This window comes from Pseudomonas sp. GW823-FHT04A03, from assembly GCF_058796615.1.
Map to the genome: position 1 here is coordinate 1 of NZ_JBXAIV010000013.1, position 114817 is coordinate 114817.

Consider the following 114817-nt stretch of genomic DNA (forward strand, 5'->3'; position numbering starts at 1 on the left):
TTGATACCTGTAAACCATGTCCCCGGTCTCAAACGTAAAGGATGTACCCGGTCTTTACCCACCCCAGCCCTCTCCCCACGGGGCGAGGGGGAAAGGGAGCCGATCTCCATGCTTTTCAAGGCCTGAGTTCGGCCCGGTAGTTCAGGTCGATGTAATTCGAAACAACAACTCGGTCAGTCCCCTCTCCCTCCGGGAGAGGGTTAGGGTGAGGGCCGCGATCATCAGCCAAGCGACAGCTCAAGACCGCCGCATACCAATATGCGGAATGTCATCCTCGAGATATTCCTCACCCGCCACCACAAACCCATACCGCCCGTAATACCCCTGCAAATGCGCCTGGGCCGACAGGTAGATCGGCACTTCAGGCCAACGCCTCTCGGCCTGTTTCAGCGCCTGCTTCATCATTTCATGCCCCAACCCTTTGCCACGCCCGGCCGGCGCGGTCAGCACGCGGCCGATCACCACGTCGCCACCCTGGGATTCCGGATCCAGCAGGCGCAGGTACGCCACCAGCTGATCACCGTCCCAGCCCATCAAATGGCAGGTGTCACCGTCCAGATCCTGACCGTCCGGATCCAGGTACGCGCAGCGCTGTTCGACCACGAACACTTCCGAGCGCAATTTCAAAATGGCGTACAGCTGCTCCAGTCCCAGATCGCTGTGATGTTTGCAGACCCACTCGATTGTCATCTTCCGATTCCTTGAACTACGTCGCCCGATACTAAGCGCAGCGCCGAAATATGTCTGTATGGCTGAGAAATCTGTGACAAAGGCCAAAATGCCATCATTCCAATATCGCGGCCCGCCGTACTTTGTGTAATCTGCTGGGAAGCGCTGTGCAATGGCTTCAATGAGCTAATGTTAGGGCCTGGGATTCGCCGGTAAGGGGCCTTGGGGTTTTGACTGAAAACACGCCGGGCGGCCCGCCCGCTAAGGATTTTCAAGCATGCCGCGATTGCATCGAGCCTTTGCTTTGATCGGATTGCTGTTGCTGGGTCAAAGCGCTGCAGCGGAGAAATTGCGTCTGGTGTTCGACGTCTGGCCGCCCTTTACCGATGACACGCTGGTCAACGGTGGGCTGGCGACTGATATCGTCAGCACGGCCCTGGCCCGTGCCGGTTATGCCAGCGGTTACGAGCAAGTGCCGTGGGCGCGGGCGTTGATGGGGGTTGGCGAAGGACGTTACGACGTGCTGGTCAACGCCTGGTACAACGACGAGCGCACGAAGCTGGGGCAGTTTTCTGCCGAGTACCTGCTCAATCGCGTGCGTTTTCTCAAGCGCAAAGACGCGCCCATCGAATACAACAACCTGCAGGAACTGCACACCTATCCGATTGCGGTAGTGCGCGGCTATGCCTATTCGGCGCCGTTCGATGCCGACACCGCGTTGCAGAAAGTCCCTGTGCATAACTTCGCCATGGCCGTGCGCATGCTGGCGGCGGACCGGGTCAAGCTGACCCTGGAAGACGAATACGTCGCCCGCTATTACCTGGCCCGGGAATCACCGAAAGTGCGCAACGCGGTGGAGTTTCTGCCCAAGCCGCTGAGCGAGAACAGCCTGCATATTCTGGTCAGCCTGAAGAACCCGCAGCACGAACAGATCGTGGCCGGGTTCGACAAGGCGATTGCGTCGATGAAGGCCGATGGCAGCTATGACAAGTTGCTCAGGCAGCACGGGATGTGAGGCGGCTCAATCTTCGGATGTGTCTTTGATCAGGTGCGCCGCCAGCGTGCGCAACGGGCCGAGCTGACGGCAGATCAAAGCCAGTTGCGTCTGCACCAGCCGCTGGCCTTCGTCGATTTCGTCCGGCATCTGCTCAAGCTCATTGGCCAGCGCCTCTTCCTCATCGCTTTGAATGGCGATCGGCTGTTTGCTCGCCAGACCTTGGGCGATTTCATCAATGCTCGCCGCCAGACTCACCCCGGCGCCGTCGATCAGGTGTTCGCGTACCTCGGCCGGCAGCTGGGTTTCCCGGTGTGCGCCTAGCCCTGACAGATAGCTGAGCAAGGTGTGCGACAGCACCAGGAAGCGGAAGCCCACGTCGGCTTCCTTCCGGAAATGCCCCGGCTCCATCAGCATGTTCGCCAGCGTCGTGGATAGCGCTGCGTCGGCGTTGTGCGCGTTGCGCCGGGCCAGGCGATAGGCGAGGTCGTCGCTCTTGCCGGCGGCGTATTGCTGCATGATCTGACGCAAGTAAATGCTGTTGCAGGTGAGGGTGTTGGCCAGCACTTTGTTCAGGCGCCGACCCTGCCAGTCCGGCAGGAACAGGAACACCGCAAGCCCCGCAATCAGGCTGCCGAGCAAGGTATCGAACAACCTCGGCACAAACAGACCATAACCATCACCGACCTGGTTGAAGCAGAACAGCACCATGATCGTGATCGCGGCGGTGGCAACGGTGTAGCGGGTGGTGCGGTTGGTAAAGAACACCACGCCGGCGGCGATAGCGAAGCACGACTGCACCAGCGGATTCGGGAACAGATCGAACAGCGCCCAGGCAATCGTCAGGCCGATCGCGGTGCCGAAAATCCGCTGACCGAGTTTGCGCCGGGTGGCGCCGTAGTTCGGCTGGCAGACGAACAGCGTGGTGAGAATGATCCAGTAGCCTTGCGACGGGTGAATCAGGTGCACCATTCCGTAGCCGATGCTCAACGCCAGCGGCAAACGCAGGGCGTGGCGGAACAGCAGCGAGGTCGGCGTCAGCTGCGTGCGCAGACGAATCCACACGTCTTTGAAATTGCGCGGCGAGCGGTCGAGCAGGCTGCTGTCGGTTGCATCGGCCAGGGCGTCGGGGTTGCTGGCGTCGCTGAGCAAACGGTCGAGGGTGCCGAGGTTGGCCGCCAGTGCGCGCAACGAACGGAGCAGTCCGCGCCAGGCCGGGTTGCTCTGGATGCGCAGGTGTTCGAGGGAAGCGTGCAGGTCGCTCAGGGCTTCGGCGAAACTCGCGTCGTAGATGAACGGCTGGCGCATCTGGATCGATTCGGCCAGCGCCCGACAGGCCTTGCCTTGCTGGCGCAGCAGGCGTTGGCAGCGGAACAAGACATCGCTGTGGAAAAACGCATCGGCCAAGGCGTTGTAGGGGTAGTGCGAAGAGCTGGCGCGTTCGTGAATGTCTTGCGCCAGGAAGTACAGCTTCAGGTAACGGCTGACTTTCGAGCCGGGCCGACCGTTGCCGACCCGGTGCAGGATGATTTCTTTGGCGCTGTTCAGGGCTGCGACGACCCGGCCGTTTTGCTGGGCCAGTTCCAGTCGCCGCGCTTCGACGTCCATCTGACGGATCGGCTCGAACAGCGAGGATTTCAGCTTCAGGTAATAGCCGAGTTCGCGAAACAGCCGCGCCAGACTCTGCTGCACCGGCTGATTGGAAAACATCGCCTGCCACAGCACCGACAGCAGGCCGTACCACGCAGCGCCGGCCACCAGCAGCATCGGCTCATGCCAGAAGTCCGTGACCGCGCCACCGCGCTGATCCACACCGATCATGGTGTAGACGGAAAGAATCAGCGTCGCCGAAGCAATCGCGCCATAACGTTCGCCGAGCGCGCCGAGCATGGTCAGGCCGAAACTGGCCAGTGCCAAAGCGATGACGAAAACGATGGGGTAGGGGAAGAGCAATTCCACGGACAGCGCCGCAACGCTGAAACACACCAGCGTCACCGCCAGTGCATTGAGGCGGCCCTGCCAGCTGTCGTCGGTCTCGGCCAGGGCGCTGGCGATGATCCCGAGGAACAACGGGATCAGCAGCCCCATTTCATCCTGATACCAGCACAGCGCCATGCTGCCGGTCAGGGCGATGAACACCCGCACGCTGTAGCTGAATTTATCCAGCGCCCACAGGCGCCGCAAAGACTGACGAAACGAGGTCGAGGACATGAAGTGCGAAGGCCTTCCGAGGCGATGCCGCTAAATTGAGCCAGTAATGACGCCGACGCAATGGCGCCGATCACATCTGACAGCAAAAAGTGTTCCTTTCATGCACCGCATACCACTGTGGGAGCGAGCTTGCTCCGGGCGGCGATCCGACGAATGCGGTATGCCATTCAACATATGTGTCGACTGACAGATTGCATTCGCGAGCAAGCTCGCTCCCACAGGGTTTTGTATATGGCTTTGGATCAGACGTACTGCGCGGCAGCGTATCCAGAGGCCCACGCCCACTGGAAGTTGAATCCGCCCAGATGCCCGGTGACATCCAGCACTTCACCAACGAAGTAGAGGCCCGGGCTTTTCAGTGATTCCATGGTCTTGGAGGAGACTTCTCGGGTGTCGACGCCGCCCAGCGTCACTTCGGCGGTGCGGTAGCCTTCGGTGCCGGCCGGGACGACTTTCCAGCTGCCCAGCTTCTCGGCGATGTCCGCCAGTTCGGCGTGGGTGTACTGCTTCATCGGTTTGGAGACGAACCAGTTGTCCGCCAGCAGGTTGGCCATCTTCTTGGTGAAGATCTCGCCGAGCAGGGTTTTCAGTTCGCTGTTCGGACGCTCGGCGGTTTGCTGTTGCAGCCAGCTCGCGGCGTCGTGATCGGGTAGCAGGTTGATCTCGACCGTGTCGCCTGGCTCCCAGAACGAAGAAATCTGCAGAATCGCCGGGCCACTGAGGCCGCGGTGAGTGAACAGGATGTTCTCGCGAAAGCTCTGATCGTTGCAGCTGACCAGACAATCCACCGAGGTGCCGGACAGCTCGGTGCACAAATCCTTGAGCTGATCGGTGATGGTGAACGGCACCAGACCGGCGCGTGTTGGCAGCAGGTCGTGGCCGAACTGCTTGGCGACCTGATAACCGAAACCGGTGGCGCCGAGGGTCGGGATCGACAGACCGCCAGTGGCGATCACCAGCGACTGGCACTGGATCTGGCCGAGGGTAGTGTCGAGCAGGTAACCGCCTTCGACCTTCTCGATGGTCTGGATCGAGGTGTCCAGGTGCAGATTGACGCCGACCTGATCGCACTCGTCCAGCAGCATGCCGAGGATGTCGCTGGATTTTTTATCGCAGAACAGCTGGCCGAGTTTTTTCTCGTGATACGGCACGCCGTGCTTGGCGACCATGCCGATGAAATCCCACTGGGTGTAGCGGGCCAGCGCGGATTTGCAGAAGTGCGCATTCTGCGAAAGAAAATTGCTCGGTTCGGTGTACATGTTGGTGAAGTTGCAGCGCCCACCGCCGGACATCAGGATTTTCTTGCCAGCCTTGTTCGCGTGGTCGAGCAGCATCACCTGACGCCCGCGCCCGGCGGCGGTCAGTGCACACATCAACCCTGCGGCGCCAGCGCCAATGATCACGACTTCGGTAGAGCGCAAAACGGTGTCCTCACACTAAATTCAAATTCACCGGAAACCAATGTGGGAGCGAGCTTGCTCGCGATAGCGGTGTGTCAGTCACAAAGATATCAACTGACAGATTGCAATCGTCGGATCGCCGCCCGGAGCAAGCTCGCTCCCACAGGGATCTACTTTGGATGGTAGATCGCTTACAAAACGCGAACGCGCAGCGAACGGCCCTTGATCTTGCCGTTGTTCAAACGCTGCAGCGCCTGCATGACCACGGTGCGTTCAACAGCCACATAGGACTGGAAATCGAAGATCGCGATCTTGCCGACCTGGGCGCCCGGAATGCCGGCTTCACCGGTCAGTGCGCCGAGAATATCGCCCGGACGTACTTTGTCTTTACGACCGCCACCAATGCACAGCGTGCTCATCGGCGGTTGCAGCGGAGCACCGCCCTGGGACTTGAGGTTGTCCACCTGATCCCAGTTCAGCGGGGTTTTCTGCAGTTGTTCGATGGCTTGCGCGCGGTGCGCTTCCGACGGCGCCACCAGGCTGACCGCGATGCCTTTCTCGCCGGCACGACCGGTACGGCCAACACGGTGAATGTGGATTTCCGAGTCGCGGGCCAGTTCGACGTTGATCACCATGTCCAGCGAGTCGATGTCCAGACCACGGGCTGCAACGTCAGTGGCAACGAGTACCGAAGTACTGCGGTTGGCGAACATCGCCAGCACCTGATCGCGGTCACGCTGTTCCAGGTCGCCGTGCAGGCCGACGGCGGAAATGCCTTTGGAGGTCAGATGATCGACGGTTTCCTGCACTTGCTGCTTGGTGAAGCAGAACGCCACGGTGGAGGCCGGGCGGAAGTGGTGCAGGACCTTGGTCACCGCACTCATGCGCTCTTCCGGAGAAATTTCGTAGAAGCGCTGTTCGATCTGGGTGTCGTCGTGAAACGCTTCGGCCTTGACCGTTTGCGGATCGCGCATGAACTTCGACGCCAGTTGCTTGATGCCCACCGGGTAGGTCGCCGAGAACAGCAGGGTCTGACGGCGGGACGGGGTCTGCTCGATGATGTCTTCGATCGCGTCGTAGAAACCCATGTCGAGCATGCGGTCGGCTTCGTCGAGGATCAGCGTGTTGAGGCCGTCGAGAACCAGCGAACCTTTGCGCAGGTGCTGCTGGATGCGGCCCGGAGTGCCGACAATGATGTGCGCGCCGTGCTCCAGCGAGCCGATCTGCGGGCCGAAGGACACGCCGCCGCACAGGGTCAGGACCTTGATGTTGTCTTCGGCACGGGCCAGGCGACGGATTTCCTTGGCGACCTGGTCGGCCAGCTCGCGGGTCGGGCAAATCACCAGTGCCTGGCAACCGAAGTAGCGCGGATTGATCGGGTTCAGCAGGCCGATGCCGAACGCGGCAGTCTTGCCGCTGCCGGTCTTGGCCTGGGCGATCAGGTCCATCCCCTTGAGGATCACCGGCAAGCTCTGCGCCTGGATCGGCGTCATCTGGGCATAACCGAGGGAGTCGAGGTTAGCCAGCATGGCGGCGGACAGCGGCAAAGTATTAAAAGCGGTGGCGATGGTGGTCACGGGACTGGCCTGCAAAACAAAATGTCGCGCAGTGTACCAGTCCAGTGGCCATTAGCCCTAAGACTCGATGTGTTCTTCCGGACGTCTGACACGCCGCCCGTCATTCTTCGAGAGCTGCGAAAAGATCGTCGCAGCGAGCATCGCCATGATCCCAACGGTCACGAACGTGAGCTGAAACGCGCCCAACACGGTCTCAACGCCGTCATTGCCGATTTCTGCCGTAAAGCCGCCGAGCAGCGCACCGGCGCACGCCACGCCAAGGCTCAGCGACAACTGCGCCACCACCGACAGCAAACTGTTGCCGCTGCTGGCGCTGGCGTCGTCGAGGTCGATCAGGGTCACGGTGTTCATTGCGGTGAATTGCAGCGAGTTGATCGCGCCGAGAATCGCCAGCAGGCACAGCAGCAGCCAGTACGGCGTCTGCTCGCTGACCAGGCCCATGCTTGCCAGCATGATCCCCAGAAACAGCGTATTGCCGGTCAGCACGATGCGATAGCCCAAGCGCTCGATCAGCGGCCGTGCGCCCCACTTGGCGACCATTGCGGCAGCGGCCAGCGGCAGCATGCTCATCCCGGCCTGGGACGGTGAATAACCCAGCGCCACTTGCAGCAGCAACGGCACCAGAAACGGCAGGGCGCCGCTGCCCAGCCGGGCGAACAGGTTGCCGAGAATGCCGACCGCGAAGGTGCGGGTCTTGAACAGCGACGGCGCGAACAGCGGGTTTTCAATGTGCCCGGCGCGCAACCAGTACGCCGCCAGACACGCCATGCCGCCGAACAGCAACAGCATCACTCGCAGGTGCGGCAGGTGCAGTTCGCCGAGGCCTTCCATGGCGATGGTGATCAGCACCATCGCCGCGCCGAACAGCAGGAAACCGAGGCTATCGAAACGCGTGCGCTCGGTGCCGCGCAGGTCGGGGATGAATTTCCACACCGCGTAGCAACCGATGACGCCGACCGGCAGGTTGATCAGGAAGATCCAGTGCCACGTCAGGTATTCGACCATCCAGCCGCCCATGGTCGGGCCAATCAGCGGGCCGAGCAGGCCGGGAATGGTGATGAAACCCATGATCCGCACCAGTTCCGAACGCGGGTAGGCGCGCAGCACCACCAATCGTCCGACCGGCAGCATCAGCGCACCGCCGAGGCCCTGGATCACGCGCGCGCCGATCAGCATGCTCAGGCTGCTCGACAAGGCGCAGAGCAGGGAGCCGAGGCTGAACAGCAGGATTGCGCCGAAGAAGATTTTCTTGGTGCCGAAGCGGTCGGCGATCCAGCCCGAGGCCGGAATCAGCAGGGCCACGGTGAGCATGTAGGCGATGATCACGCCCTGCATGCGCAGCGGGTCTTCGGCCAGATCCCTGGCCATGGCCGGCAGGGCGGTGTTGAGGATGGTCCCGTCGAGGGACTGCATGAAGAAAGCGATGGCGACGACCCACGGCAACCAGCGGGCGGTGATGGCGTCGAGAGGCGGGCGGTTGGGCATGGAACCTCTGGTGATTGGGGTTAATGCATATCCATGGTCGAACTCGGTCAATGTGGGAGCGAGCTTGCTCGCGAAAGCGGTAAATCAGTCGACATCAATGTTGAATGAAATGGCCTCTTCGCGAGCAAGCTCGCTCCCACAAGGTGTCACAGGGTCAGGGTCAATCGGCTCACCAGCGCGCCCGGCAGCAGCGCCGAAGAGGTATTGCGCTGGCTGTAGGTGCTCGCCGACAGCAGCAACTCCCGCTCGGCAGTCAACGCTTCCAGTTGCGAACCCAGCAGGCTGTAGGCGCTGTCGTCGAAACGCATGGTACTGACCGGCGCCTGAATCTCGCCGTTTTCAACCCAGAACGTGGCAAACCGGGTCATGCCGGTCAGTCGCGCCGCCGGTTGATCGGAGAAGTTCAGGTACCACAGGTTGCTGATGTACAGGCCGGTGCCCAACTGCTTGAGGATCTCCGCCTGCGGCAAATCACCTGCACCCATGTTCAGCGCGCTCGGCGATTCGCCACCGCCGGCACCGTTGGCCGTCAGACCGTATTCGGCAGCACTGCGCGAACCCACCAACTGATCACCCGCTTTGCCTTCGATGATCAACCGCAGATCGCTGCGCGGATAGCCTTCGCCGGAGAACGCCGGGCTCAGCGAATCGCTGACTTTCTCGTCGAGGGACACCAGCGGACTGAACGCCTGATCGCCGGCATACAGCTTCTGCAGCGGGCTGCTCTTGCTGGCAATCGACTGCGCCGAGAAACCGCCCCAGCACAGCATGCCCATGATTTCTTCCAGGGCTGCCGGTGCCAGGTAGGCGCGGTATTGGCCAGGTGGCAACGTGCGCAGCGGGCGACCGAGAAACTCAAGTTGTTCGCGGGCCTGCTGGATGCGTTTGGCGAAGCCTTCGCTGTTCCAGTCATGCCCGGCGTAGCTGGCCTTCACCGCTTCGCCGTTCTCGTGGAACAGGCTGAAGTCGAAGTTGAAGCTGTTGGCCTGATGCCAGCCGAACGCACCGGAAGAACTGGCAAAACCACGGCTGATCGGACCGGCGGCGTAGAAGCCGACCAGATCCAGACCTTCGGCCGCTTGGGCGATTTCAGCCACCACTTGTTCGGTGTCCGGCAGCGGATGTTCCTGCACGTTCTTGCTCTGCCAGCCGTTGTGGTTGAGCAACAGGTACGGATCCTGCGGCAGCAGCGGCAGGGTTTCGCGCAGTTGCTGCAAACCTTCGGCGAGACGTTGCAAGTCGGTGGCCTGCTCACCGGACAGGGTGATGTGCAGGTCGGCATGGCGACCGTCATCGATCAGTTTCAGACCGATACCAGCTTGTTGTACTTGCCCGGCCTGACGCACCTTGGCGTGGTTGAAACGGACGAAGGCCGACGATTCGGCGTCGTAACTCAGGGTGAACTGTTCCGGCTCGCGCACGGCATCGCGCAGCCAGTTGACCAGCACCTTGAACGCCTCGGACGGGTTCTTGGAAATACTCATCAGGCGTCTCCCCCAAACACATCAACATTGCTGAACACGCAGGCCGGCGACGCATGGCCGACGCGGATCACCTGGTTCGGTTCGCCCTTGCCGCAGTTCGGCGTGCCCAGCACCTGGGTGGTGCCGGCGTTGCCGACGGCGCGCAGGCTCTTCCAGAAGTGCGCGGAAATGCCCCGGTAGTTCGGGTTTTTCACCACACCCTTGAGTTCGCCGTTTTCGATCAACTGGCCCCATTCGCAGCCGAACTGGAATTTGTTGCGGGCATCGTCGATCGACCATGAGCGGTTGGTGCTCATCAGAATGCCGTTTTCGATGCCGCCGATCAGTTGCTCCAGCGGCTGGTCACCCGGCTCGATGTTGAGGTTGGCCATGCGGTCGATTGGTGGGCGGTTCCAGCCGCAGGCGCGGCTGTTGGCGACGCCGTCCAGGCCCGCGCGGAACTGAGACAGGGCACCGCCCAACGGCCGCACCAAAAGGCCTTCGTGAATCAAAAATTGCTTGCTGGCCTTGGAACCGTCGTCATCGTGACCGTAACTCGCCAGCTCTTCGGGAATGCCCGGATCGAACGTCACGTTGAGCAGTTTCGAGCCGTACTGCAGGCTGCCGAAATCCGAAGCTTTGACGAAGCTGGTGCCAGCGTAGTTGCGCTCGTCGCCGAGGATCCGGTCCAGTTCCAGCGGGTGGCCGATGGATTCGTGGATCTGCAGCATCATCTGGTCGGGCATCAGCAGCAGGTCGCGCGGGCCTTGCGGTGTGTTCGGCGCGAGCAGCAATTGCAGCGCCTGATCGGCGACTTGCGGGCCGGCGCCGATCAAGCCGCAGCGGCTGATCACGTCGGCGCCGCCCTGCTGGCCGAAGTTCTCGCGGCCGAGGCTGCGGGTCTGGCTGTCGTTGCCGTCGTAGGCGGTGACGTCGAGGCCCGGGTAGACGAAGCGTTGAGCCTGTCGCAATTCGGCGCCGGCGCTGCTCAGGTAGATCTGTTCGACGTGGGTGATGCCGATGCTCACTTCCCAATTCACCAGGCGCTCATCCTTTGGCACCGAGGCGGATTCCGCGCCGAGCAGCTCGAAGCATTCGCTCAGGGACGGAAAGGGTTGTTCGAGATTGGGTGAAAAGTAATCGGCGCGGTCGCTGGACACCGGCTGCTGGCTCAGGTCGAGCAGGGCGTGCGGTTTGATTCGCCGGGCCTGTTGTTCGGCACGCTCGATGGCGGCTTGCAGTCCTTGTTGCGACAGGTCATTGGTCGCGGCGTAGGCTTCGACGCCGTTGACGCGAACGGTGAGCATCGCGCCTTCGTCGCGGCTCAGGCTCGGCGGCTCGGCGACGTTCTTGCGCACCGACAGGTACTGGCCGGACTCGCGCACATACCGCAAGGAAAAAAACTCGGCGCCCGTGCGCAAGGCAGCGAAGCGCTGCTTGAGCTGGGGGTGGAAATCGAACATCAGGGAAACCTCCTTGTTATGGGAGAAACGGCGAAGCGGATTCGGCGGGGAGGGGGTGAAACGATTGGGCGAGGACTAGAGTAGGCCTGCGAGGGGGTAGGATCAAGTGAAGAGGGGGTGTAGGGGGATTTACTTGAAGCAGAGGGATTTGTGCTGAATGTGAGGGCCCCATCGCGAGCAAGCTCGCTCCCACAGTTGAAATGCATTCCAAATGTGGGAGCGAGCCTGCTCGCGATTAGCCTTGATGCGGTGTAGCTGAATTACTGAGCAACAGCACTCACATCACGCAGTGCCTTGCCTTTCACCGGCGCATCGCCAGCGACGTAGTACGGCGCCTTGCTGCGCGGCAGCGGCTGACGGCCACGGATCTTGTCGGCGATTTTCTCGGCCATCATGATCGTCGGTGCGTTCAGGTTGCCGGTGGTGATGATCGGCATGATCGAGGCATCGACAACACGCAGCCCCTGCATGCCATGCACGCGGCCTTCGCCATCCACTACGGCCATGTCGTCGGTGCCCATCTTGCACGAGCAGGACGGGTGGAACGCGGTTTCGGCGTGCTCGCGGATGAACTTGTCCAGCTGCTCATCGGTTTGTACTTCGATGCCCGGGCTGATTTCGCGGCCACGGAAGGCGTCCAGTGCAGGTTGTTGCATGATTTCACGGGTCAGGCGGATGCCGTCGCGGAATTCCTGCCAGTCCTGCTCGGTGGCCATGTAGTTGAACAGGATGCTCGGGTGCTGGCGCGGATCCTTGGATTTGACCTGGATGCGACCGCGGCTCGGCGAACGCATGGAACCCATGTGCGCCTGGAAGCCGTGCTCTTTCACACCGTTGCTGCCGTTGTAGTTAATCGCGACCGGCAGGAAGTGGTACTGAATGTTCGGCCATTCGAACTCTTCGCGAGTACGGATGAAACCGCCGGCTTCGAACTGGTTGCTGGCGCCGATGCCGGTGCCGTTGAACAGCCACTCGGCACCAATGGCCGGCTGGTTGTACCAGAGCAGCGACGGGTACAGCGAAACCGGTTGGGTGCAAGCGAATTGCAGGTACAGCTCAAGGTGATCCTGCAGGTTTTCGCCGACGCCCGGCAGATCGTGAACGACCGGGATGTCGAGGCTTTCCAGCAGTTTTGCCGGGCCGACGCCGGAGCGTTGCAGCAGTTGCGGCGAAGCGATCGCGCCGGAGCAGACGATGACTTCTTTGCGGGCGCGGGCTTCGACGCGTTCTTCAGCGGCGCCGACCAGGTAACGCACGCCAACGGCACGCTTGCCTTCGAACAGAACCTTGTCGGTCAGGGCGTGAGTGACGATGGTCAGGGTCGAACGCTTCTTGGCCACGTCCAGGTAACCACGGGCGGTGGAAGCCCGACGGCCTTTCGGCGTCACGGTGCGGTCCATCGGGCCGAAGCCTTCCTGCTGGTAGCCGTTCAGATCTTCGGTGCGCGGGTAACCGGCTTGCACGCCGGCTTCAACCATGGCGTGGAACAGCGGGTTGTTGCCCGCTTTCGGCGTGGTCACGCTGACCGGGCCTTCGCCACCGTGGTAGTCGTTCGGGCCGATGTCGCGGGTTTCCGCTTTGCGGAAGTACGGCAGGCAGTCGAGGTAGGTCCAGTCTTCCAGGCCTGGCAGTTTCGCCCAGCCGTCGTAGTCCATCGCGTTGCCACGGATGTAGCACATGCCGTTGATCAGCGAGGAACCGCCGAGGCCCTTGCCGCGACCGCATTCCATGCGACGACCGTCCATGTGTGGCTCTGGATCGGTTTCGTACGCCCAGTTGTAGCGACGGCCTTGCAGCGGGAATGCCAGGGCTGCCGGCATTTGCGTGCGGAAGTCGAAACGGTAGTCCGGGCCACCGGCTTCGAGCAGCAGGACGGTGACGCCTTCGTCTTCAGTCAGACGGGTCGCCAGGGTGTTACCGGCAGAGCCGGCACCGACGATGATGTAATCGAATTCTTGGGACATTGAATGCACCCTCTTTGAAGTTGGTCAGGTCAGACAGCCAGCGCTTCCCTTGTGGGAGCGGGCTTGCCCGCGAAGGCGGCTTCGCGGGCAGCGCACAGTGGCGGGTCTTAGAACACCGAGACGTAATCGCCCAGCTCGACCTGTACCGATTTGATGCGAGTGAAGTTGTTCAGCGAGCTGATGCCGTTCTCACGGCCGACGCCCGACTGCTTGTAACCGCCAACCGGCATTTTTGCGTCGGACTCGCCCCAGGCGTTGATCCAGCAGATACCGGCTTCCAGTTGATGAATCACGCGGTGGGCGCGGTTCAGGTCGCGGGTGACGATACCGGCGGCCAGGCCGAAGTCGGTGTCGTTGGCACGACGGATCACTTCTTCTTCGGTTTCGTAGGTCAGGATCGCCATCACCGGGCCGAAGATCTCTTCACGGACGATGGTCATGTCGTCGGTGCAGTCGGTGAACACGGTCGGTGCCACGAACGCGCCTTTGGCGAATTCGCCGTCGGTCAGACGTTCGCCGCCGCACAGAACGCGGGCGCCTTCTTCTTTACCCTTGGCGATGTAGCCCAGCACGCTTTCCATGTGCGGGAAGCTGACCAGAGGGCCGAAGTTGGTGTTTTCGTCTTCCGGGTTGCCAACACGGATGCGCGCAACACGCTCGACGATCTTGGCTTCGAAAGCGGCTTTCAGGTGGCTCGGCACGAACACGCGAGTGCCATTGGTGCAGACCTGACCGGAGCTGTAGAAGTTGGCCATCATGGCGGTGTCGGCGGCGCGATCCAGGTCGGCGTCGTCGCAGATGATCAGCGGGGACTTGCCGCCCAGTTCCATGGTCACGTCTTTGAGCGACGAAGCCGAAGCGCTGGCCATTACCTTCTTGCCGGTGTCGGTGCCGCCGGTGAAGGAGATCTTCTCGATACGCGGGTGCTCGGTCAGCCAGGTGCCGACTTCACGGCCGCTGCCGGTCAGGACGTTGAACACGCCGTTCGGAACGCCGGCTTCGGTGTAGATCTCGGCCAGTTTCAGGGTGGTCAGCGAGGTGACTTCGCTTGGCTTGAAGATCATCGCGTTACCGGCCGCCAAAGCTGGAGCAGATTTCCACAGGGCGATCTGGATCGGGTAGTTCCACGCGCCGATACCGGCGACAACGCCCAGCGGCTCGCGACGGGTGTAGACGAATGCGGTGTCACGCAGCGGGATCTGCTCGCCTTCGATGGCGGGTACCAGGCCTGCGTAGTATTCCAGCACGTCGGCGCCGGTGACGATATCGACGTACTTGGTTTCGGAGAAGGCTTTACCGGTGTCCAGGGTTTCCAGGGCAGCCAGTTCATCGTTGCGCTCGCGCAGGATGTCGACGGCGCGACGCAGGATGCGCGAACGCTCCATGGCGGTCATCGCGGCCCAGATTTTCTGGCCCTTTTCGGCGCTGACCACAGCACGCTCGACGTCTTCCTTGGTCGCACGTTGCACTTGTGCGAGGACTTCACCGTTAGCCGGGTTGATGGCTTCGAAGGTGGCATCGCTGCCGGCGTCGGAGTACGCGCCATCGATGTAGAGTTTTTGCAGTTCGAAACGGGCCATAGTGTCCTCGCAAGTGCATTAGTGGTTGGCGTTGATCACCGGGTGAGCCATGTAGCTGTGGCATCACTGGTCGGTGACAGTTCAGGGGCCGAGCGTTTTCTCTGTGCTCTAGCTCACCTGCTTGGCCAATTGGAAATCCATGTATTCGTAAGCGATCTGTTGCGCCTGCGCAGTGTCGAAAGCGTCTCCCGACAGCGCGCCGCGCAACCACAAGCCGTCGATCAGAGCTGCCAGTCCACGGGCGGCGGTGCGCGCATCTTCGAGCGGCAACACACGGCGGAACTCGCAGCACAGGTTGGAATACAGACGGTGATCGTTGATCCGCTGCAACCTGTGCAAAGACGGCTGGTGCATGCTGGTGGCCCAGAAGGCCAGCCAGGTTTTCATTGCCGGGCCATTGACCTGGCTGGCGTCGAAGTTGCCTTCGATGATCACCTGCAGATGCGCCCGGGGGCTGCTGTCTGCCAGCGCCTGACGGCGCGCGGTGACGTTCTCGCTGAGGACGCTCATCAGATACCGCATCGTGGCGGCGATCAGGCCATTCTTGTCCTGAAAATAGTGACTGATGATGCCATTCGAGACACCGGCCAAACGGGCGATCAGCGCAATGCTGGCGTCCCCCATTCCGACCTGATCAACCGCCTGCAAAGTGGCTTCGATCAGTTGTTGGCGGCGGATGGGTTGCATACCGACCTTGGGCATCTTGCACATCTCCTTAGGCCTTCCGACGGGCGAATGACGCCTATCGGATTGAGGGCCAGTCTATTTTGTTTTGATTGAACGTTCAATCAACAAAGAATAAGATCTGCGACAAATCGTCGCTGCCTACAGATTTTTCCTACGTGTAAGTGGCGATAAACCGACATCCGAAAATGCTCGAAACCTGCGCGGGGCAAGGCGCGGTTCGACGTTCGATGGACGTGTTGAATGGGCAAGACGCTCAAGGCCAGGTTTCGGATGAACGTCCATGCCTCGGCCACGACGGCGATTCGCGATGCCATCTCTGCAGGTTCGGGCTTTTTTCGGGGTGTCTTTATATCACCCGCCGGTCGGCTGCCAACTAACCGATTGGTCGGGTTCCGTGTTGCCTTGTGTTCTTCTCTCGCACTGCCTGGAGCATTTGTGCCATGAGTTCTGCCTCGCTTATAAAGACCCCGCCCGAGAAGGTGACGGTCAACGGTTGGGTGTTCTACACCTCTACCGCGCTGATTCTGTTGTTGACCGCCATTCTGATCATCGCCCCGCAAGAGGCCGGCAGATTGTTGGGAGTGGCTCAGGCCTGGTTGTCCCGCAGCTTCGGCTGGTACTACATGGTGGTGATCGCCGCTTACCTGGTTTTCGTGGTGGGCCTGGCGTTTTCCTCCTACGGCAAACTCAAACTGGGTAGCAAGGACGACACCCCGGATTTCAGCTACGGCGCCTGGGCCGGGATGCTGTTCTCGTCGGGTATCGGTATTTCGCTGCTGTACTTCGGCGCTTCCGAGCCGCTGGATCACTACTTCAATCCGCCGGAAGGCGCGTCCGCTACCAACATGGCGGCACGTCAGGCTGTTCAGCTGACTTTCCTGCACTGGGGCCTGCACGGCTGGGCGATCTACGCGCTGGTCGGTCTGGCCGTGGCCTATTTCGCATACCGTCATAACCAGCCGCTGGCGCTGCGTTCGGCGCTGTACCCGCTGGTGGGCGAGCGTTGGGTCAAGGGCGCTGCCGGTCATGCGGTGGACGGCTTCGGCATGTTCGTGACCCTGCTGGGTCTGGTGACCAACCTGGGGATCGGCTCGCTGCAAGTGTCCTCGGGCCTGGAAAACCTGTTCGGCATGGAACACAGCAACACCAACCTGCTGATCGTGATCATCGTGATGAGCACCGTGGCGACCATCGCTGCCGTGTCCGGCGTGGAAAACGGCATCCGTCGTCTGTCCAACCTCAACATCATCCTGTTCAGCGGCCTGCTGATTTTCGTCCTGCTGTTCGGTCCGACCCTGCACCTGCTCAACGGCTTCGTGCAAAACATCGGCGACTACCTCAACGGCGTGGTGCTGAAGACTTTCGACCTGTACGTCTATGAAGGCGACAGCGAGAAGTCCGACCGCTGGCTGGGCCTGTGGACTCTGTTCTATTGGGCATGGTGGATTTCCTGGGCCCCATTTGTCGGCATGTTCATCGCGCGTATTTCCCGTGGTCGTACCGTGCGTGAACTGGTGGCTGGCGTGCTGCTGATCCCGCTGGGTTTCACCCTGGCGTGGCTGTCGATCTTCGGTAACTCGGCGCTGGATCTGGTGATGAACCAGGGCGCGGTGGAACTCGGCAAGACGGCGCTGGAACAGCCGTCGATGGCGATCTATCAGTTGCTGGAACACTACCCGGCGTCGAAAGTCGTCATCGGTGTGTCGATCTTCGTGGGCTTCGTGCTGTTCCTGACCCCGGCCGACTCCGGCGCGGTGATGATGGCGAACCTGTCCTGCAAGGGCGGCAACGTCGACGAAGACGCCCCGCACTGGCTGCGGATCTTCTGGTCGGTCGTGATCACGCTGGTGACCATCGGCCTGCTGTTCGCCGGTAACTTCGAAGCCATGCAGACCATGGTGGTGCTGGCCGGTCTGCCGTTCTCGGTGGTGCTGGTGTGCTTCATGTTCGGTCTGCACAAGGCGATGCGCCAGGACATGCAGATCGAACAGGAGCAGGCGCAACTGGCTGAACGCGGTCGTCGTGGTTTCAGCGAGCGCCTGACCCAGCTGGATCTGCAACCGAGCCAGTCGGTGGTTCAGCGCTTCATGGACAAGCACGTCAGCCCGGCGCTGGAAGATGCCGCTGCGCAGATGCGTGCACAGGGCCTGGAAGTGCAGACGCTGCTGGGCAAGTCCAAGCGCTGCATGGGTGTGCGGGTCGAGATGGAAGAGGGCAACCCTTTTGTCTACGAAGTGAGCCTGGACGGCTATCTGGCGACCCCGAGCGAGTCGGTCCAGTCCGATGAAGCGCGTCAGCGTTTCTACCGCGCCGAGGTGTACCTGCACAACGGCAGCCAGGACTACGACCTGATGGGCTTCACACAGGATCAGATCACGCGCGATGTGCTCGATCAGTTTGAAAGCCATCGGCAGCTCCTTGGCCGGGTCTATAGCTGAGTTGTGAAGTGATCAATCCCACGGGATGCGTGGGATTGATGAAAACAAAAACGCCGCGATCCTCTCGCGGCGTTTTTGTGTCTGCTCTCTTTATCCCAGGTTCTTGCCGAGCAGCGCGTGATACAGCTCGCTGTCCCCAAGAATCCCCACCACATGGTTGTTGTCGTGCAGCACCAGTTTGTTGCCGGTCTGGTAACGGATCTGCAACGCGTCGCGCATGCCGATGTTCGAGTCCACCAGCGTCGGTTTGCGCTCCAGCCCTTCCACGGCTTGCCCCGGTGCCCAGTTCTGCAGGTTCAGCACCGAACCGTTCTGCCGCGCACCCTTGATGGTGTTGCCTTCGGCCAGGTCCAGCCACGAATCGCCGCCCGGATCCAGGCACACCGAACCGTTGATGCGTTTGCAGTTGTCCAGGGTGCGCATCAGGCTGCGACCGCACAGCACGTTCAGCGGGTTGGTGTGGGCGACGAAGGTGCGCACGTAATCGTCCGCCGGGTTGAGCACGATCTCTTCCGGCACGCTGTACTGGATGATCCGGCCGTCTTTCATGATCGCGATTCGGCTGCCGAGTTTCAGTGCCTCGTCGAGGTCGTGGCTCACGAACACGATGGTCTTGCTCAGCTTGCGTTGCAGTTCCAGCAGTTCATCCTGCAGGCCCTGACGGATCAGCGGGTCGAGGGCCGAGAACGGTTCGTCCATCAGTAGAATGTCAGCGTCCATCGCCAGCGCGCGGGCCAGGCCGACACGCTGCTGCATGCCGCCGGACAGCTCGTCGGGCTTCTTGTTGCGCCATTGGGTCAGGCCCACCAGTTCGAGTTTTTCATCGACCAGCTTGCGCCGTTCCTTCTCCGGGCGACCCTGCATTTCCAGACCGAAACTGATGTTCTCGCGCACCGTCAGCCAAGGCATCAGAGCGAACTTCTGGAACACCATGGCGATGCGTTTGGTGCGCATCATTTTCAGCTCTGCCGGGGTGCAGGAGGCGATGTCGATCTGCTTGCCTTCGTGTTCGACGAACAGCTTGCCGCGGCTCACGGTGTTGAGGCCGTTGATGCAGCGCAGCAGGCTCGACTTGCCGGAGCCGGACAGGCCCATCAGCACGCAGATCTCGCCTTTGTTGATGTCCAGGCTGGCCTTTTCAACGCCGACGATCTGCCCGGTCTTTTTCAGGATCTCACTGCGGGTCAGGCCTTGATCGAGAAGTTTGAGTGCTTCGCGCGGATCCCTGGTGAAGATCACGTCAACGTTTTCGAAGCGAATTATGCTCATGCGTCACCCCCTACTTTGGCGTCGGGTTGTTTGCAGATACGGTCGAGCATGATCGCCAGCAGTACGATCGCCAGGCCCGCTTCGAAGCCCAGGGCGATATCAGCAGTGTTCAGTGCGTTGACCACCGGTTTGCCGAGTCCGTCGGCGCCCACCAGTGCCGCGATCACCACCATCGACAGCGACAGCATGATGCACTGGGTGATGCCGGCCGCGATGCTCGGCATGGCGTGAGGCAGTTCGATCCGTGAAAGCAGTTGGCGACGCGAGCAGCCGAAGGCCTTGCCGGCGTCCATCAGTTCTTGCGGGACATCGCGGATGCCCAGGTAGGTCAGGCGGATCGGCGCGGCGATGGCGAACACCACCGTCGAGATCAGGCCCGGTACCACACCCAGCCCGAAGAGGGTCAGGGTAGGAATGAGGTAAACGAAGGTCGGTACGGTCTGCATCAGATCGAGTACCGGCCTCATCAAAGTGTAGAACATCGGTTTGTGCGCGGCGACGATGCCCAGCGGCACGCCGATGACCACGCAGACCAGGGTCGCGAACATGACCTGGGCGAGGGTTTCCATGGTTTCCTGCCAGTACCCCAGGTTGAGGATCAGCAGGAAGGAGGCGACCACGAAGGCGGTCAGGCCCCATTTGCGTTGAATGAAGTGGGCCAGCAGGGCGATGAGGCCGATCAGCACCAGCGGGTTGAACCAGGTCAGCGCAAACGTCACGCCGTGGATCATCGTTTCCAGGGTCACGGCGATTGCGTCGAAGGTGTTGGCGCCGTGTTGCGTCAACCATTCAACGAAGCCCGCGATGTACTGGCCTAAAGGGATTTTCTGATCAATCAGCATGGTAGTGAACGTCCGCATGCAAGGAAATAAACAGCCCGGACGGCGTGAGCCGTCCGGCATAAGCGATTACTGGAGTTTGGCTTTCACGGCCTCCAGGCCTGGTTTACCGTCAATGGTGGTCACGCCAGCGAGCCAGGTATCGAGCACCTGTGGATTCTTTTTCAGCCAGGCCTTGGCGGCCACGTCAGGCTTCATCTTGTCGTCCAGGATGTTGCCCATCAGTTCGCTTTCCATGTCGACGGTGAACTCCAGGTTTTTCAGCAGTTGGCCAACGTTGCTGCATTCCTCGGCGTAGCCCTTGCGGGTGTTGGTCGCCACGGTGGCGGCGCCGAAATCCGGGCCGAAGAAATCGTCACCACCGGTCAGGTACTGAATCTTGAAGCGCTTGTTCATCGGGTGCGGCGCCCAGCCGAGGAACACCACGGCGGTGTCGCGTTTCTGTGCGCGGTCGACCTGCGACAGCATGCCCGCTTCGCTGGACTCGACGACCTTGAAGCCGGCGGTCTTCAGGCCGAAAGCGTCCTTGTCGATCATGCTCTGGATCAGGCGGTTGCCGTCGTTGCCCGGCTCGATCCCGTAGATCTTGCCGTCGAGTTCTTTCTTGAATTTGGCGATGTCGGCGAAGTCGTGCAGACCCTTGTCATACAAGGCTTGCGGAACGGCGAGGGTGTATTTGGCACCCTTGAGGTTGGTGCGCACGGTTTCCACGGTGCCGGCGTCGCGGTAGGCCTTGATGTCGTTTTCCATGGTCGGCATCCAGTTGCCGAGGAACACGTCCATGTTCTTGCCGTCGGCCAGCGACTTGTAGGTCACCGGTACGGAAATCATGGTGGTCTTGGTCTTGTAGCCGAGGGCCTGAAGCACGACGGAGGTGGTGGCGGTTGTTGCGGTAATGTCGGTCCAGCCGACATCGGAGAAGTTCACGGTACTGCACTGCGCCGGTTCTGCGGCTTGAGCCAGTAACGGCAGACTCAGCATGGCGGCCAACAACAACGACGGGGAACCTTTCATGAATGGACTCCTTGGTGTTTTTTTTGGCAGTGTTCCGATTGGACCACCGCACTTATGGGTTGCGGTTGGATGGCGTTCTGGAGACAGCTCTACCGCAGCGCCTTGCAATCGAGTCGATACGATCATGTACCAGTGAAAATCTGACGCCTACAGGGTGCGTCGTATCCAGTACAGGGATGGTCGCATCCAGTGTCAGTGACGTCGTTTACAGCTTTTTTCTGCCCTGTCTGGCCATCTGAACCGCATAAAAACGGCGAAAACACGGGCTGAAACCGGCACGGCGTTAGTGGGCATGAGTGCGTCGGTGTCAGACGCCGAGCGACCCGGGAAAAGCCCGATGATGCGGGCATTCCGGCGGATCGCAGCTTGAGCGTAGCAGCTCCGCCAGCGGGCGGTTCACGCCCCGGACCGGCACTCTCAGGAGCTCTGCAGCAATGGCTATCAGCGTTTTCGACCTGTTCAAAATCGGCATTGGCCCTTCCAGTTCCCACACCGTCGGGCCCATGCGCGCCGCCGCCCTGTTCGTCGAGTCGTTGCGCGACAAACACCTGCTGGAGCAGGTGCGTCGCATCGAGGTGCAGTTGTTCGGTTCGCTGTCGGCCACCGGTGTCGGTCACGGCAGCGACAACGCGGTGATCATGGGCCTGATGGGCGAGTGGCCGGACGCGATCGACCCGTCGCAGATCGGCCCGCGGATCCAGGCTCTGCGTGAAACCCACACGCTGTTGCTCGACGGTCGTTTTTCGGTGCCCTTTATATGGGGCCGCGACATGCGCCTGATCGACGAGAACCTGCCGTTCCATCCCAACGCCATGACCCTGGTTGCCGAAGGCGATCACGGCGAGCTTCATCGCGACACCTACTATTCGGTCGGCGGCGGTTTTGTGGTGGACGAGGCACAGGCCTCCAGCGGCGTGGTGGATCTGGATCGCACCGAGTTGCCTTACGATTTTTCCAGCGCGGTGGAGCTGCTGGAACTGTGCAAGACCCACAACCTGCGCGTGGCCGAATTGATGATGGCCAACGAGAAGGTCTGGCGCAGCGAAGAGGAAATCCGCGCCGGCCTGATGAAACTCTGGCGGGCGATGCAGGATTGCGTCGAGCAGGGCCTCAAGCACGAAGGCATCCTGCCCGGTGGCCTCAACGTGCGCCGCCGCGCGGCGAAGTTGCACCGCAGTCTTCAGGAACTGAACAAGCCCAACGTGATCGGTTCGACCCTCAGCGCCATGGAGTGGGTCAACCTGTTCGCCCTCGCGGTGAACGAGGAAAACGCCGCCGGCGGACGCATGGTCACAGCGCCTACCAATGGCGCGGCGGGGATCATTCCGGCGGTGCTGCATTACTTCATGAAATTCAGCGAGGCGGTGACCGACGCCAACGTGGTCGACTACTTCCTCGGGGCGGCGGCGGTGGGAATTTTGTGCAAGAAGAACGCCTCGATCTCCGGCGCTGAAGTCGGCTGTCAGGGTGAAGTCGGTTCGGCTTGTGCGATGGCGGCGGCAGGGCTGGCGGAAATACTTGGCGCAAGCCCCGAGCAGTTGTGCAACGCGGCGGAAATCGGCCTGGAACACAACCTTGGCCTGACGTGCGATCCGGTGGGTGGCCTGGTGCAAGTGCCGTGCATCGAGCGCAATGCGATTGCGGCGGTGAAGGCGATCAACGCGGCGCAGATGGCCTTGCGCGGCGATGGTCAGCACTTTATTTCGCTGGACCGGGTGATCCGCACCATGCGTGATACCGGCGCCGACATGCATGACAAATATAAAGAGACTTCGCGGGGCGGGTTGGCGGTCAGCGCGGTTGAATGCTGATACCCAGTCGCCTCCTATCGCCAGCAGGCTGGCTCCCACACTGGATTTGCGGCGTTCGCAAAAACTGGGGGAGCTGGCTTGCCAGCGATGAGGCCAGACCAGTCAAAACTGCGCGTTAAGTGCACACCGGAATCAAAACGCGCCACCTTTTGGCGCGTCGCTATCAGATAAGAGTCTTTCCCACCTCCAGCGCCTGATTCGCAGGCGCTACCGTCCGTCACCCGTGCCTGCGGTGACACTGTCGGACAATCGCGCGCAGGCCAGTTCCCACAAGTGCTACCGATTTGCTCACACGCTTCGGAGCAGGGCATTCGCGGCCGCTGATGGCACTTCGAATTACCTTTCGTCGGAGCGCTTGTATAGACGCGTCGCGACGTCGTTTTCAGGAGTTATTGAACAGCCATTCAAATTTAGGCATGGCAATTGCTCTGTCATAACAAAGCCCGTCTCACGCAAGAGAACGATGGCAATAACAAGAGCCTCCGCCTGAGGCCATCACCCGCTTTGTGTGAGGAGATACCGCGATGACGTCGTTCAACTCCGGGGCTCAACCCCAGAACCGTGCGCCTCAATCCATCGGCTTTCTGCTGCTGGACAATTTCACGCTGATTTCCCTGGCTTCCGCAGTCGAACCGCTGCGCATGGCCAACCAGTTGTCCGGTCGCGAGCTGTATCGCTGGACCACCCTCACTGTCGATGGCGGCCAGGTCTGGGCCAGTGACGGTCTGCAGATCACCCCCGACGCCTCCATGCACAAAGCCCCGGCCCTCGACACCATCATCGTGTGCGGCGGGATCGGCATTCAACGCACCGTTACCCGTGAACACGTCTCGTGGCTGCAAAGCCAGGCACGCCAGTCGCGCCGCCTCGGCGCCGTGTGCACCGGCAGCTGGGCCCTGGCCTGCGCCGGCCTGCTCGACGGCTTCGATTGCAGCGTGCACTGGGAATGTCTGGCGGCGATGCAGGAAGCTTTCCCGCGCGTGGCGATGAGCACCCGTCTGTTCACCCTCGACCGCAACCGCTTCACCAGCTCCGGTGGCACCGCGCCCCTGGACATGATGCTGCACCTGATCAGCCGCGATCACGGCCGTGAACTGTCCGCCGCGATCTCCGAGATGTTCGTCTACGAACGCATCCGCAACGAGCAGGATCACCAGCGCGTTCCGCTCAAGCACATGCTCGGCACCAACCAGCCGAAACTGCAGGAAATCGTCGCGCTGATGGAAGCCAACCTGGAAGAGCCGATCGACCTCGACGAACTGGCGGTGTACGTCGCCGTGTCCCGTCGCCAGCTCGAGCGCCTGTTCCAGAAATACCTGCATTGCTCGCCGTCGCGCTACTACCTCAAGCTGCGTCTGATCCGCGCGCGACAACTGCTCAAGCAGACGCCGATGTCGATCATCGAAGTGGCGTCGGTCTGCGGGTTCGTGTCGACGCCGCACTTCTCCAAGTGCTACCGCGAATACTTCGGCATTCCGCCGCGTGACGAGCGCGTCGGTTCCAACACCACCCAACAGGTGGCGATGATGCCGCTGCCGCAAGCCATCGTGATGTCGCCGCTGTCCGGGCCGATGTCGGCGTTGAGCCAGGCACGCAACGAGTCGACCTTCGCCAGCGTGCGCCTCTAAAACGAAAGATCGCAGCCTGCGACAGCGCCTTCAGGAAAGGCGCTGTCGCAGGCTGCGATCTTTTTTTCGGTCAGGTATCAGGCGCGGGTTTGCTGATACTGCGCCAGGGCCGGCAGCAACTGCTTGTCGATGGCTTCGCGCACGGTCGGCTGAATACTGGCGCTGCTGGTGTACATCTGCTTGACCATGGTGCGCAGCGTGTTGGCCCGGACATCGTCCAGACCCCGCACCGCGCACTCGCAGGCCTGCTGGGCGGTGGAGCCCGACGGTACTTCGAATCCCAACGACTTGAGCTGGCCCAACAGGTCTTCCTGATCGATCAAATCGGCATACATCATGACGCGAATCCTTCTTCGGCAACGGAGGTCGTGGCTCGATTCTGGTAGGCATGCCCAGGCACGGCAAGGGCGATTTGTCGCAGTGTCCACATTGGCTATGAGCATGTCGTTTTCGGCTAACTTGCCGGCAAGGGGAGTGGGCACACTGGACCCAGCTCGCTTCACGAAGGTTTGGTCACCCTCGCCACGGCAGCTCCTCAACAGTACCCTCGCCCCGATCCTGTCACGGCTTGTATCGGGGCTTTTTTTGCCTGCGAATTACGATGATGCAGCCTCGCGCTGCAACACCAGAATCCGCGACAGCAATTCATCCCGGTCGATGTAGCAGCCCTGAAAATGCCGGGCCCCGGTGGCCGGGTCGAACGCGTTGCGTGCGTGCAGGGTGCGGCGGTTGTCGAAGCACCACAGCTCGCCCGGATTGAGCCGCTGCATCAGCCGGAAGCGTGGCTCGCGGGTCATGGCGATGAAGCGCCGGTAAGCGCGATACAGCAGGGGCATTTGCTCCACAGACGTGTCGAACGCGCCACGCAGAAAGTTGGCCATGCGGATTTCCGCGACCCGGCCCAACGCATCCAGGGCGATGATCGGCGCGAGGCAGCGATAGTCGCTGTGGCGGTCCTTGTTGCGAAACTCCACCGGGATCTCGCACAGCGCCTGAAATGACGCGGGATCCTCCTGACGCAACGCTCCGGCAATCGCAAAACCATCGACAAAAATGCTCTCGCCACCCTCGGCGTCGTTCACCAGACAATGCAGAAATTGCAGGCCCGGTTGCAGCTCGCGGGTCGGCAGATCCGTGTGCAATGGCAGGTTGAAAGCGGTGTAGGCATTGCTGTCGGCGTCGGCCTTGGATTGCACGTTGAACAGCACGCCGAAGTTGCTCTCGCGGATGAACGAAATACGCTGGGCGATCAGCTTCAGCGAACCGGGTTCGGTGGGTACGCCGCGCACCTGGGTCAGGCCGATGTCGCGTACCGCGAGCAACCATTGCAGCAGCGCGGCGTTGTCGTTCATCAAGGCTGCATAGTCGAACACCGGCAACTGTAAATCGCTGCGCCACAGGAAGGGTTTCGGCTTGGCGGCGAGGCGTTCGGCGCGGGATTCGTCGTCATAGGCGTGGGCCCGCAGCCAGCCTGCGTCGAAGCGGCTGAGGTGGCCGTCCTGCCAGTCGATGCGCAGGCAGCCATCGGTGTCGATGTGCGCGGCAGAAGGCGACAGATCCTGCGCCGCATCGACGATCTCGAACACCTGCTCGCGGGTGACGCTGTAGACGCAGTGCGGACACGGACAGTTGTCGCGCAGCCACACGTGGTGAAACGGGCTGACGCGCCCGTCGGCCCATTCAATCAGGACGCGATCCGCCAGGTTCTGCACGCCGTTCAGCGCGCTGATCAACGGATAAGTACGGAAATCGGCAACTGCAGCGGCGGTGTGCATGGCGGCTCCTTGCGATGGATGAATTTACCGGGCTGGGGGCAGGGCGATGACCCGGCCGATGTAAGCAGGCGCGGGCAGATCGGCCTGCTCGGCGACGATGGCTTGCAAGCGGCCCAGGGTGTCCGGGGTAAACGGTGCGGAGCGCGGCCCGGCGAGGTCGACGTGCAGCAGCATCTGTTCGTTGCCGGCCAGCTCCTTGTCACCGCCGGCCAGATGCAGGCTGTGATAGAGGTGCAGGCGTTTCTGGTCGTGGCCGATGATCTGCGTGCGCACTTCGACCTCGGCGTCGAGCTTCACTTCGTGCAGATAGTTGAGGTGCAGTTCGAGGGTGAACAGCGAGTGACCGCTGGCTTCGCGGTTGTTGCTGTCCATGCCGAGACGATCCATCAGGGCGTCGGTGGCGTAGCTGAAAATCAGCAGATAGAAGGCGTCGCGCAGGTGGCCGTTGTAGTCGACCCAGTCGGGGATGATGCGGGTTTGGTAGGTGGTGAGGGTGGGCATGTTTATCTCCGGGCACGATCGTTCCCACGCTCTGCGTGGGAACAATCAATATGCGATTACTCGCTGAAACTCATTCCATGCTTTTCTTTGGTGGTCTTCACCGCGTCAAGCACCGCCAGCAAGCAATCATCACGATAGCGCTCCAGCGCCGAAATACTGTGCCGGCCCAGTTGATCGCTGGTGCCATCCACCACATCGTCGATCAACTTGTCGGTCAATTCCGGTGCCGGCAGGTACGTCCACGGCAACTGCAACGCCGGACCGAACTGCGACATAAAATGGCGCATGCCGGCGTCGCCCCCAGCCAGTGTGTAAGTCAAGAACGTACCCATGAACGACCAGCGCAGACCGGCGCCAAAGCGGATCGCATCGTCGATTTCACCGGTAGTCGCCACCCCGTCGTTGACCAGGTGCAGCGCCTCGCGCCACAGCGCTTCGAGCAGGCGGTCGGCGATGAAGCCCGGCACTTCCTTGCGCACATGCAGCGGGCGCATGCCAAGGGATTCGTAGACTTTCATCGCGGCCTGCACGGCTTCCGGCGCGGTGTTCTTGCCGCCGACCACTTCCACCAGCGGCAGCAGGTAAACCGGGTTGAACGGGTGACCGACCACGCAGCGTTCCGGGTGGGTCGAGCTCTCGTAGAACTCGCTCGGCAACAGACCCGAGGTGCTGGAACCGATCAATGCATTCGGCTTGGCCGCCGCGCTGATTTTGCTGTGCAGCTCCAGTTTCAGTTCGAGGCGTTCCGGGGCGCTTTCCTGGATGAAATCCGCATCGCGTACGCATTCTTCAATGGTCGCGACAAAGCGCAGGCGATCTTGCGAAGCGCCCGGCGCCAGGCCGTTTTTCTCCAGCGCGCCCCAGGCGTTGGCCACACGTTTGCGCAGCGCCGCTTCGGCACCCGGCGCCGGGTCCCAGGCCACCACGTCGAGGCCGTGGGCGAGGGCGCGGGCGACCCAGCCGCTGCCGATGACGCCGCTGCCCAGTGCTGCGAAGGTTTTGATTTCGGTGATAAAGCTCATGGTGATTTCCTAGGAAAATTCGGTGATTCCCTGTGGGAGCGAGCTTGCTCGCGAATGCGGCGGCACTGCTGATGAAGATGCTTCGGATGTACCGGCCTCTTCGCGAGCAAGCTCGCTCCCACAGGGTTTGATGTGTGGCCGTCAGCCGCGCTGGGTCAGGCCCATCTTCTTGCGACCTTCAGCCGGGGTCAGCACGCGGGCGCCGAGGCGGCTGAGGATCTCGGTGGCGCGCTCGACCAGTTGGCCGTTGGTCGCCAGCACGCCTTTGTCCAGCCACAGGTTGTCTTCCAGGCCGACCCGCACGTTGCCGCCAAGCAGCACCGCTTGCGCGGCCATCGGCATCTGCATCCGGCCGATGCCGAATCCGGCCCACACCGCGTCAGCAGGCAGGTTGTCGACCATGGCTTTCATGGTGGTGGTGTCGGCCGGCGCGCCCCACGGGATGCCCAGGCACAGCTGGAACAGCGGATTGTCGAGCAGGCCTTCCTTGATCATCTGTTTGGCGAACCACAGGTGACCGGTGTCGAAAATCTCAAGCTCGGCCTTCACGCCCAGCTCGGTGATGCGTTTGGCGCCAGCCCGCAGCTGGGCCGGGGTGGAGACGTAAATGGTGTCGCCGTCGCCGAAGTTCAGGGTGCCGCAATCCAGCGTGCAGATTTCCGGCAGCAGTTCCTCGACGTGGGCCAGGCGAGTCAGCGGGCCGACCAGATCGGTATTCGGGCCGAACTCCATCGGGTTCTCGCCCGGGCCGATTTCCAGGTCGCCGCCCATGCCGGCGGTGAGGTTGACGATGATGTCGACGTCGGCTTCACGGATGCGCTCCATGACTTCGCGGTACAGCGCCACGTCGCGGCTGAACTTGCCGGTCTGCGGGTCACGAACGTGGCAGTGCACGACCGTGGCGCCGGCCTTGGCCGCTTCCACCGCAGCTGCGGCGATCTGTTTCGGGGTGACCGGCACGTGAGGGCTCTTGGCGGTCGTGTCGCCAGCACCGGTGAGTGCGCAGGTGATGATGACGTCGTGGTTCATGGTGCGTTTTCCTTCAGGCGTGATGGGTCTGTTCGCAGCCCGTGGCGGGCTGCGAAGTGGTTCGTTCGTTACGGTTTATTTGCTGGTGAGCTGGAGGTTTTCAGCCGCCGGTTTGCCATCGAAGGTGGTGACGCCTTCGAGCCAGCGCTGTTTGTCCTGCGGGTGATCCTTGAGCCATTGCTTGGCCGATTCGAAAGCATCCTTGTGATCGAGCAGCGGCTGCATCATCCGGCTCTCGTCTTCGGCGGTGAACGTCAGGTTGCTCAGCAGGCGGCTGACGTTCGGGCATTGTTCGGCGTATTTCGGCGCGGTGACGGTCCACACGGTGGCCATGCCTTCGTTCGGGCCGAGGGCGTCATCGCTGCCGGTCAGATAGGTCATCTGCACGTTGACGTTCATCGGGTGCGGCGCCCAGCCGAAGAACACCACGGCTTCCTTGCGACGCACGGCGCGATCGACGGCGGCGAGCATGCCGGCCTCGCTCGATTCCACGAGCTGGAACTTGCCGAGGCCAAACTGGTTCTTGGCGATCATCGCCTTGATCTGGGTGTTGGCGCCCGAGCCTGGCTCGATGCCGTAGATCTTGCCGCCCAGTTCTTTCTCGAATTTGGCGATGTCGGCGAAGGTTTTCAGGCCCTTGTCCGCCAGATAGGTCGGCACGGCGAGGGTAGCGCGGGCGTCCTTGAGGCTCGGGGCCTGGAGGACCTTGACCTGGTTGGCGTCGACGAACGGGGTGATGGTCTGGGTCATCAGCGGGTTCCAGTAGCCGAGGAACAGATCCAGACGCTGGTCGCGGATGCCGGCGAAGACGATTTGCTGAGAGGCGCTGGTCTGTTTGGTGCTGTAGCCGAGGCCGTCGAGCAGAACCTGGGCCATCGCACTGGTGGCGATCACGTCGGTCCAGTTCACCACGCCCATGCGCACGTTCTGACACGATGCGGAATCGGCTGCCATGACGCTGGCGCTTAAAAACGCGGTACCGCTGAGTGCGAGAACACAGCTGCTGATCAGTCGTTTCATGTCGGGTTCCTCGGCAGGTCGTTATTGTGGGTCCCGGCATCTGTCGTGCCGGTGATGCCAAATTACGCAGCAATGCCCCCGCAAAAACGCACTGCGGCGACCAGCTCTTGCACTGCAGCGACCTGTGCTCTTGAATGCCGCCGACAACTGGCGTATCAACGTTGCACGCTACCCGCTAACCGAGTGCGCGCCATGTCCCAGGATTTCTACTTTCTGTTGATGCCGGGTTTTTCCGCCATCGGTTTCATCTCTGCGATCGAACCGCTGCGGGTGGCCAACCGCTTTCGCGGCGAGCTGTACCGCTGGCACGTCTTGAGCGCCGATGGCGGGGCGGTGCTGGCGAGCAACGGGATGTCGGTCAACGCCGATGCGGCGCTGGAGCCGCTGAAAAAAGGGGCGACGTTGCTGGTGGTCGCCGGGTTCGAACCGCTGAAGTTCGCTACCCCGGCGCTGGAGCACTGGCTGCGACGGCTGGACAACGAAGGCGTGACCCTCGGCGCCATCGACACCGGCAGCTTCGTCCTTGCCGAGGCGGGCCTGCTCGATGGCCATCGCCTGACCCTGCACTGGGAGGCCATCGACGCCTTCAAGGAATCTTATCCACAGCTCAGCGTCACCCAGGAGCTGTTCGAGATCGACCGTCGCCGCATCACGTCTGCCGGCGGCACCGCGTCCATCGACCTGATGCTCGACTTGATCGCCCAGGCCCACGGCCCGCAACTGGCGATCCAGGTCAGCGAGCAGTTCGTATTGGGGCGGATTCGTCCGCGCAAGGACCACCAGCGCATGGAAGTCGCCACGCGTTACGGCATCAGCAACAAGAAGCTGGTGCATGTAATCGGCGAGATGGAGCAGCACAGCGAACCGCCGCTGACCACCCTCGAACTGGCGGAGTCGATCAAGGTGACGCGGCGGCAACTGGAGCGTTTGTTTCGGCTGCATCTGAATGACACGCCGAGCAATTTCTATCTGCGGTTAAGGCTGGAAAAGGCCCGGCAGCTGTTGCGCCAGACCGACATGAGCGTGCTGGAAGTCAGCATCGCCTGCGGGTTCGAATCACCGTCGTATTTCACCCGCAGCTACCGGGCGAAGTTTGCCCGGTGTCCACGAGAGGACCGGCGACGGGAGGCCGTTTGACGGACGATTATAGTTAATTATACTTTTAGGTATAAATTACAGTCGTTTGAATAATTGAGTGTAAAACCATGTCCAGAAACAACGGTTTCGTCTTCCGCCGCCCCGCTCTGGCCCGCAGCGTTGCCGATGGTCTGGTGGGTGCAGGTCTGCAGGATTTCACCTCCGGTCTTTTTCTGGCAGCGCCACGTCGCACTGGCAAAAGTACCTTTCTGCGGGAGGACCTGATCCCGGAATGCCAGTCCCGAGGCTGGCTGACGGTTTACGTCGACCTGTGGGCCGACAAGGAAAAAGACCCTGCGGACCTGATCGCCAGTGCCATTGCAGGCGCGTTGGTCCCCTTTGAAAAGGGCATCCGCAAACTGGCAAAGAATATCGGCATCGAAAAGCTCAACTTTCTGCGCACCTTGTCCTGGGATTTCACCAAGCCGCAGCTACCGGCGGGCGCGACCCTGACGCAAGCGCTGGAACTGCTCCACAGTGCCGCCGAAAAATCCGTAGTGCTGGTGATCGATGAGGCCCAGCACGCGCTAACCACCGCCGCAGGCATCAACGCGATGTTTGCCCTGAAGGCAGCACGGGACCAGCTCAACCAGGGACGAGAAGGCGAGGGCAGCGGTTTGCATCTGGTGTTCACCGGTTCCAATCGCGACAAACTCGCGCACCTGGTGCTGGGCAAGAGCCAACCGTTTTTCGGCTCGAGCATCACGCCCTTTCCATTGTTGGGGAAAGAGTTCACCCAGGCGTACACCTTGCACCTCAACGCCCATTTGGCGGAGACCAACCAGTTCAGTGCGGCCGATATCGACGACGCCTTTGAATTGGTGGGGCGGCGCCCGGAAATGTTGCGCACCATCATCGGTGAAGTCGCGCTGGAACTGGGTGAGGCCAGTAATCTGGGGCAGTTGCTGCAAAGCCGTGCCGAATTGTTGCGCGCAGGCGTGTGGACCGAGTTCGAGAGCGCCTGGAACGCTCTGACAATCCCTCAGCGCGCCGTGCTGGAAGTGATGGTGGAGCGCTCACAGAACAACGAGCCTTTTGCACCGTTCACCGACAGCACGCTCATCGCGGTCAGCAAGGCACTGGAAAACCTGGGCAGCGACGTGGTGCCGGGCACCCAGACCATTCAGGCCTGCATCGATGCCCTGCGCGACAAGGAGCTGGTGTGGAAGTCGAGCCGTGGTGGCTATGCGCTGGAAGACAAGTCCTTCGGCGACTGGCTGAGCGCGCGTAAAGCGGGCTAGTTACTTCTTCACCAATGCCGAGCACGCTGCCTTGTAGGCTTCATGCTGATACTTGTTCAGCGTCCCCGGCAGCTCGAAATTGTGCTTCTTGGCCTGGGCATTGATCGTCTGCGGCGACAGCAGCGTCACCTCGCAACCGTCCAGCAACTGAAACACGCCTTCGATCTTGAACGTGGTCGGCCCACCGGCAAACTCGCCCTTCTTGCTGCGCTTCTTGATCGCGATGCGATCAATGGAGTTCTCGCGCACGAACGACGCCACTTGTGCGGCGAACAGCTTCACGTTGGCCGCCTCGTCGTCATCGTCCAGCGCGATTTTCTTGGTACTCAGCGCGACATGGCTCAGCACCGAACCGTCGAGGGACGCCACGGCGATGATCGCTTCACTGCCTTTGATTTCGATACCGCAGATGTTCATGTGAATCCCTTGATTGGCTGAAGAGGTGCAGCTTACAGCTCAAGCTGATTGGCGGTGATACCAAACGCCGCTGCAATCTTCTCGCGAGTGGCCTTGCGCGGCTTTGCAACGGTTTCCTGCTGGGCGAAGGCTGGCTGCGAAATGCCCATGCGTTTCGCCACTTCTTCCTGAGTCAGGTTGAGATGTTCGCGCCAGGCCCTGATTGGAGTTGCCCCGTCGACAATGCGACTGACCACCTCATGGGGGATCAGGTCAGGCTCCATTTTCTGCGCGACATACTGTGCGTAGGGAATGACCACGAAAGCGGGCTTGCCCTCGGAGTCATTGATGATTTGGATGTCAGTAAGTGCGTTCATCGCGTTTTTTTACCTCTTGAATACTGACCACTTTGATCGCGCCATCCCAGTCGAACATGACTCGGTAATTTCCGACACGCAGTCGATACGCGTAGTCATGACCAACCAGTGCTTTCACATTGCCCACATCAGGCATGCCAGCGAGCACCGCGATGGCATCTCTGACCTGATACTGATGAGCGGAATGCAATTTCAGGAGTTGCTTAACGGCCTTTCGAGTCCAGTGGATGCTGTTCATGGCAGAATATAAGTCTTTTATAAGATTTGCGAATCTTTGCTTATATTTTTCAGGTGGCCAATAAACAAAACTTGACGCTATGTTTCATGAAAAGCCCCGAGAACAGAGGCTTCAGACAGGATTCGTGGGGCAGATCTGAACGCTTTGTGGGAAAAGGTTCTTTTGCATCAGAAAGCTGAAAATACTTCCAGCTTTCTCCGGTGAATAAGCGATTACTCCTGCCCAATCGACTCCAAAAACTCCGACCGCTCGTCACTCATCCGCGCCACGCAGTCATTCTGCGCAATCTTGAATGCCTTGCTGCCGTCTGTCGCCGGGAAGGCTTCTACGGCGCAGTCGGCGTCGCGGGTTTTCAGCCATTGTTGCTGGGCGGCCTTGAGTTTGGCGGTGATGTCGGCCAGTTGCGCCGGGTTCTTGCCGTAGGTCGTTTGCATGCGCTCATTCAGGCTGGCGTAGTTGTCCTTGAGCAGGTCCTCGGCGGTGGTGCGGCTGTAGGTCGAGCATTCCAGGGTCTGGATGTCGTTTTCCACCGCGTCGCACGGGTTGTTGTCGGACTCTTCGGCGGCGTGTACGCCGGTCGCAATCAGGGCCAGGGCCAGGAAGATCGATTTCATTGATGTCGCCGCTCTAATCCAGTGGTGTTTCCGGGATGCCGCAGATTCTGGCTCAAGCTCGCGGGCTTGAACAGGTGGCCGGTCGGAGCGGTTGGCGACCCTTTGTCGCGGATTGACGCTTTCGGCAATTCCCCTGTCGTTTTTGCACCCGGCTGGTCGCGCACCGAGGCATATGCTGGCCCCAAAGCGCCGGCAGACGATTCGGCGCATGAATCGCCAATAAGGGGACGCCTGATGAGCCCAGCCGAATTACACGCCGACAGCATCGTTATCGACGGTCTGATCATTGCCAAATGGAACCGCGAGCTGTTTGAAGACATGCGCAAGGGCGGTCTGACGGCGGCCAACTGCACCGTGTCGGTGTGGGAGGGCTTTCAGGCCACGGTCAATAACATCGCCGCCAGCCAGAAACTGATTCGTGAAAACAGCGACCTGGTGATCCCCGTCCGCACCACCGCCGACATCCGCAAGGCCAAGGAGCAGGGCAAGACCGGCATCCTCTTCGGCTTCCAGAACGCCCACGCGTTCGAAGACCAGATCGGTTATGTCGAGGTGTTCAAGCAGCTCGGCGTCGGCATCGTGCAGATGTGCTACAACACCCAGAACCTGGTGGGCACCGGTTGCTATGAACGTGACGGCGGCCTGTCGGGTTTCGGTCGCGAAATCGTCGCCGAGATGAACCGTGTCGGCGTCATGTGCGACCTGTCCCACGTCGGCTCCAAGACTTCCGAGGAAGTCATCCTCGAATCGAAAAAACCGGTCTGCTATTCCCACTGCCTGCCGTCGGGGCTGAAAGAGCACCCGCGCAACAAGTCCGATGAAGAGCTTAAGTTTATTGCTGACCACGGCGGTTTCGTCGGCGTGACCATGTTCGCGCCGTTCCTCGCCAAGGGCATCGATTCGACCATCGACGACTACGCCGAAGCCATCGAATACACCATGAACCTGGTCGGCGAAGACGCCATCGGCATCGGCACCGACTTCACCCAGGGTCACGGTCAGGACTTCTTCGAATACCTGACCCACGACAAGGGCTACGCCCGCCGTCTGACCAACTTCGGCAAGATCATCAACCCGCTGGGCATTCGCACCGTCGGCGAGTTCCCGAACCTGACCGAAACCCTGCTCAAGCGCGGCCACTCCGAGCGCGTGGTACGCAAGATCATGGGCGAGAACTGGGTCAACGTCCTCAAGGACGTCTGGGGCGAGTAAGCCGCCGCTTCCCGAATACTTTCCCCCGGCCGTCCGCGCCGGGGGCAACACCAAAATTTTTCTGGAGTTAAGTTTCCATGGCCAAGATCGCCCCGCAATTGCCAATCGAAGTCGACAGCGAGACCGGTGTCTGGACCTCCGACGCCCTGCCGATGCTGTACGTGCCACGGCATTTCTTCGTAAACAACCACATGGGCATCGAGGAAGTACTGGGCGCCGACGCCTACGCCGAAATCCTCTACAAGGCCGGCTACAAATCCGCCTGGCACTGGTGTGAAAAAGAAGCCGAGTGCCACGGCCTGGAAGGCGTCGCGGTGTTCGAGCACTACATGAAGCGCCTGTCGCAGCGCGGCTGGGGCCTGTTCAAGATCCAGGACATCGACCTCGACAAAGGCACCTGCAGCGTCAAGCTCGAACACTCGGCGTTCGTCTACGTCTACGGCAAGGTCGGGCGCAAGGTCGACTACATGTTCACCGGCTGGTTTGCCGGTGCCATGGACCAGATCCTCGCCGCTCGCGGCAGCAAGATCCGCACCGTGGCCGAGCAGGTTTACGGTGGCTCCGAAGAAGGCCACGACGACGGCCTGTTCACCGTCAAGCCGTTGTAAGTCGAGGAACCCGCCATGGCTTTCGAAGCAATGTTCCAGCCGATCCAGATCGGCAAACTGACCATCCGCAACCGCGTGCTCAGCACCGCGCACGCCGAGGTCTACGCAACCGACGGCGGCATGACCACCGAACGGTACGTCAAATATTACGAAGAGAAAGCCAAGGGCGGCATCGGCCTGGCGATCTGTGGCGGTTCGTCCGTGGTGGCGATCGACAGCCCGCAGCAATGGTGGAGCTCGGTGAACCTGTCCACCGACCGGATCATCCCGCACTTCCAGAATCTCGCCGACGCCATGCACAAGCATGGCGCCAAGATCATGATCCAGATTACCCACATGGGCCGTCGCTCCCGTTGGGACGGTTTCCACTGGCCGACCCTGATGTCGCCGTCGGGCATCCGTGAACCGGTGCACCGCGCCACCTGCAAAACGATTGAGCCGGAAGAAATCTGGCGGGTGATCGGCAACTACGCGCAAGCGGCTCGCCGCGCCAAGGCCGGTGGCCTGGACGGTGTTGAACTGTCGGCGGTGCACCAGCACATGATCGACCAGTTCTGGAGCCCGCGCGTCAACAAGCGGACCGACGAATGGGGCGGCACCTTTGAAGGCCGGATGAAGTTCGGTCTGGAAGTTTTGAAAGCCGTGCGTGCTGAAGTCGGTGACGATTTCTGCGTCGGCATGCGCATCTGCGGCGACGAGTTCCACCCGGACGGTCTGTCTCACGAAGACATGAAGCAGATCGCCAAGTACTACGACGACACCGGCATGCTCGATTTCATCGGAGTCGTCGGCTCGGGTTGCGACACCCACAACACCCTGGCCAACGTGATTCCGAACATGAGTTATCCGCCGGAGCCGTTCCTGCACCTGGCGGCCGGGATCAAGGAAGTGGTCAAGGTTCCGGTGCTGCACGCGCAGAACATCAAGGACCCGAACCAGGCCACGCGGATTTTGGAGGGCGGTTACGTCGACATGGTCGGCATGACCCGCGCCCACATCGCCGACCCGCACCTGATCGCCAAAATCAAGATGGGCCAGATCGACCAGATCAAGCAGTGCGTCGGCGCCAACTACTGCATCGACCGTCAGTATCAAGGTCTGGACGTGCTGTGCATCCAGAACGCTGCGACTTCCCGTGAATACATGGGCGTGCCGCACATCATCGAGAAATCCACCGGGCCGAAACGCAAGGTGGTGATCGTCGGTGCCGGCCCGGCGGGGATGGAAGCTGCCCGTGTGGCCGCCGAACGTGGCCACGACGTGACCCTGTTCGAGAAGAAAGAATTCATCGGCGGCCAGATCACTACGGCCTCGAAAGCGCCGCAGCGTGACCAGATCGCCGGTATCACCCGCTGGTTCCAGCTGGAACTGGCGCGGCTGAAAGTCGACCTGCGCCTGGGCACTGCGGCGGATGCCGACACCATCATGGATTTGCGTCCGGACATCGTGGTGCTGGCAGTCGGCGGTCACCCGTACCTGGAACAGAACGAACACTGGGGCGCCGCCGAAGGGCTGGTCGTCAGCAGCTGGGACGTGCTCGACGGCAAGGTTGCGCCGGGCAAGAACGTGCTGGTCTACGACACCATTTGCGAGTTCACCGGGATGTCGGTGGCCGACTTCCTCGCCGACAAGGGCAGCCAAGTCGAGATCGTCACCGACGACATCAAGCCGGGCGTGGCCATCGGCGGTACGTCGTTCCCGACCTACTACCGCAGCATGTACCCGAAAGAAGTGATCATGACCGGCGACATGATGCTGGAGAAGGTCTACCGCGAAGGCGACAAACTCGTCGCCGTGCTGGAGAACGAATACACCGGCGCCAAAGAGGAGCGGGTGGTGGATCAGGTGGTCGTCGAGAACGGCGTGCGCCCGGACGAAGAAATCTACTACGCCCTCAAGGACGGCTCGCGCAACAAGGGCCAGATCGACGTCGAGGCGCTGTTCGCGATCCAGCCGCAACCTTCGCTGAGCAGCAATGGCGACGGTTACTTGCTGTTCCGCATCGGTGACTGCGTGGCGCAGCGTAATACCCACGCTGCGATCTATGACGCCCTGCGGTTGTGCAAAGACTTCTAAAGGTTTGCACATGACCCTGTGGGAGCGGGCTTGCCCGCGAATGCATGCTGTCAGTCACCGCTGCACCGACTGACCCGGCGCTTTCGCGAGCAAGCTCGCTCCCACAGGAACACGCCGAACGTGTTTCTCCAGGCTGTACTGGTGGGAGCTTCACCATGTTGAACACCCTTCTTCCAATCCTGTTGTTCGCAGCCCTGGCCCTCGCGGTGCTGGGGGCGTTGCGGCGGGTGGCCATGTGGCGTCGGGGCCGGGCCTCGAAGGTCGATCTGATCGGCGGCCTGTTCGCCATGCCCAAGCGTTACATGGTCGATCTGCACCACGTGGTGGCGCGGGACAAATACATCGCCAACACCCACGTCGCCACGGCGGGCGGGGCGGTGGCGTCGATCGTGCTGGCGATTCTGGTGCACGGTTTCGGCCTGCATAACCGCATTCTTGGCTACGCGTTGCTGCTGATGACGGCGGTGATGTTCGTCGGGGCGATCTTCGTTTATCGGCGTCGGCTCAACCCGCCGTCGCGGCTGTCGAAAGGCCCGTGGATGCGCCTGCCGAAAAGCCTGCTGGCGTTCTCCGCCTCGTTCTTCCTGGTGACCTTGCCGGTGGCCGGGATCCTGCCGGAGAACTTCGGCGGCTGGGTGCTCGCAGTGATTCTGGGGATCGGCGTGCTGTGGGGCGTGTCGGAACTGTTCTTCGGCATGACCTGGGGCGGCCCGATGAAACACGCCTTCGCCGGTGCGTTGCATCTGGCCTGGCACCGTCGCGCCGAACGGTTTGGTGGCGGCCGCTCCACCGGTTTGAAACCGCTGGATTTGAATGATCCAACCGCGCCACTGGGTGTGGAGAAACCCAAGGATTTCACCTGGAACCAGTTGCTCGGCTTCGACGCCTGCGTGCAGTGCGGCAAGTGCGAAGCCGCGTGCCCGGCGTTTGCCGCCGGCCAGCCGCTGAACCCGAAAAAACTGATTCAGGACATGGTCGTCGGCCTCGCCGGCGGCACCGATGCCAAGTTCGCCGGCAGCCCGTATCCGGGCAAACCGGTGGGCGAACACAGCGGCAATCCGCATCAACCGATCGTCAACGGTCTGGTCGATGCCGAAACCCTGTGGTCGTGCACCACCTGCCGCGCCTGCGTCGAGGAGTGCCCGATGATGATCGAGCACGTCGATGCCATCGTCGACATGCGCCGTCATCTGACCCTGGAAAAAGGCGCGACCCCGAACAAGGGCGCCGAAGTCCTGGAAAACCTGATCGCCACCGACAACCCCGGCGGTTTCGCCCCGGGCGGGCGGATGAACTGGGCGGCGGACCTGAACCTCAACCTGCTCAGCGAGAAGAAGTCCACCGACGTGCTGTTCTGGGTCGGCGATGGCGCTTTCGACATGCGCAACCAGCGCACTCTGCGTGCATTCGTCAAAGTGCTGAAAGCGGCCAAGATCGACTTCGCGGTGCTGGGTCTTGAAGAGCGCGACAGCGGCGACGTGGCCCGACGTCTTGGTGACGAAGCGACCTTCCAGTTGCTCGCCAAACGCAATATCCAGACCCTGGCCAAATACAGCTTCAACCGCATCGTCACCTGCGATCCGCACAGTTTCCACGTGCTGAAAAACGAGTACGGCGCGTTCGATGGCAACTACCTGGTGCAGCACCACAGCACCTACCTGGCGGAAATCATCCAGGCCGGCGCGCTGAACCTCGGTCAGTACAAAGGCAACAGCGTGACCTATCACGACCCGTGCTACCTCGGCCGCTACAACGGCGAGTACGAGGCGCCGCGTGAAGTGCTGCGCGCCCTCGGCATCGAGATCAAGGAAATGCAACGTTCCGGCTTCCGTTCGCGCTGCTGCGGCGGCGGTGGCGGGGCGCCGATCACCGACATTCCGGGCAAGCAGCGGATTCCCGACATGCGCATGGAAGACATCCGCGAGACTGGCGCCGAACTGGTGGCCGTGGGTTGTCCACAGTGCACGGCGATGCTCGAAGGCGTGGTTGAACCGCGTCCGCTGATCAAGGACATCGCCGAACTGGTGGCCGACGCGCTGCTCGAAGACGCCGCGCCGAACAAGCCTGCCACCCCGGCCAAACGTGAACCTGCGGAGGCCCACTGATGAGCGACATTATCCGCCGTGACCCCCGCGCCGAATGGATCGCCCGCAACCGCCTGCACCCGCTGCACGCGGCCATGCAACCGGCGCAACACAGCTGGATGGGCCCTAACGGGATCATTCGCAAGAACCTGCACGGCATCGGCTTCATCGGGCCGAACGGCATCAAGCGCATTGATCGCAGCGGCGCCCAGCAGGGCGGGGCGGTCAAACGCTCGGCAGCGGTCGAAGTGCAATTGCCGCTGCATCAGGTGCCGGCCCCTGCGTTCTACATCAGCGTGGTGCCGGACATGGTCGGCGGCCGCTTGAGCAGCCACGACCGCGACTTGCTCGGCCTGGCTCATCAACTGGCCGGCAGCGACGGCGCGGTGCTGGCCGTGGTGTTCGGCGAGCACAAGGAAAACGCTTTCGCCACCGCAGGCGTTGACCGCTTGCTGGTGCTGGAAGGCGAAGAGTTCAGCGGTTATGCACCGGAACAACGAATCCAGGGCCTGCGGGCTGTGGATAACCAGTTCAACCCGCGTCACTGGCTGCTGCCGGACAGTCGCAGCGGTGGCGGCGAACTCGGTCGGCGCTTTGCTGCTGCACTGGGTGAGCGCCCGGCCACACGGGTGTGGCAGGTCAAGGATCAGGAGTGCATTGGCCGCGCCGGTGCTGGGCTGCAGGATCTTGCCCGTCCAGTCGCGCGGCTGATTCTGGCGTCCGCCGAATGTGCCGAACCGGTCAGCGAAACCCGTCACGAAGCGCTGCCGGTTGAGTTATCCACACCTGTCGCGCGCAGCCTGTCGCGGATCGAGGATCTGGGCGCGGTGGCGGTGGACCCGGCGGCGATTCCGATGGCCGAAGCCGAGTTCATCTTCTCCGGCGGCAACGGGGTCAAGAACTGGGAGCTTTTCCACAGGACTGCCGCGGCACTCGGCGCCACCGAAGGCGCTTCGCGGGTGGCGGTGGACGACGGCTTCATGGCCCGCGACCGTCAGGTCGGCGCGTCCGGCACCTGGGTCACCGCGCGGGTTTACGTGGCCGTGGGGATTTCCGGGGCGATCCAGCACCTGCAAGGCATCGGTGCCTGCGACAAGGTGGTGGCGATCAACCTCGATCCGGGTTGCGACATGATCAAGCGTGCCGACCTGTCGGTGATCGGCGAAAGCGCGGAAATTCTTCAGGCCTTGATCGCGGCGGTAGAGGCTTACCGCAACGAAGCCAAGCGCGATGCGGCTTAAGGAACGGTTATGAGCACAAAGATCATCAGTCTGGTTTCAATCGGCGCCCACCCGACCTCCGGCCGCCCGCGCCGCGCCGACCAGGACGCCCGCGCGGTAGAGCTCGGCCTGCAATTGGCGGGGGACAACCTGCAAGTGCTGCACGCCGGCGACATCGCGGAGCCGGCGCTGCGCGCCTATCTGGGCATGGGACTTGCGCAGATGCATGTGCTGGAACAACCGGCCGGTGCCGACGCGTTGCCGGCGTTGACCGACTATCTGCGTGACGCCGGTGCCCAAGTGGTGTTGACCGGCAGCCAGGCGGAAACCGGCGAAGGTTCGGGGATGCTGCCCTTCCTGCTGGCCGAAGGGCTGGGCTGGCCGCTGGTGGTGGGGCTGGCGCAGGTCGAATCGATCAACGACGGCTCGGCGCTAGTGCTGCAAGCGTTGCCCCGTGGGCAGCGCCGGCGGCTGAAGGTGCGCCTGCCGTTTCTGGCGACTGTGGATAACGCTGCGCCCAAACCTCGGCAGAGTGCTTACGGGCCTGCGCGACGCGGCGCTCTTCAGGCTAAAGACGTGGAGGTGGTGGATGACGAATTGCTTGCGGTGGCGACCCTGCAACCGGCCAAGCCTCGGCCGAAACGGTTGAAGGTGATCAAGGCCAAGAGCGGGGCGGACCGGATGAAGGCGGCGACGGCCAAGGCCAGTGGGGGTGGGGGGCAGGTGCTCAAGGGCGTGACGGCGCAGGCTGGTGCGGAAGCCATTCTCAAGCTGCTGATCGAAGAGGGTGTTGTCCGCTGAAAACCTTTGCTGGCCCTCTCCCTTTCGGGGGAGGGCGATTTACACACAATCCCTGTTAACCACTCTGTGGATAACATGTTCGCCCCTCTCCCAACCCCATACAAACCAAGCCCTCCAGCCCCCAGATCAAAAAACAACCAGCCTAACTCGCGGTTTTTACGAGCTTTTTCACCAGAACAACTCCCAGACTTGCCCCCAATCTCTGTTGGCGCTTCTGTGGATAAGATGTTCGCTATCCGCTAAGAGCCCTATAAACCGTGGCTTACAAGGATCTGATCAAAAAACGTTCAATTCAGCGTTTTAACCCACCAACCTCCACGCAAACCCCGATTTATCAACGCCTCCAGCGCTTTTCCACAGCACCCGACAAGTTACCCCCGAACTCTGTTGGCGCTTCTGTGGATAAGGTGTTCGCCATCCTCTGCAAGCCACGTAATTCGTGCAATGTAGGCGATTGATCAAAAAACAATCAATCGCCAATGGAAACCCTGCTTCTGGATAAGTCACGAATTTTCTTCACAAAACCCCGATTATTTTTCCAGGTCATCCACAGTTGTCCCCATTAGCTGTGGGTGGCTATGTGGATAACTTGTTCGCCAAACCCTGCAACCCCCGGCGGGCTTAGTCCAAAAGGCAATTGATCAGATTTCATACAGTTCTAAGAGGCTGCCTTGACTTCGATCCGGTGCCTGTCTTCACTGCAATGGCACAAGGACAGCCGTCACTTATCCACATCTGGTTCAGGGAGAACGCGTGATGGATACCCAGCCACACCGCCTGGCCCTCATTCCCTGCGCGCTTCGCGCTCTGCCGGCACCTTCGCCGCGAAAGCGCACGTTGCGTCGTGCCGCCAATCAGCACGCCCGCCTGTAGCGCCTGATTCCTGCCCAAACCGTTGTACTGCCGTCGGGATTCCCCGGAGGCCAGGTGCCCGTTCGCCCATTGATTGCAGGCAACCGCAGAGTTGCCCCATCTGCCTGAGAGAGGAACCACCTCATGACACGGATCGCAACACCCATCAGCGACATCAAGGAACACTACGACGTGATCGTCATCGGCTCCGGGTACGGCGGCGGCATTGCCGCGTCGCGCCTGTCCCGGGCCGGTAAAAAGGTCTGTCTGCTGGAACGCGGCCGGGAGATCCAGCCCGGCGAATACCCCAACACCATGATCGCCGCGACCGAAGAGTTGCAGGTACACGACCCGGACGGCCACATCGGCTCGCGCACCGGATTGTTCGACTTGCACGTCAACGCCCAGCAGAACGTGGTGGTCGGTTGCGGACTCGGTGGCACGTCGCTGATCAATGCCAACGTTTCCCTGGAGCCGACCGTTGATGTGTTCCAGGATCCGCGCTGGCCATTGGCGGTGCGCGAAGACCACGACGGCTTGCTCCAGTTGGGTTACCAAAAGGCTCGGGAGATGCTCAAGCCCAATCCCTACCCGAGCACCTCGCCAAACCTGCCGAAACTCGATGCCAATAAAAAATCCGCAGACTTCCTCAAGCAAGGCGCGCACTTCTACAAGCCGCCGATCAACGTGACCTTCGACAAGCTGCCCAACAACCTCAACCACGTCGGCGTCGAGCAGTTGCCGTGCAACCACTGCGGCGACTGCGTTTCGGGCTGTAACAACAAGGCCAAGAACACCACGCTGATGAACTATCTGCCGGACGCCACCAATCACGGCGCGGAGATTTTCTGCCAGGCCCAGGTGCGGCATCTGGAGCGCGACGGCAATGGCTGGATCGTGCACTTCCAGTATCTGGACAGCGGCCGCGAGAAATTCGACGCGCCGACGCTGTTCGTGAAGGCTAACATCGTGGTGGTTTCTGCCGGCACCCTCGGCTCCACCGAAATTCTGCTGCGCTCGCGGGACAAAGGCCTGGTGATGTCCGGCCAACTCGGCGAGAACATGAGCGGCAACGGCGACATCCTCGGCTTCGGCCACAACTGTGAGCAGACCATCAACGGCATCGGTTTCGGCGCGCATTCGGCCAAGGAAGTGCAACCGGTCGGCCCGTGCATCACCTCGATCATCGACATGCGCACCGAGGGTGACCGCAGCAGTCGGATGGTCATCGAGGAAGGTTCGATCCCCGGCGCGCTCGGCCGGCCGATGGTGCCGGCGATGGCCGGGTTCGCCGAGATGATCGGCAAGGTCACCGACGACAGCTTCAGCGGCAAGGTGAAGTACAAGGAGCGCGAAGCCGAAAGCTTCCTGCGCGGCCCTTATCACGGCGCACTGCACAACATGCAGACCTACCTGATCATGAGCCACGACAGCGGCCAGGGACGCATGGTCCTCGACAGCAAGGATCAACTGCGCATCGATTGGCCGGGCGTCGGCGAGCAGGAAAACTTCAAGATCGGCAACGAACGGCTGTACCAGAGCACCAAGGCCCTGGGCGGGATCTGGGTCGAGAATCCGATCTGGACCAAGCTGCTCAAGCACAGCATCGTTTCGGTACATCCGCTGGGTGGTTGCGTGATGGGCGAAGACGCCGCGCAAGGCGTGGTCAACCACAAGGGTCAGGTGTTCAGTGGCGCCAGTGGCACCGATGTCTACGCCAACCTGTACGTGACCGACGGCGCGGTGATCCCGACGTCACTGGCAGTCAACCCGCTGCTGACCATCTCCGCCGTGAGCGAGCGCAACATGGGCCTGCTGGCCGCCGATCGTGGCTGGACGATCGACTACACGCTGCCGTCGGCGCCGCGCAGACAGACCGCACCGCCAACCCTCGGCGTGCAGTTCACCGAAACCATGAAAGGCTACTTCTCCCGCGCCTTCACCGCCGCGCAAAGCACCGACCTGAAGGTTTATGAGGCGGCAGCCAAACGTGGCGAGGCGGACAACTCGCCGATCGACTTCACCCTGACCATCACCGCCAACGACCTCAACCGGATGATCAAGGAACCGGAGCACGCCGCGACCATCGTCGGCACGGTGATCGCCCCGGCGCTGTCGCCGGAACCGCTGACCGCCAGCAACGGCGTGTTCAACCTGTTCGAGCAGTTCGAGCAGCAGGTCGACACGCGCCACATGAAATACGACATGAAACTGACCGCCGAGGACGGCCACGATTATTTCTTCAGCGCCTTCAAGACTGTGCCGGAAGACAACGGCGTGCTGAATATCTGGCACGACACCAGCACCCTCTACGTGACGCTGTATCGCGGGCCGGACAAGACCGGCGAGGTGATCGGCTCCGGGGTGATGCACATCAAACCGACCGACTTCGCCAAGCAGATGACCACCATGAAAGTCCTCAATGCGCGCAACGAGCGTGAGCACATCGAAGGGCTGGCGCGGTTCGGCAAGTTCTTCGCCGGGATTCTCTGGGAGAGTTATGGCGGGGTGTTTGCCGGGGACAAATACTTCAATCCCGACGCGCCGCCACGGCTGAAACGGCCACTGGATGCGCCGACGCCGGCCGTGCATTTCTTCTCCACCGAAGACGACGTGCAGTTGCGCCTGACCCGCTATCAGGCCGGCAGCAAAGGCCCGGTGATGCTGGTGCATGGTCTGGGTGTGGGCTCGAATATCTTTTCCACCGATACGATCCAGACCAACCTTTTGGAGTTTCTCTGCAAGCACGACTACGACGTGTGGCTGCTGGATTTCCGGGTGAGCATCCTGTTGCCGGCAAGCAAGAAGGAATGGAACGGCGACCAGATCGCCCAGTACGACTTCAAGGCCGCCATCGCACAGATCCAGCAGGAAACCAAAGCCAAAGACGTGCAGTGCGTGGTGCATTGCTACGGCGCGACCACGTTCTTCATGTCGTTGCTCGCCGGTTTGCAGGGCGTGCGTTCGGTGGTCTGCTCGCAGATTGCCGCCGACACGGTGGTCGCGACGGCGACGGGGCTGAAGGCCGGTCTGCACTTGCCGGGAATGCTCGACGCGATCGGCATCAAATCCATGACGGCCTACGCCGACAGCAAGGAGAACTGGTTCAACCGGCTCTACGACAAGGCGCTCAACGGCTACGCGCGGATCGAAGCCCAGGGCTATTGCACCAACCCGGTGTGCCACCGCATCACCTTCATGTACGCCTCGCTGTATCGCCACGACACCCTCAACGAAACCCTGCACGACAACCTGCACGAACTGTTCGGCGAGTCGAACATCGAGACCTTCGAGCACTTGGCGCTGATCGTGCGCAAAGGGCATCTGGTGGATTTCAAAGGGCACGATGTGTACATGCCGCACTTCGATCGGCTGACCATGCCGATCTGCTTCATCAGCGGTGCCGACAACCAGTGTTATCTGCCGGAGAGCACGCTCAAGACTTATCAGCGGGTTTGCGAGAAGCACGGGCCGGAACGCTACAGCCGGCATGTGGTGCCGGGTTACGGCCACATCGATTGCATGTTCGGCAAGAACGCGGTGGTCGATGTGTATCCGATCATCCTTGAACACCTGGAGAAAACAGCCCTCGGTTGATCTCAGACCGAGTCGACTGCCATCGCGAGCAAGCTCGCTCCCACAGGGGACTGTGTCGAGCACAAATTCTGAGCATGGCTGCGCTCTCTGTGGGAGCGAGCTTGCTCGCGATGGCGACAGGTCAGGCGCTACACCTCTCCCGTCTGCACAAGGAAATGGATGACATGGACAGCTACATCCGCTGGTTTCAACGCTTCATCTGGCTCGGCATCGCCATGAACATGGTGTTCGCGATCCCGGCGCTGTTCGCGCCGGGGTTGCTGACATCGGTGGTCGGCCTGCCGCCGCAACTCTCCGACCCTTGGCTGGAAAACGCCGGGATGCTGCTGGTGGGCATCAGCGTGTTCTACATGCCGTCGGGCTTCAACGCACCGCGCTATGTGGTGCATTCCTGGCTCTGTGTGCTGACGCGGTTGATCGCCGTGGCGTTCTGGATCTACCTGATCAACACCAGCAGCCAGGGTTCGGTGTTCGTGCCGATGCTGATGGGCGACCTGAGCTTTTTCCTGATCCTCGGCATCCTGCTGTACCTCGGCACCACCCCTGAAAACCGGCCACTGGCGCTGCTCTGTGACGGCTGGCGCGAATGGCGGGCAGCGTGGGCGCGGCAGTGGCAGAGTCACGCGTTCAAGGTCGGCACGCTGATCGTTGTGGCGCTGCTGGCGTTCATCGGTTACCAGACCTGGTATCAGATGCTGCGCGTGGTGCCGGAGCAGGACTACGCCTCCGACGAAGATCACTACAAATACGCCGCGATTGGTCTGGGTATCGAAGCGCGGATTCCTTATTACCTGTTCTCGGTATTGCCGCAGATGTGCCCGGAGAAACTGCCGAAACCCGGTGGCTGGGAAGTCTTCGGTTTCCTGTTCGAGAACGGCAAGGACCTGCCGATCGGCATGGCCAAGCGACAGATCGGCTACCCGACCGTCGAGCCGAACTGCGCGCTGTGCCACACCGGTTCCTACCGGGCGAATGCCAGCGACGTCGCGGTGAATGTGCCGAGCGCACCGGCCAACACCCTGCAACTGCAAGCCTTCCAGTGGTTCGCCTACGATTGCGCCAGCGATCCGAAATTCACCACCGACGCGGTGATGGCGGCGATCAACAGCAAGTTCCAGCTGGGCTTTTTCGAGCGGATCTACAACCGCTACCTGATCATCCCGATGGCCAAGACCGCGTTGCTCAAACAGAAGCAGGCCTACGCCTGGCAGAAGCTGCGCCCGCAGCAGGGACCGGGGCGTACCGACACCTTCAACCCGACGAAAATGGTGGTGTTCGGCTTCCCGGATGACTCGACCATCGGCACCGTCGACCTGCCGCAAGTGTGGAACCAGAAACCCCGGGAGTCGATGTACCTGCACTGGGACGGCAATAACAACAAGATCCACGAGCGCAACTACGCGGCTGCGATGGCCGTGGGCGCGACGCCGGAATCGGTGCTGCCGCCGAGTTTCAACCGGGTGACCAACTGGCTGCTCGGGCACAAGGCGCCGGCGTGGCCGTGGGCACTGGATCAGGCCAAGGTCGCCCAGGGCAAACCGGTGTGGGAGGCTAACTGCGCGGGTTGTCACGATTTCGGTCGTGTCGACACCGGGCAGGTCACCACCAACATCGACCAGCTCGGCACCGATCCGCACCGGCTGAACTCGTTCACCACCGGGCTGGTGGCGGCGTTCCACACCTTCAAAAAACCGCCGTTCGATTTCGGCGCTTATCGCAAGACCCAGAGCTACAGCAACACGCCCACCGACGGCATCTGGCTGCGCGCGCCGTACCTGCACAACGGCTCGGTGCCGACATTGTGGGACTTGCTGCAACCGCCGGAAAAACGTCCGCAGGTGTTCATCACCGGCTCCGATGTCTACGACCCGGTCAACGTCGGCTTCGTGACCAGTGGCGCCCAGGCCAAGGCCTCGGCGGACTTCACGTACGACACGCGCCTGGAAGGCAACCACAACAGCGGTCACCTGTACGGCACGACGCTGTCGGACGACGACAAGCGTGCGCTGATCGAATTCATGAAAACCCTGTGAACCCTTACGGATAGAGGATTACGTCATGTCAGCGGTCGGTCATCTGAAACACGAATACGACAAGGTCAAGGTGCGCCTGCACGGGTTGTTCACGCGCATCGAAATGGCCTGGATGAAGCTCATCAGCGAACTCGAACCCAAGGAATTCGAGGCCATCATCAAGTTGCTCCAGCGCGGTCACGATCAGGCGCAATACGTGCTCAAGCACGGCGAGCTGCCGGACGACGAACCGGCGGTGCCGTGGGAGTTGTCCCATGGCCTGTCGATCCTGCGCATCGGCAACGCGACGCCGCTGCCGCAATCGCCCGATCAACTGCAAACCAAGGTGCTCAAGGACGGCACGCTGCTGGGCTGTCGCAAATGGGAGCTGCTGGATCTGTTGTGGAGCGAGGCGCTGCTCAAATGGATCGAAAACCTGCGCCATCACGCGACCTTTGGCACCGATCCGGCGCTGGTGAAAATGGAGCGCGAAGTGACGCTGGCGATTGCCGGCGACTGGGGCACCGGGCCGTTCAACAGCCACGCGCCGGCGGTATCGGTGGCCAACCAGATGCAACTGGCCAATGCCGATTTCACCATTCACCTGGGGGACGTCTATTACGCCGGCACCCACTCCCAGGAAGACACCGACATGGCCGGTTGGCCGATGGGCACCCACGGCTCGTTCACCCTCAATTCCAACCACGAGATGTACAGCGGCGCCCACGGTTATTTCAAAGAGCTGGCCGCACGTTTTCCGGGGCAGCAGGGCACCAGCTACTTCGCCCTGATCAACGACGACTGGCTGATTGTCGGGCTGGACACGGCGTACGCCTCGGACGTCATGAACCTGTACATGGACGGCACGCTGAACAAGCCGCAGATCGAGTGGATGAAAGGGCTGCCGAAACGCAAGAAACTCATGGTGCTCAGCCACCATCAGGGCTTCGACATCACCGGGCACAACAAGACCGCGCTGTATCAACCGGTGTGCGATGCACTGGGGCGTGAGCCGGATTACTGGTATTGGGGGCATCTGCACAACGGCATCGTCTACGCGACCCAGGGCGGGTTGCATGCGCGCTGCGCCGGGCACGGGGCGATTCCCTACGGCACCACCAGCGAGCTGAACGGACATTCGCGGGTGCTGTTTTCGGAGACGAAGGATGCGAACGATCCGGACTACCCGCTAAGGGTTTTGAACGGGTACGCCAAAATCAGGTTGGTGGGGGAAGAGATTTTCGAGGAGTTTATTGGCGAGGATGGATCGGTGAGGTGGTCATCGAAATGATCCGTTTGATCGTTCCCGCGCAGGGCGCGGGAACGATCAATGACGCGAATCAGCCCTGAACCGGAACACCTTTGAGATACGGTGCAGGCTCGGCCCCGAGGTTGCTCAGCATCCGCTCGCTGTACCAGTCCACGAAGTTGACCACGCCGAACTCATAGGTCTTGGAGTACGGGCCCGGCTGGTATGCGGTGGAGTTGATCCCGCGCTGGTTTTCTTCGGCCAGACGACGGTCCTGATCGTTGGTCGCGTCCCACACCTGGCGCATGCGCTCGACGTCGTAATCCACGCCTTCGACGGCATCCTTGTGCACCATCCATTTGGTGGTGACCATGGTTTCCTGGGCGCTGATCGGCCACACGGTGAACACGATGATGTGGTCGCCCATGCAGTGGTTCCACGAGTGCGGCAGGTGCAGGATGCGCATCGAGCCCAGGTCCGGGTTCTTGATCCGGCCCATCAGTTTGGCGCAGCCCTGTTTGCCGTCCATGGTCATCGACACGGTGCCCTTGAGCAGCGGCATGCGCACGATGCGGTTGCGCAGGCCGAAACTGGCGTGGGCGTAAGGGATCTTCTCGGCTTCCCAGGCAGCAGCGGAGGCGGCGACGTGATCCTTGAACGCCTGATCGGCGCGCGGGTCGGTGACGTCGTCCCACTCCAGCAGGGTTTTCAGCAACTCAGGGTGCGAGCCGCCGCAGTGGTAGCACTCGCGGTTGTTTTCCAGCACCAGTTTCCAGTTGGCCTTCTCCATCAAGGTGGTGGTAATCGCCACCTTGGTGTTCTCCATGTCGTACGGTTCCATGTAGTGGTTCAGGGTCGACAGGAAGTCATCGATGGCCGGCGGGTTCTCCGCCAGGCTGATGAAGATGTAGCCGCCGGCGGTCTTCACGTTCACCGGTTTGAGGCCGTACTGCTTCATGTCGAAGTCGGCGCCCATCTCGGTGCCGGCGAACAGCAGGCGACCGTCCAGCTCATACGTCCACTGGTGGTAGTGGCAGACCAGTTTGGCGACCTTGCCCTTGTCGCTGGTGCACAGGCGTGAACCACGGTGGCGGCAGACGTTGTGGAATGCGTGCACCACACCGTCGGCGCCGCGAATGACGATGATCGGGTTCTTGCCGATCTGCAGGGTGATGTAGTTGCCCTTGGCCGGGATCTCGCAGGTCATGCCGGCGATCAACCATTCTTTCTGGAAGATCTCCTGCATGTCGATATCGAACAGCCGCTCGTCACTGTAGAACGGCTGCGGCAGGGAGTAGGTGCGCTCGCGCTCCTGCAGCATTTGTGCGGTGGCCTTGCGTGCGGGTTCCAGCGGGTCGCCCAGGCTGATTTTTGCGGTGTCCATCGATGTAATCCTCAAGGCCATCTGCGTGGCCGCGAAAGTGGCTGATCGGGTGTGCGGCTAAGGGGTGCTACGCAAGGTGTAAAGAATCTGTTTGTCTTGGGGCGAGTGTGGGGCCGCCGCTGCCCGGAACCTTATCCATGGGCGACATGGTGCAATCTGTTCCCGACGCGCAACCCCCGGTGGTTGGGGGCTGGTCGCGATAAGTATGTCAATGTCGCGGATAGGTAAACGGGCCGTCTGCGCTATACGCAGAATCGCCACATGAAGGCCGACAGTCGGCCGTGGAGAACAGCATGTCGAACAGCTTCCTGAATCCGGTCACCACCCAGACCTGGGCCAATGGCCGACACATCGTCCGTTGCGTCAAAGTCATCCAGGAAACCTGGGATGTGCGCACCTTCTGTTTCATGGCCGACCAGCCGATTCTGTTCTTCTTCAAGCCCGGGCAATTCGTGACCCTGGAGCTGGAGATCGAAGGCCAGCCGATCATGCGTTCGTACACCATCTCCAGCTCGCCGTCGGTGCCGTACAGCTTTTCGGTGACCATCAAGCGCGTGCCGGGGGGCAAGGTGTCCAACTGGCTGCACGACACGCTGCATGAGGGCCAGGAGCTGGCAGTGCACGGGCCGGTCGGTCTGTTCAACGCCATCGACTTCCCGAGCCCTAAAGTGCTGTACCTGAGCGGTGGCGTCGGCATCACGCCGTGCATGTCGATGGCGCGCTGGTTCTACGACACCAACGGCAACGTCGACATGACGTTCATCCACAGCGCCCGCTCGCCGAAAGACATCATTTACCACCGCGAGCTGGAGCACATGGCGTCGCGGATCGACAACTTCAGCCTGCACCTGATCTGCGAGAAACACGGGCTGGGCGAGCCGTGGGCCGGCTATCGCGGCTACCTCAACCACAAGATGCTGGAACTGATGGTGCCGGACTTCCTCGAGCGCGAAGTCTTCTGCTGCGGCCCGACGCCGTACATGACGGCGGTCAAGCGCCTGCTGGAAAACGCCGGCTACGACATGAAGCGCTATCACGAGGAATCCTTCGGCGCCACGCCACCGGAAGCCCGCGCCGATGCGGTGGAGCAGGCGGAACAGGCAGCGGAAGCACCGGAAGTGCCGGCGGCGGATCTGCACCTGGTGGAATTCACCTCATCGGACAAGAGCATCCGCGTTGCGCCGGGCGAGACCGTGCATGCGGCGGCTGCGAAGGTCGGCCTGATGATCCCGAAAGCCTGCGGCATGGGGATCTGCGGAACGTGCAAGGTGCTCAAGCTGGGCGGCGAGGTGGAGATGGATCACAACGGTGGGATCACCGAGGACGACGAGGCGGAGGGGTACATTCTTTCTTGCTGCAGCGTGCCGAAGGGCGACGTTCGTATCGAGTACTGATGCCGGCATGAAACCTGTGGGAGCGAACAGGCTCGGTCCCACAGGTTTGTCGTTCAATCGACGAACAAATCCGTCATCAACTTCGCATCACGCCCTGGCTCAAAGCGGTAATGATCAAATTCGGTCACACCGCTCTCCCGCAAAATCTCCTCATCAATCAACAACCGCCCGGTAATCCGCCGCTCGCTACTGCTCAAAATCACATGCGCTGCATCCGCCATGATCGCGGGTGTCCGCGCATGCTTGAACGACTCACGATTGCCCAGCTGAAACTCGATCGCCGCCGTGGCGATCATGGTCTGCGGCCACAGCGAATTCACACTGATCCCGTAGTTGGCGAACTCCTCGCTCATGCCCACCGTCAGCATGCTCATGCCGTACTTGGTCACGGTGTAGGGGCTGTATTGCGCGAACCATTTGCTGGCCAGATTCAGCGGCGGTGACAGGTTGAGGATGTGCCCGGAGGACTTTTTCAGATAGGGCAGAGCGGCCTGGCTACACAGCAACACCGCGCGGGTGTTGATCTGGTGCATCAGGTCGAAACGCTTGAGTTCGATGTGCTGCACACCGGTCAACTTGATCGCCCCGGCGTTGTTCACCAGCGCATCAATCCCGCCGAAATGTTCATTGGCCTGAGCCAGCGCCTGACGCACCGCGTCTTCATCGCGCACATCCAGTTGCAACGCCAGGGCCTTGCCGCCGGCCGCTTCGACTTCAGCGGCGACGCTGTGGATGGTGCCGGGCAACTTGGCGTGCGGTTCGGCGCTCTTGGCCGCGATCACGATATTGGCCCCGTCCTGTGCAGCCCGCAGCGCAATCTCGCGCCCGATGCCACGGCTGGCGCCGGTGATGAACAAGGTTTTGCCTTTTAGCGACATGCGCAAGCTCCTGCTTATTGTTATGTGAGCGATGGCTCGACAGACAATGTAGACGATGGAGCGCAAGCAGCCCGTCCCTGATCAATCCCAAGCAGTGCGTTTGATCGTTCCCACGCTCCGCGTGGGAATGCAGTCCTCGACGCTCCGCGTCATGACGGTGGCAGGCGTTGCATCGGTGGTGAGGCAGGAACGCGAAGCGTCCCGGTATGCATTCCCACGCAGAGCGTGGGAACGATCTGCGAGTGGGATATTGGAGGCTTCAGTACCAGAGCTGAACCTCGATCAGCCCGTCCAGCCCTGCATAATTTCGGGCACTCGAATACCGCCAGTGCTCCGGCAACTCCACATAGCCACGCTTTACCGGGTTGTTGTGGATGTAATCGAGTTTCTGGCGCATGACTTCTTCGCTATAGACCATCTCCGCGTGAGCACCTTCCTGCCACATCTGATACACCCGATCTTCCTTGTGTGCCCGTTTGCTGAAGCGAAGGCGCCTCAGTGCTCTTTCGGCACCCTTGCTTTGCAGGTCATCAATGATCTGTCGGGCGGTGAAGGATTTGAACTGGCTCAGGCATTTACTCAGGTCAGGCGCTTGGGCGACGAAGTGCAGGTGGTTTTCCAGGATCACGTAGCCGTAGAGCTTCAGTTGCTGGTGGGTTTGTTGATAGCGCCAACAGTTAAGCAGGTGGTCGACGAGGTAAGGGCGGACGAACAGTGGCAGCCACTCCACCAGCGTGCAGGTCAGGAAGTGAGGCTTTTCGGGTTCGGTGATGGTGTAGCGGCTTCGGCCCATGGGATTCATCCTTGAATCTTGCGGTGCTGCTGAGAGGAACGCGGAGCGTCCCCGGATGCATTCCCACGCAGACGGTTCGACGCCTCGACGTGGGAACGATCAGAGTGAGGTGGCCGGAGTGATCGCGCTAGAGGCGGAGTCTGTGGCGGCGGTGGGAAAAGTCATCTGCAGCTTTTGATCGTTCCCACGCTCCGCGTGGGAATGCAGCCCTCGACGCTCCGCGTCATGACGGTGGCAGGCGTTGCATCGGTGGTGAGGCAGGAACGCGGAGCGTCCCGGTATGCATTCCCACGCAGAGCGTGGGAACGATCAGGAGTAGGGGATAAATCAGGCCGACATGACTTCGCGGATGTCGCGTGCCAGTTCGCGTACGCGTTCTTCTTCGGTATCCCACGAGCACATGAAGCGCGCGCCGCCCTTGCCGATGAAGGTGTAGAAGCGCCAGCCGCGAGCGGTCAGGGCGGCGATGGCCGGTTCCGAGAGTTGCAGGAACACGCCGTTGGCCTGGACCGGGAACATCAGTTCCACGCCCGGGATGTCGCTGACCAGTTCGGCCAACAATTGCGCGCAGTGGTTGGCGTGGCGGGCGTATTTGAGCCAGGCGTCGTTTTCCAGGATGCCGACCCACGGGGCGGACAGAAAGCGCATTTTCGAGGCCAGTTGCCCGGCCTGTTTGCAGCGGTAGTCGAAGTCTTCGGCCAGTTTGTGGTTGAAGAACAGGATCGCCTCACCCACCGCCATGCCGTTTTTCGTGCCGCCGAAGCACAGCACGTCGACGCCGGCCTTCCAGGTCAGGTCCGCCGGCGAGCAGCCGAGGAATGCGCAGGCATTGGAGAAACGTGCGCCGTCCATGTGCAGGTTCAGGCCCAGCTCCTTGCAAGTGTCGCTGATGGCGCGAACTTCTTCCGGGGTGTAGACGCTGCCGACTTCGGTGGCCTGGGTCAGGGTCACGACGCGTGGCTTCGGGTAGTGGATGTCCTGGCGCTTGAGCGCGACTTCGCGGATCGAGGCCGGGGTGATCTTGCCGTTTTCGGTGCCGGCGATCAGCAGTTTCGAACCGTTGGAGAAGAACTCCGGTGCGCCGCATTCGTCGGTTTCGACGTGGGCGGTTTCCGAGCAGATCACGCTGTGGTAACTCTGGCACAGCGACGACAGCGCGAGAGAGTTGGCGGCGGTGCCGTTGAAGGCGAAGAACACTTCGCAATCGGTCTCGAACAGCTTGCGGAAATAATCGGAGGCGCGTGCTGTCCACTCATCGTCGCCATAGGCGCGCTGGTGGCCGTGGTTGGCCTGTTCCATGGCAGCCCAGGCTTCGGGGCAGATACCGGAGTAGTTGTCGCTGGCGAATTGTTGGCTCTTGTCGGTCATGGCCGGCTTCCGTGATCGAGGCGCTTGTGGCGCTTCGTGGGGTCAATGATGGTGCGCACTGTACCGAAGATCATCCGGGGAGCACACGGGATGTCGCTGACAGAACATTACAGGGATGCGAGCCGATTATGCACCTGAGCCAGCGCGACGGCGCACTCGATCTGCTCAAGTGGCTGGCGCTGCTGAGCATGCTGCTCGATCACCTGCGATATGTCGGGATCAGCGCCGATTGGCTGTATGTGCCGGGACGGCTGGCGTTCCCGTGGTTCTGCCTGGCGATGGCGGCGAATCTGGCACGGGACGGCGCGCGCAAGACCGAATGGCGCTATCTGGGCTGGTTGTTACTGTTCAGCCTGCTCAGCGAGATTCCCTATCGTTTGTACATTCCCGAGCCCGACACGTTGAACGTGATGCCCACGCTGGCGCTGGGCCTGCTGGTGGCGCGGGGCTGGCAGGATCGAGCGCTGATTTCGCGACTGCTCGGCGTCAGCGCCTTGCTGGTGGCGACGTTGTTCCCGGAGCGACTGATGTTCGGTCTGTTCGGCGTCCTGCTGCCACTGGCGATGTTGCTGGTGTTTCGTAAACCCCGGTTTTTCAGCCTGTTGCCGGGCCTGCTGTGTCTGGCCGCGAATCAATGGCGGGTGCTCTACGAATCCGCGCAGTTCGGCAACCTGGTCGCCATCCTCGGGATTGCGACCTGCCTGATCGCGCCACTGCTCGGAATGTTCCTGTTGCGACACGCCACTTACCTCCACGCGCCACCCATGCGGCGCTGGGCGTATGCGCTCTATCCCGTGCATTTCATGGTTCTTCTGGGCTTGCGCCAGCTGCTTGTTTGAGTCCGTCGCCGCCGCCATGTCGTAAACGCACCTTTGCGTGGCGTCCGTAGGCATTTGACCTCCCTGCGCCGGCCATACCATCGCATCAAAGGGCACTGGCTGAACGCCGTGCCTTACCGAGACGAATGGCGCACAGATGCCGCTGGGAGAGACGCGATGTTCAGCAAGCAAGACCAGATCCAGGGTTACGACGATGCACTGCTGGCGGCGATGAATGCCGAGGAGCAACGTCAGGAAGATCACATCGAGCTGATCGCGTCGGAGAACTACACCAGCAAACGCGTCATGGAAGCGCAAGGCAGCGGCCTGACCAACAAATACGCCGAAGGCTATCCGGGCAAGCGCTACTACGGTGGCTGCGAGCACGTCGACAAGGTTGAAGCCCTGGCCATCGAACGCGCCAAGCAACTGTTCGGCGCCGATTACGCCAACGTCCAGCCGCACTCCGGTTCTTCGGCCAACAGCGCCGTGTACCTGGCCCTGCTGCAAGCAGGCGACACCATCCTCGGCATGAGCCTGGCCCACGGTGGTCACCTGACCCACGGCGCCAAGGTCTCGTCCTCGGGCAAGCTGTACAACGCCGTGCAGTACGGCATCGACACCAAGACCGGCCTGATCGATTACGACGAAGTCGAGCGTCTGGCCGTCGAGTGCAAACCGAAAATGATCGTTGCCGGTTTCTCGGCCTACTCGAAAACCCTCGACTTCCCGCGCTTCCGTCAGATCGCCGACAAGGTCGGTGCGCTGCTGTTCGTCGACATGGCCCACGTGGCCGGTCTGGTGGCTGCCGGTCTGTACCCGAACCCGCTGCCGTACGCCGACGTGGTCACCACCACGACTCACAAGACCCTGCGCGGTCCGCGTGGCGGCCTGATCCTGGCCAAGTCCAACGACGAAATTGAGAAGAAGCTCAACGCGGCGGTATTCCCCGGCGCCCAGGGCGGCCCGCTGATGCACGTCATCGCCGGCAAGGCCGTGTGCTTCAAGGAAGCGCTGGAGCCGGGCTTCAAGGCTTATCAGCAACAAGTGATCGACAACGCCCAGGCGATGGCGAGCGTATTTATCAAACGTGGCTACGATGTAGTGTCCGGCGGCACCGACAACCACCTGTTCCTGGTCAGCCTGATCCGTCAGGGCCTCACCGGTAAGGACGCAGACGCTGCCCTCGGTCGCGCGCACATCACCGTCAACAAGAACGCCGTACCGAACGACCCGCAGTCGCCGTTCGTGACCTCCGGCCTGCGCATCGGCACCCCGGCGGTGACCACTCGCGGCTTCAAGGTGACCCAGTGCGTGACGCTGGCCGGCTGGATCTGCGACATCCTCGACAATCTCGGCGATGCCGATGTCGAGGCCAACGTCGCCCAGCAGGTTTCGGCCCTGTGCGCTGACTTCCCGGTTTATCGCTGAGCGTTCTGGAGTACATGACTATGCAACGCTATTCGGGCTTCGGCCTCTTCAAACACTCCCTCAGCCACCACGAAAACTGGCAGCGCATGTGGCGCACGCCGACCCCGAAAAAGGTCTACGACGTGGTCATCGTCGGCGGCGGCGGGCACGGTCTGGCGACGGCCTACTATCTGGCCAAAGAACACGGCATCACCAACGTGGCCGTGGTCGAGAAGGGCTGGCTGGGCGGCGGTAACACCGCGCGCAACACCACCATCGTTCGCTCCAACTACCTGTGGGACGAGTCGGCGCACCTGTACGAACACGCGATGAAACTGTGGGAGGGCCTGTCTCAGGACCTGAACTACAACGTGATGTTCTCCCAGCGCGGTGTCTACAACCTGTGCCACACCCTGCAGGACATTCGTGATTCCGAGCGTCGGGTCAGCGCCAACCGCCTCAACGGCGTCGACGGCGAACTGCTCAACGCCAAGCAAGTCGCGGACGAAATTCCGTACCTCGACTGCTCGAAAAACACCCGTTACCCGGTGATGGGCGCAACCGTTCAGCGTCGCGGCGGCGTGGCCCGTCACGATGCCGTGGCGTGGGGCTTTGCCCGTGCCGCCGACGCCCTGGGCGTGGACCTGATTCAGCAGACCGAAGTGATCGGTTTCCGCAAGGAAAACGGCGTGTGCATCGGTGTTGAAACCAACAAGGGCTTCATCGGCGCCAAGCGCGTCGGCGTGGTCACCGCCGGTAACTCCGGGCACATGGCCAAGCTCGCCGGTTTCCGTCTGCCGATCGAATCGCACCCGCTGCAGGCGCTGGTGTCCGAGCCGATCAAACCGATTATCGACAGCGTGATCATGTCCAACGCCGTGCACGGCTACATCAGCCAGTCCGACAAGGGCGACCTGGTGATCGGCGCCGGTATCGACGGCTACAACGGCTACGGCCAGCGCGGTTCGTACCCGGTGATCGAGCACACCATTCAGGCCATCGTCGAGATGTTCCCGGTGCTGTCGCGGGTGCGCATGAACCGTCAGTGGGGCGGCATCGTCGACACCACGCCGGACGCCTGCCCGATCATTTCGAAAACCCCGGTGCCGAACATGTTCTTCAACTGCGGTTGGGGCACCGGCGGCTTCAAGGCCACACCTGGCTCGGGCAACGTGTTTGCCGCGAGTCTGGCCAAGGGTGAAATGCACCCGCTGGCCGCACCTTTCTCCATCGACCGTTTCCACAACGGTGCGTTGATCGACGAACACGGCGCTGCGGCTGTCGCCCACTAACAGGAGAAATCCCATGTTGCATATCTTCTGTCCTCACTGCGGCGAACTGCGCTCCGAAGAGGAATTCCACGCATCCGGCCAGGCGCACATCCCGCGTCCTCTGGACCCTGCAAGCTGCACCGACGAGGAGTGGGGCGACTACATGTTCTTCCGCGACAACCCGCGCGGTCTGCACCACGAGTTGTGGGATCACGTCGCCGGTTGCCGCCAGTACTTCAACGTCACCCGCGACACCGTGACCTACGAGATTCTCGAAACCTACAAGATCGGCACCAAGCCGCAATTCACCGACAAGGCTGACACTGCGAAAACAGCCACGACGGCGCTGGGAGAGAAGGTATGAGCCAGACCAATCGCCTGTCCAACGGTGGACGGATCGACCGCAACAAAGTGCTGAGCTTCACCTTCAACGGCCAGACTTACAAAGGGTTTGAAGGCGACTCGCTGGCCGCAGCCCTGCTGGCCAACGGCGTCGACATCATTGGCCGCAGCTTCAAGTATTCGCGTCCACGGGGCATCTTCGCCGCCGGGGCCGAAGAGCCGAACGCGGTGCTGCAGATCGGTGCTACTGAAGCCACCCAGATTCCTAACGTACGCGCCACGCAACAGGCGTTGTACCAGGGCCTGGTCGCCACCAGCACCAACGGCTGGCCGAGCGTCAACAACGACATGATGGGGATTCTCGGCAAGGTCGGCGGCAAGTTGATGCCGCCGGGTTTCTACTACAAAACCTTCATGTACCCGCAATCGTTCTGGATGACTTACGAGAAGTACATTCGTAAGGCCGCAGGTTTAGGCCGTTCGCCGACCGAGAACGATCCGGACACCTACGACTACATGAACCAGCACTGCGACGTGCTGATCGTCGGCGCCGGCCCGGCCGGTCTGGCCGCTGCCCTGGCCGCTGCACGCAGCGGTGCGCGTGTCATCCTGGCCGATGAACAGGAAGAGTTTGGCGGCAGCCTGCTCGATTCCCGCGAAAGCCTAGACGGCAAGCCAGCGGTGGAGTGGGTTGCCAGTGTCGTTGCCGAATTGAAGAACACTCCGGACGTGCTGCTGTTGCCGCGCGCCACGGTCAACGGTTATCACGACCACAACTTCCTGACCATTCACGAACGCCTCACCGATCACCTCGGCGACCGCGCTCCGATCGGCCAGGTGCGTCAGCGCATCCACCGCGTGCGCGCCAAGCGTGTGGTGCTGGCGACCGGTGCTCACGAGCGTCCGCTGGTCTACGGCAATAACGACGTGCCGGGCAACATGCTGGCCGGTGCCGTGTCGACTTACGTGCGCCGTTATGGTGTGGCACCGGGCAAAAAACTGGTGCTGTCGACCAACAACGATCACGCTTATCGCGTGGCGCTGGACTGGCTCGATGCCAGCCTGCAAGTGGTCGCCATCGCCGATGCCCGCAGCAATCCGCGTGGCGCGCTGGTGGAAGAAGCGCGCGCCAAAGGCATTCGCATCCTCACCGGCAGCGCCGTGATCGAGGCCCGTGGCAGCAAGCACGTGACCGCTGCCCGCGTGGCGGCGATCGATGTCAAAGGCCACAAGGTCACCAGCCCGGGTGAATGGCTCGACTGCGACCTGATCGCCAGCTCCGGCGGTTACAGCCCGGTGGTCCACCTGGCGTCGCACCTCGGCGGCAAGCCGATCTGGCGCGAAGACATCCTCGGTTTCGTACCGGGCGAGGCACCGCAGAAACGCGTGTGCGTCGGTGGCATCAACGGCGTCTACGGTCTTGGCGATTCGCTGGCTGACGGTTTTGAAGGCGGCGTGCGCGCTGCGTCCGAAGCCGGGTTCCAGAACGTCGAAGCGGTGCTGCCGAAAGCCCTCAGCCGTCTGGAAGAACCGACGCTGGCGCTGTTCCAGGTGCCGCACGAAAAAGCCACCGCACGGGCGCCGAAGCAATTCGTCGACCTGCAGAACGACGTGACCGCAGCCGCCATCGAACTGGCGACCCGCGAAGGTTTCGAGTCGGTCGAGCATGTCAAACGCTACACCGCGCTGGGCTTCGGCACCGATCAGGGCAAGCTCGGCAACGTCAACGGCCTGGCGATTGCCGCCCGCTCGCTGAACGTGACCATCCCGCAGATGGGCACCACGATGTTCCGTCCGAACTACACGCCGGTGACGTTTGGCGCGGTAGCCGGTCGTCACTGTGGGCACATTTTCGAACCTGTGCGTTACACCGCACTGCATCAATGGCACCTGAAAAACGGTGCCGAGTTCGAAGACGTCGGTCAGTGGAAACGTCCGTGGTACTTCCCGAAAAACGGTGAAGACATGCATGCCGCCGTCAAACGCGAATGCAAGGCCGTGCGCGACAGCGTCGGTCTGCTGGACGCTTCGACCCTGGGCAAGATCGACATCCAGGGCCCGGACGCCCGTGAGTTCCTCAACCGCGTGTACACCAACGCCTGGACCAAGCTCGACGTGGGCAAGGCCCGTTACGGCCTGATGTGCAAGGAAGACGGCATGGTCTTCGACGACGGTGTGACGGCGTGTCTGGCCGACAACCATTTCGTCATGACCACCACCACCGGCGGTGCGGCTCGCGTACTGCAATGGCTGGAGCTGTACCACCAGACCGAATGGCCAGAGATGAAGGTCTACTTCACCTCCGTCACCGACCACTGGGCGACCATGACCCTGTCCGGCCCGAACAGCCGCAAGCTGCTCAGCGCCGTGACTGACATCGACCTGGCCAACGAAGCGTTCCCGTTCATGACCTGGAAAGAAGGTCTGGTCGGCGGTGTGCCGGCGCGGGTGTTCCGCATCTCGTTCACCGGTGAGCTGTCGTACGAAGTCAACGTCCAGGCCGACTACGCGATGGGCGTGCTGGAAAAAATCGTCGAGGCGGGCAAGCAGTACAACCTGACCCCGTACGGCACCGAGACCATGCACGTTCTGCGGGCCGAGAAGGGCTTCATCATCGTCGGCCAGGACACCGACGGCTCGATGACCCCGGACGACCTGAACATGGGCTGGTGCGTCGGTCGCACCAAACCGTTCTCGTGGATCGGCCAGCGCGGCATGAACCGTGAAGACTGCGTGCGTGACCAGCGTAAACAGCTGGTGGGCCTGAAACCGATCGATCCGAACGTCTGGCTGCCGGAAGGTGCACAGCTGGTGTTCAACACCAAGCAATCGATCCCGATGACCATGGTCGGCCACGTGACCTCCAGCTACGCGCACAACTCCCTCGGCTATTCGTTTGCCATGGGCGTGGTGAAGGGCGGTCTGAAGCGTCTGGGCGAGCGGGTGTTCGCACCGCTGGCGGACGGCAGCGTGATCGAGGCGGAAATCGTTTCTTCGGTGTTCTTCGATCCGAAAGGCGATCGCCAGAACATCTAATTGATCGCTCCCGCGCCTGGCGCGGGAGCGACACCGAATTCAGGAAGGGTGCTTTATGACCGCAGCCAACGTTTACCAACAACGCCCAACCACCGGGGCCAAGGCCGAGTCGTCGCTGCATCACGCCGACCTCGCCAGCCTGGTCGGCAAGGGCCGCAAGACCGCCGGCGTGACCGTGCGCGAGAAGAAACTCCTCGGTCATCTGACCATCCGGGGCGACGGCCACGATGCCGCGTTCGCCGCCGGTGTGCACAAGGCGCTGGGAATTGAATTGCCGGGCGCCCTGAGTGTGATCGTCAAAGGTGAAACCAGCCTGCAATGGATGGGCCCGGACGAGTGGCTGCTGATCGTGCCGAGCGGTGAAGAATTCGCCGCCGAGCAGAAACTGCGCGAAGCGCTGGGCGATCTGCACATCGCAATCGTCAACGTCAGCGGCGGCCAGCAAGTGCTGGAGTTGAGCGGCCCGAACGTGCGTCAGGTGCTGATGAAATCCACCAGCTACGACGTGCACCCGAACAACTTTCCGGTCGGCAAGGCTGTGGGCACGGTGTTCGCCAAGTCGCAGCTGATGATCCGCCACACCGCCGAAGACACCTGGGAACTGCTGATCCGTCGCAGCTTCTCGGATTACTGGTGGTTGTGGTTGCAGGATGCGTCCGCCGAATACGGCCTTAGCGTTCAGGCGTAATGATCGTTCCCACGCTTTGCGTGGGGACGAGTAGAGGAGAAAAGCAACGATGAGCCGCGCCCCGGATACATGGATTCTGACCGCCGACTGCCCCAGCGTTCTCGGCACCGTGGACGCGGTGACGCGTTTTCTGTTTGAGCAGGGTTGCTACGTCACCGAGCACCACTCGTTCGATGACCGGCTCTCGGGTCGGTTCTTCATTCGCGTGGAATTCCGTCAGCCCGACGGCTTCGACGAGCAATCCTTCCGCGCCGGCCTCGCCGAGCGTGGTCAGGCGTTCGGCATGATCTTCGAGCTGACCGCGCCGAACTACCGGCCAAAAGTGGTGATCATGGTCTCCAAGGCCGATCACTGCCTCAACGACTTGCTCTACCGCCAGCGCATCGGCCAGTTGTCGATGGACGTGGCGGCGGTGGTGTCGAACCACCCGGACCTCAAGCCGCTGGCCGACTGGCACCAGATTCCCTACTACCATTTCCCCCTCGACCCCAACGACAAACCGGCCCAGGAGCGGCAGGTGTGGCAGGTGATCGAGGAGGCCGGTGCCGAACTGGTGATCCTCGCCCGCTACATGCAGGTGCTGTCGCCGGAGCTGTGCCGCAAGCTCGATGGCAAGGCGATCAACATTCACCACTCGCTGCTGCCGGGCTTCAAGGGCGCCAAGCCGTATCACCAGGCCTACAACAAGGGCGTGAAACTGGTGGGCGCCACCGCGCACTACATCAACAACGACCTGGACGAGGGGCCGATCATCGCCCAGGGCGTCGAGGCGGTGGATCACAGTCATTACCCCGAGGACCTGATCGCCAAGGGCCGCGACATCGAAGGCCTGACCCTGGCCCGGGCCGTGGGGTATCACATTGAGCGGAGGGTGTTTTTGAACGCCAATCGCACCGTCGTTCTTTGAGTCACAAGCAACGCAAAACCAACAAGCAATAACCCGAGCACTTAACGCGCTGCCTGCCTGGGCGGCGCGGTTCCATAAAAACAACAGCGAGGTGAAAGCATGTCTGGCAATCGTGGTGTGGTGTATCTCGGCGCTGGCAAGGTCGAAGTACAGAAAATCGACTATCCGAAAATGCAGGATCCGCGCGGCAGGAAGATCGAGCACGGTGTCATCCTGCGTGTGGTTTCAACCAACATTTGCGGCTCCGATCAGCACATGGTGCGCGGCCGTACCACGGCACAGACCGGTCTGGTGCTGGGCCACGAGATCACCGGTGAAGTGATCGAAAAAGGTTCCGACGTCGAGAACCTGAAAATCGGCGATCTGGTCTCCGTTCCGTTCAACGTGGCTTGCGGGCGCTGCCGTTCCTGCAAGGAGCAACATACCGGCGTCTGCCTGACCGTCAACCCGGCCCGCGCCGGCGGCGCTTACGGTTATGTCGACATGGGCGACTGGACCGGCGGCCAGGCCGAGTACGTGCTGGTGCCGTACGCCGACTTCAACCTGCTGAAACTGCCGGACCGCGACAAGGCCATGGAGAAAATCCGTGACCTGACCTGCCTCTCCGACATTCTGCCGACCGGTTACCACGGCGCCGTTACCGCAGGTGTCGGTCCGGGCAGCACCGTTTACATTGCCGGCGCAGGCCCAGTCGGTCTGGCCGCTGCGGCATCCGCCCGTCTGCTGGGCGCTGCGGTGGTGATCATCGGCGACGTCAACACCATCCGCCTGGCCCACGCCAAGGCTCAGGGTTTCGAAATCGTCGACCTGTCGAAAGACACCCCGCTGCACGAACAGATCGCCGCACTGCTGGGCGAGCCTGAAGTGGATTGCGCGGTGGACTGCGTGGGCTTCGAGGCCCGTGGTCATGGTCACGACGGCGTCAAATCCGAAGCCCCGGCCACCGTGCTCAACTCGCTGATGGGCGTGGTGCGCGTCGCCGGCAAGATCGGTATCCCGGGCCTGTACGTGACCGAAGATCCGGGTGCCGTGGATGCAGCCGCGAAAATGGGCAGCCTGAGCATCCGCTTCGGCCTCGGCTGGGCCAAATCCCACAGCTTCCACACCGGTCAGACTCCGGTGATGAAGTACAACCGCCAGCTGATGCAGGCGATCATGTGGGACCGCATCAACATCGCCGAAGTGGTGGGCGTGCAGGTCATCAGCCTCGACCAGGCGCCGGAAGGCTACGGCGAGTTCGATGCGGGCGTGCCGAAGAAGTTTGTGATTGATCCGCACAAGTTGTTCAGTGCGGCGTAAGCGAAGAGGCAATAAAAAAACGGCGACCCTGGGTCGCCGTTTTTTTATGAGGGGTACATCACTGTTCTCGCGTTTCACGACGCGCCTGTGCCATTCATCGCCCGGCGTTCGGGCTTTCACGTTTCATGCACGCCTTCGGTATGAAAATGGCTGGCCCGCGCCGGAACATGCCGGCGGATGCCCGGTCAAACCGGGCAGTTTGACCCTCCCCTGACGGAAGGTCTTCACGCCACAAGAGGATGTCTGAATGAAGATTTCACGCGGTTTTGCCCTGGCATCGCTCCTGACCCTGGCGGCAGGGCCGGTGTTTGCCGGTTTCAGTTTGAATGACGTGGCCGGTGCGGTATCGGGCATGCAGGGCGGGGACAAGGCTGCCGCTGCGGCGCCGACGTCTGAAACCGCCGGTCTGTTGAGTGCCTTGAGCGCGCTGAACGTCACGCCGCAGCAAGCGGTTGGCGGCACCAGTGCCATGTTGGGCCTGGCGAAAAACCAGCTCAGCAACACGGATTATTCCGAACTGGCCAAGGAAGTGCCGGGCATCGACAAGCTGTCGGGCGGCAGCGGCAATCTGGCGGCGTTGAGCGGCTTGCTCGGCTCGTCGGGCAAGTCCGCCGGGCTGGAAAATGCGCTGGGCAACGTCAAGGACACCAATGACCTGAACAACGCCTTCGGTGCGTTGGGCATGGACAGCGGGATGGTCGGCCAGTTTGCCCCGATCCTCCTGCAATACCTCGGTCAGCAGGGTGTCGGCGGCTCGTTGCTGCAAAGCCTGGGCAGCATCTGGGGCACCGGCACCAACGGTTGACTCAGCGGCGCTCGCCTTTGAGTTCGGCGATGCGCTGATCCTTGAGGGTCCAGAGCTGGTTGACCCAGTCCTGGACCTTCTCGCGAAACACCGGGTCGTTTTCGTAATCGCCCTGCCACAGGGCCGGATCCAGCTCGCGGGTCTGGATATCGATGATCACGCGCGGCACGTTGCCGCTGATCAGGTCCCAGAACCCCGGAATCTTCTGCTGTGGATAAACCACGGTCACATCGAGAATCGCATCCAGCTGTTCACCCATTGCCGCCAGTACAAACGCCACGCCGCCCGCCTTGGGCTTGAGCAGGTGGCTGAACGGTGACTGCTGCTGAGTGCTTTTGGCGGCGGTGTAGCGCGTGCCTTCCAGGTAATTCACCACCGTCACCGGCTGGCGCTTGAACAGCTCGCAGGCGGCTTTGGTGATTTCCAGATCCTTGCCGGCCAGCTCCGGGTTCTTCGCCAGGAATGCCTTGGTGTAGCGCTTCATGAACGGGTAATCCAGCGCCCACCAGGCCAGGCCCAGGAACGGCACCCAGATCAGCTCTTTTTTGAGGAAGAACTTGAAGAACGGCGTGCGTCGGTTGAGGGTCTGGATCAGCGCCGGGATATCGACCCAGGACTGATGGTTGCTGATCACCAGGTAAGAGGTGTCACTGCGGAGGTCTTCGCCGCCGCGAATGTCCCATTGGGTGGGGATGCACAGGCGAAAGATCAGCTTGTCGATTTCCGCCCAGGTTTCGGCGATCCACATCACCGCCCACGAGGCGTAGTCGCGAAAGCGCCCCGGCAGGATCAGCTTGAGCAGGGCGAACACCATCAGCGGGCCGAAGAGCACGAGTGTGTTGGACAACAGCAGCAGGGTGACGAAACAGCCGGTGAGCAGGCGGCGCATAAGCAACTCTTGGAAAACGGATGGGCGCGCCATGATAAGTGGCTTCGGGCGGCAGGCCAAATCCGCCGGTGACGAATGTTTCACCTGTCGCGCGATAACCTGCCGGGAACGTTCCTGCGAACAACGGTCTAAAATCTCGCGTCTGACGCCCCCATTTCCCAAGGAAGCCCCTTACGTGAAATCCCTCCTTGCACTGCTTTCCCTCGTCGCCCTGCCGGTGCTCGCCGCCGAACCGACCTTGTACGGTCGTTACGAATACATCGCGCTGCCGGAAATCGGCGGTGAAGTGCTCAAGGCCAAGATGGACACCGGCGCGCTGACCGCCTCGTTGTCGGCCAAGGACATCGAGACGTTCAAACGCGACGGTGAAGACTGGGTACGTTTCCGCCTGGCTACCAAAGACGCCAGCAACAAGGTGTACGAGCACAAGGTCGCGCGGATCAGCAAGATCAAGAGTCGCTCGGATGAAGAAGACGAGGGCGAAAGCACCGAAGTGGCCAAGCGCCCGGTGGTCGATCTGGAGCTGTGCCTGGGCGACGTCAAGCGTACCGTGGAGGTCAACCTGACCGACCGTAGCAACTTCAACTACCCGTTGCTGATCGGCGCCAAGGCCCTGCGCGAGTTCGGCGCGGCGGTGAACCCGGCACGACGCTTCACGGCCGACAAACCCGACTGCTGAAACCAAGTGGTCTCATTGACGTAACGCCGGGCTTGGGGCACCGTTCGCGCACTTAACCCACAGGCTCGGACGCCATGCCTCATATCCTGATTGTCGAAGACGAAGCGGCGATTGCCGACACGCTGATTTTTGCCTTGCAGGGCGAGGGCTTCACCACGACCTGGCTGAGCCTGGGTGCGGCGGCGCTGGAGCATCAGCGCCAGACCCCGGCGGATCTGATCATCCTCGACATCGGCCTGCCGGACATCAGCGGCTTCGAGACCTGCAAGCAACTGCGTCGTTTCAGCGAGGTCCCGGTGCTGTTTCTCAGCGCGCGCAACGCCGAGATTGACCGCGTGGTGGGCCTGGAAATCGGCGCCGATGATTATGTGGTCAAGCCGTTCAGCCCACGGGAAGTGGCAGCCCGGGTCCGGGCGATTCTCAAGCGCATGGCGCCACGTCCGGTCATCGAAACGTCCTCGGCGCTGTTTCGCGTCGATCCCGAACGCGTGCAGATCAGCTATCGTGGCCAGCCCCTGAGCCTCACCCGCCACGAATTCCGTCTGCTGCAATGCCTGCTCGAACAACCCGAGCGGGTGTTCAGCCGCGAGCAACTGCTCGATGCGCTGGGCGTGGCGGCGGATGCCGGTTACGAGCGCAGCATCGACAGCCATATCAAAAGTGTGCGCGCCAAATTGCGCCTGGTGCGCGCCGAGGCCGAGCCGATCCAGACCCATCGCGGCCTCGGCTACAGCTATAGCCCGGGGCACAGCTGATGTCGCTGGGGCTGCGGATTTTCCTGGTGTACGTGCTGTTCATCGGCCTCACCGGGTATTTCGTGCTCAACACCGTGATGGAAGAAATTCGTCCCGGCGTGCGCCAGTCCACCGAAGAAACCCTGGTCGATACCGCCAACCTGATGGCGGAAATCCTGCGGGACGATTTCAAGGCCGGCACCCTCAACCAGAATCGCTGGCCGGAATTGCTCCGCGCCTACGGCGAACGCCAGCCGAAGGCGACGATCTGGGGCCTGGCGAAAAACCAGGTCAACCACCGCATCTACGTCACCGACGCCAAGGGCATCGTGGTGCTGGACTCCAGTGGTCTGGCCGTCGGTCAGGACTACTCGCGCTGGAACGACGTCTACCTGACCCTGCGCGGCGAATACGGCGCACGCTCCAGCCGCAGTGACCCGAATGATCCGAATTCTTCAGTGATGCACGTCGGCGCGCCGATCCGCGACAACGGCGCGATCATCGGCGTGGTCACGGTGGCCAAACCCAACAGTTCACTGCAACCCTATGTCGATCGCACCGAACGCCGTTTGCTCGGGTACGGTGCCGGATTGATCGGCCTTGGCCTGTTGCTCGGCGCCGTGCTGTCGTGGTGGCTGAGCCGCGCGTTGCACCGCTTGACCGTTTACGCTCAGGCCGTGAGCGAGGGCCGTCGGGTGGCGGTGCCGCACTATCGCGGCGGCGAGCTGGAGCAATTGGCGACCGCCGTGGAACAGATGCGCACCCAACTCGAAGGCAAGGCCTATGTCGAGCGCTATGTGCACACCCTGACCCATGAATTGAAGAGCCCGCTGGCGGCGATTCGCGGTGCCGCCGAATTGTTGCAGGGGGAGATGCCGACGGATCAGCGCCTGCGTTTTGTCGGCAACATCGACAGTGAAAGTGCGCGCATGCAGCAGTTGATCGAGCGCCTGCTGAATCTTGCCCAGGTCGAACAGCGGCAGGGCCTTGAAGAGCGTGTCGCCGTGCCGTTGGCGGCGCTGGTGAGTGAGCTGCTTCAGGCACAGATGGCACGCATCGAAGGCCGGCAGCTGCAGATCGAACAAACCATCGCGCCGGATCTGGCGTTGATCGGCGAGCCGTTTCTGTTGCGACAGGCGCTGGGCAATCTGCTGGAGAACGCACTGGATTTCACGCCGCAAAACGGTTTGCTGCGCTTCAGTGCCGAGCGGATCGGCGAGCAGATCGAGATGCGTCTGTTCAATGAGACTACGTCGATCCCCGACTATGCCTTGCCCCGTTTGAGCGAGCGTTTCTACTCTTTACCACGCCCCGACAGCGGGCGTAAAAGCACCGGACTCGGGCTCAACTTCGTCGAAGAGGTGGTCAAGTTGCACGGTGGTTGGATGCGCATCGGTAACGTCGAAGGTGGGGTGGAAGTCGTTCTGCAGTTGTAGTCTCCACACAAACTCCACATTCCTCCCACAAAACCCCCACATCCTCTTTGCAGACTCTGCCCATCGAAACAGGGAGAGTCCCATGAACAAAAGTCTGACGATAAAACTCGGGGCCATTGCCCTGCTGATCCTGGTGTTGCTGGTGCCGCTGCTGATGATCGACGGCATCATCGATGATCGCCAGCAACTGCGTGACGGTGTGCTGGAAGACATTGCCAGAAGCTCAAGCTACAGCCAGCAACTCAGCGGGCCGGTGATGGTTGTGCCGTATCGCAAAGTGGTACGCACCTGGAAAACCAAAGAGAAGAGCGACGAGCGTTACCAGGAAATCGGCGAAGAACGTGGACGTCTGTATTTCCTCCCGGAACGTTTTGAACTCGACGGCCAGGTGCAGACCGAGCTGCGCGCCCGGGGCATTTACGAGGCGCGGCTGTTCCATGCCGACAACCGCATCAGCGGGCATTTCTCGCTGCCGGCGCAGTTGGGGATCAAGGAAGACTTCGTCGATTACACCTTCGATGCGCCGTTCCTGGCGGTCGGCATCAGTGACATTCGCGGGATCGAAAACGCGCTGAAGCTGGAACTGGGCGCGCAACGCCTGGACTTCGTGCCTGGCACTCAGGTCGGTTGGCTGGGTGAGGGTGTGCGAGTGACGCTGCCGGCGCTGGACACCAGCAAGACCACGGAACTGGCCTTCGGCTTCGACCTGCGGCTGCAAGGCACCGGCTCGTTGCAGGTGCTGCCGGTGGGCAAGACCAGTCGCGTGAACCTCGCTGCCAACTGGCCGCACCCAAGCTTCATCGGCAACTTCCTGCCGGCCAAACGCGAGATCACCGATCAGGGTTTCACCGCCGACTGGCAGACCTCGTTTTTCTCCACCAATTTGCAAGAAGCGATGAGCCGTTGCGTGTCGGGCAATGATTGCGAGGCGTTCAGCGGGCGCAGTTTCGGCGTGAGCTTCATCGATCCGGTGGATCAGTATCTGAAGAGCGACCGGGCGATCAAATATGCGCTGCTGTTCATCGTCCTGACGTTCGCCGGTTTCTTCCTGTTCGAAGTGCTGAAAAGCCTGGCGGTGCACCCGGTGCAATACGCGCTGGTGGGGGTGGCGCTGGCGTTCTTTTATCTGTTGCTGCTGTCGTTGTCGGAGCACATCGGTTTTGCCCTGGCGTATCTGTTGTCGGCCAGCGGTTGTGTGCTGTTGATCGGGTTCTACGTCTGCCACGTGCTGCGCAGCGTGCGGCACGGCTTGAGTTTTTCGGCGGGGCTGGCGGCGTTGTACGGCTTGCTCTACGGCTTGTTGAGTGCCGAGGATTACGCGCTGCTGATGGGCTCGCTGCTGCTGTTCGGTCTGCTCGGTGTGTTCATGGTGCTGACCCGCAATCTGGACTGGTACGGGATCGGGCAGAAACCGGCCAAACCGCTGGAGTTCGATATCGGAGCGGTGCAATGAGCCGGTTCGTGGGATTGCGTGAGGAGCAGCGGGAGGCCGAGGTGTTGATGACGCTGATCTTTGCGTCGTTGCCTCCCGCCCGGTGCGTCAGGCCTTCGGCATCGTCGCAATCATCGACGGCCGCTGGCTCACTTCAAAGAACCAGTTGGCCAGTTGCGGGTTGGCTTCACGCCAGCCCAGATCCGGGAAACGCAGATCCAGATAACCCAGGGCACAGGCCACGCTGATCGACGCGACGTCGAAGTGGCAGGTCAGTTCGGCAATCGCGTCGCGCTCCAGCAGGGCGAGGGCGCGGCGGATTTTCTCGCGCTGGGCTTCTAGCCATTCGTCCCAGTGTTTTTCCGGGGCGCGTAGCACTTGCTCGTAACGCACCATGACCGAGGCGTCCATGATCCCGTCGGCCATCGAGGCCAGGGTCAGGCGCCGCCAGCGGGCCGAGCCGTCGCGGGGAATCAGCGGATTGCCGACGTGCTGGTGGTCGAGGTAATCGAGGATCACACGGCTGTCATGGATGACATTTCCGTCGGCCAGGCGCAGGGCCGGGATCTTGCCCAGCGGGTTGTCTTCGTTGAGGGCAGCGTCCGGGCTGACAGGGCTGAGCACGCAGTCCTGCAGCGCGACGCGATCCTGCTGGCCGGTCTCGTGCAGCAGCACCATGACTTTGCGCACGAACGGGGACAGGGTGTTGTGGAACAGGGTCATGCTGGGAGCGGACATCGGCAGGGTCTCGGTCAGGGGCAAGACGGGCAGCATAGCCTGTCAGCGCCTTGGCTCAAGCCTTTTGTGGGAGCGAGCTTGCTCGCGATAGCGGACTCTCAGTCACCTGGACTGTGAATGAACAGACGCTATCGTCGGAACGCCGCCCGGAGCAAGCTCGCTCCCACAGGTTTTTCAGCTTCGCCACAGCAGGCCGCGCAAGGCGAGTGCTGCCGGAATGCCCAGACCCACCCAGCTCAAACCATCCCAGATCCCGTCGCCCAGCAGCGCCGCGAACAGGCCCGCCGCACTCAGCAGCGCGATCACCAGCGGTGTGCTGAAGACTTTCCAGAAATTCGACTGACGCGGCTTCATGCAGAGGCCTCCGCCGGTTCCAGCACCGGTTTCGCGGCCTTGCGCCGTACCACCCACAAGTACACGCCGCCGGCGAGGACGATGATGGTCAGCACGTCCAGCGTGGCCCAGAGGATTTTCATCGGCATGCCGCCGTAGTCACCGAAGTGCAGCGGCTGCGACATGCCCATGGCGTCCATGTACCACGGTCGTTCTGCCACCGCTGTGACTTGCAGGGTGCTGGCGTCGATCAGCACCGGGGTCAGCAGGTGCGAGGTCAGGTGGGTGCCGCCCTTCATGAACACCGAGTAGTGGTGTTCGCTGGAGAAGCGGGTGCCGGGGAAGGCAATGAAGTCCGGTTTCATCCCCGGTGTGACGGTTGCGGCGATGTCCAGCACCCGGGTGGCCGGAGCCAGTTGCGTCAGCGGCGGCGCATCGCGATAGGGCGCGATCATGGCGTTGAGCGAATCGTTGCGCCAGGCCGCGATGATCAGGTCGGCACAGGCGCTGATCACTCCCGTAACGCCAACCACCAGCGCCCAGGTCAGGGTGACCACGCCGATCAGGTTATGCAGGTCGAGCCAGCGCAGGCGGGTGGATTTGTCCTGGCGCACGGTGCCGAACTTCAAGCGGCGCATGAACGGCAGGTACAACACCGTGCCGGACACGATAGCGACCACGAACAGCAAACCCATGAACGCCAGCAGCAACTTGCCCGGCAGGTCGGCGAACATGTCGACGTGCAGACGCAGGATGAACAGCATCAGGCCGCCGTTGGCCGAAGGCATCTCCAGCGCTTCGCCGGTGCGCGCATCGAGCATGAAGGTGTGCGAGGAATTGGGCTCGGTGCCGGCGGTCTTGGCCATGATCGTCAGCACGGCATTCGGCTCGTCGTCTTCGAAGCCAAAATACTGCACGACTTCGCCGGGCCGATGCTTCTCCGCCGCCTCGACCAGTTGCGCCAGGTTCAGATGCGGCGTGTCCGCCGGCATCACCCGCAACTCGGGCGCATCGCCCAGCAGGTGGTCGATCTCGTGATGGAAAATCAGCGGCAGGCCGGTCAGGGCCAGCAACAGCAAAAACACGGTGCAGATCAGGCTGGTCCAGGTGTGAACGAAGGACCAGCGGCGAATTGTTTTACTTTTCATTTCATGACCTTCAAAAACACCAAAGCCGTCCACGAGGGACGGCCTGGTTGCAGGGCCTGTTTCAGCTCAGGCGCTTACCACTTGTAGGTGGCGCTGGCGACGACACTGCGCTGGTCGCCGTAGTAGCAATAGAAGCTGTCGCAGGTGGAAATGTAGTCCTTGTCCAGCAGGTTGGTGGCATTGAGTGCCAACGACGCGCCTTTGAGGCTGTTGTCCAGACGGCCGAGGTCGTAATGCACGGCGGCGTCGAACACGGTGTAGGCGTCCGCCTTGCCCAGCCAGGTGTTGGCTTTGTCGCCGTAAGTGTTGCCGGTGTAGCGCGCGCCGGCGCCGATGCCGAAACCGTCGAGCACACCACTGTGCCAGGTGTAATCGGCCCACAGCGACGCTTGCTGGTTCGGCATCAGTTGCAGGCGGTTGCCCTTGTCGACACCTTTCTGCACTTCGGACTTGGCCAGGGTGTACGCGGCGATGACCTTCAGGTTGTCGGTGACGTCGGAGACGGCTTCCAGCTCCAGGCCTTTGACCTTCACTTCGCCGGTCTGGCTGGTGATCGATACGCCATTGACGAACGAGCTGACCGAGACGTTTTTCTGGGTCAGGTCATACACCGCGGCCGTCAGCAGAGTCTTGCTGCCCGGTGGCTGGTACTTGATGCCCAGTTCCCACTGCTTGCCTTCGGTCGGCTTGAGCGACTCGGTCGAAGAGACATCGGCGCCGCTGGTCGGCTGGAACGATTCGGCGTACGACAGGTACGGCACGAAACCGGAGTCGAACACGTAGCTGATCGCCGCGTTACCGCTGAAGGCCTTGTCGCGCTCGGTGTTGGTGGCATCGCCCTTGTTGATGAATTGCGTGCTGGTGTGCACCCAGTCTTCACGGCCACCGAGGGTCAGGCGCCATTGGTCGAGGGCCATCTGATCCTGCACGTACAGACCGGTCTGGTAGGTCTTCTGGTTGTAGTCGTAGAACGCAGTGGAGCGCGCTGGACGCACGATCGGCTGGCCGTAGATCGGGTTGACCACGTTGGTGGTCAGCCCGTCACCGAAAATCGAGGTGTAGTTGGTGTTGCTGCGCTGGTGGTCCAGCCCCAGCAACAGGGTGTGGCGGATGTCGCCGGTGCTGAAGTCGGCCTGGAAGTTGTTGTCCACGGCGAACTGGCTGATGTCTTCATCAACGATCGTGGAAGAGCGACCGACATTGCCTTGGTTATCCACCTGGGTGAACGGGTAGGAACCCGGGGTCAGTGCCTGGAACGACAGATCCGACTTGGTGTAGCGCAGGTTTTGCTTGAATTGCCAGGTATCGTTCAGGCGATGTTCGAAGGCATAGCCCAGCGCGTAATAGGTGCGGTCGTAGTATTCCCAGTCCGGATCGCCGAGGTTCTTGTGGTGGGAAACCTTGCCGAACGGCATGTCGATCTTGGTGCCCTGCACCGGCAGGAACTGGCTGGTGATGCCGGTATCGTCGCGGGTGAACTGGGTCAGCAGGGTGAACTTGGTGTCGTCGTCGATGTTCCAGGTCAGGCTTGGCGCGATGTTGTAGCGCTTGTTGTCAACGTGGTCGACCTGGGTGCCGCTGTCACGCACCACACCGCTGAGGCCGTAGAGAAACTGGCCGGCGTCGTCGATCTTGCCGGTGCTGGCGAAGTTGATCTGACGGTGGTTGTCGCTGCCGTATTGCAGCTGGATTTCGCTACTCTGCACATCGCTCGGGCGACGGCTGACCATGTCCAGCAGGCCGCCCGGCGGGGTCTGGCCGTAGACGGACGAAGCCGGGCCGCGCAGCAGGGCGAGGCGGTCGAGGTTCCAGGTTTCCTGTTTCGGGTTGGCGTACACGCCTTTTGGCAGGGGCAGGCCGTCGAGGAACTGGGTCGGTTCGAAGCCGCGCACGCGCAGCCAGTCGGCGCGGGTGTCGCTGCCATAGCTGCTGGCGGTGATGCCCGGCATGTAGCGCACGGCGTCATCGAGGCTGTGCACGCCTCGGTCTTCCATTTGCTGGCGAGTGGCGACCGAAATCGAACGCGGCGCTTCGACCAGCGCGGTGTCGGTCTTGGTGCCGGCGGCGGTACGGGTGGCGGTGTAGCCTTCGACCGGGCCCCAGGCGCTTTCATAGTTTTCCACGCCGATCACCGAGGTTTCCGGCAGGGCCATAACGCCCTCCGGCACGGCGACCAGGGTGTAGGTGCCGGCGCTGCTCTGTTCCAGTTGCAGACCCGTGCCACGCAGGGCCGCGCGCAGGGCGCCGGCCGCGTCATATTGGCCGTTGACCGGCGCCGAGGTCTTGCCCGCCGCCAGCGACGGGTTCAGCGACAGCGTGAGGCCGCCCTGGCTGGCGATCTGGTTCAGGGTGGTCGACAACGGAGCCGCCGGCAGGTTGTAGGCGCGTACGCTCGACGCCTGTTCAGCGGCGATCAGTTGGCTGCTGGCCAGCGGGGTGCAGAGGGCAATGGCGACCGCCAGCAAACTGGGGCGCAACAAGGTGTCTAGCGAACGGGACATACGGCGGCTCCTGAATGGAAATATTTCTCAATTGCCTGTGTGCCGGACGAGATTCGAAAAGTGATAGGGCTGGATGAAAATAATTTCGATTAACGAACGACATTGCTGCGCAAGTCAGCAGAAAGTCCGTTTTCATGGGGTTTGAAGGTTCTGTCGCGAACTGCTCGCGATCGCTATTACTCAGGCAACGCTGAACGTCAGGGCTTCGGATCCGCCTTGGCCACGGTCACCCACCATGGCGTGTGCTGCTCGATCTGCACCGGCAGGGTCGGCAGCAGGGCGTTCAGCGCCTTGTCGGTGTCGTGCAGCGGGAAGCTGCCGGTGATGCGCAAGTCGGCGACTTCCGGCGCAATGCCCAGATGGCCGCGACGATAGCGACCGAGTTCATGCACCAGGTCTTCCAGGCGTGCGTTGTCCATCACCAGCATGCCGCGGGTCCAGGCATCGGCGCCGGGGTTGAGCGCCACCACCGCATCCAGACCGTTATTGCGGATCAGCACCTGCTGGCCTTCGCGCAGAATCTGCTCTTGCGGATCGGATTGTGGATGTGCCGCGACCGCCGACTGCAACACGCTCAAGCGGGTGCCGGCGTCTTCGCGCTTGACCAAAAAACGCGTGCCCAGGGCGCGCATGCTGCCCTCGGCGGTTTCGACAATGAACGGCCGCGCATCGCCGTGACCGGTTTCGACGAGGATTTCGCCTTCCTGCAACACGATCAGCCGCCGCTTCTCATCAAAGCGGACATCCACCGCGCTATGGGTATTCAGATTGAGTACGGTGCCGTCGGCCAGGCGCACGGTGCGCTGTTCACCGGTGGCGGTGCGTTGATCGGCGAGCCAGTAATCCAGCGGCAGATAACGTTCGCCGGCAAACAACGCCAGACCGACCACTGCCACGACACTGGCCAGCCCGCTGCCCAGCTTGCGCACCCGACGGCGGATGCCTTCGCGCGATTGCAGCAATGCGGTGCGTGCCGGACCGTTGGCCACGCTGAAACGCTGGTCGAGCATGCCTAACTGACGCCAGGCGCGAGCGTGTTCTTCGTTGGCTGCGTGCCATTTGGCGAACTCTTCGCGCTCCAGCGGCGTGCTGGAATCGAGGGTCAATTGCCAGGCAATCGCCGCATCCAGCACATGGGCCGGAACCGGTCGGGAACTGGCCGGGCTCATGTCGGCTCACCGTACAACGCGATGTAGCACTGGCGGATGCCCTGGGCCAGGTACTGGCGCACGCGCGGGACCGACACGCCGAGTTTGTCGGCGATCTCGGCGTGGGTCAGCCCGTCGAGGCGGTTATAGAGGAAAGCGGCGCGAGCCTTGGTCGACAGCTTGCCGAGCATGCGGTCGATGGCCTTGAGGTCTTCGAGGATCAGTTGCTGTTCTTCGACCGAGGGTTGTTCGCCCTCGGGGATCAGCATCAGTTCGGTCAGATACGCCTGTTCCAGCGCCGCCCGGCGGAAGTAGTCGAACAACAAGCCTTTGGCGATCGCCACCAGAAACGCCCGGGGTTCGCGGGGCGTCAGCAGCTCGTCGCGGCCGAGCAGGCGGACGAAGGTGTCCTGGCTCAGGTCCTCAGCACGTTGCGGGCAAGCCACGTTGCGGCGCAGCCAGGCCAGCAGCCAGCCGCGGTGGTCGCGATACAACGCACCGACGAGCTCACTGTGAGGGCTTTGGGCTGAAGACACGACGACACCGACTGGGAAGTGTTAACTAACGAGAATTGTTCGCGATTGTGGCAGAGGTGGGAATGGTTAGCAATTGGCCACCGGTCGGGTTGTCGGGCGACAACCCGGATTCAGAACGAATGCGTCTGCTGGCGGCGTTTCCACTGACTCAGGCGTTGCTGCAGATTCAGCGGGCTGTGGATCTGCTGCTGGCGTGCCCGACTGAACAGAATCAGCGCCAGTTCCGCCGTGGCCAGAGCATCGGCGCTCGCATGGTGGCGTTCGAACACTTCGAGCTTGAACCAGTCGATCCACTCGTCCAGCCCCGCCTCGCGAATCTGCGCCTGCGGGCAAACCAGCGGGGCGATCTGCGCCACATCGAGAAACACCGTCTGCAACTTGTGCCCCAAGTGTTCCTTCAATGCACGGCCGAGCATGTGCTGGTCAAAGGAGGCGTGAAACGCCAGCACCGGACTGTCGCCGATAAACTCCAGCAGTTCGACCAAGGCTTCGGTGGGTTCGCTGCCGGCGGCAATCGCGCTCGGTGCCAGACCGTGAATCAACACGCTCGGGCCGAGTTTCAGCTCGCGGCATTGCAAGGTGCGTTCGAACTGCTGACTGAAATCGATCGCACCGTCCTCGATCACCACCGCGCCAATCGACAGCACCCGATCCTTGTTCAGGTTCAGCCCGGTGGTTTCCAGATCCAGCACCACCCAACGCTGCTCGCGCAAACTGCACTCACGCAGTTCGCCACTGGCCGGCAGTTTCGCCATGCGCTGTTGCAGGTCGTCCGGCACAACGGGGCTGGCCGGACGCAGCCACGAAAACAGGCTCATAGCTGATACCGCAAGGTCAGGCTGCTTTGCAGGCGCTGAGCCTGGCGCAGGGATTCACGCAGGATGCGCCGGTCCAGATGATTGAGGCTGTCGGGATCGACCCGGTTCGAGTACGGCAGGTTTTCCCGGGTCTGCAGTTGATGCTGTTGCATGCGCGTTTGCTGGATGAAGTGATAAGCCTCTTCGTACGCGGCACCATCCAGTCGGTCGATGACTTCTTTATCCACCAGCTGGCGGAAGCGTTCTAGGGTGTTGTTGGCGTCGATTCCATGGGCCAGCGCCAGCAGGCGGGCACCGTCGACAAACGGGGTCAGGCCCTGGATTTTCAGGTCCAGCGTGGCTTTCTCGCCGTTCTTTTTCGTCAGCACGAACTCACGGAAACGTCCTACTGGTGGACGGTTGCGCAAGGCGTTCTCGGCCATCATGCGCTGGAACAGTCGGTTATCAGCGACCTGATCGAGAATCCCCCGGCGCAACTGCTCGCAGCCTTGTTCATCACCCCAGACCACCCGCAGGTCGAAATAAATGCTTGAGCCCAGCAGGTTCTCCGGAGTCGCCTCGCGAATGAACGCGGCAAAACGTCGGGCCCATTCGGCGCGGGACAGGCACAGCTGCGGATTGCCGGCCATGACGTTGCCCTTGCACAGGGTGAAGCCGCATTGCGCCAGGCTGTTGTTGATCTGCTGGGCGATGGGCAGCAGCTTGCCGCGAATCTCCGCCGCATGGGCCGCATCCCGCGCGTCGAACAGAATGCCGTTGTCCTGATCGGTGTGCAGCGTCTGCTCGCGCCGGCCTTCGCTGCCGAAGCACAGCCAGCTGAACGGCACGCCGGGGTCGCCTTTCTCGGCGAGGGTTAGTTCGATTACCCGGCACACGGTGTGATCGTTGAGCAGGGTGATGATATGGGTGATCTGGGTCGACGATGCGCCGTGAGCGAGCATGCGCTCCACCAGTTGGCCGATTTCGCCGCGCAGGGTCACCAGTTGTTCAACCCGCTGGGCGCTGCGAATGGTCCGCGCCAGGTGCACCAGATCGACCCGTTGCAGCGAGAACAGATCCCGCTCGGAAACCACGCCGCACAGGCGTCGATCCTTCACCAGACACACGTGGGCGATGTGCCGTTCGGTCATCGCAATCGCCGCGTCGAAGGCGCTGTGATCCGGCGACAGATAGAACGGCGCGTGCGTCATGTGGCGTTCGATCGGCTCGCTGAAATCGCCCACCCCTTCCGCCACTACATGCCGCAGGTCGCGCAGGGTGAAAATCCCCAGCGGCGCCTTGTGTTCGTCCACCGCGACGATGCTGCCGACCTGTTGTTCGTGCATCAGCTTCACCGCTTCGCGCAGTGGAGTGGAAGGGCTGCAGGTCACCGGATGGCGCATGGCCAATTCGCCGAGACGGGTGTTCAGCGAGTATTGGGTGCCGAGGGTTTCCACGGCTTTCTGCTGGACTTGCTGATTGACCTGATCGAGCAGGCTGCTGACCCCGCGCAGGGCGAAATCGCGGAAGGTGTTGGAGAGGGCGAACAGCTTGATGAATGCCAGTTTGTTCAGTTGCAGGCAGAAGGTGTCTTCACCGGCCAGATGCTCGGTGCGGGTCGCCCGTTCGCCGAGCAGCGCGGCGAGGGGAAAACACTCGCCGGTGGTGATTTCAAACGTGGTTTCGGTGCCGCCCTTGGCCGTGTGCGGACGCTCGCCGACCACCCGGCCCTGCTTGACGATGTAGAAGTGTTCGACCGGCCCGTCAGCGGGTTTGATGATGCTTTCGCCCTGACCGTAGAAGCGCAGCTGGCATTGCTCCACCAGATAGGCCAGGTGGGCGTGTTCCATTTGATTGAAAGGGGGGAAGCGCTGGAGGAATTGCAAAGTGCCCTGAATGTTCTGCAACACCGCGGTTTTCCCTGCCTGGGTGAAGGCGTCCGCTTTACTCATAACCATTACCGCAGTCTTTTTCGAATTGTTGTTGTCGGATCGTTGCAGCCATGGTCGACCCCATCGCGCGGGGTGCCCATTGGACGTAAGTCTAGGTTGGGCATGCCGTTGGGGAGTTTTCGGATATGCCCTACAAAATCAGTCGGAAATTCTTCGGTTCGCCCCTTGGAAAAAAATCCGACGAAGTGCACATTGAAGCTCTGCCCAGCGATGTCTGACCACTGTGCCAGGGGACTGAATTGAAAACGTAGAGAACGCCATGTCCGACCACGATATTTTGAGCGACGCCGAGCGGGAAGCGCTCAGCGCCGTCATGCTGGAACCCGACCTGCCGCCGCAGCGGGTACTGATCGTCGACGACGACAAGGATGCCCGCGAGTTGTTGTCGGAGATCCTGGCACTGCATGGCATTCGCTGCCTGACCGCGGCCAGCGGTGAGTCAGCCCTGAAGATGCTTGAAGAAAAACCTTCCATTGGCCTTGTGATCACCGATCTGCGGATGGGCAATGTCGGCGGGCTGGACCTGATTCGTCAGGTGCGTGAGTCGGTGCGGGCGGCGATGCCGATCATCATTGTCTCGGGCGATGCGGACGTGAAGGACGCGATTGCGGCGATGCATCTGAGCGTGGTGGACTTTTTGCTCAAGCCGATTGATACCGCCAAATTGCTTGGATTGGTCAGGCATGAGTTAGGGATTGAACCGTAATGTCCGTTTGTCTGCTTTTAGTCTGAACTGTCAGATCTGACAGTAGATCAAGCCATGTAGGGAGCTGCTTACTGTTGCGGGAGCACTGATATCAGATCAGACGCTCATCGCCGATGAAACAGGAGTTCACCATGGCTGATAAAAATGAAGAAGCAGAATGGCAGGCTGACGTTACGTATATAAGGAATGGCGTTAAGCATTCATTCAACACCCATACCTTCTCAGGGCGTTTCCACCTCTTGATTATCCACGGCGGAGGGGATCGCGAAGAATCTTTGACGTTAGGGTTTAAATCAGAGCAATTGGAACCAAAACAGTACGATGATATTGATTTGGCTACCCTCGAAAGGGTTGTGCTTAACCCGACACTTTTTGAATCTTTTGGGGAAAAACCATCCGGTAAAATCAGCTACACGATTGAGCAAGTTGATGGCAGCAATGTCACATTCATTGGAAAAATTACCAACGCTAAGATCAGCAAAGGTAATGAAACGATCGAGTTCTCAATGGAGTGTGAATCCAACCTTCCTCCTAAGTAGTCTGTTTAGCGAAAAAAAAAGCCCTGATCAAAAGATCAGGGCTTTTTCATGTCCGGCGTCAGCGCAGGTTACAGGCCGTTGGCAGCCTTGAACTCGCGACGACGACGGTGCAGGACCGGCTCGGTGTAGCCGTTCGGCTGTTTGGTGCCCTCGATCACCAGTTCGACCGCCGCCTGGAAGGCGATGTTGCTGTCGAAGTTCGGGGCCAGCGGACGGTACAGCGGGTCGTTGGCGTTCTGACGGTCAACCACCGGTGCCATGCGCTTGAGGCTTTCCATCACTTGCGCTTCGGTCACCACGCCGTGGCGCAGCCAGTTGGCGATGTGCTGGCTGGAGATACGCAGCGTCGCACGGTCTTCCATCAGGCCGACGTCGTTGATGTCCGGCACTTTCGAGCAACCCACGCCCTGGTCGATCCAGCGCACCACGTAACCGAGAATGCCCTGGGCGTTGTTGTCCAGTTCGTTCTTGATCTGCTCCGGGGTCCAGTCCGGGTTGACCGCCAGCGGGATGGTCAGGATGTCATCGACCGAAGCGCGGGCACGTTTGGCCAGCTCCGCCTGACGAGCGAACACGTCGACCTTGTGGTAGTGCAGCGCGTGCAGCGCAGCGGCGGTCGGCGACGGAACCCAGGCAGTGTTGGCGCCGGCCAGCGGGTGAGCGATTTTCTGTTCGAGCATCGCTGCCATCAGGTCGGGCATCGCCCACATGCCTTTACCGATTTGCGCACGACCTTGCAGGCCGGTGCTCAGACCGATATCGACGTTCCAGTTCTCGTAGGCGCCGATCCACTTCTCGGCCTTCATGTCAGCCTTGCGCACCATCGGGCCGGCTTCCATGGAGGTGTGGATTTCGTCGCCGGTGCGGTCGAGGAAACCGGTGTTGATGAACACTACGCGCTCGCTGGCCGCCTGGATGCAGGCCTTGAGGTTGACCGTGGTACGGCGCTCCTCGTCCATGATCCCGACTTTCAGGGTGTTGCGCTTGAGGCCCAACACGTCTTCGATGCGACCGAACAGCTCGTTGGTGAACGCCGCCTCTTCCGGGCCGTGCATCTTCGGTTTGACGATGTAGACGGAACCGGTGCGGGTGTTCTTGCGCGAAGTGTTGCCGCTCAGGTTGTGCATCGCCGCGAGGCAAGTCACCAGGCCGTCGAGGATGCCTTCCGGCACTTCGTTGCCGTGTTTGTCGAGGATCGCGTCGATGGTCATCAGGTGACCGACGTTACGCACGAACAACAGCGAGCGGCCGTGCAGGGTCAGTTCGCTGCCGTCGACCTTGGTGTAGGTGCGATCCGGGTTCATGGTGCGGGTGAAGGTCTGGCCGCCCTTGGACACGGATTCCGCCAGGTCGCCCTTCATCAGGCCGAGCCAGTTGCGGTAGATCACCACTTTGTCGTCGGCATCGACGGCAGCCACGGAGTCTTCGCAGTCCATGATGGTGGTCAGCGCCGCTTCCATCAGGATGTCTTTGACGCCGGCGGCATCGGTCTGGCCAACCGGGGTGCTGGCATCGATCTGGATTTCGAAATGCAGGCCGTTGTTCTTCAGCAGGATTGCGATCGGAGCCGACGCATCGCCCTGGAAGCCGATCAACTGTGCTTCGTTGCGCAGGCCGCTGGTGCTGCCGCCCTTGAGGGTGACGACCAGTTTGCCGTCAGCGATCTTGTAGCCGGTGGAATCAACGTGGGAGCCGGTCGCCAGTGGCGCGGCTTCGTCGAGGAACGCACGGGCGAAGGCGATGACTTTGTCGCCACGCACCTTGTTGTAGCCTTTGCCTTTTTCCGCGCCGCCGGCTTCGCTGATGGCGTCGGTGCCATACAGGGCGTCGTACAGCGAACCCCAGCGGGCGTTCGAGGCGTTGAGGGCGAAGCGGGCGTTCATCACCGGAACCACGAGTTGCGGGCCGGCGGTACGGGCGATTTCGTCATCGACGTTTTGCGTCGTTGCCTGGAAATCAGCCGCTTCTGGCAGCAGATAACCGATCTCTTGCAGGAAGGCTTTGTAGGCCACGGCGTCGTGCGGCTGACCGGCACGAGCCTGGTGCCAGCCATCGATACGAGCCTGGAAGTCATCGCGTTTGGCGAGTAGGGCTTTGTTCTTCGGCGCCAGGTCGTGAATGACCTTGTCGGCACCTTCCCAGAATTTGTCGGCGGTGAGGCCGGTACCGGGAATGGCTTCGTTGTTCACGAAGTCGAACAGGACTTTGGCGACCTGCAGGCCACCGACTTGAACGTGTTCAGTCATTGCTTGCCTCACTCTGCTCAGCTATTTCGCTTTTCAGCTCTTCAATTTAACAATGAAGCCTCTGGCCATTTAAACCACAAACCCCTCGACCAGTACATGCCATCGCTGGCGGCTGGGCTGGGACCAATCAACGGCTTGGGGGCCTTGCTGACGGGGCTTTCAGGGTTGCGAACGTGCCTTGGGCAGACATCGATCCAGCGTTATGTAGTGCGCGCTGCGGCATACTACATGATGAGTTGCGGTTGTGAAAATCAGACTAATTACGTCGTTCTGCGACCCCATGACGCATTGCGGTCACGGCGCGGAACGGGATGTTCTCAAAAAACCAATGGATTGTTCCAGCTAAATATAAAAAGTTGTACACGATTTGTGATTTCGAGCGTCTGAGGCGTCTGTCGAACGCTTGCCTATACTTGCTTTTCTATAACAAAAGTCATGACAAGAGGGCTGCGCCATGGATCACCTCGTACTCACCGTCTTCGCCCCGGACAAGCCCGGGCAGGTCGAGCGCATCGCCCAATGCATCGCTGAACACGGCGGTAACTGGCTGGAAAGCCGCATGTCACGGATGGCCGGACAGTTCGCCGGGATCCTGAGGGTCGGCGTACCGGCGGAGGCTTACGACGAATTAGTCGATGCCCTACAAGCACTGTCGGCGCAGGGCATTCGCGTGCTGGTGGCCGAAAGCGGTATCGAGCAGGCCTGCACCTGGAAGCCGATCGCCATGGAGCTGGTGGGTAATGACCGACCGGGCATCGTGCGCGATATCACCCGGCTGCTGAGCGAGCAGGGCGTGAACCTGGAGCGGCTGGTAACCGAAGTGCGCCCGGCGCCGATGAGCAGCGAACCGCTGTTCCACGCCGAGGCGATTCTCGCGGTGCCGCTGACCCTGTCGCTGGATGTGCTGCAATCGCGCCTGGAAACCCTGGCTGATGACTTGATGGTGGAATTGGTGCTGCGCACCGACCTGTGAAGACGGATCGGGTTATCCAGTTTAAACGTGCACCTGCCTGTGGATAACCTGTAGAGATTGACCGCCAGGCCACGTCCGCCGTGCCTTGGCGAAGATTGATCAAAAAACCGCCAGCATTCAGTGACTTGCGCACAAACGGCGGGGATCACGCTGTGGATAACCTTGGGAAGGAACGATACAGGCCACGAGAACCGTGGCCTGTGGAGGTTTGTGCGTTTTTTGATCAGCTACGCCGACGCAAGCTCAGCCACGCATCGACGCTATACACCGCCAGACCGGCCCAGATAAACATGAAGGCGATCAGCGTGCTGGACGACAAGTGCTCGCCGAACAACAGCACGGCTTGCAGCAGCACCAAAGTCGGCGCCAGGTATTGCAGGAAACCGAGGGTGGTGTAGGGCAGATGCCGCGCCGCCGCGTTGAAGCACACCAGCGGCACCAGCGTCACCGGACCGGCCGCCACCAGCCACCAGGCTTCCGAAGTGGTCCAGAACTCGGCCTGGGCGCTGGTCGCGGTCGGATTGAACAGCAGCCACGCGAGAGCGATCGGCACCAGCATCCAGGTTTCCACCACCAGCCCCGGCAGCGCCTTGACCGGTGCCTGCTTGCGGATCAGCCCGTAGAAACCGAAGGTCAGCGCCAGCACCAGCGACACCCACGGCAGGCTGCCGACCTGCCACACCTGCTGTGCAACGCCGACCGCTGCCAGACCGACCGCCAGCCACTGCATGCGCCGCAGGCGTTCGCCGAGGATCAGCATGCCGAGCAGTACGTTGACCAGTGGGTTGATGTAGTAACCGAGGCTCGCTTCCAGCATCCGGCCGTTGTTCACCGACCAGACGTAGGTCAGCCAGTTGGCCGCGATCAAGGTGCCGCTGAGCGCAAGAATCGCCAGGCGTTTCGGGTTGTCGCGCAGCTCTTGCCACCAGCCGGGATGCTTCCACACCATCAACAGCAACGCGCCGAACAGCGCCGACCACAGCACCCGGTGGATGATGATTTCCACCGCCGGCACTTCGGCGATGGCTTTGAAGTAGAGCGGGAACAGTCCCCAGATGATGTAGGCGCTAAGGCCCAGAATGTACCCGCGACGCGGGTTGGCGGCTTGCATGCAGAATCCTTGCTTAGGCAGCTAACAAAGCAGCGATTGTACGGGCAGTTGTATAGACGTGTCGTGTCAGAAAAGCTTCAACGGCTCTTCGTTCAGCGCCGACAGTTGCTCACGCAACGCCAGTACCTGATCGCCCCAATACCGCTCGCTGCCGAACCAAGGAAAGCTGCGGGGAAACGCCGGGTCGTCCCAGCGTCGTGCCAACCACGCGCTGTAATGCATCAGGCGCAGGGCGCGCAACGGTTCGATCAGCGCCAGTTCGCGCGGGTCGAAGTCGTGGAATTCGTTGTAGCCGTCCATCAATTCCGACAACTGTCCCAGACAATCCTGACGGTCGCCGGCGAGCATCATCCAGATGTCCTGCACCGCCGGGCCCATGCGGCAGTCGTCGAGGTCGACGATGTGGAACATCTCGTCGCGGCACATCATGTTGCCGGGGTGGCAGTCGCCATGCATGCGGATGTTCTGGTGCGGCGTGTTGGCGTAGACGTCTTCGACACGCTTGAGCAGATCGCGGGCGACCGATTCGTAGGCCGGCAGCAGGCTCTTGGGAATGAAGTTGCCTTCCAGCAGGGTGGTCAGCGAGTCATGGCCGAAGTTCTTCACCACCAGCGCCTCGCGGTGCTCGAACGGTTTGGTCCCGCCGACCGCGTGCATGCGCCCGAGCAACTGGCCGAGGCGATACAACTGGTCGAGATTGCCCGGTTCCGGCGCCCGGCCACCGCGACGGGGAAACAGGGTGAAACGAAAACCGGCGTGTTCGTGCAGGGTTTCGCCGTTGTGGATCAGCGGCGCCACCACCGGGATCTCGACGTCGGCCAGTTCGAAGGTGAACTGGTGCTCCTCCAGAATCGCTTCGTTGGTCCAGCGCTGCGGGCGATAGAACTTGGCGATCAGCGGTTCCGAGTCTTCGATGCCGACCTGATAGACGCGGTTTTCATAACTGTTGAGCGCCAGGATGCGCGCGTCGCTCAGGAAACCGATGCTTTCAACGGCATCGAGCACGAGGTCTGGGGTGAGGGTTTCAAACGGGTGGGCCATGCTGACTCCTGCGCGCAGCAGGCTGCCGCGTCCGGCTCAGCATGGTAGCGCAGACGGACTGTCTTGAGTGGGATCGTTCCCGCGCAGCGCACGGGAACGATCAGAGCGTCGCCCGATCAGGCGCCGACGATCCCGCCATCCTCACGGGTAATCGCCATCACCGATGACCGTGGCTTGCCGTTCGGCAGGTGCTCGGGGAAGGTCGAACCGCCGTTCTCGCCCGGGTGCTGAATCCCGACGAACAGGGTTTTCTGATCCGGCGAGAAGCTGATCCCGGTGACCTCGCAACCGATCGGCCCGACCATGAACCGGCGAATCTCACCGGTCGCAGGATCGGCGCAGAGCATCTGGTTGTTGCCCATCCCGGCAAAATCACCAGCGTTGCTCGAATCGCCGTCGGTGAGAATCCACAACCGTCCGGCCTTGTCGAAACCGAGGCCGTCCGGGCTGTTGAACATGTTCTGCGGGGTGATATTCGACGAACCGCCTTTTGGTGTACCAGCATGGACGCCCGGGTTGCCGGCCACCACGAACAGATCCCAGGCGAAGGTCTTCGCTGCGTGATCGTCGCGGTCGGTACGCCAGCGCAGGATCTGGCCGTAGACGTTCTTCTCGCGCGGGTTCGGCCCGCCCACCGGTTGCCCGTCCTCGCCGCGCTTGGCGTTGTTGGTCAGGGTGCAATAGACCTGGCCGTCTTTCGGGCTGACCACGATCCATTCCGGACGGTCCATGCGCGTGGCGCCGACCACGCTGGCGGCGAGACGCGCGTGAATCAGCACTTCAGCCTGATCGGCAAAACCGCTGCTGGCGTCGATGCCGTTCTTGCCGTGAGTCAGTTCGATCCACTGGCCCTGGCCTTTCGGGTGATCAGGGTTGCTGTCACCGTTGTCGAACTTGGCCACGTACAGCGTGCCGTGATCGAGGATGTCGCGGTTGGCTTTGGCGTTGCGGTGATTGATCTTGTCGCGGCTGACGAATTTGTAGATGAACTCGCCGCGTTCGTCGTCGCCCATGTACACCACGGCGCGACCGTCGTCGGTCTCGGCCAGAGCGGCGTTTTCATGTTTGAAGCGGCCCAGCGCGGTGCGTTTGACCGGGGTCGATTGCGGGTCGAACGGATCGATCTCCACGACCCAGCCGTGACGGTTGAGCTCGTTCGGGTTCTTCGCCATGTCGAAGCGCGGATCGAATGGATGCCAGTTGATCTCACGGCTGGCGGCCGACACGCCGTAGCGCTTCTGCGCCGGGTCGAACTGTTGCTGGGCGTTGCTGCTGCCGAAGCAGTCGGTGAAGTTCTCTTCGCAGGTCAGATAAGTGCCCCATGGCGTCTTGCCGTTGGCGCAGTTCTGGAAGGTGCCGAGAACTTTCTTGCCGTGCTTGTCGGCGCTGGTTTTCATCAGCTCGTGGCCGGCGGCCGGGCCGCTGATACGCAGCGGCGAGTTGCCGTGGATGCGCCGGTTGTAGCGCGAGCCCTGAACGAACTGCCACTGGCCGTTCTTGCGCTGCACCTCAATCACCGACACGCCTTCGCAGGCCAGGGCCTTGCGCACGTCTTCGGCCGATTGCGGCATGCCGCCGTGCGGATAGAGGTAGCGGTAGTTGGTGTATTCGTTGTTGATCGCCATCAACGCACGGTTTTTCTCGCCGGGAAACTCGAACAGGCTCATGCCGTCGTTGTTGTCGCCGAACTGCACTTCCTGTGCAGCTGCGGTGCCATTGCCGCTCGGGTCGAAGGCCGGGCCATTCTTTTGCAGCGGCTGGCCCCAGCTGATCAGCACAGACGACTTGTAGCCTTTGGGCAGGCTGATGACGTCGGTGGTGGCTGCCGGAATGCTGTCGAAGCCGAGCAGGCGGCTGTTGCCGGCGCTGACACTGGCGGCCAGCACGCTGCGGCTCAGCAGGTTGCCGCCGAGGAACATCGCTGCGCCGCACAGCGCGCCGGCGCTGATGAAACCGCGACGGCTCAGGCCGACCATTTTTTCCAGGTCTGTGGATTGGTTTTCTTCTAATAGGCTCACATCAGGCTCCCTGCATGGTTTTGGCAGCCACCTTAATGCGGGTCGATGACGCTTTCGTTGCAGCGCTGTTTAGAGCGGCGTCCCCAGCAGCACATTGGACGGGGAAAACTGCACCTGCACCGGTTGCTCGACCGTCAGGCCACGGGTGCGCAAGTCCAGCGGTTCGGCCAGCGCACACAAGGTCTGGCCGTTGGGCAGGGCGATGCGCACTTCGCTCGGGCCGTCCTCGGCGTCGAGAATCGCCTCGATCCGACCGCTCAAGAGGTTGTGGCCGACGGCAGGCGTGGCCTCTGGTGCGAGCAATTCGAGCCAGCCAGCCTTGATCAGCGCCACCACTTCGGTGCCCGGTTGCAGCTCCAGGTGCACGGTGCTGTCGTGGGTGATCTGCGCATCGATCGACAGACCTTCGGCCAGTTCGAGGCGGATCAGGTCATTGCGGCCCTGACCTTCGATCAGCACGACTTTGCCGTGAAGCTGATTGCGCGCGCTGGTCCTTAGCATCAGCCGACCGAGCAGGTCCAGATCGCTGGCGTCCTCGGCCGCTTCCAGCACCTGGGCCTGCAAGGCTTGCAGCTTTTGATAGAGGCGCAGCACCCGCTCGCCTTCGCTTGACAGTTTGGCGCCACCGCCGCCCTTGCCGCCGACCGCTCGCTCGACCAGAGGCTTTTGCGCGAGGTTGTTCAGCTCATCGATGGCATCCCACGCCGCCTTGTAACTCAGGCCGGCGCTTTTTGCGGCGCGGGTGATCGAACCCTGTTCGGCGATGTGTTGCAGCAAGGCGATGCGCTGCGGACGGCGGACGATGTGCTGGGACAACAGAGAGGGCAGGGACATGGCGGACGCTTTGTGCTGAAGGGTTGAGGGAGGACGTTGGCGGCTTGAGGCGTATCCGTCAAGCCGCGTCGCCGGGTTTTGGCGTGCGGGCCAGGCAGTACACATCCACCCGCGCGGCGCCGGCGTCCATCAGCAAACGGGCCAGCGCCTGGGCGGTGGCGCCGGTGGTCAGCACGTCGTCGACCAAGGCCAGGTGTCGACCTCGCACTTGAGCATCGGGACTTAAGGCGAAGGCGTGACGCAGATTGCGTTTACGAGCCTTTGCGTTGAGGGCCTGCTGGGCGTCGGTATCCTGCACGCGCAACAGGCAGTGTTCCTCGTAAGGCAGGTCGAGTGACTTGCCCAGCCACTGCGCCAGCATCGCCGCTTGATTGAAGCCACGCTGACGCAAGCGTCTTGGTGCGAGCGGAACCGGCAGCAGGGCGTCCGGGCGAGGCAGATTTTCTTCGAAGCGATGTTGCAGGAACTCGCCGAGAACGTCGGCGAGCAAGTGGCCAAGCGGCCATTTGGCGTTGTGCTTGAAGCGGGTGATCAGAGTGTCCACCGGAAAACCATAAGCCCATGGCGCGGCCACCTGTTCAAAGGCCGGCGGATCCTGCAAGCAGCCCCCACAGGTCAGGCCGTCAGCGGGCAAGGGCAGGGCGCAGGTCAGGCATTGATCGCCCAGCCACGGCAGATCGGTTTCGCAGGCGGTGCAGATCGGGATTGGCGCATCTGCCGGCTCGTCGCACAACAAACAGTTCTGTTTGTTTTTTAACCAGATGTAAACCGTCCTTTCGTAGTGTGGTTGACAGCGCATGACTCTTCCTTAAATATGCCGAACATCCGTGTCGTGCCTGTGGGTATTCCGTTTCCCCAGGCGCCAGCCAAGCATAACCAAGGAATCGCCCATGAGCGCCAGCACCACTGCCACCCTGCGTCACGACTGGACTTTGGCCGAAGTCAAAGCACTCTTCGTTCAGCCATTCAACGACTTGCTTTTCCAGGCGCAGACGGTGCACCGCGCGCATTTCGACGCCAACCGCGTCCAGGTTTCCACCCTGCTGTCGATCAAGACCGGCGCCTGCCCGGAAGATTGCAAATATTGTCCGCAGTCCGGTCACTACAACACCGGGCTGGAAAAAGAAAAGCTGATGGAAGTGCAGAAAGTCCTCGAAGAGGCTGCCCGCGCCAAGGCCATCGGTTCGACCCGTTTCTGCATGGGCGCGGCGTGGAAGCACCCGTCGGCCAAGGACATGCCTTACGTGCTGAAGATGGTCGAAGGCGTGAAGGCCATGGGCCTGGAAACCTGCATGACCCTCGGTCGTCTAGATCAGGATCAGACCGAAGCACTGGCCAAGGCCGGGCTCGACTACTACAACCACAACCTCGATACCTCGCCTGAGTTCTACGGCAGCATCATCACTACCCGCACCTACAGCGAGCGCCTGCAGACGCTGGCCTACGTGCGCGATGCGGGGATGAAGATCTGCTCCGGCGGCATTCTCGGCATGGGCGAGTCCCTCGATGACCGTGCGAACCTGCTGATCCAGCTGGCCAATCTGCCGGAGCATCCGGAGTCGGTGCCGATCAACATGCTGGTGAAAGTTGCCGGCACGCCGCTGGAAAACGCCGACGACGTCGATCCGTTCGACTTCATCCGCATGCTCGCCGTGGCGCGCATCCTCATGCCGCAATCCCACGTGCGCCTGTCCGCCGGCCGCGAAGCGATGAACGAGCAGATGCAGGCCCTGGCGTTCTTCGCCGGCGCCAACTCGATCTTCTACGGCGACAAACTGCTGACCACCGCCAACCCGCAGGCCGACAAGGACATGCAGTTGTTCGCACGTCTGGGCATTCAGCCAGAAGCCCGCGAAGAACATGCCGACGAAGTGCATCAGGCCGCCATTGAGCAGGCGCTGGTGGAGCAGAAGAGCAGCGAGCAGTTCTACAACGCGGCGGTGTAAAAACCTGCGCGGATTCCTCTGAAGGAATGCAAACCCCTGTGGGAGCGAGCTTGCTCGCGAAAGCGGTGCTTCAGTCGACATTGATGTCGGATGTGAAGGCCTCTTCGCGAGCAGGCTCGCTCCCACAAGGGATCTGTGTCACTTGAATGTCGAGGCTTGCATGTCTTTCGATCTCGCCGCACGCCTTGCTGCTCGTCGTGCCGAAAACCTCTATCGCCAGCGACCGCTGCTTGAAAGCCCGCAAGGGCCGCAAGTGGTGGTCGACGGTCAGCCGTTGCTGGCGTTCTGCAACAACGATTACCTGGGCCTGGCCAATCATCCGCAAGTGATCGAAGCCTGGCGCGCTGGTGCCTCGAAGTGGGGCGTCGGCGGCGGTGCCTCGCATCTGGTGATCGGCCACAGCGGCCCGCATCACGCGCTTGAGGAGGCTTTGGCGGATCTCACCGGACGGCCGCGTGCGCTGTTGTTCACCACCGGTTACATGGCCAACCTTGGCGCGGTCACCGCATTGGTCGGGCAGGGCGATACGGTGCTGGAAGACCGGCTCAATCATGCGTCGTTGCTGGATGCCGGACTGTTGTCCGGCGCGCGCTTCAATCGCTATCTGCACAACGACGCCGACAGTCTCGCCAAGCGTCTGGAGAAAGCCACCGGCAATACTTTGGTGGTTACTGACGGCGTGTTCAGCATGGACGGCGATCTTGCCGATCTGCCGGCGCTGGCCCGGGAAACCAAGGCCAAAGGCGCGTGGCTGATGGTCGATGACGCCCACGGTTTCGGTCCGCTGGGGGCAAACGGTGGCGGGATTGTCGAGCATTTCGGATTGAGCCAGGAGGACGTGCCAGTGCTGGTCGGCACGCTCGGCAAAGCGTTCGGTACGGCTGGCGCCTTTGTGGCCGGCAGTGAAGAACTGATCGAAAGCCTGATCCAGTTCGCCCGGCCGTACATCTATACCACCAGCCAGCCGCCAGCGCTGGCCTGTGCAACATTGAGAAGTCTGGAACTGCTGCGTAGCGAGCACTGGCGTCGCGAGCATCTGCAGACGCTGATCCGCCAGTTCCGCCACGGCGCCGAGCAGATAGGTCTGGAACTGATGGACAGCTTCACGCCGATCCAGCCGATCCTGATAGGCGATGCCGGCCGCGCGGTACGTCTGTCGCAGATGCTGCGCGAGCGTGGGCTGATGGTCACCGCGATCCGTCCGCCGACCGTGCCTGCCGGCAGCGCGCGGTTGCGGGTGACGCTGACCGCTGCCCACAGCGAGGCGCAGGTGCAGCTATTGTTAGAAGGACTGGCCGATTGCTTTGCGCAACTCAAGTCGGAGCCAAGCCATGCGTGATCGCCTGATTCTGCTACCGGGCTGGGGGCTCGGCGTTTCGCCGCTGGAGCCGCTGGCCGCTGCGTTGCGCGGACTCGACGAACACCTGCAGGTCGACATCGAGCCGTTGCCGGAGCTGGACTCCAGCGATCTGAACGACTGGCTCGACGAACTCGATGAGCGCATCCCCGAAGATGCCTGGCTCGGCGGCTGGTCGCTGGGCGGCATGCTCGCTTCCGAGCTGGCGGCGCGGCGCGGTGAACATTGCTGCGGCTTGCTGACCCTGGCGAGCAATCCTTCGTTTGTCGCCCATGAACAGTGGCCGAGCGCGATGCCCGGCGAGACCTTCGATGCGTTTCTGGCCGGCTGCAGCGCAGACCCGCGCACGACCCTCAAACGATTCTCTCTGCTGTGCGCTCAAGGCGCACAAGATTCGCGCGGCTTGTCGCGGCTGTTGCTCGGCGGCGCGCCGAATACCTCGCCGGCCACTTTGATGGCGGGACTTGAACTGTTGACCCAGATCGATACGCGTGAAGCCTTGCAGGCGTTTCGTGGCCCGCAATTGCATCTGTTTGGCGGGCTGGACGGGTTGGTGCCGGCGGAGGCCGCGGGCGAGTTGTTCGCGTTGCTGGCGGACGTCGAAGTTGGTCTGATCGAACAGGCCAGCCATGCGTTTCTTCTGGAAGACCCCCACGGTGTAGCGGGTGCGATCCAGGCGTTTTTAAGTGAGTGCGGTGATGACTGATTTGTCTGTTGCGGCGTTGCCCGGCGGCTTGCCTGACAAGCGCCAGGTCGCGGCTTCTTTTTCTCGCGCAGCGGCCAGCTATGACAGCGTCGCCGAGTTGCAGCGCGATGTCGGTACGCAGTTGATGAATCGCTTGCCGGTGGATTTTCGTCCGGCCCGCTGGCTGGATCTGGGCTGCGGCACCGGGTATTTCACCCGGGCGCTGGCCGAGCGATTTGGTGAGGGGCTGGCGCTGGATATTGCTGAGGGCATGCTCAATCACGCGCGGCCGTTGGGCGGGGCCACACACTTCATTGCTGGCGATGCCGAACGTTTGCCGTTGCAGGATTCGACGTGTGATCTGATCTTCTCCAGCCTCGCCGTGCAGTGGTGCGCGGACTTCGAAGCGGTGCTCGGCGAAGCGTTTCGGGTGCTGAAACCGGGCGGGATTTTCGCGTTTGCTAGTCTTTGTGTAGGGACGCTGTACGAATTGCGCGACAGCTGGCGTCAGGTCGATGGCCTGGTGCACGTCAACCGCTTCCGCGAGTTCGCCCGCTATGAGCAATTGTGCGCGGCCAGTGGCTTGCGCAATGTTTGTCTGGAGAACCGGCCACATGTGCTGCATTACCCGGATGTGCGCAGCCTGACCCATGAACTCAAGGCCTTGGGCGCGCATAACTTGAACCCCGGTCGGCCGGGCGGATTGACCGGTCGGGCGCGGATTCTGGGGCTGGTCGAAGCCTACGAGCAGTTCCGTCAGCCGCAGGGCTTGCCGGCGACTTATCAGGTGGTCTACGCCGTGTTGGAGAAACCCTTATGAGCGCAGCCTATTTCATCACCGGAACCGACACTGACGTTGGCAAGACCACCGTCGCCGCCGGGTTGCTGCACGCTGCGCGGTCGGCGGGATTGAGCACGGCAGCGGGTAAACCGGTGGCGTCCGGTTGTGTGGTGACGCCCAGAGGCCTGCGCAATTCCGATGCGCTGGCGTTGCAGGCCGAATGCTCGTTGCCGTTGACGTATCAACAGGTCAACCCGGTGGCGTTCGAGCCAGCGATCGCGCCGCATCTGGCTGCGCGCGAGGCGGGTGTGGCGATGACCGTGCAATCGTTGCTGGCGCCGATGCGCGAGATTCTGGCCATGAATGCCGACTTCACGCTGATCGAAGGCGCGGGTGGCTGGCGGGTGCCGTTGGCGGATCAGGACAATCTGTCGGATCTGGCGATTGCGCTGAGGTTGCCGGTGATTCTGGTGGTCGGTGTGCGTCTGGGTTGCATCAGCCATGCGCTGCTGACGGCCGAGGCGATTGCCCGGGACGGGCTGCAACTGGCGGGATGGGTGGCGAACATCATTGATCCGAAGACGTCGCGACTGGAGGAAAACCTGGCGACACTCGCCGAGCGGATTCCGGCGCCGTGTCTGGGGCGGGTGCCGAAACTCAAGGCGGTCAGCGCCGAGGCGGTTGCCGATCACTTGCAACTGGATCTGCTCGACTGATTTTGGCTATGACAAGGCACTGTGCCATTAGTGTTTTTGACGGGTGTTTTTCTGACACCTCTGGTTCAATGGCACCCATTGATCCTTCCCAAGGATGAGAGCTCCCATGGAAATCTCCGGAAACACAGCTTTTTATGCAGGTCTGAGTACCATTCAGACCGGGCAGAACCGCGTCGATCAGGCCGCCAGCCAGATCGCCAGCAGCACCATCGAGCGTTCGGTTACCAGCCAGTCTTCGGAAGTGCAGGTCGATCGTCTGCGTTCCGTGGATCGCGCCCAGCAATCGGACCTGGCGAGCAACATGGTCGAGATGGCCCAAGGCAAGTTTCAGGCGGAACTGGGCGTGAAAGTCGCCAAGGCTTCCGATGAAATGCTCGGTACGATCATCGATACGTTCGCCTGATTTTTTGATCCGCGCTTTGCCAGACGCCGCGACTGTTCGCGGCGTTTTTCGTTGTAAGTCCTTCTCCCTCAACTAATCTTTTTTCAGTGCACATGGCTCGGTCGGGCGCATGTCGCGATGCTGTGTCCGGCGTTCGGAAAATGTGATGACGAATGGCAAAAGAACGACGCTTGACAAGATTTCGGCGTAAACGTATGTTTCAAACAACTGTTTGACCGTCACAACAAATCAACGCGGTCGTTCATTCCCGGTTACATCAGCAGAGGTTTATCGCTATGCCTGACTACAAGGCCCCCTTGCGTGATATTCGCTTCGTTCGTGACGAACTGCTCGGCTACGAAGCGCACTATCAGAGCCTTCCAGCGTGCGCAGACGCAACGCCGGACATGGTTGACGCCATTCTCGAAGAGGGCGCCAAGTTTTGTGAGCAGGTGCTGGCACCGCTGAACCGCGTGGGCGACATCGAAGGTTGCACGTGGAGCGAGTCCGGCGTGAAAACCCCGGCCGGCTTCAAAGAGGCCTACAAGCAATTCGTGGAAGGCGGCTGGCCAAGCCTGGCCCATGACGTCGAGCACGGCGGTCAGGGTCTGCCTGAGTCGCTGGGTCTGGCAGTCAGCGAGATGGTCGGCGAAGCCAACTGGTCGTGGGGCATGTACCCAGGCCTGTCGCACGGCGCGATGAACACCATCTCCGAGCACGGCACCCCAGAGCAGCAAGAAGCCTATCTGACCAAACTGGTCTCCGGCGAATGGACCGGCACCATGTGCCTGACCGAACCGCACTGCGGCACCGACCTGGGCATGCTGCGCACCAAGGCCGAACCTCAGGCCGACGGTTCCTACAAAGTTTCCGGCACCAAGATCTTCATCTCGGCCGGTGAACACGACATGGCCGACAACATCGTCCACATCGTGCTGGCCCGCCTGCCGGATGCACCGGCCGGCACCAAAGGTATTTCCCTGTTCATCGTTCCGAAGTTCATGCCGAATGCCGATGGCACCGTCGGTGCACGCAACGCCGTGACCTGCGGTTCGATCGAACACAAGATGGGCATCCACGGCAACGCAACTTGCGTGATGAACTTCGACGGCGCGACCGGTTTCCTGATCGGCCCGGCGAACAAAGGCCTGAACTGCATGTTCACCTTCATGAACACCGCACGTCTGGGTACCGCGCTGCAAGGTCTGGCCCACGCCGAAATCGGCTTCCAGGGCGGCCTGAAATACGCTCGCGATCGCCTGCAAATGCGTTCCCTGACTGGGCCGAAAGCGCCGGACAAGGCTGCTGACCCGATCATCGTTCACCCAGACGTACGCCGCATGCTGTTGACCATGAAGGCATTCGCCGAAGGCAACCGTGCGATGGTGTACTTCACCGCCAAACAGGTCGACATCGTCAAATACGGCGTGGACGAAGAAGAGAAGAAGAAAGCCGACGCACTGCTGGCCTTCATGACTCCGATCGCCAAAGCGTTCATGACCGAAGTCGGTTTCGAATCCGCCAACCACGGCGTACAGATCTACGGCGGCCACGGCTTCATCGCCGAGTGGGGCATGGAGCAGAACGTTCGCGACAGCCGCATCTCGATGCTGTACGAAGGCACCACCGGCATCCAGGCACTCGACCTGCTGGGCCGTAAAGTGCTGATGACTCAAGGCGAGGCTCTGAAAGGCTTCACCAAGATCGTCCACAAGTTCTGCCAGAACAACGAAGGCAACGAAGCTGTTAAAGAATTCGTCGCCCCGTTGGCTGCACTGAACAAAGAGTGGGGCGAGCTGACCATGAAGGTCGGTATGGCCGCCATGAAAGATCGCGAAGAAGTCGGCGCGGCCTCCGTGGACTACCTGATGTACTCCGGCTACGCCTGCCTGGCCTACTTCTGGGCTGACATGGCGCGTCTGGCTGCTGAAAAACTGGCTGCCGGCACCACCGACGAGGCCTTCTACACCGCCAAGCTGCAAACCGCGCGCTTCTACTTCCAGCGCATCCTGCCGCGTACCCGTACGCACGTGGCAACCATGCTGTCGGGTGCCAACAACCTGATGGACATGAAGGAAGAAAACTTCTCGCTGGGCTACTAAGCCTCAACGCGGTCGTTCCAGAAACCGCTGCTCCTTCGGGGCAGCGGTTTTTTTGTGCCCGGATTTCCCCAATCCCGGGGCTGATTCCCCAGCATTGATGACGGTTTTGCTCAGCCGATGCCCTGTCCTGATTGATTCAAGATGTTTCCAGAGGAGTGGCCAATTAATTGCACTGCCCGAATTACCGGTGCTAACCAGAACTGCCTGCTCAAAGAAGCATGACGCCCGGCACTTAACAACAACAGTCAGGGTGAAGCCTATGAACATCAGTCGACTCGCTCGTTTGACCTTCTGGTTACCCGTTGCGCTATCAGTCCACAGCGCATGGGCCGCCGACCCCGCCGAAGTCGATCCTCCCGTGCCGGAGGTGCCGTCGCTGCAATCCTTGCGTGGCATGGTGCCGCCGGATCCGTCCGGGACCGAAGGCGGACGCAAGGTCGACCTGATGACCGACTACGTGCTCAACCGTTCTGCCGCAATCTTGTTGGGCAAGGCGTTGTTCTGGGACATGGAGATCGGCAGCGACGGCGCCACCGCATGTGCGTCCTGCCACTACCATGCCGGTGTCGATCACCGCATCACCAACCAGCTCAACCCCGGTCAGGCCAACACCAACGCCAACGTCGCGTCGATTTTCAACAAGCCGTTTGTGGCCTCCGACATTCCCGGCGACGTGGCGACCTACGCCACGTTGTCCGGCGGCAAGGGCGGCCCGAACTACACGCTGAAGAAAACCGACTTTCCGACTCATGTGCTGAGCAATCCGCTGGAACGCAACTCGCCGATCGTCTACTCGACTGACGATGTGGTCGGTTCCCAAGGCGTGTTCGATGCCAACTTCGTCAAACCCAATCAGCCGCGGTTCGACAAATGCACCCAGCAGCCGGACGGCCTGTTCCAGGTCGGCGGCATCAATGTTCGCCGCAGCACCGGTCGCAACGCGCCGTCGGTGATCAACGCCGCATTCAACGTGCGCAACTTTTGGGACGGTCGGGCCAACAACGTGTTCAACGGGTTTTCGCCGTTTGGCAATCGCGACCCGGATGCGGGGATCTACGTGACCAGTGAACGCAGCACGGTCGCGACCAAAGTCAGGCTGGCACTCAACGATGCCTCTGCCGCCTCGCAAGCCGTCGGTCCACCCGGCAGTCCTGTGGAAATGTCCTGCGGCGGTCGCACCTTTGCCGACATCGGTCGCAGGATGCTCGACACGCTGATGCTCAAGCAGCAGCGGATCTCGTCCAGTGACTCTGTGCTCGGCCCAGTGTCCGGCGCTCGGCGGCCGACCTATCGCGAACTAATCAAGAATGCCTTCCAGCCCCGGTTGTGGAACGCCACGCAAAACGTCTCGGTGGGCGGCGCGCCGTACACCCAGATGGAGGCCAACTTCCCGCTGTTCTTCGGCCTGGCAATTCAGATGTACGAAGCCACGCTGATCTCCGATCAGGCACCGATCGATGCTTACCTGCAAGGCGATCACACCGCGATGAACGCGCAGCAGGTCGAGGGCATGAACCTGTTCCTCGGCAAGGGCAAATGCGTCAATTGTCACGGCGGCGCTGAGCTGACCAATGCCGCCAGCCGCTTGCTGATGCACCCGCGTGAGCGCATCGAACGGATGGTGATGGCCGACAACCTGACGACCCTCTACGACAACGGCTTCTACAACACCGGTGTCCGCCCGACCTCGGAAGATCTGGCCCTCGGTGGTGCGGATGCCTGGGGCAATCCGTGGTCGTTCACCCGTCAGTACAACACGGTGTTGCAGGGCGGCCGCTCGGTCGATCCGCTGGATGTCGACGTGTGCACCTTCGAAGCACCGCTGAGTGCAGCGATTCCGTGCGACGCCACGCTGAAGCCGAATGTCGGGTTCCGCGACTCGGTCGATGGCGCGTTCAAGACGCCGACCCTGCGTAACATCGCCCTGACCGGGCCGTACTTCCACAACGGCAGTCGCGCCACGCTCAAACAGGTCATGGAGTTCTACAACCGTGGTGGCGACCGGCGCGGAGAGGATGCCAACAACACCAGCGGTTTCGAACACCCGGCGGTGAACCAGCACAACACCTCCAACCTCGATCCGGACATGACGGCGCTGAACCTGACGCCTGATGAAATCGACGCCCTGGTGAAATTCATGGAAGTCGGCCTGACCGATCCGCGCGTTGCCTGGGAACGGGCGCCATTCGATCATCCGTCGCTGGTGATTCCGCAGGGCCATGTCGGTGATGAAAATGCCGTGACCCAGCGCCCGGCCAGTCCGAAAGTCACGACCCGCCAGGCAACGGATGCATTGCTCAATCTCAAGCCTTATGGCGCTGAAGGTCGGCCGGCGGCGGAAGGCCCGTTGCAACCTTTTTACAACGATCTTTGATTAGAGATGATCGTCATGGCCATCACGCATGGTGGCCATGACGAAAGTTTCATGCCCGCCAAGGAAAAAACCTTGATTGGAGGCTCAGAAACCGGGGGATCCGGCCGTTAAAGAGACAACCTGTGATCTGGATCACATTGTGTGTGCTTAACTGGCCACATTGCAGGCACAATGCCATCTCTTTGCCAAGACGGTCGGAGCTTTACCCTTGCCGCGTTCTTCCGCTGTACGTTTCAGTCATTTCATACCTTCACTGCTGTTGTTGCTTGCGGGGTTGGCGGCTGCGTACGTCAAAGACCTCAACGTGTTCTTCACCTCGCTGTTCAACGTGTTGCCAACCCTGGTGCTGTTGCTGGGCGGGTCGTATTGCGCGGTTTACCGACGCCAGCGCGAACTGTTTCTGATGGTCACGGTGTACATCGCCTACTTCCTGCTCGACACCCAGACCGACTATTACCGTGACAACGGCAAGGTGCGCGAAGACGCGGCCGTGGTGTTTCATCTGGTGTGCCTGCTGTTGCCGCTGTTGTTCGGACTGTTCGCCGCGTGGCAGGAGCGCACGCACCTGTTTCAGGACATGGTGGCACGCTTCGCCGTGCTGCTGGCCTTCGGCAGTGTGGCGCTGGGGCTTGAGCAAAGTTATCCCCAGGCCTTGCTGATGTGGCTTTCGGAGATTCGCTGGCCAGCCCTGCACGGCGCCTGGATGAGCCTGATCCAGATGTCCTATCCGGTGTTCCTCTCGGCGTTCCTGTTGCTGGCCTGGCAGTACTGGCGCAACCCGCGCCCGCTGCACGCGGCGCAACTGGTGGGGTTGCTCGGGGTGTTCTGGATGCTGCCGAAAACCTTCATTCTGCCGTTCACCCTGAACATCATGTGCAGCCAGGTGATGCTGATGATTGCGGCGGCGGTGGCTCACGAGGCCTATCAAATGGCCTTCCGCGACGAACTTACCGGTCTGCCGGGCCGTCGCGCACTCAACGAGCGCATGCAGCGGCTGGGTCGCAACTACGTGCTGGCGATGAGCGATGTCGATCACTTCAAGAAATTCAACGACACCCATGGTCACGACGTGGGTGACCAGGTCCTGCGACTGGTCGCCAGCAAGCTGTCCAAAATCAGCGGTGGCGGTAGGGCGTATCGCTACGGGGGCGAGGAATTCGCCTTGGTATTTGCAGGCAAGACCCTTGAAGAGTGCATGCCGCATCTGGAAGTCATCCGCGAGTCGATTGCGTCCTATAACATCCAGCTGCGCAATCAGGAAAACCGTCCGCAGGATGATCAACAGGGGCGTCAGCGTCGCAGTGGTTCAGGTGCATCCAGCGTGTCGGTCACCGTCAGTATCGGCGTCGCCGAGCGAGTGGAACAGCGCAACCCGGAGCAGGTTCTCAAGTCCGCCGACGAGGCGCTCTACGCCGCCAAGGGCGCGGGGCGAAACTGCGTGATGGCGTTCGGTCAGAACCGCCGCGGCGCGGTGCGCATGGACAGCGCCGCAGGTTGAGTGATGACGGCGCATTCAGCGTCTGGACAGTGATTGTGGGGCAGGGTGGCCGGCAGTAGGTTGAAACAATCTGCTGACGGAGAAGCCACCATGCCCGAGTACAAAGCTCCCCTGCGCGACATGCGCTTTCTGATCGACCACGTCTTCGACTTCCACACCCAATACGCGGCCCTCGGCGCTCACGACGCCAGTCCGGACATGGTCAACGCGATCCTCGACGAAGGCGCGAAGTTCTGTGAGAACGTTCTGTCGCCGCTCAATCGCAGCGGCGACGAAGAGGGCTGCCATTTCGACAACGGTGTGGTGACAACGCCTACAGGCTTCAAGCTAGCCTTCGCACAATACGTGGAAGGCGGCTGGCATGGTCTGGCGGCCGATCCGGCTTATGGCGGTCAGGGCCTGCCGAGTTCGCTGGGGCTGGTGATCAGCGAAATGGTCGCCTCCAGCAACACTTCCTGGGGCATGTACCCGGGCCTGACCCACGGCGCGATGTCGGCGATCCACGCCCACGGCACCGAAGAACAGAAAAACACTTATCTGCGCAAACTCACCGCGGGCCAGTGGACCGGCACCATGTGCCTGACCGAAGCCCATTGCGGTACCGATCTAGGCATCATCAAGACCCGCGCCGTACCTCAGGCCGACGGTAGTTATGCGGTTACCGGCAGCAAGATTTTCATCTCCGCCGGCGAGCACGACATGAGTGACAACATCATTCATCTGGTGTTGGCCAAACTGCCGGACGCTCCGGCGGGAACCAAGGGCATTTCGTTGTTCATCGTGCCGAAATTTCTCCCGGATGCAGCCGGCGAGGCGGGCGAGCGCAACGGCGTTTCCTGCGGTTCGATCGAGCACAAGATGGGCATCAAGGCCTCGGCCACCTGCGTGCTGAACTTCGACGACGCCAAAGGCTTTCTGATCGGTGAGCCGAACAAAGGCCTCAACTGCATGTTCACCATGATGAACCACGCGCGCCTCGGCACCGGAATGCAGGGTTTGTGTCTGGGCGAGGCGAGTTTTCAGGGCGCAATCAAATACGCCAACGACCGCCTGCAGATGCGCGCCCTGACCGGCGCCAAAGCCCCGGACAAACCGGCGGACCCGATCATCGTCCACCCGGACGTGCGACGCATGCTATTGACCATGAAAGCCTTCAACGAGGGCAACCGCGCGCTGACCTACTTCACTGCGCAAATGCTCGATGTCGCGCACTTGAGCCCGGATGCCGACGCGCGTCAGGAGGCCGAAGACCTGTTGGCGTTCCTGACGCCGATCTCCAAGGCGTTCATGACCGACACCGGGCTGGAGGTGACCAACCACGGCATGCAGGTGTTTGGCGGCCACGGTTTCATCCGCGAATGGGGCATGGAGCAACTGGTTCGCGATTGCCGGATCGCGCCGATCTACGAGGGCACCAACGGCATTCAGGCGCTGGATCTGCTCGGGCGCAAAGTGCTGGGCAGTCAGGGCAAGCTGCTGCGCAACTTCACCAAAATCGTCCACAAGTTCTGCGCCGCAAATGCCGGACATCCGCAACTGGGTGAGTTTGTCGCGCAGCTCGATGATCTCAATCAGCAGTGGGGCGAGCTGACCATGCAGGTCGGCATGGCCGCGATGAAGAACCCGGATGAAGTCGGCGCCGCCTCGGTGGATTACTTGATGTACAGCGGTTACATCGTCCTCGGCTATTTGTGGCTACGCATGGCGCTGGTCGCCCAGGCGCAACTGGAGTCGGGCGAGGGTGATGGCGATTTCTGCCAGGGCAAACTGGCGACGTGCGAGTTTTACTTCAAGCGCCTGCTGCCGCGCACCGCTGCGCATCGTTCGGCGATCGAGGCGGGCAGTGATTGCCTGATGAAATTGCCGGCGCAGTTGTTCTCGCTGTAACACGCCACTGTTAAACAAAAGAGCCCGCTGATTGCGGGCTTCTTTATGGCTGATTGCTGATGACTAAAAATAACAAATCAGTCACCGCCTGACCCTATGTGTCGCAAAAGTTGTTGGGTTACACTCCGACTCAACGAAAACACCCTTCCACGAATCACCTGTTTTGATCTTTGCGAGGTTTGCCATGGCTGACTACAAAGCGCCGCTGCGCGATATGCGCTTCGTCCTCAATGAAGTGTTCGAAGTCGCCAAACTCTGGGCCGAACTGCCGGCCCTGGCCGAGACTGTCGACGCCGAAACTGTTGAAGCCATCCTCGAAGAGGCCGGCAAGGTCACCGGCAAAAGCATCGCGCCCCTGAGCCGTGCGGCCGACGAAGAAGGCTGCCACTGGGCCGACGGTGCCGTCACCACGCCGGCCGGTTTCCCACAGGCCTATCAGACTTATGCCGAAGGCGGCTGGGTTGGCGTTGGCGGTGATCCGGAATATGGCGGCATGGGCATGCCCAAAGCCGTGTCGGCCCAGGTCGAAGAAATGGTCAACTCCGCCAGCCTGTCCTTCGGTCTGTACCCGATGCTGACTGCCGGCGCCTGCCTGTCGATCAACGCCCACGCCAGCGAAGAACTGAAAGCCGCTTACCTGCCGAACATGTACGCCGGCGTCTGGGCCGGTTCCATGTGCCTGACCGAGCCGCACGCCGGTACCGACCTGGGCATCATCCGCACCAAGGCCGAGCCTCAGGCCGACGGTTCCTACAAGGTCAGCGGCACCAAGATCTTCATCACCGGCGGTGAGCACGACTTGACCGAAAACATCATCCACCTGGTGCTGGCCAAGCTGCCGGACGCGCCGGCGGGGCCGAAAGGCATTTCGCTGTTCCTGGTGCCGAAGTTCATGGTCAATGCCGATGGCAGCCTGGGCGCGCGCAACCCGGCGAACTGCGGTTCGATCGAACACAAGATGGGCATCCAGGCATCCGCTACCTGCGTGATGAACTTCGACGAAGCCGTGGGTTACCTGGTCGGCGAGCCGAACAAGGGCCTGGCCGCGATGTTCACCATGATGAACTATGAGCGTCTGGGTGTCGGCATCCAGGGCCTGGCCACCGGCGAGCGCTCGTATCAGAACGCCATCGAATACGCCCGCGACCGCCTGCAAAGTCGTTCGCCGACTGGCGCGCAGAACAAGGACAAGGTCGCAGACCCGATCATCGTACACCCGGACGTGCGTCGTATGCTGCTAACCATGAAAGCCTCGAACGAAGGCGGCCGTGCGTTCTCCACCTACGTGGCGATGCAACTCGACACTGCCAAGTTCAGCGAAGACGCCGCCACCCGCAAACGTGCGGAAGATCTGGTGGCCTTGCTGACGCCAGTGGCCAAGGCGTTCCTGACCGATCTGGGTCTGGAAACCACCGTCCACGGTCAGCAGATTTTCGGCGGCCACGGCTACATCCGCGAGTGGGGCCAGGAGCAACTGGTGCGCGACGTGCGCATCACCCAGATCTACGAAGGCACCAACGGCATTCAGGCGCTGGACCTGGTAGGTCGCAAGATCGTCGGCAGCGGCGGCGCGTTCTACAAACTGTTTGCCGACGAGATCCGCCATTTCACCGCAACCGCCAGTGCCGATCTGGGCGAGTTCACCAAACCGCTGAATGACGCCGTCGACACCCTCGACGAGCTGACCTCGTGGCTGCTGGACCGGGCGAAAACCAACCCGAACGAAATCGGCGCGGCATCGGTCGAGTACCTGCAAGCGTTCGGCTACACCGCTTACGCGTACATGTGGGCTTTGATGGCCAAGGCATCGCTGGGCAAAGAAGCGCAGGACGATTTCTATGCGAGCAAACTCGGCACGGCGCGGTTCTATTTCGCCCGTCTGCTGCCGCGGATTCACTCGTTGAGCGCGTCGGTGAAGGCTGGCAGCGAGTCGCTGTTCCTGCTGGACGCTGCGCAGTTCTGAGGATGTAACGTCATGTAAGCGATCTCTTACATGACGTGCTGCTGTTCTCCCATAGGCGTAGATTGGATCCAGAGCTAATCTACTTTCCATGGACGTCGCGCAGGAAGCGCAAAGCAACAACACGGACACGTAGGATTCTGCCAGGGTGGCGGAGTGAAATGGATGTCAGGGAAACAGTCTGCAAAGCCCCGCTTCGGCGGGGTTTTCTTATGCCCGCAGAAAAGTTTTCAGCTCAACGCGTCCAGCGGCGGCGCACCTTTCAGCGGTTTTTCCTCACGCTGCATCACTTCTTCCAGCAACGTTCGCAGCAAGGCCAATGGCGCCTGTTGGCGCTGCACATCGCGACACACCAGCCCGACCTTCAACGGCACGCGCGGCTCACTCAACGGTTTCCACAGCAGATCCTGATCGTCGTACTCCTTTTGCGAACGACCGGGCAGCACTGTCGCCAGACGGGTATGCGGCAGGCTGTCGAGAATCCCCACCATATTGTTCAATTCGGCCTGCACTTGCGGGCGTCGCCCGAGGCTGGCCAGTTGTGCCTGCCAGATCTGGCGGATCTGGAATTCTTCCCCCAGCAATAACATCGGCAATTCGGCAGCTTGACTCATCGAGACTTTCTTGAATTCCCGCAGCGGATGATCCGCCGGGATGACCAGCGTCAGTTCATCTTCGTACAACATCACACCGTGCAGGCCCGGCTGGCGTGGTGGCAGATAGCTGATGCCGATATCCAAAGAGCCGTTGAGCAAACGCCGCTCGATCTCAAGCCCCGTCAGTTCATAAATCTGTACCACCAGATGCGGCTGGGCCTTGCGCACTCGCTCCAGCATTTGCGGCACCAGGCTGGTGTGCACGGTTTGCAGCACACCAATCGCCAACGTGCGGAGTGCCTGACCCTTGAAGTTGCCCAGCGCCTCTCGCGCCCGCTGCATGCCGTCGAGCAGCGGCAAGGCGTGGTTGTACAAGGTGTGGGCAGCGAGGGTCGGCAACAGGCGTTTGCTGCTGCGCTCGAACAGGGTGACGTCGAGGTTCTGTTCCAGATGGCGAATCTGCTGGGACAGCGCGGGTTGAGAGATCGACAGGCGCTCGGCGGCGCGTCCGACATGGCCTTCTTCGTAGACCGCGACGAAATAACGCAGTTGTTTGAAATCCATAAGTAATACTTATCGAAAATGCTGGGAAATCGAAATGGCTCGACGCCGTGAACCGGCCTAGTCTAACCGCATTCACAAGGCTTACAGGGCCGGAAAGCGCAATGACCAGCGTTTGTTTTGAAAGTGTTTACATAGGCAGTTCAAAAAACCTCGATCGAGGTTTTTTTCAATGAATCTGTTCAGTTTGCGGCGCCAGGCGCCGAGCCTCGATGACCTGGCTTTTGAAACCCAGGAATCGGATGCCGCTGATGGCCTGAATGTCGAGCGTCTGATGCCCAGCGTCGAGCGCCCACAACAGGTATTCGTTCGCGGCCAGGGTTCCTGGCTGTGGGACAGCAATGACCGCGCCTACCTGGATTTTTCCCAGGCCGGAGGCGCCAACAGCCTCGGCCACAGCCCTTCGGCGCTGGTCAAAGCCATTGCCAACCAGGCTCAAGCGTTAATCAATCCCGGCTTCAATCTGCACAATCGCGGCATGCTCAGCCTCGCCGAGCGCCTGTGCGCCAGTACTTCCAGCGATCAGGCCTACCTGCTCAACAGTGGCAGTGAAGCTTGTGAAGCGGCGATCAAACTGGCGCGCAAATGGGGCCAGCTGCATCGTGGTGGCGCCTCGCGGATCATTGTCGCCAGACAAGGCTGTCACGGACGTAGTCTGGCGACGATTTCGGCGTCGGACAGTTGCAACCTTCACAACCGCTTCGCGCCACTGCTGCCGGGCTTCGATCTGGTGCCGTTCAATGATCTGCCGTCGCTGCACGCGGCGGTTGATGCGCAGACCGTGGCGATCATGCTCGAACCGATCCAGAGCGATGCTGGGGTGATCCCGGCGACCGAGCATTACCTCAAGGGTGTCGAACGCCTGTGCCGTGAGCTGGGGATTCTGCTGATCCTCGACGAAGTGCAAACCGGCATCGGTCGTTGCGGCACTTTGCTCGCGGAACAATCCTACGGTGTGCGCGCCGATATCGTCGTGCTCGGCAAGGGCCTCGGCGGTGGCGTGCCACTGGCGGCGTTGCTGGCGCGAGGCAAGGCCTGCTGTTTCGACTCTGGCGAGTTGGGCGGTACTCATCACGGCAACGCACTGATGACCGCCGCCGGCCTGGTGGTGCTCGACAGCGTGCAGGACCGCGCCTTCCTCGAACAGATCCGGGACAACGGCCAGCATCTGCGTGAAGGGCTCGCCCGTCTGGCCCATCGTTATGAACATGGCGAGTTGCGCGGGCAGGGGCTTTTCTGGGGACTAACCTTGTCGGAAGACTCCGCCGAAGCCGTCGTCAAAGCCGCGCTGCATGAAGGCTTGCTGCTCAACTCCCCTCAAGCCAACTGCCTGCGCTTCACCCCGGCGCTCAACGTCAGCAAGGCCAACATCGACGAAATGCTCCTGCGTCTGGCCCGCGCCTTCTCCCGGGTCCGCACCGCGCAGCTGCAATGCCGCAAAGGGATTGCCGTCTGAGCTGAAGTTTCCCACCCGAATTCAAGAACCGTCTCGCGGTATAACGCACGCCCCACGCCTGATTCTTTTGGCGTGGGGCGTTTTTTGTGGCCGGATTTTTCCATCGCGGTTTATCGCTTGAGGGATCGCCGCTGCAGTGTTTATTTGGTGGGGTTCGGCAAGGATTGCCGAAGCCGACAGAACAACCTTGTCGAAAGACAGGCTTTGTAATCTATACCACTGAGTGGTATATATTTTTGGCAGGGATACCGATGCCGTTCAGGTTGTTCAAGACAAAAGGTTTTGCGATACAGGCCAGCAAAGCATGGATCACCGACGACGAGCTTCGCGAGGCTTTTGCCGAGATGCTTGATGGGCAAGCGGACAATCTGGGAGGCGGAGTCTGGAAGAAGCGCCTGAACGAAAACCGCCACCGTTCGATAGTTCTGGCCAAGGGCGGGCGTTACTGGATTTATCAGGTGCTGTTCGCCAAAAAGGATCGGAGCAATATCAATTCTGCAGAGTTGAAGGAGCTGCGCAAGCTGGCGAAAGCCTATGCACAACTTACCGAAGAGCAGATTCAAGGCTTGTTGGTCATGAAGGCGTTTGTGGAGATAACTCATGAGTAAAAAATTCAAGAGTGACGTATTTGAATCAGTACACGAGTCGGCCAGTGCCCTGCATGCAGTCGGTGCGATCAGCAAGGCAACGATGCGTGAGTTTGATGGGTCGTGCCTTGCAGCGGTTCCAGATGTAATTCCAGCGGAGCAGATCAAGGCGTTGCGTGAGCGCAACAACGTCAGCCAGCCAGTGTTCGCGCGTTATTTGAACACCAGCGCGTCGACCGTCAAACAATGGGAATCAGGGGATAAGCATCCAAGCGGAATGGCTTTGAAGCTGCTCAGCATTGTGCAGAAACACGGTCTGCAAATACTGGCTTGATTGGTCTTGCGCACTCTGTCTGGCGAAAGCACTGAACCCTGACAAACGGCACAGGTCGATTAGCTTGTATGGCTCAGGTGAGCCAACCCCCAATCAGGAGCTGCCCCATGGACTTTATCCGCATCATCATCGCCATTCTGTTGCCGCCACTGGGTGTGTTTCTGCAGGTCGGGTTCGGCGGAGCGTTCTGGCTGAACATTCTGCTGACGTTGTGCGGTTACATCCCGGGGATCGTGCACGCGGTGTACATCATCGCCAAGCGCTGAGTCTCAGTCCGTCAAACCCATCACTCGCCGGTAAAACCGCCATTCCTGCTCCAGCGCATGGGCCTGGTTGGCGGCCCGGCGGAAGCCGTGGCGTTCATCGGCGTAGTAATGCGCTTCGACCTCAATGCCGTTTTGCTCCAGGGCCGCGACCATGTCGCGGGTCTGTTGCGGCACGACCACTGCGTCCAGTTCGCCCTGAAAGAAAATCACCGGCACGCGAATGTTGCCTGCGTGCAGCAACGGCGTTCGGGCGGCGTAGCGTTCGGCATCTTTCTCGGGGTCGCCGATCAGCCAGTCCAGATAATCGCCTTCAAACTTGTGCGTCGCTCGGCCGAGAGCAACCGGGTCACTGACGCCATAAAGGCTGGCGCCGGCGCGGAATACCTGATGGAACGCCAATGCACAAAGCGTGGTGTAACCACCGGCGCTGCCGCCACGGATGAATGCACGTTCGCCGTCGATAATGCCGCGTTCGGCCAGATAGGCCACCACTGCGCAGGCATCCTCGACATCCACTGCGCCCCAACTCAGGTGCAACGCCTGTCGATACTTCCGGCCATAACCGCTGCTGCCTCGGTAGTTGAGGTCGGCGACGGCGAAGCCACGTTGCGTCCAGTACTGAATGCGCGGGTCGAGCATCGGGTAGCAAGCGGAGGTAGGGCCGCCGTGAATGAACACCACCAGCGGCGGTTTCACATCGCCATTAGTTGCCGGGTAAAAGAAGCCGTGTGCTTCACCCGAACCGCTGGGATAGCGCAGGGTTTGCGGGCGGCTGATGCGCTCGGCGGGGAGCGGTGCGACACCGCCGGCCAGGACATTCATTTCACGCGATTCGCGATCGATGGTGATCACCGCTGAAGGGCTGATCGGTGAGGCGGCAATGCAGTAAATGAATTGATCATCGACAGCCAGATGACGGAAGCGACTGTAGTCGCCTGTGAAGTCTTCGCCGTTAAGCGCCAGACGACCGAAACCGCCTTCGCTCCAGCTTGCCAAAAAGCCTTCGTCGGTGGGCAGCCAGGTGCAGCCGCCAAGTTGCCATGGGGCCGGCGCGTGATCGGCTTCGGCGCTAGCTAACGGTTGCAAGCCGTTTGCCGACTCGACCCACGGTTGCCAATATCCGCCACGATCGGTCAGACAACCCAGTCGGCCATTGGCATCGAAACGCGGTTGCTGGATTGACTCTTCAAACGCTTCACCCGCCACACAACGCGGGGCGGAAAATCCATTGGACGAGCGCTCGGCGAGCATCAGTCGCGTGGATGTCCACGGCTGATGCGGACGGCTCCACTCGATCCAAGCCAGGCGCTGGCCATCCGGGCTGATGATCGGCGAGGCGTAAAAGTCCGCACCTTCTGCCAGCAGACTCTTGGTGTCGTCCACCAGGTCAATAGCCACCAGCCGATGCCGATCACCGTTCTCTTCAACGGCCAGCACCTGCCCTTCGGCAAAGTGCAGATCACCATATCGGCATTCCCCGGACGTCAATGCCACGGGCTCGCCGTCCAGCGTCTGGCGATACAACTGTTGATCCGCCTCGTTGACGAAAACCACCCCGTCGGGCGTCAGACAAAACGCCCCACCGCCATATTCGTAAACCCGACTGCGCACGCTGAAACCCGCAGGCGTCAGACATTTCGCCACGCCATCGCGCCAGTGCCAGATCCGGCACGCGGCGTCTGCAGGTCGGTATTCATTCCAGAACAAACCATGGGCACCGAGCTGCAATTCGGCGAAATCCACGCCGGCGGCAACCGCAGCGGTGGCGCTGAAAGGCTCAGCCTTTGGCGATGAGTCGCGAGTTTCGTTCATTGCGAAAGGCCAGTTGTTCGATGGTCTGGGTGGCATGCTCGGCTTCTTCGCGGGCCTTGAGGATCACGCCGTGATGTTCGGACTTGCTGCACACCGGATCTGCATTGCTCGCATCGCCGGTGAGCATGAAGGCTTGGCAGCGGCAGCCGCCGAAGTCCTGTTCCTTCTCGTCGCAGGAGCGGCATGGCTCGGGCATCCAGTCATACCCGCGAAAACGGTTGAAGCCGAACGAGTCGTACCAGATGTGCTGCATGCTGTGGTCGCGCACATTGGGAAATTGTACCGGCAGCTGTCGGGCGCCATGACAGGGCAGGGCGGTGCCGTCCGGTGTGACCGTCAGAAACAGACTGCCCCAGCCATTCATGCAGGCTTTCGGGCGTTCTTCGTAATAGTCCGGGGTGACGAAAATCAGCTTGCACGGATGCCCTTCGGCTTCCAGTTTGGCGCGGTATTCGTTGGTGATGCGTTCGGCGCGAACCAGCTGCTCTTTGGTCGGCAACAGGCCGACACGATTGAGCTGCGCCCAGCCGTAGAACTGGCAGGTAGCGAGTTCGACGAAGTCGGCCTCCAGCGCAATGCACAGCTCGATGATGCGGTCGATCTTGTCGATGTTGTGCCGATGGGTGACGAAGTTCAGCACCATCGGATAGCCGTGGGCCTTCACGGCGCGGGCCATTTCCAGTTTCTGCGCGAAGGCTTTTTTCGAGCCGGCGAGCAGGTTGTTCACTTGCTCGTCGCTGGCCTGGAAACTGATCTGGATGTGGTCGAGCCCGGCCTTTTTGAAGTCGCTGATCTTCTGCTCGGTCAGGCCGATTCCGGAGGTGATCAGGTTGGTGTAGAAACCCAACTGGCGCGCTTCACGAATCAGCTCGGCGAGGTCCTGGCGCACCAGCGGTTCGCCGCCGGAAAAACCCAGTTGCGCCGCGCCCATCTCACGCGCCTCACGGAATACCTTGATCCACTGCTCGGTGCTCAGCTCTTTGCCCTGCTCGGCGAAATCCAGCGGATTGGAGCAGTACGGGCATTGCAGCGGGCAGCGGTAAGTCAGCTCGGCGAGCAGCCACAGCGGCAGGCCGATTTCCGGTTTGGCCGGGACTTGCACCGATGACTCAGGCAAGTTCGATCCAGTGCTGCGCACGGGCAACCTCCATGAATTGCTCGATGTCGTCACCGAGCTCGGGCACGCCGGGGAACTGTCTGTCGAGTTCGGCGATGATCGCCGCGACATCCCGTTCACCGTCGATCAGACCGCCGATCAGCGCGGCACTTTCATTGAGCTTGATCATGCCTTCCGGGTACAGCAGCACGTGGCCTTTCTGCGCCGGTTCGTACTGGAAACGGTAGCCGGGACGCCAGGTCGGGGTCTTGCTGCGGTCGAAACTCATAAGGCGATTCCTTTATGCCAGACCCGTTGATCGGTGACGCTGTGATACGGCGGGCGGTTCAGTTCGTAGGCCATGCTCATGGCATCGAGCATGCTCCAAAGAATGTCCAGTTTGAACTGGAGAATTTCCAGCATGCGCTCCTGGCCTTCGCGGGTCTTGTAGTGCTCGAGCGTGATCGCCAGACCATGCTCGACATCGCGCCGGGCCTGACCGAGACGGGTGCGGAAATATTCGTAGCCGGCCGGGTCGATCCACGGGTAATGCTGCGGCCAGCTGTCGAGACGCGACTGGTGGATCTGCGGCGCGAACAGCTCGGTCAGCGAGCTGCTGGCGGCTTCCTGCCAACTGGCGCGGCGGGCGAAGTTGACGTAGGCGTCGACGGCGAAACGCACGCCGGGCAGCACCAGTTCCTGGGAACGCAACTGATCCGGATCGAGCCCGACGGCCTGGCCGAGGCGCAGCCAGGCTTCGATGCCGCCGTCTTCGCCGGGGGCGCCGTCGTGGTCGAGCAGGCGCTGAATCCATTCGCGGCGGATCTCGCGATCCGGGCAGTTGGCGAGGATCGCGGCGTCTTTCAGGGGGATATTCACCTGATAATAGAAACGGTTGGCGACCCAGCCCTGGATCTGCTCGCGGGTGGCCCGGCCTTCATACATCGCCACGTGATACGGGTGATGAATGTGGTAATAGGCGCCCTTGGCGCGCAGGGCCGCTTCGAATTCGGCGGTGGACAGCGGGGTGTCGGTCATTGCGGTTCTCCGGGCCATTCGTTACAGGACGATGCTCATGCCGTCATACGCCACTTCAACATTGCGCCGAACCAGTTCCGCGCGCTCCGGCGAGTCTTCGTCGAGAATCGGGTTGGTGTTGTTAATGTGGATAAGCACTTTGCGCTGCTCGGGAAGCTGTTCCAGCACTTCGAGCATGCCGCCGGGGCCGTTCTGCGCCAGGTGGCCCATTTCGCGGCCGGTGCGGGTGCCGACGCCACGACGCTGCATTTCATCGTCGTCCCACATCGTCCCGTCCACCAGCACGCAGTCGCTGCCGGCCATGATTTCCAGCAGCGGCGCGTCGACCTTGCCCAAACCCGGCGCGTAGAACAGTTTGCCGCCGGTGCTGAGGTCTTCGACGATCAGGCCGATGTTGTCGCCCGGGTGCGGGTCGAAGCGGTGCGGCGAGTAAGGCGGTGCAGCGCTGCGCAACGGCAGCGGAGTGAAGCGCAGGTTCGGGCAGGCGGCGACGGTGAAGCTCTGGTCGAGTTCGATGCGGTTCCAGTCCAGCCCGCCGTTCCAGTGTTTGAGCATGGTGAACAGCGGGAAACCGGTGCTCAGGTCTTCGTGGACCATGTCCGTGCACCAGACCTGATGCGGGCAGCCTTCGCGCAGGCTGAGCAGACCGGTGGTGTGGTCGATCTGGCTGTCCATCAGGATGATCGCGCTGATGCCGGTGTCACGCAGGGCACGGCCCGGCTGCATCGGGGCGAAGCCCTGAAGCTGCGCGCGGATGTCCGGCGAGGCGTTGCACAGCACCCAGTTCACGCCGTCATCGGAAATCGCGATGGACGATTGGGTACGGGCCTTGGCATTCAGGCTGCCATCGCGAAAACCGGCGCAATTGACGCAGTTGCAGTTCCACTGCGGAAAACCGCCACCGGCGGCCGAACCCAGAATCTGGACGAACATGAACGCTCCATCATTTCAACGCTGAAAATAAAACGCCCCGGCGAGCCGAGGCGTTGCACTGCAGTGTTCTGCTTGAGGCAGGACTCAGCGGCTGGCGAAGTACATGGTGACTTCGAAGCCGATGCGCAGGTCGGTGTAAGCAGGTTTGGTCCAAGCCATCGGGTGACTCCTTTTTCAGGTGGGTGAGATAGCGCTATCCATAGGTATAGTCCACGGCAGCGCAGGGATGTTCCAAATAGTTAGGTGGCTATGTTACTCAAAATTTCAGGGGCTTTGCCCGTGAATCTTTGAGAAAGCTCCTTGCAGCCCCGGTAATGATCATTTTGCCGCTTGCCATGGTGCACCCGGCGAAGGGCTGTTGGACAGGCCGTGCCAGCCGCCCTCGGCGCGGATCAGACGTTGTGCGGCGGCCAGCAATGCCGGGCGATCCAGTTGAGCGATGGCGCAGCGCAGTTGTGCCAGATAATCCGACGAGTGGCCGGCGAGGCGGGCCTGCCACAGTAGCTCGGCAGCGTCTTTGCCGGACAGGACGCTGTCATCGAACTGATCGGCAAGCGTCTGGCGTTGCCGGGCGAGGCTGGCGTCATCGAGTTGTTCGACAAGGGCTGGCAGGTCATCGAGAAACTGCTGAATGTGGCTGAGCAATTGCGCAGCGGTGGCCGTGGGCGATTGCACACCGAACAGCAATCCGGTTTGGCCGTGGAGCTGACGCA

At 61.4% G+C, this 114817-nt stretch carries 97 protein-coding genes (1 of these 97 cut by a window edge); 47 read left to right on the forward strand and 50 right to left on the reverse strand.

Translation table 11 applies throughout. The features are described 5' to 3' along the window. Positions 1-237: 237 nt before the first annotated feature. Entirely contained in the window at positions 238-690 is a 453-nt protein-coding gene (locus tag AC1Q9F_RS24665) for a GNAT family N-acetyltransferase (protein ID WP_492621123.1), read from the reverse strand. Positions 691-946: 256 nt separating this feature from the next. Here AC1Q9F_RS24665 and AC1Q9F_RS24670 point away from each other — a divergent pair, with 256 nt between their 5' ends. After that, positions 947-1684 carry a substrate-binding periplasmic protein gene (locus tag AC1Q9F_RS24670; RefSeq protein WP_064380188.1) on the forward strand — a complete coding sequence of 246 codons (738 nt, stop codon included), beginning with the start codon at positions 947-949 and terminating at the stop codon, positions 1682-1684. Positions 1685-1690: 6 nt separating this feature from the next. Here AC1Q9F_RS24670 and yccS read toward each other — a convergent pair whose 3' ends face one another. The 9 genes from yccS to betI all read right to left on the reverse strand — a co-directional run bounded on the left by yccS (position 1691) and on the right by betI (position 15508). Further along, the gene (yccS, locus tag AC1Q9F_RS24675) at positions 1691-3874 is read right to left on the reverse strand and encodes a YccS family putative transporter (RefSeq protein WP_221535730.1); all 2184 of its coding nucleotides are present in this window, start codon (positions 3872-3874) and stop codon (positions 1691-1693) included. Between the two features lie 242 nt (positions 3875-4116). Beyond that, a complete protein-coding gene (locus AC1Q9F_RS24680) occupies positions 4117-5295 on the reverse strand; it encodes a BaiN/RdsA family NAD(P)/FAD-dependent oxidoreductase (RefSeq protein WP_492621124.1) in 1179 nt (392 codons plus the stop codon). 170 nt (positions 5296-5465) lie between these two features. Beyond that, the gene (dbpA, locus tag AC1Q9F_RS24685) at positions 5466-6851 is read right to left on the reverse strand and encodes an ATP-dependent RNA helicase DbpA (protein WP_207984186.1); all 1386 of its coding nucleotides are present in this window, start codon (positions 6849-6851) and stop codon (positions 5466-5468) included. A gap of 57 nt (positions 6852-6908) precedes the next feature. After that, the gene (gene mdtD / locus AC1Q9F_RS24690) at positions 6909-8336 is read right to left on the reverse strand and encodes a multidrug transporter subunit MdtD (RefSeq protein ID WP_007959733.1); all 1428 of its coding nucleotides are present in this window, start codon (positions 8334-8336) and stop codon (positions 6909-6911) included. A 146-nt stretch (positions 8337-8482) separates the two neighbouring features. Continuing rightward, on the reverse strand, positions 8483-9820 hold the full coding sequence (locus tag AC1Q9F_RS24695) for a TldD/PmbA family protein (protein WP_492621125.1): 1338 nt from the start codon (positions 9818-9820) through the stop codon (positions 8483-8485). Further along, on the reverse strand, positions 9820-11262 hold the full coding sequence (locus AC1Q9F_RS24700) for a TldD/PmbA family protein (protein WP_492621126.1): 1443 nt from the start codon (positions 11260-11262) through the stop codon (positions 9820-9822). The genes AC1Q9F_RS24695 and AC1Q9F_RS24700 overlap by 1 nt, the downstream gene beginning before the upstream one ends. 260 nt (positions 11263-11522) lie before the next feature. Further along, the gene (gene betA, locus AC1Q9F_RS24705) at positions 11523-13226 is read right to left on the reverse strand and encodes a choline dehydrogenase (protein WP_492621127.1); all 1704 of its coding nucleotides are present in this window, start codon (positions 13224-13226) and stop codon (positions 11523-11525) included. Between the two features lie 107 nt (positions 13227-13333). Next, entirely contained in the window at positions 13334-14806 is a 1473-nt protein-coding gene (betB, locus tag AC1Q9F_RS24710) for a betaine-aldehyde dehydrogenase (protein WP_007959741.1), read from the reverse strand. A gap of 108 nt (positions 14807-14914) precedes the next feature. Next, positions 14915-15508, reverse strand: a complete 594-nt coding sequence (betI, locus tag AC1Q9F_RS24715; protein WP_011336305.1) for a transcriptional regulator BetI — start codon at positions 15506-15508, stop codon at positions 14915-14917. Between the two features lie 482 nt (positions 15509-15990). Between betI and AC1Q9F_RS24720 the strand changes: the two genes are divergently transcribed. Next, positions 15991-17931: a BCCT family transporter gene (locus AC1Q9F_RS24720; RefSeq protein WP_492621193.1), complete on the forward strand. Its 1941-nt coding sequence runs from the start codon at positions 15991-15993 to the stop codon at positions 17929-17931. Positions 17932-18021: 90 nt separating this feature from the next. On the opposite strand, the gene choV is transcribed toward AC1Q9F_RS24720, so the two are convergent. The 3 genes from choV to AC1Q9F_RS24735 all read right to left on the reverse strand — a co-directional run bounded on the left by choV (position 18022) and on the right by AC1Q9F_RS24735 (position 21053). Then, a complete protein-coding gene (gene choV, locus AC1Q9F_RS24725; protein ID WP_492621128.1) occupies positions 18022-19200 on the reverse strand; it encodes a choline ABC transporter ATP-binding protein in 1179 nt (392 codons plus the stop codon). Next, positions 19197-20042 carry a choline ABC transporter permease subunit gene (choW, locus tag AC1Q9F_RS24730; RefSeq protein ID WP_007959749.1) on the reverse strand — a complete coding sequence of 282 codons (846 nt, stop codon included), beginning with the start codon at positions 20040-20042 and terminating at the stop codon, positions 19197-19199. Before choW ends, choV begins: the two co-directional genes overlap by 4 nt. 66 nt (positions 20043-20108) lie before the next feature. Then, positions 20109-21053, reverse strand: a complete 945-nt coding sequence (locus AC1Q9F_RS24735; protein WP_492621129.1) for a choline ABC transporter substrate-binding protein — start codon at positions 21051-21053, stop codon at positions 20109-20111. A gap of 434 nt (positions 21054-21487) precedes the next feature. Between AC1Q9F_RS24735 and AC1Q9F_RS24740 the strand changes: the two genes are divergently transcribed. Together AC1Q9F_RS24740 and gbdR are read left to right on the forward strand one after the other, a co-directional pair. Continuing rightward, positions 21488-22864, forward strand: coding sequence for an L-serine ammonia-lyase (locus tag AC1Q9F_RS24740; protein ID WP_492621130.1), 1377 nt, complete (start codon positions 21488-21490; stop codon positions 22862-22864). A gap of 524 nt (positions 22865-23388) precedes the next feature. Beyond that, entirely contained in the window at positions 23389-24492 is a 1104-nt protein-coding gene (gene gbdR, locus AC1Q9F_RS24745; RefSeq protein ID WP_007959756.1) for a choline metabolism transcriptional regulator GbdR, read from the forward strand. Positions 24493-24569: 77 nt separating this feature from the next. Here gbdR and AC1Q9F_RS24750 read toward each other — a convergent pair whose 3' ends face one another. The 6 genes from AC1Q9F_RS24750 to choX all read right to left on the reverse strand — a co-directional run bounded on the left by AC1Q9F_RS24750 (position 24570) and on the right by choX (position 29839). After that, positions 24570-24830 carry a hypothetical protein gene (locus AC1Q9F_RS24750; protein ID WP_007959758.1) on the reverse strand — a complete coding sequence of 87 codons (261 nt, stop codon included), beginning with the start codon at positions 24828-24830 and terminating at the stop codon, positions 24570-24572. A 258-nt stretch (positions 24831-25088) separates the two neighbouring features. After that, positions 25089-26267, reverse strand: a complete 1179-nt coding sequence (locus AC1Q9F_RS24755; protein WP_492621131.1) for a gamma-butyrobetaine dioxygenase — start codon at positions 26265-26267, stop codon at positions 25089-25091. 24 nt (positions 26268-26291) lie between these two features. Then, positions 26292-26768 carry a thioesterase family protein gene (locus AC1Q9F_RS24760; protein ID WP_064380221.1) on the reverse strand — a complete coding sequence of 159 codons (477 nt, stop codon included), beginning with the start codon at positions 26766-26768 and terminating at the stop codon, positions 26292-26294. 56 nt (positions 26769-26824) lie between these two features. After that, entirely contained in the window at positions 26825-27790 is a 966-nt protein-coding gene (locus AC1Q9F_RS24765; protein ID WP_492621132.1) for an L-carnitine dehydrogenase, read from the reverse strand. A 141-nt stretch (positions 27791-27931) separates the two neighbouring features. Beyond that, a complete protein-coding gene (cdhC, locus tag AC1Q9F_RS24770) occupies positions 27932-28819 on the reverse strand; it encodes a 3-dehydrocarnitine:acetyl-CoA trimethylamine transferase CdhC (protein ID WP_064380223.1) in 888 nt (295 codons plus the stop codon). 75 nt (positions 28820-28894) lie between these two features. Then, a complete protein-coding gene (gene choX / locus AC1Q9F_RS24775; protein WP_169432236.1) occupies positions 28895-29839 on the reverse strand; it encodes a choline ABC transporter substrate-binding protein in 945 nt (314 codons plus the stop codon). A gap of 192 nt (positions 29840-30031) precedes the next feature. On the opposite strand from choX, the gene AC1Q9F_RS24780 reads away from it, so the two are divergent. Continuing rightward, on the forward strand, positions 30032-30976 hold the full coding sequence (locus tag AC1Q9F_RS24780) for a GlxA family transcriptional regulator (RefSeq protein WP_011336294.1): 945 nt from the start codon (positions 30032-30034) through the stop codon (positions 30974-30976). A 68-nt stretch (positions 30977-31044) separates the two neighbouring features. Further along, a complete protein-coding gene (locus tag AC1Q9F_RS24785) occupies positions 31045-32217 on the forward strand; it encodes an ATP-binding protein (protein ID WP_492621133.1) in 1173 nt (390 codons plus the stop codon). Here the strand turns inward: AC1Q9F_RS24785 and AC1Q9F_RS24790 are convergent, their stop codons facing one another. From AC1Q9F_RS24790 to AC1Q9F_RS24805, 4 genes are all read right to left on the reverse strand, one after another. Next, positions 32218-32634 carry a DUF3010 family protein gene (locus tag AC1Q9F_RS24790; RefSeq protein ID WP_102685736.1) on the reverse strand — a complete coding sequence of 139 codons (417 nt, stop codon included), beginning with the start codon at positions 32632-32634 and terminating at the stop codon, positions 32218-32220. Between the two features lie 32 nt (positions 32635-32666). Then, positions 32667-32990 (reverse strand): helix-turn-helix domain-containing protein, encoded by a 324-nt coding sequence (locus AC1Q9F_RS24795; RefSeq protein WP_169432232.1) that lies wholly within the window; start codon positions 32988-32990, stop codon positions 32667-32669. Beyond that, positions 32974-33228, reverse strand: coding sequence for a type II toxin-antitoxin system RelE family toxin (locus AC1Q9F_RS24800; RefSeq protein ID WP_492621134.1), 255 nt, complete (start codon positions 33226-33228; stop codon positions 32974-32976). The genes AC1Q9F_RS24795 and AC1Q9F_RS24800 overlap by 17 nt, the downstream gene beginning before the upstream one ends. A gap of 212 nt (positions 33229-33440) precedes the next feature. Next, positions 33441-33842: a lysozyme inhibitor LprI family protein gene (locus AC1Q9F_RS24805; RefSeq protein WP_007959774.1), complete on the reverse strand. Its 402-nt coding sequence runs from the start codon at positions 33840-33842 to the stop codon at positions 33441-33443. 234 nt (positions 33843-34076) lie between these two features. Here AC1Q9F_RS24805 and AC1Q9F_RS24810 point away from each other — a divergent pair, with 234 nt between their 5' ends. The 9 genes from AC1Q9F_RS24810 to AC1Q9F_RS24850 all read left to right on the forward strand — a co-directional run bounded on the left by AC1Q9F_RS24810 (position 34077) and on the right by AC1Q9F_RS24850 (position 49595). Next, positions 34077-35054 carry a dipeptidase gene (locus AC1Q9F_RS24810; protein ID WP_039768004.1) on the forward strand — a complete coding sequence of 326 codons (978 nt, stop codon included), beginning with the start codon at positions 34077-34079 and terminating at the stop codon, positions 35052-35054. Between the two features lie 77 nt (positions 35055-35131). Continuing rightward, positions 35132-35662, forward strand: a complete 531-nt coding sequence (locus tag AC1Q9F_RS24815) for a DUF5943 domain-containing protein (RefSeq protein ID WP_007959778.1) — start codon at positions 35132-35134, stop codon at positions 35660-35662. A 15-nt stretch (positions 35663-35677) separates the two neighbouring features. Next, positions 35678-37738: a dimethylglycine demethylation protein DgcA gene (dgcA, locus tag AC1Q9F_RS24820; protein ID WP_007959780.1), complete on the forward strand. Its 2061-nt coding sequence runs from the start codon at positions 35678-35680 to the stop codon at positions 37736-37738. A 155-nt stretch (positions 37739-37893) separates the two neighbouring features. Then, positions 37894-39843, forward strand: coding sequence for a dimethylglycine demethylation protein DgcB (gene dgcB / locus AC1Q9F_RS24825; protein WP_492621135.1), 1950 nt, complete (start codon positions 37894-37896; stop codon positions 39841-39843). Beyond that, positions 39843-41063, forward strand: coding sequence for an electron transfer flavoprotein subunit alpha (gene etfA, locus AC1Q9F_RS24830; RefSeq protein ID WP_492621136.1), 1221 nt, complete (start codon positions 39843-39845; stop codon positions 41061-41063). Before dgcB ends, etfA begins: the two co-directional genes overlap by 1 nt. Positions 41064-41072: 9 nt before the next feature. Continuing rightward, positions 41073-41843, forward strand: coding sequence for an electron transfer flavoprotein subunit beta (gene etfB, locus AC1Q9F_RS24835; protein WP_207984173.1), 771 nt, complete (start codon positions 41073-41075; stop codon positions 41841-41843). A 996-nt stretch (positions 41844-42839) separates the two neighbouring features. Then, a complete protein-coding gene (locus AC1Q9F_RS24840; protein ID WP_492621137.1) occupies positions 42840-46292 on the forward strand; it encodes a GMC oxidoreductase in 3453 nt (1150 codons plus the stop codon). Positions 46293-46456: 164 nt separating this feature from the next. Continuing rightward, positions 46457-48325, forward strand: coding sequence for a c-type cytochrome (locus tag AC1Q9F_RS24845; RefSeq protein WP_492621138.1), 1869 nt, complete (start codon positions 46457-46459; stop codon positions 48323-48325). Between the two features lie 25 nt (positions 48326-48350). After that, positions 48351-49595 carry a metallophosphoesterase family protein gene (locus AC1Q9F_RS24850; RefSeq protein WP_207984170.1) on the forward strand — a complete coding sequence of 415 codons (1245 nt, stop codon included), beginning with the start codon at positions 48351-48353 and terminating at the stop codon, positions 49593-49595. 49 nt (positions 49596-49644) lie between these two features. Here the strand turns inward: AC1Q9F_RS24850 and gbca are convergent, their stop codons facing one another. Then, entirely contained in the window at positions 49645-50937 is a 1293-nt protein-coding gene (gbca, locus tag AC1Q9F_RS24855) for a glycine betaine monooxygenase oxygenase subunit (protein WP_492621139.1), read from the reverse strand. 293 nt (positions 50938-51230) lie between these two features. Here gbca and gbcB point away from each other — a divergent pair, with 293 nt between their 5' ends. After that, entirely contained in the window at positions 51231-52331 is a 1101-nt protein-coding gene (gene gbcB / locus AC1Q9F_RS24860; RefSeq protein ID WP_007959796.1) for a glycine betaine monooxygenase reductase subunit, read from the forward strand. A gap of 53 nt (positions 52332-52384) precedes the next feature. Here the strand turns inward: gbcB and AC1Q9F_RS24865 are convergent, their stop codons facing one another. From AC1Q9F_RS24865 to AC1Q9F_RS24875, 3 genes are all read right to left on the reverse strand, one after another. Then, a complete protein-coding gene (locus AC1Q9F_RS24865) occupies positions 52385-53209 on the reverse strand; it encodes an SDR family oxidoreductase (RefSeq protein ID WP_207984167.1) in 825 nt (274 codons plus the stop codon). A gap of 259 nt (positions 53210-53468) precedes the next feature. Then, positions 53469-54002 (reverse strand): REP-associated tyrosine transposase, encoded by a 534-nt coding sequence (locus tag AC1Q9F_RS24870; RefSeq protein ID WP_492621140.1) that lies wholly within the window; start codon positions 54000-54002, stop codon positions 53469-53471. Between the two features lie 327 nt (positions 54003-54329). Further along, a complete protein-coding gene (locus tag AC1Q9F_RS24875) occupies positions 54330-55370 on the reverse strand; it encodes a threonine aldolase family protein (protein ID WP_007959802.1) in 1041 nt (346 codons plus the stop codon). Positions 55371-55498: 128 nt separating this feature from the next. Here AC1Q9F_RS24875 and AC1Q9F_RS24880 point away from each other — a divergent pair, with 128 nt between their 5' ends. The 9 genes from AC1Q9F_RS24880 to AC1Q9F_RS24920 all read left to right on the forward strand — a co-directional run bounded on the left by AC1Q9F_RS24880 (position 55499) and on the right by AC1Q9F_RS24920 (position 65946). Continuing rightward, the gene (locus tag AC1Q9F_RS24880) at positions 55499-56209 is read left to right on the forward strand and encodes a TraX family protein (protein ID WP_492621141.1); all 711 of its coding nucleotides are present in this window, start codon (positions 55499-55501) and stop codon (positions 56207-56209) included. A gap of 156 nt (positions 56210-56365) precedes the next feature. After that, positions 56366-57619 (forward strand): serine hydroxymethyltransferase, encoded by a 1254-nt coding sequence (gene glyA / locus AC1Q9F_RS24885; protein WP_492621142.1) that lies wholly within the window; start codon positions 56366-56368, stop codon positions 57617-57619. Between the two features lie 20 nt (positions 57620-57639). Beyond that, the gene (locus AC1Q9F_RS24890; protein WP_003206307.1) at positions 57640-58890 is read left to right on the forward strand and encodes a sarcosine oxidase subunit beta; all 1251 of its coding nucleotides are present in this window, start codon (positions 57640-57642) and stop codon (positions 58888-58890) included. Positions 58891-58903: 13 nt separating this feature from the next. Next, entirely contained in the window at positions 58904-59233 is a 330-nt protein-coding gene (locus AC1Q9F_RS24895) for a sarcosine oxidase subunit delta (protein WP_007959805.1), read from the forward strand. Beyond that, a complete protein-coding gene (locus tag AC1Q9F_RS24900) occupies positions 59230-62247 on the forward strand; it encodes a sarcosine oxidase subunit alpha (RefSeq protein WP_492621143.1) in 3018 nt (1005 codons plus the stop codon). Before AC1Q9F_RS24895 ends, AC1Q9F_RS24900 begins: the two co-directional genes overlap by 4 nt. Before the next feature lie 55 nt (positions 62248-62302). Then, positions 62303-62935, forward strand: a complete 633-nt coding sequence (locus AC1Q9F_RS24905) for a sarcosine oxidase subunit gamma (RefSeq protein WP_064599941.1) — start codon at positions 62303-62305, stop codon at positions 62933-62935. Positions 62936-62984: 49 nt separating this feature from the next. Then, positions 62985-63842: a formyltetrahydrofolate deformylase gene (purU, locus tag AC1Q9F_RS24910; protein WP_007959808.1), complete on the forward strand. Its 858-nt coding sequence runs from the start codon at positions 62985-62987 to the stop codon at positions 63840-63842. 99 nt (positions 63843-63941) lie between these two features. Then, a complete protein-coding gene (gene fdhA / locus AC1Q9F_RS24915) occupies positions 63942-65141 on the forward strand; it encodes a formaldehyde dehydrogenase, glutathione-independent (protein WP_096817794.1) in 1200 nt (399 codons plus the stop codon). A gap of 247 nt (positions 65142-65388) precedes the next feature. After that, a complete protein-coding gene (locus AC1Q9F_RS24920; protein WP_007959813.1) occupies positions 65389-65946 on the forward strand; it encodes a DUF2780 domain-containing protein in 558 nt (185 codons plus the stop codon). A gap of 1 nt (position 65947) precedes the next feature. Here AC1Q9F_RS24920 and yihG read toward each other — a convergent pair whose 3' ends face one another. Beyond that, entirely contained in the window at positions 65948-66835 is an 888-nt protein-coding gene (gene yihG / locus AC1Q9F_RS24925) for a 1-acylglycerol-3-phosphate O-acyltransferase, YihG family (RefSeq protein ID WP_492621144.1), read from the reverse strand. Positions 66836-67010: 175 nt separating this feature from the next. Here yihG and rloA2 point away from each other — a divergent pair, with 175 nt between their 5' ends. From rloA2 to creD, 4 genes are all read left to right on the forward strand, one after another. Continuing rightward, positions 67011-67514, forward strand: coding sequence for a retropepsin-like aspartic peptidase RloA2 (rloA2, locus tag AC1Q9F_RS24930; protein ID WP_007959815.1), 504 nt, complete (start codon positions 67011-67013; stop codon positions 67512-67514). A gap of 74 nt (positions 67515-67588) precedes the next feature. Beyond that, a complete protein-coding gene (creB, locus tag AC1Q9F_RS24935) occupies positions 67589-68269 on the forward strand; it encodes a two-component system response regulator CreB (RefSeq protein WP_492621145.1) in 681 nt (226 codons plus the stop codon). Then, positions 68269-69684: a two-component system sensor histidine kinase CreC gene (creC, locus tag AC1Q9F_RS24940; protein WP_492621146.1), complete on the forward strand. Its 1416-nt coding sequence runs from the start codon at positions 68269-68271 to the stop codon at positions 69682-69684. Before creB ends, creC begins: the two co-directional genes overlap by 1 nt. 82 nt (positions 69685-69766) lie before the next feature. Further along, entirely contained in the window at positions 69767-71137 is a 1371-nt protein-coding gene (gene creD, locus AC1Q9F_RS24945) for a cell envelope integrity protein CreD (RefSeq protein ID WP_492621147.1), read from the forward strand. 87 nt (positions 71138-71224) lie between these two features. Here the strand turns inward: creD and AC1Q9F_RS24950 are convergent, their stop codons facing one another. From AC1Q9F_RS24950 to AC1Q9F_RS24985, 8 genes are all read right to left on the reverse strand, one after another. Continuing rightward, a complete protein-coding gene (locus tag AC1Q9F_RS24950) occupies positions 71225-71854 on the reverse strand; it encodes a glutathione S-transferase (protein ID WP_273904274.1) in 630 nt (209 codons plus the stop codon). A 174-nt stretch (positions 71855-72028) separates the two neighbouring features. Continuing rightward, positions 72029-72208 (reverse strand): hypothetical protein, encoded by a 180-nt coding sequence (locus AC1Q9F_RS24955; RefSeq protein ID WP_492621148.1) that lies wholly within the window; start codon positions 72206-72208, stop codon positions 72029-72031. Beyond that, the gene (locus AC1Q9F_RS24960) at positions 72205-73335 is read right to left on the reverse strand and encodes a PepSY-associated TM helix domain-containing protein (RefSeq protein ID WP_492621149.1); all 1131 of its coding nucleotides are present in this window, start codon (positions 73333-73335) and stop codon (positions 72205-72207) included. The genes AC1Q9F_RS24955 and AC1Q9F_RS24960 overlap by 4 nt, the downstream gene beginning before the upstream one ends. Before the next feature lie 74 nt (positions 73336-73409). Further along, positions 73410-75836, reverse strand: coding sequence for a TonB-dependent siderophore receptor (locus AC1Q9F_RS24965; protein WP_179693467.1), 2427 nt, complete (start codon positions 75834-75836; stop codon positions 73410-73412). A 197-nt stretch (positions 75837-76033) separates the two neighbouring features. Further along, entirely contained in the window at positions 76034-77005 is a 972-nt protein-coding gene (locus AC1Q9F_RS24970; protein ID WP_492621150.1) for a FecR family protein, read from the reverse strand. Beyond that, on the reverse strand, positions 77002-77520 hold the full coding sequence (locus AC1Q9F_RS24975; RefSeq protein ID WP_039768032.1) for an RNA polymerase sigma factor: 519 nt from the start codon (positions 77518-77520) through the stop codon (positions 77002-77004). The genes AC1Q9F_RS24970 and AC1Q9F_RS24975 overlap by 4 nt, the downstream gene beginning before the upstream one ends. 110 nt (positions 77521-77630) lie before the next feature. After that, on the reverse strand, positions 77631-78338 hold the full coding sequence (locus tag AC1Q9F_RS24980) for a 3'-5' exonuclease (RefSeq protein ID WP_492621151.1): 708 nt from the start codon (positions 78336-78338) through the stop codon (positions 77631-77633). Further along, positions 78335-80275 carry a putative nucleotidyltransferase substrate binding domain-containing protein gene (locus tag AC1Q9F_RS24985; protein WP_492621152.1) on the reverse strand — a complete coding sequence of 647 codons (1941 nt, stop codon included), beginning with the start codon at positions 80273-80275 and terminating at the stop codon, positions 78335-78337. The genes AC1Q9F_RS24980 and AC1Q9F_RS24985 overlap by 4 nt, the downstream gene beginning before the upstream one ends. Before the next feature lie 253 nt (positions 80276-80528). Between AC1Q9F_RS24985 and AC1Q9F_RS24990 the strand changes: the two genes are divergently transcribed. After that, positions 80529-80975, forward strand: a complete 447-nt coding sequence (locus tag AC1Q9F_RS24990; protein WP_492621153.1) for a response regulator — start codon at positions 80529-80531, stop codon at positions 80973-80975. 131 nt (positions 80976-81106) lie between these two features. Then, positions 81107-81514, forward strand: a complete 408-nt coding sequence (locus AC1Q9F_RS24995; protein ID WP_492621154.1) for a hypothetical protein — start codon at positions 81107-81109, stop codon at positions 81512-81514. A gap of 68 nt (positions 81515-81582) precedes the next feature. Here AC1Q9F_RS24995 and AC1Q9F_RS25000 read toward each other — a convergent pair whose 3' ends face one another. Beyond that, positions 81583-83760 (reverse strand): malate synthase G, encoded by a 2178-nt coding sequence (locus AC1Q9F_RS25000; protein ID WP_492621155.1) that lies wholly within the window; start codon positions 83758-83760, stop codon positions 81583-81585. A gap of 454 nt (positions 83761-84214) precedes the next feature. On the opposite strand from AC1Q9F_RS25000, the gene AC1Q9F_RS25005 reads away from it, so the two are divergent. Continuing rightward, on the forward strand, positions 84215-84733 hold the full coding sequence (locus AC1Q9F_RS25005; protein WP_011336250.1) for a glycine cleavage system transcriptional repressor: 519 nt from the start codon (positions 84215-84217) through the stop codon (positions 84731-84733). A 223-nt stretch (positions 84734-84956) separates the two neighbouring features. Here AC1Q9F_RS25005 and rarD read toward each other — a convergent pair whose 3' ends face one another. From rarD to AC1Q9F_RS25030, 5 genes are all read right to left on the reverse strand, one after another. Then, a complete protein-coding gene (rarD, locus tag AC1Q9F_RS25010) occupies positions 84957-85844 on the reverse strand; it encodes an EamA family transporter RarD (protein WP_007959831.1) in 888 nt (295 codons plus the stop codon). A gap of 66 nt (positions 85845-85910) precedes the next feature. Then, positions 85911-86885: a serine/threonine protein kinase gene (locus tag AC1Q9F_RS25015; protein WP_492621156.1), complete on the reverse strand. Its 975-nt coding sequence runs from the start codon at positions 86883-86885 to the stop codon at positions 85911-85913. 116 nt (positions 86886-87001) lie between these two features. Next, positions 87002-88903: a PhoX family protein gene (locus AC1Q9F_RS25020; RefSeq protein ID WP_492621157.1), complete on the reverse strand. Its 1902-nt coding sequence runs from the start codon at positions 88901-88903 to the stop codon at positions 87002-87004. Positions 88904-88972: 69 nt separating this feature from the next. Continuing rightward, entirely contained in the window at positions 88973-89737 is a 765-nt protein-coding gene (locus AC1Q9F_RS25025) for a TOBE domain-containing protein (RefSeq protein ID WP_115079425.1), read from the reverse strand. A gap of 58 nt (positions 89738-89795) precedes the next feature. Next, on the reverse strand, positions 89796-90536 hold the full coding sequence (locus tag AC1Q9F_RS25030) for a ComFC family protein (RefSeq protein WP_492621158.1): 741 nt from the start codon (positions 90534-90536) through the stop codon (positions 89796-89798). A gap of 91 nt (positions 90537-90627) precedes the next feature. Between AC1Q9F_RS25030 and bioB the strand changes: the two genes are divergently transcribed. The 11 genes from bioB to AC1Q9F_RS25085 all read left to right on the forward strand — a co-directional run bounded on the left by bioB (position 90628) and on the right by AC1Q9F_RS25085 (position 105428). Beyond that, positions 90628-91683 carry a biotin synthase BioB gene (gene bioB, locus AC1Q9F_RS25035; RefSeq protein WP_007959840.1) on the forward strand — a complete coding sequence of 352 codons (1056 nt, stop codon included), beginning with the start codon at positions 90628-90630 and terminating at the stop codon, positions 91681-91683. A gap of 160 nt (positions 91684-91843) precedes the next feature. Further along, on the forward strand, positions 91844-93022 hold the full coding sequence (gene bioF, locus AC1Q9F_RS25040) for an 8-amino-7-oxononanoate synthase (protein ID WP_492621159.1): 1179 nt from the start codon (positions 91844-91846) through the stop codon (positions 93020-93022). Continuing rightward, a complete protein-coding gene (locus AC1Q9F_RS25045; RefSeq protein ID WP_492621160.1) occupies positions 93015-93746 on the forward strand; it encodes an alpha/beta fold hydrolase in 732 nt (243 codons plus the stop codon). The genes bioF and AC1Q9F_RS25045 overlap by 8 nt, the downstream gene beginning before the upstream one ends. Beyond that, positions 93739-94545: a malonyl-ACP O-methyltransferase BioC gene (gene bioC, locus AC1Q9F_RS25050; protein ID WP_492621161.1), complete on the forward strand. Its 807-nt coding sequence runs from the start codon at positions 93739-93741 to the stop codon at positions 94543-94545. The genes AC1Q9F_RS25045 and bioC overlap by 8 nt, the downstream gene beginning before the upstream one ends. Further along, complete coding sequence (gene bioD / locus AC1Q9F_RS25055; protein ID WP_492621162.1) at positions 94542-95222, forward strand: dethiobiotin synthase; 681 nt, start codon at positions 94542-94544, stop codon at positions 95220-95222. Before bioC ends, bioD begins: the two co-directional genes overlap by 4 nt. 106 nt (positions 95223-95328) lie before the next feature. Beyond that, the gene (locus AC1Q9F_RS25060) at positions 95329-95625 is read left to right on the forward strand and encodes a hypothetical protein (protein ID WP_007959856.1); all 297 of its coding nucleotides are present in this window, start codon (positions 95329-95331) and stop codon (positions 95623-95625) included. Positions 95626-95900: 275 nt separating this feature from the next. Further along, complete coding sequence (locus AC1Q9F_RS25065) at positions 95901-97706, forward strand: phenylacyl-CoA dehydrogenase (protein ID WP_492621163.1); 1806 nt, start codon at positions 95901-95903, stop codon at positions 97704-97706. A 259-nt stretch (positions 97707-97965) separates the two neighbouring features. Continuing rightward, positions 97966-100080 carry a cytochrome-c peroxidase gene (locus AC1Q9F_RS25070; protein ID WP_492621164.1) on the forward strand — a complete coding sequence of 705 codons (2115 nt, stop codon included), beginning with the start codon at positions 97966-97968 and terminating at the stop codon, positions 100078-100080. Positions 100081-100288: 208 nt separating this feature from the next. After that, positions 100289-101578 (forward strand): GGDEF domain-containing protein, encoded by a 1290-nt coding sequence (locus AC1Q9F_RS25075; RefSeq protein WP_492621165.1) that lies wholly within the window; start codon positions 100289-100291, stop codon positions 101576-101578. A 90-nt stretch (positions 101579-101668) separates the two neighbouring features. Further along, positions 101669-103465 (forward strand): acyl-CoA dehydrogenase C-terminal domain-containing protein, encoded by a 1797-nt coding sequence (locus AC1Q9F_RS25080; protein WP_492621166.1) that lies wholly within the window; start codon positions 101669-101671, stop codon positions 103463-103465. 184 nt (positions 103466-103649) lie between these two features. After that, entirely contained in the window at positions 103650-105428 is a 1779-nt protein-coding gene (locus tag AC1Q9F_RS25085; protein WP_492621167.1) for an acyl-CoA dehydrogenase C-terminal domain-containing protein, read from the forward strand. Between the two features lie 227 nt (positions 105429-105655). Here the strand turns inward: AC1Q9F_RS25085 and AC1Q9F_RS25090 are convergent, their stop codons facing one another. Beyond that, entirely contained in the window at positions 105656-106585 is a 930-nt protein-coding gene (locus AC1Q9F_RS25090) for a LysR family transcriptional regulator (protein ID WP_085609079.1), read from the reverse strand. A 169-nt stretch (positions 106586-106754) separates the two neighbouring features. Here AC1Q9F_RS25090 and AC1Q9F_RS25095 point away from each other — a divergent pair, with 169 nt between their 5' ends. The 4 genes from AC1Q9F_RS25095 to AC1Q9F_RS25110 all read left to right on the forward strand — a co-directional run bounded on the left by AC1Q9F_RS25095 (position 106755) and on the right by AC1Q9F_RS25110 (position 109225). After that, positions 106755-108038 (forward strand): aspartate aminotransferase family protein, encoded by a 1284-nt coding sequence (locus AC1Q9F_RS25095; protein ID WP_492621168.1) that lies wholly within the window; start codon positions 106755-106757, stop codon positions 108036-108038. Between the two features lie 251 nt (positions 108039-108289). Then, complete coding sequence (locus AC1Q9F_RS25100; RefSeq protein WP_492621194.1) at positions 108290-108646, forward strand: type II toxin-antitoxin system RelE/ParE family toxin; 357 nt, start codon at positions 108290-108292, stop codon at positions 108644-108646. Further along, positions 108639-108959, forward strand: a complete 321-nt coding sequence (locus AC1Q9F_RS25105) for a helix-turn-helix domain-containing protein (RefSeq protein ID WP_492621169.1) — start codon at positions 108639-108641, stop codon at positions 108957-108959. Before AC1Q9F_RS25100 ends, AC1Q9F_RS25105 begins: the two co-directional genes overlap by 8 nt. Positions 108960-109066: 107 nt before the next feature. After that, on the forward strand, positions 109067-109225 hold the full coding sequence (locus tag AC1Q9F_RS25110; protein WP_003228885.1) for a YqaE/Pmp3 family membrane protein: 159 nt from the start codon (positions 109067-109069) through the stop codon (positions 109223-109225). A 3-nt stretch (positions 109226-109228) separates the two neighbouring features. On the opposite strand, the gene AC1Q9F_RS25115 is transcribed toward AC1Q9F_RS25110, so the two are convergent. From AC1Q9F_RS25115 to pqqF, 7 genes are all read right to left on the reverse strand, one after another. Next, on the reverse strand, positions 109229-111037 hold the full coding sequence (locus AC1Q9F_RS25115; RefSeq protein WP_492621170.1) for a S9 family peptidase: 1809 nt from the start codon (positions 111035-111037) through the stop codon (positions 109229-109231). Then, positions 111003-112139: a pyrroloquinoline quinone biosynthesis protein PqqE gene (gene pqqE / locus AC1Q9F_RS25120; protein WP_371807421.1), complete on the reverse strand. Its 1137-nt coding sequence runs from the start codon at positions 112137-112139 to the stop codon at positions 111003-111005. Before pqqE ends, AC1Q9F_RS25115 begins: the two co-directional genes overlap by 35 nt. Positions 112140-112146: 7 nt before the next feature. After that, a complete protein-coding gene (pqqD, locus tag AC1Q9F_RS25125; RefSeq protein ID WP_007959876.1) occupies positions 112147-112422 on the reverse strand; it encodes a pyrroloquinoline quinone biosynthesis peptide chaperone PqqD in 276 nt (91 codons plus the stop codon). Next, positions 112419-113171 (reverse strand): pyrroloquinoline-quinone synthase PqqC, encoded by a 753-nt coding sequence (pqqC, locus tag AC1Q9F_RS25130; RefSeq protein WP_007959877.1) that lies wholly within the window; start codon positions 113169-113171, stop codon positions 112419-112421. Before pqqC ends, pqqD begins: the two co-directional genes overlap by 4 nt. A gap of 21 nt (positions 113172-113192) precedes the next feature. After that, complete coding sequence (pqqB, locus tag AC1Q9F_RS25135; RefSeq protein ID WP_249483343.1) at positions 113193-114104, reverse strand: pyrroloquinoline quinone biosynthesis protein PqqB; 912 nt, start codon at positions 114102-114104, stop codon at positions 113193-113195. 84 nt (positions 114105-114188) lie between these two features. Beyond that, positions 114189-114263 (reverse strand): pyrroloquinoline quinone precursor peptide PqqA, encoded by a 75-nt coding sequence (gene pqqA, locus AC1Q9F_RS25140; protein WP_003444522.1) that lies wholly within the window; start codon positions 114261-114263, stop codon positions 114189-114191. Between the two features lie 159 nt (positions 114264-114422). Continuing rightward, positions 114423-114817 carry the final stretch of a pyrroloquinoline quinone biosynthesis protein PqqF gene (pqqF, locus tag AC1Q9F_RS25145; RefSeq protein ID WP_492621171.1) on the reverse strand. The gene runs 2032 nt beyond the window's last position, so the window shows 395 of its 2427 coding nt (coding positions 2033-2427); the start codon falls outside the window, past its right edge — the gene reads right to left on this strand; the stop codon is at positions 114423-114425.

What these genes read in the sequence shown, in the direction of transcription:
- AC1Q9F_RS24665 (WP_492621123.1), bottom strand. Translation starts at nt 690, where the DNA reads ATGACAATCGAGTGGGTCTGCAAACATCACAGCGATCTGGGACTGGAG.
- AC1Q9F_RS24670 (WP_064380188.1), top strand. Translation starts at nt 947, where the DNA reads ATGCCGCGATTGCATCGAGCCTTTGCTTTGATCGGATTGCTGTTGCTG.
- yccS (WP_221535730.1), bottom strand. Translation starts at nt 3,874, where the DNA reads ATGTCCTCGACCTCGTTTCGTCAGTCTTTGCGGCGCCTGTGGGCGCTG.
- mdtD (WP_007959733.1), bottom strand. Translation starts at nt 8,336, where the DNA reads ATGCCCAACCGCCCGCCTCTCGACGCCATCACCGCCCGCTGGTTGCCG.
- AC1Q9F_RS24695 (WP_492621125.1), bottom strand. Translation starts at nt 9,820, where the DNA reads ATGAGTATTTCCAAGAACCCGTCCGAGGCGTTCAAGGTGCTGGTCAAC.
- AC1Q9F_RS24700 (WP_492621126.1), bottom strand. Translation starts at nt 11,262, where the DNA reads ATGTTCGATTTCCACCCCCAGCTCAAGCAGCGCTTCGCTGCCTTGCGC.
- betA (WP_492621127.1), bottom strand. Translation starts at nt 13,226, where the DNA reads ATGTCCCAAGAATTCGATTACATCATCGTCGGTGCCGGCTCTGCCGGT.
- betB (WP_007959741.1), bottom strand. Translation starts at nt 14,806, where the DNA reads ATGGCCCGTTTCGAACTGCAAAAACTCTACATCGATGGCGCGTACTCC.
- betI (WP_011336305.1), bottom strand. Translation starts at nt 15,508, where the DNA reads ATGCCCAAGGTCGGTATGCAACCCATCCGCCGCCAACAACTGATCGAA.
- choV (WP_492621128.1), bottom strand. Translation starts at nt 19,200, where the DNA reads ATGAGCATAATTCGCTTCGAAAACGTTGACGTGATCTTCACCAGGGAT.
- choW (WP_007959749.1), bottom strand. Translation starts at nt 20,042, where the DNA reads ATGCTGATTGATCAGAAAATCCCTTTAGGCCAGTACATCGCGGGCTTC.
- AC1Q9F_RS24735 (WP_492621129.1), bottom strand. Translation starts at nt 21,053, where the DNA reads ATGAAAGGTTCCCCGTCGTTGTTGTTGGCCGCCATGCTGAGTCTGCCG.
- AC1Q9F_RS24740 (WP_492621130.1), top strand. Translation starts at nt 21,488, where the DNA reads ATGGCTATCAGCGTTTTCGACCTGTTCAAAATCGGCATTGGCCCTTCC.
- gbdR (WP_007959756.1), top strand. Translation starts at nt 23,389, where the DNA reads ATGACGTCGTTCAACTCCGGGGCTCAACCCCAGAACCGTGCGCCTCAA.
- AC1Q9F_RS24750 (WP_007959758.1), bottom strand. Translation starts at nt 24,830, where the DNA reads ATGATGTATGCCGATTTGATCGATCAGGAAGACCTGTTGGGCCAGCTC.
- AC1Q9F_RS24755 (WP_492621131.1), bottom strand. Translation starts at nt 26,267, where the DNA reads ATGCACACCGCCGCTGCAGTTGCCGATTTCCGTACTTATCCGTTGATC.
- AC1Q9F_RS24760 (WP_064380221.1), bottom strand. Translation starts at nt 26,768, where the DNA reads ATGCCCACCCTCACCACCTACCAAACCCGCATCATCCCCGACTGGGTC.
- AC1Q9F_RS24765 (WP_492621132.1), bottom strand. Translation starts at nt 27,790, where the DNA reads ATGAGCTTTATCACCGAAATCAAAACCTTCGCAGCACTGGGCAGCGGC.
- cdhC (WP_064380223.1), bottom strand. Translation starts at nt 28,819, where the DNA reads ATGAACCACGACGTCATCATCACCTGCGCACTCACCGGTGCTGGCGAC.
- choX (WP_169432236.1), bottom strand. Translation starts at nt 29,839, where the DNA reads ATGAAACGACTGATCAGCAGCTGTGTTCTCGCACTCAGCGGTACCGCG.
- AC1Q9F_RS24780 (WP_011336294.1), top strand. Translation starts at nt 30,032, where the DNA reads ATGTCCCAGGATTTCTACTTTCTGTTGATGCCGGGTTTTTCCGCCATC.
- AC1Q9F_RS24785 (WP_492621133.1), top strand. Translation starts at nt 31,045, where the DNA reads ATGTCCAGAAACAACGGTTTCGTCTTCCGCCGCCCCGCTCTGGCCCGC.
- AC1Q9F_RS24790 (WP_102685736.1), bottom strand. Translation starts at nt 32,634, where the DNA reads ATGAACATCTGCGGTATCGAAATCAAAGGCAGTGAAGCGATCATCGCC.
- AC1Q9F_RS24795 (WP_169432232.1), bottom strand. Translation starts at nt 32,990, where the DNA reads ATGAACGCACTTACTGACATCCAAATCATCAATGACTCCGAGGGCAAG.
- AC1Q9F_RS24800 (WP_492621134.1), bottom strand. Translation starts at nt 33,228, where the DNA reads ATGAACAGCATCCACTGGACTCGAAAGGCCGTTAAGCAACTCCTGAAA.
- AC1Q9F_RS24805 (WP_007959774.1), bottom strand. Translation starts at nt 33,842, where the DNA reads ATGAAATCGATCTTCCTGGCCCTGGCCCTGATTGCGACCGGCGTACAC.
- AC1Q9F_RS24810 (WP_039768004.1), top strand. Translation starts at nt 34,077, where the DNA reads ATGAGCCCAGCCGAATTACACGCCGACAGCATCGTTATCGACGGTCTG.
- AC1Q9F_RS24815 (WP_007959778.1), top strand. Translation starts at nt 35,132, where the DNA reads ATGGCCAAGATCGCCCCGCAATTGCCAATCGAAGTCGACAGCGAGACC.
- dgcA (WP_007959780.1), top strand. Translation starts at nt 35,678, where the DNA reads ATGGCTTTCGAAGCAATGTTCCAGCCGATCCAGATCGGCAAACTGACC.
- dgcB (WP_492621135.1), top strand. Translation starts at nt 37,894, where the DNA reads ATGTTGAACACCCTTCTTCCAATCCTGTTGTTCGCAGCCCTGGCCCTC.
- etfA (WP_492621136.1), top strand. Translation starts at nt 39,843, where the DNA reads ATGAGCGACATTATCCGCCGTGACCCCCGCGCCGAATGGATCGCCCGC.
- etfB (WP_207984173.1), top strand. Translation starts at nt 41,073, where the DNA reads ATGAGCACAAAGATCATCAGTCTGGTTTCAATCGGCGCCCACCCGACC.
- AC1Q9F_RS24840 (WP_492621137.1), top strand. Translation starts at nt 42,840, where the DNA reads ATGACACGGATCGCAACACCCATCAGCGACATCAAGGAACACTACGAC.
- AC1Q9F_RS24845 (WP_492621138.1), top strand. Translation starts at nt 46,457, where the DNA reads ATGGACAGCTACATCCGCTGGTTTCAACGCTTCATCTGGCTCGGCATC.
- AC1Q9F_RS24850 (WP_207984170.1), top strand. Translation starts at nt 48,351, where the DNA reads ATGTCAGCGGTCGGTCATCTGAAACACGAATACGACAAGGTCAAGGTG.
- gbca (WP_492621139.1), bottom strand. Translation starts at nt 50,937, where the DNA reads ATGGACACCGCAAAAATCAGCCTGGGCGACCCGCTGGAACCCGCACGC.
- gbcB (WP_007959796.1), top strand. Translation starts at nt 51,231, where the DNA reads ATGTCGAACAGCTTCCTGAATCCGGTCACCACCCAGACCTGGGCCAAT.
- AC1Q9F_RS24865 (WP_207984167.1), bottom strand. Translation starts at nt 53,209, where the DNA reads ATGTCGCTAAAAGGCAAAACCTTGTTCATCACCGGCGCCAGCCGTGGC.
- AC1Q9F_RS24870 (WP_492621140.1), bottom strand. Translation starts at nt 54,002, where the DNA reads ATGGGCCGAAGCCGCTACACCATCACCGAACCCGAAAAGCCTCACTTC.
- AC1Q9F_RS24875 (WP_007959802.1), bottom strand. Translation starts at nt 55,370, where the DNA reads ATGACCGACAAGAGCCAACAATTCGCCAGCGACAACTACTCCGGTATC.
- AC1Q9F_RS24880 (WP_492621141.1), top strand. Translation starts at nt 55,499, where the DNA reads ATGCACCTGAGCCAGCGCGACGGCGCACTCGATCTGCTCAAGTGGCTG.
- glyA (WP_492621142.1), top strand. Translation starts at nt 56,366, where the DNA reads ATGTTCAGCAAGCAAGACCAGATCCAGGGTTACGACGATGCACTGCTG.
- AC1Q9F_RS24890 (WP_003206307.1), top strand. Translation starts at nt 57,640, where the DNA reads ATGCAACGCTATTCGGGCTTCGGCCTCTTCAAACACTCCCTCAGCCAC.
- AC1Q9F_RS24895 (WP_007959805.1), top strand. Translation starts at nt 58,904, where the DNA reads ATGTTGCATATCTTCTGTCCTCACTGCGGCGAACTGCGCTCCGAAGAG.
- AC1Q9F_RS24900 (WP_492621143.1), top strand. Translation starts at nt 59,230, where the DNA reads ATGAGCCAGACCAATCGCCTGTCCAACGGTGGACGGATCGACCGCAAC.
- AC1Q9F_RS24905 (WP_064599941.1), top strand. Translation starts at nt 62,303, where the DNA reads ATGACCGCAGCCAACGTTTACCAACAACGCCCAACCACCGGGGCCAAG.
- purU (WP_007959808.1), top strand. Translation starts at nt 62,985, where the DNA reads ATGAGCCGCGCCCCGGATACATGGATTCTGACCGCCGACTGCCCCAGC.
- fdhA (WP_096817794.1), top strand. Translation starts at nt 63,942, where the DNA reads ATGTCTGGCAATCGTGGTGTGGTGTATCTCGGCGCTGGCAAGGTCGAA.
- AC1Q9F_RS24920 (WP_007959813.1), top strand. Translation starts at nt 65,389, where the DNA reads ATGAAGATTTCACGCGGTTTTGCCCTGGCATCGCTCCTGACCCTGGCG.
- yihG (WP_492621144.1), bottom strand. Translation starts at nt 66,835, where the DNA reads ATGCGCCGCCTGCTCACCGGCTGTTTCGTCACCCTGCTGCTGTTGTCC.
- creB (WP_492621145.1), top strand. Translation starts at nt 67,589, where the DNA reads ATGCCTCATATCCTGATTGTCGAAGACGAAGCGGCGATTGCCGACACG.
- creC (WP_492621146.1), top strand. Translation starts at nt 68,269, where the DNA reads ATGTCGCTGGGGCTGCGGATTTTCCTGGTGTACGTGCTGTTCATCGGC.
- creD (WP_492621147.1), top strand. Translation starts at nt 69,767, where the DNA reads ATGAACAAAAGTCTGACGATAAAACTCGGGGCCATTGCCCTGCTGATC.
- AC1Q9F_RS24950 (WP_273904274.1), bottom strand. Translation starts at nt 71,854, where the DNA reads ATGTCCGCTCCCAGCATGACCCTGTTCCACAACACCCTGTCCCCGTTC.
- AC1Q9F_RS24955 (WP_492621148.1), bottom strand. Translation starts at nt 72,208, where the DNA reads ATGAAGCCGCGTCAGTCGAATTTCTGGAAAGTCTTCAGCACACCGCTG.
- AC1Q9F_RS24960 (WP_492621149.1), bottom strand. Translation starts at nt 73,335, where the DNA reads ATGAAAAGTAAAACAATTCGCCGCTGGTCCTTCGTTCACACCTGGACC.
- AC1Q9F_RS24965 (WP_179693467.1), bottom strand. Translation starts at nt 75,836, where the DNA reads ATGTCCCGTTCGCTAGACACCTTGTTGCGCCCCAGTTTGCTGGCGGTC.
- AC1Q9F_RS24970 (WP_492621150.1), bottom strand. Translation starts at nt 77,005, where the DNA reads ATGAGCCCGGCCAGTTCCCGACCGGTTCCGGCCCATGTGCTGGATGCG.
- AC1Q9F_RS24980 (WP_492621151.1), bottom strand. Translation starts at nt 78,338, where the DNA reads ATGAGCCTGTTTTCGTGGCTGCGTCCGGCCAGCCCCGTTGTGCCGGAC.
- AC1Q9F_RS24985 (WP_492621152.1), bottom strand. Translation starts at nt 80,275, where the DNA reads ATGGTTATGAGTAAAGCGGACGCCTTCACCCAGGCAGGGAAAACCGCG.
- AC1Q9F_RS24990 (WP_492621153.1), top strand. Translation starts at nt 80,529, where the DNA reads ATGTCCGACCACGATATTTTGAGCGACGCCGAGCGGGAAGCGCTCAGC.
- AC1Q9F_RS24995 (WP_492621154.1), top strand. Translation starts at nt 81,107, where the DNA reads ATGGCTGATAAAAATGAAGAAGCAGAATGGCAGGCTGACGTTACGTAT.
- AC1Q9F_RS25000 (WP_492621155.1), bottom strand. Translation starts at nt 83,760, where the DNA reads ATGACTGAACACGTTCAAGTCGGTGGCCTGCAGGTCGCCAAAGTCCTG.
- AC1Q9F_RS25005 (WP_011336250.1), top strand. Translation starts at nt 84,215, where the DNA reads ATGGATCACCTCGTACTCACCGTCTTCGCCCCGGACAAGCCCGGGCAG.
- rarD (WP_007959831.1), bottom strand. Translation starts at nt 85,844, where the DNA reads ATGCAAGCCGCCAACCCGCGTCGCGGGTACATTCTGGGCCTTAGCGCC.
- AC1Q9F_RS25015 (WP_492621156.1), bottom strand. Translation starts at nt 86,885, where the DNA reads ATGGCCCACCCGTTTGAAACCCTCACCCCAGACCTCGTGCTCGATGCC.
- AC1Q9F_RS25025 (WP_115079425.1), bottom strand. Translation starts at nt 89,737, where the DNA reads ATGTCCCTGCCCTCTCTGTTGTCCCAGCACATCGTCCGCCGTCCGCAG.
- AC1Q9F_RS25030 (WP_492621158.1), bottom strand. Translation starts at nt 90,536, where the DNA reads ATGCGCTGTCAACCACACTACGAAAGGACGGTTTACATCTGGTTAAAA.
- bioB (WP_007959840.1), top strand. Translation starts at nt 90,628, where the DNA reads ATGAGCGCCAGCACCACTGCCACCCTGCGTCACGACTGGACTTTGGCC.
- bioF (WP_492621159.1), top strand. Translation starts at nt 91,844, where the DNA reads ATGTCTTTCGATCTCGCCGCACGCCTTGCTGCTCGTCGTGCCGAAAAC.
- AC1Q9F_RS25045 (WP_492621160.1), top strand. Translation starts at nt 93,015, where the DNA reads ATGCGTGATCGCCTGATTCTGCTACCGGGCTGGGGGCTCGGCGTTTCG.
- bioC (WP_492621161.1), top strand. Translation starts at nt 93,739, where the DNA reads ATGACTGATTTGTCTGTTGCGGCGTTGCCCGGCGGCTTGCCTGACAAG.
- bioD (WP_492621162.1), top strand. Translation starts at nt 94,542, where the DNA reads ATGAGCGCAGCCTATTTCATCACCGGAACCGACACTGACGTTGGCAAG.
- AC1Q9F_RS25060 (WP_007959856.1), top strand. Translation starts at nt 95,329, where the DNA reads ATGGAAATCTCCGGAAACACAGCTTTTTATGCAGGTCTGAGTACCATT.
- AC1Q9F_RS25065 (WP_492621163.1), top strand. Translation starts at nt 95,901, where the DNA reads ATGCCTGACTACAAGGCCCCCTTGCGTGATATTCGCTTCGTTCGTGAC.
- AC1Q9F_RS25070 (WP_492621164.1), top strand. Translation starts at nt 97,966, where the DNA reads ATGAACATCAGTCGACTCGCTCGTTTGACCTTCTGGTTACCCGTTGCG.
- AC1Q9F_RS25080 (WP_492621166.1), top strand. Translation starts at nt 101,669, where the DNA reads ATGCCCGAGTACAAAGCTCCCCTGCGCGACATGCGCTTTCTGATCGAC.
- AC1Q9F_RS25085 (WP_492621167.1), top strand. Translation starts at nt 103,650, where the DNA reads ATGGCTGACTACAAAGCGCCGCTGCGCGATATGCGCTTCGTCCTCAAT.
- AC1Q9F_RS25090 (WP_085609079.1), bottom strand. Translation starts at nt 106,585, where the DNA reads ATGGATTTCAAACAACTGCGTTATTTCGTCGCGGTCTACGAAGAAGGC.
- AC1Q9F_RS25095 (WP_492621168.1), top strand. Translation starts at nt 106,755, where the DNA reads ATGAATCTGTTCAGTTTGCGGCGCCAGGCGCCGAGCCTCGATGACCTG.
- AC1Q9F_RS25100 (WP_492621194.1), top strand. Translation starts at nt 108,290, where the DNA reads ATGCCGTTCAGGTTGTTCAAGACAAAAGGTTTTGCGATACAGGCCAGC.
- AC1Q9F_RS25105 (WP_492621169.1), top strand. Translation starts at nt 108,639, where the DNA reads ATGAGTAAAAAATTCAAGAGTGACGTATTTGAATCAGTACACGAGTCG.
- AC1Q9F_RS25110 (WP_003228885.1), top strand. Translation starts at nt 109,067, where the DNA reads ATGGACTTTATCCGCATCATCATCGCCATTCTGTTGCCGCCACTGGGT.
- AC1Q9F_RS25115 (WP_492621170.1), bottom strand. Translation starts at nt 111,037, where the DNA reads ATGAACGAAACTCGCGACTCATCGCCAAAGGCTGAGCCTTTCAGCGCC.
- pqqD (WP_007959876.1), bottom strand. Translation starts at nt 112,422, where the DNA reads ATGAGTTTCGACCGCAGCAAGACCCCGACCTGGCGTCCCGGCTACCGT.
- pqqC (WP_007959877.1), bottom strand. Translation starts at nt 113,171, where the DNA reads ATGACCGACACCCCGCTGTCCACCGCCGAATTCGAAGCGGCCCTGCGC.
- pqqB (WP_249483343.1), bottom strand. Translation starts at nt 114,104, where the DNA reads ATGTTCGTCCAGATTCTGGGTTCGGCCGCCGGTGGCGGTTTTCCGCAG.